Annotated in this window: 85 protein-coding genes, 4 tRNA genes and 2 pseudogenes (1 of these 91 running past the window's edge); 33 read left to right on the top strand and 58 right to left on the bottom strand. The window is 56.6% G+C overall.

The features are described 5' to 3' along the window. The 7 genes from KGB25_RS06910 to KGB25_RS06940 all read left to right on the top strand — a co-directional run. On the top strand, positions 1-209 hold the 3' end of the coding sequence (locus tag KGB25_RS06910) for a class III extradiol dioxygenase subunit beta (protein WP_223434672.1). It extends 631 nt beyond the left edge of the window; only the last 209 of its 840 coding nucleotides appear in the window; the start codon falls outside the window, past its left edge; it ends in the stop codon at positions 207-209. Further along, on the top strand, positions 202-1218 hold the full coding sequence (locus KGB25_RS06915; protein WP_223434673.1) for a Gfo/Idh/MocA family oxidoreductase: 1017 nt from the start codon (positions 202-204) through the stop codon (positions 1216-1218). Before KGB25_RS06910 ends, KGB25_RS06915 begins: the two co-directional genes overlap by 8 nt. Positions 1219-1248: 30 nt before the next feature. After that, positions 1249-2634, top strand: a complete 1386-nt coding sequence (locus tag KGB25_RS06920; protein ID WP_223434674.1) for an MFS transporter — start codon at positions 1249-1251, stop codon at positions 2632-2634. A gap of 42 nt (positions 2635-2676) precedes the next feature. Further along, positions 2677-3381 carry an alpha/beta fold hydrolase gene (locus KGB25_RS06925; protein WP_223434675.1) on the top strand — a complete coding sequence of 235 codons (705 nt, stop codon included), beginning with the start codon at positions 2677-2679 and terminating at the stop codon, positions 3379-3381. A gap of 181 nt (positions 3382-3562) precedes the next feature. Then, positions 3563-4066 (top strand): hypothetical protein, encoded by a 504-nt coding sequence (locus tag KGB25_RS06930; protein WP_223434676.1) that lies wholly within the window; start codon positions 3563-3565, stop codon positions 4064-4066. A 352-nt stretch (positions 4067-4418) separates the two neighbouring features. Further along, a complete protein-coding gene (locus KGB25_RS06935) occupies positions 4419-4808 on the top strand; it encodes a hypothetical protein (protein ID WP_223434677.1) in 390 nt (129 codons plus the stop codon). A gap of 524 nt (positions 4809-5332) precedes the next feature. Next, positions 5333-5665 (top strand): hypothetical protein, encoded by a 333-nt coding sequence (locus tag KGB25_RS06940; protein ID WP_093215812.1) that lies wholly within the window; start codon positions 5333-5335, stop codon positions 5663-5665. 888 nt (positions 5666-6553) lie between these two features. Here KGB25_RS06940 and KGB25_RS06945 read toward each other — a convergent pair. From KGB25_RS06945 to KGB25_RS06955, 3 genes are read right to left on the bottom strand one after another with little or no spacing between them, the layout of a single operon-like run. Continuing rightward, positions 6554-7801 (bottom strand): aromatic amino acid transaminase, encoded by a 1248-nt coding sequence (locus KGB25_RS06945; RefSeq protein WP_223434678.1) that lies wholly within the window; start codon positions 7799-7801, stop codon positions 6554-6556. Positions 7802-7841: 40 nt separating this feature from the next. Beyond that, complete coding sequence (locus KGB25_RS06950) at positions 7842-9113, bottom strand: dihydrolipoamide acetyltransferase family protein (protein ID WP_093215799.1); 1272 nt, start codon at positions 9111-9113, stop codon at positions 7842-7844. 1 nt (position 9114) lies between these two features. Continuing rightward, positions 9115-11202, bottom strand: coding sequence for a transketolase C-terminal domain-containing protein (locus KGB25_RS06955; protein ID WP_197678821.1), 2088 nt, complete (start codon positions 11200-11202; stop codon positions 9115-9117). A 267-nt stretch (positions 11203-11469) separates the two neighbouring features. Between KGB25_RS06955 and KGB25_RS06960 the strand changes: the two genes are divergently transcribed. Next, entirely contained in the window at positions 11470-11952 is a 483-nt protein-coding gene (locus KGB25_RS06960) for an Lrp/AsnC family transcriptional regulator (RefSeq protein ID WP_093215790.1), read from the top strand. A 67-nt stretch (positions 11953-12019) separates the two neighbouring features. Here the strand turns inward: KGB25_RS06960 and KGB25_RS06965 are convergent, their stop codons facing one another. Then, on the bottom strand, positions 12020-12928 hold the full coding sequence (locus KGB25_RS06965; protein ID WP_093215786.1) for a LysR family transcriptional regulator: 909 nt from the start codon (positions 12926-12928) through the stop codon (positions 12020-12022). Between the two features lie 595 nt (positions 12929-13523). On the opposite strand from KGB25_RS06965, the gene KGB25_RS06970 reads away from it, so the two are divergent. From KGB25_RS06970 to KGB25_RS07015, 10 genes are all read left to right on the top strand, one after another. Beyond that, a complete protein-coding gene (locus KGB25_RS06970) occupies positions 13524-14498 on the top strand; it encodes an ABC transporter permease (RefSeq protein ID WP_093215781.1) in 975 nt (324 codons plus the stop codon). Beyond that, positions 14495-15394: an ABC transporter permease gene (locus KGB25_RS06975; protein ID WP_093215776.1), complete on the top strand. Its 900-nt coding sequence runs from the start codon at positions 14495-14497 to the stop codon at positions 15392-15394. Before KGB25_RS06970 ends, KGB25_RS06975 begins: the two co-directional genes overlap by 4 nt. Further along, the gene (locus tag KGB25_RS06980; RefSeq protein WP_093215772.1) at positions 15391-16368 is read left to right on the top strand and encodes an ABC transporter ATP-binding protein; all 978 of its coding nucleotides are present in this window, start codon (positions 15391-15393) and stop codon (positions 16366-16368) included. The genes KGB25_RS06975 and KGB25_RS06980 overlap by 4 nt, the downstream gene beginning before the upstream one ends. 2 nt (positions 16369-16370) lie before the next feature. Continuing rightward, positions 16371-17390 carry an ABC transporter ATP-binding protein gene (locus KGB25_RS06985; protein ID WP_093230316.1) on the top strand — a complete coding sequence of 340 codons (1020 nt, stop codon included), beginning with the start codon at positions 16371-16373 and terminating at the stop codon, positions 17388-17390. A gap of 73 nt (positions 17391-17463) precedes the next feature. After that, positions 17464-19068, top strand: coding sequence for an ABC transporter substrate-binding protein (locus KGB25_RS06990; RefSeq protein WP_223434680.1), 1605 nt, complete (start codon positions 17464-17466; stop codon positions 19066-19068). A 97-nt stretch (positions 19069-19165) separates the two neighbouring features. Next, a complete protein-coding gene (locus tag KGB25_RS06995; protein WP_093215763.1) occupies positions 19166-20560 on the top strand; it encodes a dipeptidase in 1395 nt (464 codons plus the stop codon). Between the two features lie 249 nt (positions 20561-20809). Continuing rightward, complete coding sequence (locus KGB25_RS07000; protein ID WP_093230313.1) at positions 20810-22171, top strand: OprD family porin; 1362 nt, start codon at positions 20810-20812, stop codon at positions 22169-22171. Positions 22172-22276: 105 nt separating this feature from the next. Then, the gene (locus KGB25_RS07005; RefSeq protein WP_093215748.1) at positions 22277-23641 is read left to right on the top strand and encodes an acyclic terpene utilization AtuA family protein; all 1365 of its coding nucleotides are present in this window, start codon (positions 22277-22279) and stop codon (positions 23639-23641) included. Beyond that, positions 23638-23955 carry a hypothetical protein gene (locus KGB25_RS07010; protein WP_093215743.1) on the top strand — a complete coding sequence of 106 codons (318 nt, stop codon included), beginning with the start codon at positions 23638-23640 and terminating at the stop codon, positions 23953-23955. Before KGB25_RS07005 ends, KGB25_RS07010 begins: the two co-directional genes overlap by 4 nt. 475 nt (positions 23956-24430) lie before the next feature. Further along, on the top strand, positions 24431-24847 hold the full coding sequence (locus KGB25_RS07015) for a hypothetical protein (protein WP_093215737.1): 417 nt from the start codon (positions 24431-24433) through the stop codon (positions 24845-24847). A 634-nt stretch (positions 24848-25481) separates the two neighbouring features. On the opposite strand, the gene KGB25_RS07020 is transcribed toward KGB25_RS07015, so the two are convergent. The 5 genes from KGB25_RS07020 to KGB25_RS07040 form a co-directional block, all read right to left on the bottom strand. Next, positions 25482-25652 carry a type II toxin-antitoxin system PrlF family antitoxin gene (locus KGB25_RS07020; protein ID WP_197678818.1) on the bottom strand — a complete coding sequence of 57 codons (171 nt, stop codon included), beginning with the start codon at positions 25650-25652 and terminating at the stop codon, positions 25482-25484. Between the two features lie 53 nt (positions 25653-25705). Then, positions 25706-26116 carry an antitoxin Xre/MbcA/ParS toxin-binding domain-containing protein gene (locus KGB25_RS07025; RefSeq protein WP_093215723.1) on the bottom strand — a complete coding sequence of 137 codons (411 nt, stop codon included), beginning with the start codon at positions 26114-26116 and terminating at the stop codon, positions 25706-25708. A gap of 424 nt (positions 26117-26540) precedes the next feature. Continuing rightward, the gene (locus tag KGB25_RS07030) at positions 26541-26939 is read right to left on the bottom strand and encodes a DUF6957 family protein (RefSeq protein WP_165939615.1); all 399 of its coding nucleotides are present in this window, start codon (positions 26937-26939) and stop codon (positions 26541-26543) included. A 129-nt stretch (positions 26940-27068) separates the two neighbouring features. Continuing rightward, on the bottom strand, positions 27069-27413 hold the full coding sequence (locus KGB25_RS07035; protein WP_093215714.1) for a hypothetical protein: 345 nt from the start codon (positions 27411-27413) through the stop codon (positions 27069-27071). Between the two features lie 167 nt (positions 27414-27580). Next, positions 27581-28312, bottom strand: a complete 732-nt coding sequence (locus tag KGB25_RS07040) for a metallophosphoesterase (RefSeq protein WP_223434681.1) — start codon at positions 28310-28312, stop codon at positions 27581-27583. Positions 28313-28511: 199 nt separating this feature from the next. Here KGB25_RS07040 and KGB25_RS07045 point away from each other — a divergent pair, with 199 nt between their 5' ends. The 3 genes from KGB25_RS07045 (at position 28512) to KGB25_RS07055 (ending at position 31365) form a co-directional block, all read left to right on the top strand. After that, positions 28512-28991: a helix-turn-helix domain-containing protein gene (locus KGB25_RS07045; protein ID WP_223434682.1), complete on the top strand. Its 480-nt coding sequence runs from the start codon at positions 28512-28514 to the stop codon at positions 28989-28991. Positions 28992-29157: 166 nt separating this feature from the next. Then, the gene (locus tag KGB25_RS07050; RefSeq protein ID WP_223434683.1) at positions 29158-30711 is read left to right on the top strand and encodes an LA2681 family HEPN domain-containing protein; all 1554 of its coding nucleotides are present in this window, start codon (positions 29158-29160) and stop codon (positions 30709-30711) included. A 186-nt stretch (positions 30712-30897) separates the two neighbouring features. Then, positions 30898-31365, top strand: coding sequence for a hypothetical protein (locus KGB25_RS07055; RefSeq protein WP_223434684.1), 468 nt, complete (start codon positions 30898-30900; stop codon positions 31363-31365). A gap of 58 nt (positions 31366-31423) precedes the next feature. Here KGB25_RS07055 and KGB25_RS07060 read toward each other — a convergent pair whose 3' ends face one another. From KGB25_RS07060 to KGB25_RS07155, 20 genes and pseudogenes are all read right to left on the bottom strand, one after another. Continuing rightward, complete coding sequence (locus tag KGB25_RS07060) at positions 31424-33631, bottom strand: hypothetical protein (RefSeq protein WP_223434685.1); 2208 nt, start codon at positions 33629-33631, stop codon at positions 31424-31426. Between the two features lie 25 nt (positions 33632-33656). Then, positions 33657-33836, bottom strand: a complete 180-nt coding sequence (locus KGB25_RS07065) for a hypothetical protein (protein WP_121731952.1) — start codon at positions 33834-33836, stop codon at positions 33657-33659. Positions 33837-34363: 527 nt separating this feature from the next. Continuing rightward, positions 34364-35914, bottom strand: coding sequence for a TIGR04141 family sporadically distributed protein (locus tag KGB25_RS07070; protein WP_223434686.1), 1551 nt, complete (start codon positions 35912-35914; stop codon positions 34364-34366). Positions 35915-36170: 256 nt separating this feature from the next. Further along, the gene (locus tag KGB25_RS07075; RefSeq protein ID WP_223434687.1) at positions 36171-37295 is read right to left on the bottom strand and encodes an XRE family transcriptional regulator; all 1125 of its coding nucleotides are present in this window, start codon (positions 37293-37295) and stop codon (positions 36171-36173) included. Further along, on the bottom strand, positions 37288-37905 hold the full coding sequence (locus KGB25_RS07080; protein WP_223434688.1) for a hypothetical protein: 618 nt from the start codon (positions 37903-37905) through the stop codon (positions 37288-37290). The genes KGB25_RS07075 and KGB25_RS07080 overlap by 8 nt, the downstream gene beginning before the upstream one ends. 169 nt (positions 37906-38074) lie before the next feature. Continuing rightward, positions 38075-39448 (bottom strand): hypothetical protein, encoded by a 1374-nt coding sequence (locus KGB25_RS07085; RefSeq protein ID WP_223434689.1) that lies wholly within the window; start codon positions 39446-39448, stop codon positions 38075-38077. Positions 39449-39733: 285 nt separating this feature from the next. Beyond that, complete coding sequence (locus KGB25_RS07090) at positions 39734-41113, bottom strand: hypothetical protein (protein WP_223434690.1); 1380 nt, start codon at positions 41111-41113, stop codon at positions 39734-39736. Between the two features lie 238 nt (positions 41114-41351). Continuing rightward, entirely contained in the window at positions 41352-43367 is a 2016-nt protein-coding gene (locus KGB25_RS07095; protein ID WP_223434691.1) for a DUF3732 domain-containing protein, read from the bottom strand. Next, positions 43364-43819, bottom strand: a complete 456-nt coding sequence (locus KGB25_RS07100; protein WP_223434692.1) for a three component ABC system middle component — start codon at positions 43817-43819, stop codon at positions 43364-43366. The genes KGB25_RS07095 and KGB25_RS07100 overlap by 4 nt, the downstream gene beginning before the upstream one ends. 2 nt (positions 43820-43821) lie before the next feature. After that, a complete protein-coding gene (locus KGB25_RS07105; protein WP_223434693.1) occupies positions 43822-44982 on the bottom strand; it encodes a hypothetical protein in 1161 nt (386 codons plus the stop codon). A 725-nt stretch (positions 44983-45707) separates the two neighbouring features. Next, positions 45708-46001, bottom strand: a pseudogene (gene tmk, locus KGB25_RS07110) (dTMP kinase); the annotation flags it as partial. Positions 46002-46020: 19 nt separating this feature from the next. After that, complete coding sequence (mltG, locus tag KGB25_RS07115; protein ID WP_008040887.1) at positions 46021-47241, bottom strand: endolytic transglycosylase MltG; 1221 nt, start codon at positions 47239-47241, stop codon at positions 46021-46023. A 3-nt stretch (positions 47242-47244) separates the two neighbouring features. Further along, positions 47245-48060 (bottom strand): aminodeoxychorismate lyase, encoded by an 816-nt coding sequence (gene pabC / locus KGB25_RS07120; RefSeq protein ID WP_223434694.1) that lies wholly within the window; start codon positions 48058-48060, stop codon positions 47245-47247. Then, positions 48060-49304, bottom strand: coding sequence for a beta-ketoacyl-ACP synthase II (gene fabF / locus KGB25_RS07125; RefSeq protein WP_008031595.1), 1245 nt, complete (start codon positions 49302-49304; stop codon positions 48060-48062). The genes pabC and fabF overlap by 1 nt, the downstream gene beginning before the upstream one ends. Before the next feature lie 108 nt (positions 49305-49412). Continuing rightward, a complete protein-coding gene (gene acpP, locus KGB25_RS07130) occupies positions 49413-49649 on the bottom strand; it encodes an acyl carrier protein (RefSeq protein ID WP_003175607.1) in 237 nt (78 codons plus the stop codon). 191 nt (positions 49650-49840) lie between these two features. Then, entirely contained in the window at positions 49841-50584 is a 744-nt protein-coding gene (gene fabG, locus KGB25_RS07135) for a 3-oxoacyl-ACP reductase FabG (RefSeq protein WP_008040890.1), read from the bottom strand. Between the two features lie 16 nt (positions 50585-50600). Then, the gene (gene fabD / locus KGB25_RS07140) at positions 50601-51539 is read right to left on the bottom strand and encodes an ACP S-malonyltransferase (protein WP_192227907.1); all 939 of its coding nucleotides are present in this window, start codon (positions 51537-51539) and stop codon (positions 50601-50603) included. A 125-nt stretch (positions 51540-51664) separates the two neighbouring features. Beyond that, positions 51665-52675 carry a phosphate acyltransferase PlsX gene (gene plsX, locus KGB25_RS07145; protein WP_223434695.1) on the bottom strand — a complete coding sequence of 337 codons (1011 nt, stop codon included), beginning with the start codon at positions 52673-52675 and terminating at the stop codon, positions 51665-51667. A gap of 4 nt (positions 52676-52679) precedes the next feature. Next, complete coding sequence (gene rpmF / locus KGB25_RS07150; RefSeq protein ID WP_003179396.1) at positions 52680-52862, bottom strand: 50S ribosomal protein L32; 183 nt, start codon at positions 52860-52862, stop codon at positions 52680-52682. Between the two features lie 13 nt (positions 52863-52875). Next, complete coding sequence (locus KGB25_RS07155; RefSeq protein WP_008031588.1) at positions 52876-53403, bottom strand: YceD family protein; 528 nt, start codon at positions 53401-53403, stop codon at positions 52876-52878. A gap of 105 nt (positions 53404-53508) precedes the next feature. Here KGB25_RS07155 and KGB25_RS07160 point away from each other — a divergent pair, with 105 nt between their 5' ends. Continuing rightward, positions 53509-54087: a Maf family protein gene (locus KGB25_RS07160; RefSeq protein ID WP_223434696.1), complete on the top strand. Its 579-nt coding sequence runs from the start codon at positions 53509-53511 to the stop codon at positions 54085-54087. Between the two features lie 232 nt (positions 54088-54319). Here the strand turns inward: KGB25_RS07160 and sppA are convergent, their stop codons facing one another. From sppA to rluC, 3 genes are read right to left on the bottom strand one after another with little or no spacing between them, the layout of a single operon-like run. Further along, a complete protein-coding gene (sppA, locus tag KGB25_RS07165) occupies positions 54320-55309 on the bottom strand; it encodes a signal peptide peptidase SppA (protein ID WP_032832571.1) in 990 nt (329 codons plus the stop codon). Between the two features lie 24 nt (positions 55310-55333). Continuing rightward, a complete protein-coding gene (locus tag KGB25_RS07170; RefSeq protein WP_192227908.1) occupies positions 55334-55996 on the bottom strand; it encodes an HAD-IA family hydrolase in 663 nt (220 codons plus the stop codon). Continuing rightward, positions 55983-56945, bottom strand: a complete 963-nt coding sequence (rluC, locus tag KGB25_RS07175) for a 23S rRNA pseudouridine(955/2504/2580) synthase RluC (protein WP_008031576.1) — start codon at positions 56943-56945, stop codon at positions 55983-55985. Before rluC ends, KGB25_RS07170 begins: the two co-directional genes overlap by 14 nt. A 701-nt stretch (positions 56946-57646) precedes the next feature. Between rluC and rne the strand changes: the two genes are divergently transcribed. Next, on the top strand, positions 57647-60865 hold the full coding sequence (rne, locus tag KGB25_RS07180; RefSeq protein WP_223434697.1) for a ribonuclease E: 3219 nt from the start codon (positions 57647-57649) through the stop codon (positions 60863-60865). A 179-nt stretch (positions 60866-61044) separates the two neighbouring features. Here the strand turns inward: rne and KGB25_RS07185 are convergent, their stop codons facing one another. The 12 genes from KGB25_RS07185 to KGB25_RS07240 all read right to left on the bottom strand — a co-directional run bounded on the left by KGB25_RS07185 (position 61045) and on the right by KGB25_RS07240 (position 72505). Next, the gene (locus tag KGB25_RS07185; protein WP_008045094.1) at positions 61045-61635 is read right to left on the bottom strand and encodes an NTP transferase domain-containing protein; all 591 of its coding nucleotides are present in this window, start codon (positions 61633-61635) and stop codon (positions 61045-61047) included. After that, a complete protein-coding gene (locus KGB25_RS07190) occupies positions 61632-62615 on the bottom strand; it encodes an XdhC family protein (RefSeq protein ID WP_008031568.1) in 984 nt (327 codons plus the stop codon). Before KGB25_RS07190 ends, KGB25_RS07185 begins: the two co-directional genes overlap by 4 nt. Continuing rightward, positions 62615-64936 (bottom strand): xanthine dehydrogenase family protein molybdopterin-binding subunit, encoded by a 2322-nt coding sequence (locus KGB25_RS07195; RefSeq protein ID WP_223434698.1) that lies wholly within the window; start codon positions 64934-64936, stop codon positions 62615-62617. The genes KGB25_RS07190 and KGB25_RS07195 overlap by 1 nt, the downstream gene beginning before the upstream one ends. Next, positions 64933-65403, bottom strand: a complete 471-nt coding sequence (locus KGB25_RS07200) for a (2Fe-2S)-binding protein (RefSeq protein ID WP_008031566.1) — start codon at positions 65401-65403, stop codon at positions 64933-64935. The genes KGB25_RS07195 and KGB25_RS07200 overlap by 4 nt, the downstream gene beginning before the upstream one ends. A 247-nt stretch (positions 65404-65650) precedes the next feature. Continuing rightward, entirely contained in the window at positions 65651-66670 is a 1020-nt protein-coding gene (murB, locus tag KGB25_RS07205) for a UDP-N-acetylmuramate dehydrogenase (RefSeq protein ID WP_192227914.1), read from the bottom strand. Next, positions 66667-67137, bottom strand: a complete 471-nt coding sequence (locus tag KGB25_RS07210; RefSeq protein WP_008045099.1) for a low molecular weight protein-tyrosine-phosphatase — start codon at positions 67135-67137, stop codon at positions 66667-66669. Before KGB25_RS07210 ends, murB begins: the two co-directional genes overlap by 4 nt. After that, a complete protein-coding gene (gene kdsB, locus KGB25_RS07215) occupies positions 67137-67901 on the bottom strand; it encodes a 3-deoxy-manno-octulosonate cytidylyltransferase (RefSeq protein ID WP_008045101.1) in 765 nt (254 codons plus the stop codon). Before kdsB ends, KGB25_RS07210 begins: the two co-directional genes overlap by 1 nt. After that, positions 67898-68083: a Trm112 family protein gene (locus tag KGB25_RS07220; protein ID WP_007945752.1), complete on the bottom strand. Its 186-nt coding sequence runs from the start codon at positions 68081-68083 to the stop codon at positions 67898-67900. The genes kdsB and KGB25_RS07220 overlap by 4 nt, the downstream gene beginning before the upstream one ends. Before the next feature lie 24 nt (positions 68084-68107). Next, complete coding sequence (lpxK, locus tag KGB25_RS07225) at positions 68108-69118, bottom strand: tetraacyldisaccharide 4'-kinase (protein WP_008045104.1); 1011 nt, start codon at positions 69116-69118, stop codon at positions 68108-68110. Next, positions 69118-69549 carry an ExbD/TolR family protein gene (locus KGB25_RS07230; protein ID WP_223434699.1) on the bottom strand — a complete coding sequence of 144 codons (432 nt, stop codon included), beginning with the start codon at positions 69547-69549 and terminating at the stop codon, positions 69118-69120. Before KGB25_RS07230 ends, lpxK begins: the two co-directional genes overlap by 1 nt. Then, a complete protein-coding gene (locus KGB25_RS07235) occupies positions 69546-70184 on the bottom strand; it encodes a MotA/TolQ/ExbB proton channel family protein (RefSeq protein ID WP_008045105.1) in 639 nt (212 codons plus the stop codon). The genes KGB25_RS07230 and KGB25_RS07235 overlap by 4 nt, the downstream gene beginning before the upstream one ends. Before the next feature lie 98 nt (positions 70185-70282). Next, positions 70283-72505 (bottom strand): DNA internalization-related competence protein ComEC/Rec2, encoded by a 2223-nt coding sequence (locus KGB25_RS07240; protein ID WP_223434700.1) that lies wholly within the window; start codon positions 72503-72505, stop codon positions 70283-70285. Positions 72506-72640: 135 nt separating this feature from the next. Here KGB25_RS07240 and KGB25_RS07245 point away from each other — a divergent pair, with 135 nt between their 5' ends. After that, positions 72641-73159, top strand: a complete 519-nt coding sequence (locus tag KGB25_RS07245; RefSeq protein ID WP_008031552.1) for a DUF2062 domain-containing protein — start codon at positions 72641-72643, stop codon at positions 73157-73159. A 951-nt stretch (positions 73160-74110) separates the two neighbouring features. Here the strand turns inward: KGB25_RS07245 and KGB25_RS07250 are convergent. The 4 genes from KGB25_RS07250 to KGB25_RS07265 all read right to left on the bottom strand — a co-directional run bounded on the left by KGB25_RS07250 (position 74111) and on the right by KGB25_RS07265 (position 77279). After that, a complete protein-coding gene (locus KGB25_RS07250) occupies positions 74111-74890 on the bottom strand; it encodes an ABC transporter permease (RefSeq protein WP_008032943.1) in 780 nt (259 codons plus the stop codon). Beyond that, positions 74887-75819: an ABC transporter ATP-binding protein gene (locus KGB25_RS07255; RefSeq protein WP_008032944.1), complete on the bottom strand. Its 933-nt coding sequence runs from the start codon at positions 75817-75819 to the stop codon at positions 74887-74889. The genes KGB25_RS07250 and KGB25_RS07255 overlap by 4 nt, the downstream gene beginning before the upstream one ends. Before the next feature lie 133 nt (positions 75820-75952). Next, complete coding sequence (locus KGB25_RS07260; protein WP_192420268.1) at positions 75953-76576, bottom strand: glutathione S-transferase family protein; 624 nt, start codon at positions 76574-76576, stop codon at positions 75953-75955. Between the two features lie 43 nt (positions 76577-76619). After that, positions 76620-77279 (bottom strand): transglutaminase-like domain-containing protein, encoded by a 660-nt coding sequence (locus tag KGB25_RS07265; RefSeq protein WP_008045164.1) that lies wholly within the window; start codon positions 77277-77279, stop codon positions 76620-76622. Positions 77280-77528: 249 nt separating this feature from the next. Between KGB25_RS07265 and KGB25_RS07270 the strand changes: the two genes are divergently transcribed. Continuing rightward, on the top strand, positions 77529-79976 hold the full coding sequence (locus KGB25_RS07270) for an acyl-CoA dehydrogenase (protein ID WP_223434701.1): 2448 nt from the start codon (positions 77529-77531) through the stop codon (positions 79974-79976). 74 nt (positions 79977-80050) lie between these two features. Next, positions 80051-80458: a PA2817 family protein gene (locus KGB25_RS07275; protein WP_008032949.1), complete on the top strand. Its 408-nt coding sequence runs from the start codon at positions 80051-80053 to the stop codon at positions 80456-80458. Between the two features lie 166 nt (positions 80459-80624). On the opposite strand, the gene KGB25_RS07280 is transcribed toward KGB25_RS07275, so the two are convergent. Continuing rightward, positions 80625-81623 (bottom strand): LysR family transcriptional regulator, encoded by a 999-nt coding sequence (locus KGB25_RS07280; RefSeq protein ID WP_008036719.1) that lies wholly within the window; start codon positions 81621-81623, stop codon positions 80625-80627. A gap of 91 nt (positions 81624-81714) precedes the next feature. On the opposite strand from KGB25_RS07280, the gene KGB25_RS07285 reads away from it, so the two are divergent. The 3 genes from KGB25_RS07285 (at position 81715) to KGB25_RS07295 (ending at position 83846) form a co-directional block, all read left to right on the top strand. Next, complete coding sequence (locus KGB25_RS07285; RefSeq protein ID WP_207286710.1) at positions 81715-82341, top strand: alanyl-tRNA editing protein; 627 nt, start codon at positions 81715-81717, stop codon at positions 82339-82341. 91 nt (positions 82342-82432) lie between these two features. Further along, a complete protein-coding gene (locus KGB25_RS07290; RefSeq protein WP_008036716.1) occupies positions 82433-83203 on the top strand; it encodes a 2OG-Fe(II) oxygenase in 771 nt (256 codons plus the stop codon). A gap of 1 nt (position 83204) precedes the next feature. Beyond that, complete coding sequence (locus tag KGB25_RS07295; RefSeq protein WP_008032957.1) at positions 83205-83846, top strand: LysE family translocator; 642 nt, start codon at positions 83205-83207, stop codon at positions 83844-83846. A 115-nt stretch (positions 83847-83961) separates the two neighbouring features. Here KGB25_RS07295 and KGB25_RS07300 read toward each other — a convergent pair. The 4 genes from KGB25_RS07300 to KGB25_RS07315 all read right to left on the bottom strand — a co-directional run bounded on the left by KGB25_RS07300 (position 83962) and on the right by KGB25_RS07315 (position 84376). Then, a tRNA-Gly gene (locus KGB25_RS07300) sits at positions 83962-84037 on the bottom strand. Between the two features lie 3 nt (positions 84038-84040). Beyond that, positions 84041-84116: transfer RNA gene (locus KGB25_RS07305), tRNA-Glu, on the bottom strand. A gap of 104 nt (positions 84117-84220) precedes the next feature. Further along, a tRNA-Gly gene (locus KGB25_RS07310) sits at positions 84221-84296 on the bottom strand. A 4-nt stretch (positions 84297-84300) separates the two neighbouring features. Beyond that, positions 84301-84376 (bottom strand) — tRNA-Glu (locus tag KGB25_RS07315). A 393-nt stretch (positions 84377-84769) separates the two neighbouring features. Here KGB25_RS07315 and KGB25_RS07320 point away from each other — a divergent pair. Continuing rightward, positions 84770-85528 (top strand): hypothetical protein, encoded by a 759-nt coding sequence (locus tag KGB25_RS07320; RefSeq protein WP_032832315.1) that lies wholly within the window; start codon positions 84770-84772, stop codon positions 85526-85528. Between the two features lie 892 nt (positions 85529-86420). Here the strand turns inward: KGB25_RS07320 and KGB25_RS30530 are convergent. The 4 genes and pseudogenes from KGB25_RS30530 to KGB25_RS07335 all read right to left on the bottom strand — a co-directional run bounded on the left by KGB25_RS30530 (position 86421) and on the right by KGB25_RS07335 (position 90821). After that, complete coding sequence (locus KGB25_RS30530; RefSeq protein WP_411737737.1) at positions 86421-87302, bottom strand: methyl-accepting chemotaxis protein; 882 nt, start codon at positions 87300-87302, stop codon at positions 86421-86423. Between the two features lie 27 nt (positions 87303-87329). Next, positions 87330-88385 (bottom strand): annotated as a pseudogene (locus tag KGB25_RS30535) (methyl-accepting chemotaxis protein); the annotation flags it as partial. Between the two features lie 108 nt (positions 88386-88493). Next, positions 88494-89876: a PLP-dependent aminotransferase family protein gene (locus KGB25_RS07330; protein WP_223434702.1), complete on the bottom strand. Its 1383-nt coding sequence runs from the start codon at positions 89874-89876 to the stop codon at positions 88494-88496. 183 nt (positions 89877-90059) lie between these two features. Further along, the gene (locus KGB25_RS07335; protein ID WP_008041586.1) at positions 90060-90821 is read right to left on the bottom strand and encodes an SDR family oxidoreductase; all 762 of its coding nucleotides are present in this window, start codon (positions 90819-90821) and stop codon (positions 90060-90062) included. 236 nt (positions 90822-91057) lie between these two features. On the opposite strand from KGB25_RS07335, the gene KGB25_RS07340 reads away from it, so the two are divergent. Beyond that, positions 91058-92062, top strand: a complete 1005-nt coding sequence (locus tag KGB25_RS07340) for an NADP-dependent oxidoreductase (protein ID WP_192227925.1) — start codon at positions 91058-91060, stop codon at positions 92060-92062. Positions 92063-92176: 114 nt separating this feature from the next. On the opposite strand, the gene pyrF is transcribed toward KGB25_RS07340, so the two are convergent. Further along, entirely contained in the window at positions 92177-92875 is a 699-nt protein-coding gene (gene pyrF / locus KGB25_RS07345) for an orotidine-5'-phosphate decarboxylase (protein WP_167362965.1), read from the bottom strand. Positions 92876-93168: 293 nt separating this feature from the next. On the opposite strand from pyrF, the gene KGB25_RS07350 reads away from it, so the two are divergent. Both KGB25_RS07350 and KGB25_RS07355 read left to right on the top strand, forming a co-directional pair. Then, positions 93169-93927, top strand: a complete 759-nt coding sequence (locus KGB25_RS07350) for a response regulator (protein WP_008029291.1) — start codon at positions 93169-93171, stop codon at positions 93925-93927. Then, positions 93927-94976, top strand: a complete 1050-nt coding sequence (locus tag KGB25_RS07355) for a sensor histidine kinase (protein ID WP_223434703.1) — start codon at positions 93927-93929, stop codon at positions 94974-94976. The genes KGB25_RS07350 and KGB25_RS07355 overlap by 1 nt, the downstream gene beginning before the upstream one ends. The last annotated feature ends 88 nt before the right edge of the window (positions 94977-95064 follow it).

A 95064-nucleotide genomic window follows, 5' to 3' on the forward strand; every position in this document is an offset into this window, starting at 1 on the left:
GGCTGGATCAATTCGTCAGTGATCCGGCCACACTCCTGAATATCGGACACACCGAGTATCTGCGTGAAACAGGCTCGGAAGGTATCGAACTCGTGATGTGGTTGATCATGCGTGGCGCCATGAACGAGCGAGTCCGCGAGCTGCATCGCTTCCACCATATCCCCGTCTCCAATACAGCCTATGGTCTGCTGGTGCTGGAAAATGACTGATTCAGATACCGGGGCTCGGGTGCGGATTGCGCTGGTAGGCCTCGGCGCGTTTGGGCGAAAACATCTGGACGTGCTGGCGAACATTGAGACCGCTGTAGTTACGGCGTTGGTTGGTATCGACGCGACGCAAAACCGCTTGCTCGCCGCCCACTATGGTATTGGCAGAACCTACTGCGAACTCGATGATGCGCTGGCTGATTCCAACGTCGATGCACTGATTCTGTGTACGCCTACGCCTTTGCACGCTTCCCAGGCTATCCGGTGCCTGGAGGCCGGCAAGCATGTGCTGGTGGAAATTCCGATGGCAGAGAACCTGCCCGATGCAGAGCGCCTGCTGAAGTTAAGCGCCAAAAGTCCTCGCGTTGCGATGGTCGGGCACACGCGGCGCTTCAACCCCTCCCATCAGTGGCTGCATCAGCAGATACGTGAGGACCATTTACGCCTGCAGCACCTAGTGGTCTCCACGCACTTTATGCGCCGTGAAAATCTCAACGCCGAAGGCCAGCCTAGACAATGGACTGACAGTTTGTTGTGGCATCACGCTGCACATACCGTCGACCTTTTCCAGTATCAGACAGACAGTGAAGTCATCGCCTGGAACGTACTGCAAGGTCCACTGGACCCGCAGTTGGGGATCGCAATGGACCTCTCACTGCAACTTAAGAGTAGCAATGGCGCGTTGTGCAGCTTGAGCCTGAGCTTCAACAACGAAGGTCCATTTGGCAGTCACTTTCGTTTTATCGGCGATCGAGGTACCTACCTCGCCCGTTATGACGAGTTGAGCGACGGCTATGGGTTGCCCGTCGACCTGTCGAGCATCGGGCCATATGCCGATGGCATCGAGTTGCAGGATCGGGAATTCGTCGATGCGATACGCAACGATCGCGCGCCTCGCTCCAGTGTAAGCGGTGTCATGAACTGCTACCGCTTGCTGGGTGCGATACAGGATTCGATGCTCCCCCGCGAAAACTTCACCCCACCCACGGATCGCTTCTCGGTTCGTAATTGATCCATAACCAAATCACAAGGCAGAACAATAATGAATAATGCTGCTGATATCTTGGACGCTATTAAAAAAGGGAAAATGAGCCATTATCAGATTCTGATCGTTGCGCTCTGTACCCTTATTGCCGGCCTGGATGGCTTCGACGTTCTTGTGGTGGCCTATACCGGCCCCGCAATATCGATAAATTGGGGGCTTGCCCCCACCGACCTTGGGCTCTTATTCAGTGCTGGTCTGGCAGGAATGGGACTCGGCGCTGTTGCAGTTGCGCCGATCGGCGACATTGTCGGGCGAAAGCCGACGATCATGTTTTGCATGATGCTATTGCTGGTAGGGATGGGATTATCTGCGTTTACCAGCGGACTCGGCGAGCTCGCTTTCATGCGCTTGGTCACCGGGATCGGCATTGGCGGAATTCTGGCCAACGTGAACATCATGGTGACTGAGTATTCGTCGGCTCGCCGAAAAGCATTGTGCGTCTCGCTCATGGCGCTCGGGTATCCAGTAGGCGCTACGTTGGGCGGAATCTTCTCCGTGTTTCTCATTCAAGCGTACGGATGGCAGTCGGTGTATTTGTTTGGTGCTGGCGCCGCCGCGCTATTGCTTCCTCTCATCTGGATTGCCATGCCAGAGTCGGTCGACTACTTGATTGCTAAAAAACCGGCCAATGCTTTGGAGCGTTGTAACCGGATTTTATCGAAAATGGGAATGCCCCAACTGGACCTGCTTCCAACTCATCACTCCGTAACGGACACCAAGCCTGGTTTTTTTGCGTTGCTTAAGAGTGGCGACATGGTCAGTCGATTGTTTTTTACCAGCGTCGTTTATTTCACAGTCATGATGACTTGTTACTTCCTACTCAGCTGGACACCGCAAATCCTCACACGGAGTGGTATGACTCAAACCATGGGAATTTCAGGCTCTCTGTTAATGAACCTGGGTGGAATAGCAGGTTGCTTGGTCTATGGCTTTTTGGCGCAAAAACTTGGGCCTAGAGCGTTAGCTGCAGCGTTCATGCTGGGGCTGGTCATTACCGCCGTGTCATTCGCCGCCGCACCGGGAGCGAGCATGGCTCTACTGGTAGCGGCCATTGCAGTAGGCTTCTGCTTGTTCTCCGCGGTCAATTCGCTTTACGTACTGGTTCCAGGCGTCTTCCCTGTACACGTGCGGAGCACTGGCACCGGCATTGCCATGGGCGCGGGCCGGCTTGGTGCTGTAGCAGGGCCGCTTTTAGCTGGATATCTGATAGCGATGGGTCTCGATAAAACCGTGTATATCGCAATTCTCTCGGCACCTATGATCATTGCAGCGATCGTCTTGGTTAAGCTAAGACCTTTCCAGGACTCTGCCAAAAAAAGCGTAGATGTTTCGCTAAATCCAATAGCAACCAGCAGCAGGCCAGTCGGTGAAAATAGCCATTAGTCTGCATAGGCGTTTTCAACTGCAGCAGTAGTCGAGCCACATATGAAGCCAGATCTCTTACTCCTGTCGGGTCTCATGTGTGACGACACCATTTGGATGAAGGTGATGCCAGGTCTGGCACGCCATGCTCGAATCATGACGATTGATTTCAGCGGGTTCGATAAAATAGGAGCGATGGCCGAGCGGGTGCTAGACGTGGCACCCGATCGGTTCTCGCTCGCAGGTCATTCTATGGGGGCTCGAGTTGCACTCGAAGTCTACCGCCGTGCGCCACAGCGTATAACCCGTATAGCCCTTCTCAGCACAGGTGTGCACCCCGTCAAACCTGGCGAAAGTCATTCCCGCGAGGCGCTGGTAGACCTTGCGTATCAACACGGCATGGTCGCAGTCGTAGAGCGCTGGTTACCGCCTATGTTGCTCCCTAAGCATGCCCAAAGTGCTGCATTCATTGAGCCACTCCGTGAAATGGTTTTGCGAATGACGCCAGATATATTGGCACGTCAGATCAAGGCATTGCTGAATCGGAAGGACGCCTCCCTGCAATTAGCGGCCATCAATTGCCCAACTCTGGTTGGCGTTGGCCGGCAGGATGCATGGAGCCCTGTAACGCAGCACGAATTCATAACTAGCCGAGTTACCGGCTCCCATTTGAAGGTATTCGAGGACAGTGGACATATGGCTCCTTTTGAGGCTTCACTCCAAGTTCAAAACGCCTTGCTCGATTGGTTGAAACTCGAAACAGCATAAACTCCTTTGGATTCAGACGAGCACGGCAGCACTATCCACCTTCTCCGTCTTATACCGTCGTTCCAAAGAATTCCCGGACGTCGATACTCGATCGTTCGCCAATCTTCCGTTAGTACTCCATAAGTCACGCCTCGCAAAGAGTCGTCCGTTTTCGCGCGGTTCACAAAGGAAGGCCCAGTCCGTGTTGTACTTGCCGGATACGCTTAGCGCGCACATTGCTTTGTCGGACCGGATGGAGTGGATCAGTATTTCCTTCATCTCATCGCGACCGATTGCCTTGCTGGATAGCCCTGTGCGACCTATCCATGCTGAAGCCCAGCAGCATTCGCTGATCGGTTCCGGTGCAGGCCCCTTGTTCCTTGATCAGGCGTGCTGGCATCTGCTCAACACCTTGCCAGGCACTGACGTCTTGCTTGCTACCCGTGTTGTTCATGCGATGCGCAGGGCAAAATCTCAGCACACCAACTTCAAGCTGCCGACACTGCGTATCGCCGTGCTCACGGCGCATTCACAGACCATTCGCAGGCTTGAAGTGAGTCGGCGAGACTTAGCCACTCACAGTCAGGTGTTTAAGAAAAATCCCCCTCCACTCATTGAATTCATCCACTTGGCCGTGCCTCAAGCGCAGCAGTTTCTTTGTACGGACAGTGCGGGAGACGACCTCGACAAATGGGTTGAACAATAGGTGCTTCCCGAGTTGAAAGCGAGTGGGGCCCACGTCGCTATCATTGAAACTTTATCTGCTGAGGCAACAGTACATCCAGATTGAGATCCGAAATTCGCGTTGAGATGGTTATTTGCAAAGCATGGTGTCGTCACCCAGTTCATAAGTACAGCGCAAATCGTTGGAGAGGATTACCAAGCTTTGGCGGTACTCGCCGAAGCTGTGCGGTTGTCCGGCAAGCTGTCAGAACCGCTGCCTCGCGAAGCAAGAATTCCCGAAGGCACTTGGACGTTGTCGGTATACCTTGAAAGCATTCAGACGAAGGGGGACGCGAAATACCTCCCAGTCATTACCCTCGCTCAGCTGGATGACAATGCACCCACAAATCTTTTGGTTCGATTCGAAACATGGCAATGCACCGAGTTGGTTCGACTATCGAACTGGAACCACCCTTATCCATTCTACGATTACCCTTTTTTCCCATGAGGCAGTGCGAACGCTGATCGCTCAGGCGCTGCTGGCGCCTACACCTGTCGCTGGGGAGCCTTTGATCATCTACTTACAATCAAGGTTGCGCGAGCTCTATGACGGCTTGCAGGACATTCCTGGCCAAAAGCTTCCAGCGATCAACGATGAAAATGCCTGGATCGTACGCATCAGTAAAGATCCCCATATTGCCCGAGTCACTGGTGATCACAGTGCCTCCCTTCTTGCCGCATTTCATTGGAACTCGCAAACTTTTGTTGCGCTCGCAGCACAGTGAAAATGTCTACTTTCACATTTCACCGTCGAAGTGGTACGCCTCCAAAGGGCATTCACAGCGCTACAACACACGCTACGACGTGAATCCATATTAATTGGAGATGCCTGTCAGCAACTGGGTGTAACGGAAATGACCATCATTTGAGAAGGTTTATTTTCTAGCGCTGCGAGTGTAGCCACACAAACAGGGTTGCTGTGCCGCAATGCGCCCACCTAGGGCGGACACCTTCGACTGCCAAGTCCCATGCATTTAGGCGGTGCCGTGGCTAAAACCCACCCTATGATTCAACGACCACGGCGCGCATAGTCTTTCCGACGCGCCCTTATTTTGCCAGCGCGATGGCTTCGATTCTGTGGCCACATCAATATCTTCACGGCGTACTTCCTAACGTTGTTAAAGAGCAAGTCACAATTTTCCACTCTCCACCGCTGGCCATCACATATTGAAAAAAACCACAAACAAGATAGTTGCAACCCTGCTTGCTCCAATTTTACAATTACCTCATAACAAAAAAGGAGATGATCATGAATTACAAGTCAGAAGAATATATCAAGCAATACAATGAGGAGCTGGGCAAAGATTCCCACTGGGAAATTCAGCAATGCAATGACGAGGAGCATGAAGGTTTCTTCGCAATTTATCATATGAACACTCATCCATCGGATCCAGGTAAAGCCGTTTTAATTGGATATATCTCTATCGCGACACCCGTTGAAACGCTGATCGGTTTCGAATCGCTGTGCCATGATTACTACAATTGTGGACAAATGGTTGGCATCAAATCCCATGTCAATTTTCTATTGGGTCATCAAAACGCGCTATTTGCAGGCGAAGATGGGGACATGGACGTGGAATGACGAAAGCTTAAATTTTTAAGCAAAAGCTAGAGAGCCCACTGGGTTGGCATAGGCGGGCTTTAACCCCATTCAGCGCAACAGGTGCTACTGATAAAGGATAAAAGTCACGCGCCTGCCAATAGCGTGACCATGGTTATAAACCATATCGCAAGGCAGCGGCTTACAACTGAAAGTTAGCGATGTCGATATGCTCCTAATGCAGTGATTTCTCTACGTCAGATTTAATAAGTTCGTAGGAGCCAAGAGCATAAATATAGCCCGCACCAATCCCGCGCCTGCACTCGACTATGTAAAATTCTATAACAGCTCCTTGCTTTGAAGCTGACTAGCGTAAGCCATCCAATTCTTTGGCTGGCATACTTCTGGCTATGGTGGGTAATTGCACTGACTTGCCCACCCATTTGCATTCGACCTGACCAGTAATTTGCATCGGATTTGACCATCACGCTTCGTGACCATTACCGGCAGAGAACGACCCAAGGGGTCAGTAAGTTGAGCCAAGGTAAGCGATGGCTGCGCTCATACCAAGCAAGAGTTCTTGATTGCTATCTGAATCTTGAGTCTGCTCTCAGATGACTATCAACAGGATAGATGTTGCTTTGATGGTGATCCGCGTAGATCGCGGCATTAGTCATTTTTGCAGTATTCCCCTCAATCTGTATGAGTAATTTGTTGTTCGAGTACATCAGTGCCCAAAACGCATAAAAAGGAACGACGAACAAAAACATTAGGATCGGCCCGACGAACCCGAACAATAGATCAGACGATGCATTCCTCACAGAAGTGGAGAAATGCACCGCCATTCGTCGCGCCATCGTGCCAGTCATCCAAGCGAGCACCATGGCCTGGATGAGAATTACTCAGTAAAGCTTCAGGCAATCGCCCGTTTCAAACCCGCCCGCCGGAAAGACCTGACTTCAAAGCAACGGCGACTTCGTCCAAACGATCAAACGGTAAGCCCGAGATATTGATTCTTCCGTTCCCTACCATGTAGATCGCACTGCTTTCACGTAAATGCTGCACATACCCGGGCGTGCGATTTAGGAAAGAGAACATCCCCTTCTGCGATTCAATACTGCTGAATGCCTGATAGGCATCAATTTTTCGAAGTTCCGCACACAGGCCATTCCTGAGCATCTTGATCCTCTCCCCCATTTCCAGCACTTCTTGCCGCCACAGCTCTGTCAGTGCCGGGATAGTGAGTATGTGAGCGACTACCGCCCCACCATGGGCGGGAGGCATGGACCAGAGGCAGCGAGCCGTATCAATGATCTGTGACTTCACCGCTTCAAGCACAAGATGCTCAGCGCAACTGATTAGCAAGGCACCGGTGCGCTCGCGGTAGATCCCAACGTTTTTCGAGCACGAAATGCTCGCGATCACTTCGGGCAGCTCATCGCAAAACAGCCGCAGCGCCCATGTGTCCTCCTCCAGCCCAGCACCGAAGCCCTGATAAGCCATATCGAACAGTGGAAGCAGACCCTTGCGGCTCACCACCTCAAGGATCGAACGCCATTGATCTTTATCGGGGTCAATACCGGTCGGGTTATGGCAACACGCATGGAGCAGCACGGCATCGCCTGGGGACAGCGCCTCAAGTGCCGTCAGCAGAGCACCAGCATTAAAATCGCCGTCATCCGTCAGGTGCTGACACGTCTGAACATGCAGGCCGGCGCGCTTGAAGATCTCTTCGTGAATCGTCCAGGTGGGAACCTGGATCAGGATGTTCTGCACGGCGGTTCGCCTGAGAAACTCGGCCATCAGCCTCAATGCGCCAGTGCCGCCAGGTGTCTGGACGGCGGCATAGCGATCACTCAAGCGCGCATCCTCACCAAAAACCAGGGAGAGGATGGCTTGATTAAACTGCGGCAATCCCTCTGAACCGACATAGGCCTTGGTGATCTGGTTCTCCAGCAACCATTTTTCTGCCGCCAGCACAGATGCAAGTACCGGCGTTTTACCGGAGCTGTCTTTGTACACACCAATACCCAGGTCAATTTTTTTGCTTCGTATATCGCGGGCATAGGTATCTGCAAGCCCCAGGATCGGATCATTGGGCAAGACTTGTATGTTCTGGAAAATTGGCAAAATCAGACTCCCGTCCGTTTGTTTTAAGGTCAGATGTTTTTCTTTCAAAAAAAACGCGACTGGGGTCGCGTTTTTGGCTCAGGACCAGTCAGCCTTCCAAAGGCCATTGTTCAATCACTTCCACAAAGCGACTCAGCCAGGCATTCGTTACGCTGCCGTCGAGCACGCGGTGATCTATCGTCAGTGACACATAGGCCTTTGGCCGAACCTGGAAGCTGTCTGCCCCGTCTATTTCTCGAACCACCACACGCTTTTCCAGGGCGCCGATCCCCAGGATTGCCGACTGCGGCTGGTTGATAATGATCGGGGTAGCGAACAAGGAGCCTGAAGTGCCGTGGTTGGAAATCGTGAACGTACCGCCCTGCACATCACCCGACCTGAGCTTGCCGTTACGAGCCGCTTCGGTCAGGCCCTGTAACCGTGACGCGATACCGAGAATGGATAACTCCTGGGCCCGGTGGATCACCGGGACAATCAGCCCGGCCTCCCCCAACGCGGTACCAACGCCAACATTGATGTCCTTGAACACTTCCAGGTAATCGTCGTTCCAGCGACTGTTCACGTTCGGCACGGCCAGCATCGCCTGAACCGAGGCGGCCACGAAATAGGAGGTAAACGTCAGGTTCACCCCTTGGTCGGCGAATAGTTTTTTATATTTTTTGCGATGGGCGATGATCGCGCTGAAGTCGGCCTCAAATACCGACGTGACATGAGGGGCGGTGCTCACTGAATGCTGCATATGTTCAGCGATCTTGCGGCGCATGCTGCTATGGGGAACGTGGGCGCTGACCTGAGGACCGCGCTCTCCTGAGGTGGCGGCAAGGGGCGCGGAAGCAGCCGTGACCTGGGACGCCGGGATCACGGATTGCGCTGCGGTTGGGCTGACGGTTTTTGCCGGTTTGTCCTGCACGAACGTGATGACGTCCTCACGAGTGAGGCGTCCGCCTCTGCCGCTCGCTTCAACGGCTGCCGGATCCAAATTGTGCTCCCTCAAAAGCCTGCGCACAGCCGGTGACAGGCGCAGCTCAGGGTCAAACACCACCGGTAAATCCCCAGTCGCTTCGGCGGTCGGCGCCGGTACTGGGGCGACCACCTCTTCAGCTCCGCCCAGGTTGATCACCCCCAGCACTGCGCCGGGCGCTGCATCCGCATCGTTACCCAGGATGATCTCCAGAGTACCGTCACCAGGCGCGGCAATCTCCACCACCACCTTGTCGGTTTCCAACTCCACGACGGGCTCATGCTTATGTACCGTATCACCGGCCTTCTTCAACCAGGTGCGCACCACCGCTTTGGTGCCTTCCTGCTCAAGGGGCGCAATGATATTCAAGCTGCCGGATTTCAGGGTCATGTCATTCATCTCAGAACCCCACCAGGTAATCGATCTTGTTGCGGATAGCCTCTACCGACGGCAGCACGTGATTGAGCAGGGTCGGATGATGTGGGCTCGGAATGTCTGGCATGGTCAACCGGGCCACGGGGGCATCCAATTCCATGAACGCCTCGTCGGCAACCACCGCCGCGATTTCTGCGCCAAAGCCTGCGGTACCCAAGTCTTCATGCACGATCAGGCAACGGTGAGTTCGACGCACGGAGGCCAGGACCGCAGCGCGATCCCACGGCATCAAGGTGCGCAAGTCGAGCACATCAACAGATCGCCCTTGTGCCGCCTGCTCGCAACGCTCGACCATCGCGCCCCAGGTAACAATCGTCAAATCGTTACCTTCAACAACCGTACGCGCCTGGCCAAAGGGCACGATGAAATCATCCCCCGGGTACGGACGACGAGCGGAAGCAGAGTCCAGCATGGCCCGGTGTTCGAAGAAAATCACCGGGTCATTCCCACGCATGGCGCTGCGCAGCAGGCCGACGGCATCTTCAGCGTTGGAAGGCACCGCCACCTGCCAACCTGGGGAGTGCACAAACTGTACTTCGTTGGTCTGGCTGTGCCACGGGTCACCGCACTTGAAGAAACCACCCGCGATACGCACCACCATCGGCGCAGCAAAGCGGTTGTTGGTGCGCCAGCGCATGGTGCCGCAGTCGTTCAATTGTTCGACTGCCGGGTCCGCATACTTGCGAAATTGAATTTCCGGTACCGGTACCAGCCCAGCCACCGCCATCCCGACGGCGCGCCCGATGATGCCTTCTTCAGAAAGGCTGGTATCGAAGACTCTCGAATCACCGTATTTTTCCTGCAGCCCCAACGTCACCGCGTGCACCCCGCCTTTTGGACCGATGTCCTCACCAAACAGTACAACCCGAGGATTAACCTCCAGCTCGCGGTCTAGTGTGCGGCGGATCGCAGCCACCATATTGAGACGCTGTCCCTCCAGCAGTGGAGTCAAAGTCGCTTGCGGAGCCTGGTAGCCCTCAGACCATTGGCCGCCGCGCTCTTGCAGTTGGTCTTCGTGGAACACGTGTCGGGTAACCCGAGCCGGGTCACTGACAGGCCGCGCTTCGGCCTCGATACGTGACGCATTGACCTCTGTGCGAGCGGTGTCACCCAATTGGTCCCATTCGCTGACGGTCATGAGATCGGGCACTAGAAATTCGCGCAGTTTGTGCAATGGATCGCGCGCCCACTCCATCTTGATGAAGTCTGCGCTTTTATAGGTCTGGGTATCCTGGAAGCTGTGCCCTTGCAGGCGCGGGACTTTCAAGCGCAACAGGCAAGGCCCCTGATGGGCGCGGACATACTCGACAGCCTGGTGAACCAGATCGGCACTTTGCTGCGGGTTAGAGCCATCACCAGAGAGGATATGCAGGTTCTGGAACCCACTGAGGTTGGCCGCGATATCGCCGCCTGGGGTTTGAAAAGTCGACGGGACGGAAATGCCGTATCCGTTGTCTTCGATATAGAACAGCATCGGCAGTTTCTGCGTGGTCGCCAGGGTCAGCGCCGCCCAAAAACCATTGGTTGCAACAGAACCGTCTCCACCCAGTACAACGCTGATCGCGGCGTCGTAGTTTTCATCCTTCAACACCTTGCTGCGATATTCAATCGCCTGCGCCCAGCCAGCGGTGGGCGTGTATTGAGCGCCCACGCCGCCACACATGGGCAGCGCAGTCGGACCGCCTGGGTTGGGATAGTTGAAAACCACCCCGATATCCCGGCCATCCGAGTAGCCACCGGCACGGGCCATGGAGGATCCCAAGGCATCCGCCATGTCCACCCCCATCGCCAGCAGCAACGGGCGCGAACGATAGTATCCGCACGCCGCATCGTTGCGATTTGTCAGCCTCGACCCAAGCAAAATCTGCGCGAGGTCATGACCCCTGGCGGAAAATTGATAGAGCACCTTCTTTTCCGGTACCAGGGTTTTTTCTTCCAACTCATCCAATGCCCTGGAAACGTGCATAAGATAGGCGATACGTGGCCAGTTGAACGCGCAAATAGCCGCGCTCTGACTTTTTACCTCGGGATTTTTACGGCGTGGAGCGGACATTTTATTTTTTATCCTCGCGAGCGGAAGAGCAGGCACAAAGCCTTGCCCAGATGCTGACGAGCTTAAAATTCATCACGCAAAAAGTGTTTTCTCAATTGTTCAGAAATCACGATTTTGAAGTGATATTTTTCCTATAACGACACCCGCACAGAAAATCGTGCTTAATTCCTACTACCCAGTAAAAATACTTGCTTTGACTGGGCAAAGCATCTTATGTATCCCCAGCATCTGCAAAAACTCGCGATTATTTTCCGGAAATTATAAAAAATGGAAAAAAGTAATCTTCTTGACGCCTATAGCCTCAAGATTCTTGCCGAACTGCAATTGGATGGCCGCTTGACCGTGCAAGAGCTTGGCAAAAAAATCGGATTGTCGACTTCCCCGACCTGGAAGCGCTTGAAGGATCTGGAGCGCGAAGGCGTCATCCATCACTACACGGCGGTACTCGATCGAACCCGGGTCAATCTGGGCAACTGTGTACTGGCCGAGGTCAATCTGGCCCGGCATTTCGAGAACGTGGTGGAGGAGTTCGAAAAGGCGGTTCGTGATTGTCCAGCGATCATCGAGTGTCACAGCACCACCGGTCGCGGCGACTACCTACTCAAGGTGGTGACGCCGGACATCACCCGTTATGACGCGTTTCTCTACAACGTGATTTTCAAACTGCCCGGTGTCAGTGAAATTCGATCCAGTGTGGTGTTGCGGGAAATCAAATCACCTTCGCCGTTACCACTGGACCATTTTCATTAGGCCTGCACCTTCGCCCTAGGCATACAGGAGCGCTTGGCGGCGAACGCTCTCCGGCCTGTCCACTGAATCATATGGAAAATGAATCAGAAAGCTCTCGACAAAAATCTTGAGCGATATGCAAAATCGGCGATTTTGTGCGGTTTGCAAGGGTCACGAATACAAACTGCACGCCAATTTCAATTGGAAGATTAACCTTTAACTCGACGAAATCCCCCTTCCGTATTCCTTCTTGTGCAGAGGCAAGAACCCCCAAAAATATCGCATCTGTAGAACTTACGACTTCAAGCAGACGAGAGATGTCCTGACATTCAACCTGGAGCAATTCGTTCGGATGACGGGCGTGCCCTGTGCTGTCCAGAAGCCCCCTGGCGGTTTCGTCACTAAGCGCGGTCGATACAAGTGGAAATTTTATAATGTCGTCGAAAATTAGCTTGTTGGAATTTTGTAGTGGATGCCCTGCTCGACAAACGAATCCAGAGGGAAAGTTATTCCAAATATCGATCTCTATATCATCGTGGGGCTTGATTGAACGATAACTGACTATAATCGCATCGACTTCGCGAGCCCTTAGTTTCGCCAACAGAGCGTCACTGTCGCCCTGAAGCACTTCCATCTGCACTCGTGGGAAGTTATTTAACATGTATGTAATCAGCCTTGATGTAATCAAGGCTGAGGGTGCCGCTCCTAGGGCGACTGTCAACGTACCGGATTCGCCTTGTGACAGGAGTTCGGCACTGCGCTTCAATTCGGAAGCCTCCAAAACAATCCGCTTTGCACGTGCCGCGACTTCCTTTCCAAATGAGGTGAGCTCATTACGTTTTCCAATACGATCAAACAGGCGAACTTCAAGCTCCTGTTCAAGTATGTGAATACTTCTACTCAACGCCGACTGTGTTAAATGCAACTTTTCTGCTGACTTACTAAAAGAACCTGTTTCAACGATAGACAAAAGGTGATTCAGTTGCTGAAAATTCATAAAAAACTCACAGACCGATTTAGCATTGAGACCGCAATTTTCGTGCCGCCTGATTGAAAGTCGAACCCCACCAGACTATTTCATTAGTTCAGACCATCGATGGATTTGCATCGGCCAGAAAACTACGCTCCATTCGGAACACACAGGTCCGAGCACAGAAAATCTGTAGCGCATTATTTTTTCGTTTGCGAATTTTCCTGACCACAACAAAATTCGCTTTGGTATAGGCAGTTACCTCCACTTCCACCGAGTGTCAGAGGAGGGTCATTCGGAAACGATTTCCATAGCCAACCACCTCCTCCCACCTGAAATTTGTTACCTCTCGCCTCACGACTAATCAGCTACGAACCGTATTGGTGCAAAAATAATTGTCATGATTAAAAGTCATAGAAATGAGAAAAACAAGACGTTGGACATTTTTTTGAGCTCCTATTACCGTCGATTTGCTACTGCTTTCATCCTATTAGAGAAACGATGTGGACGATAGGTCAATAATTCTGCATGGCCTGAACAAAAAACGAACCTTTGCGAGAAGGAACGTAGAGTTCTTGTGATGTAATCGAAAACTGTGCTGCATGGGAATGGCGGAAGAATTATGTTCGTTTGGTTAATAAGAAGAATAGTGCAAGCTGCTGTAGTCGTATGGATAATGACAATTATTGTGTTCGTAGGCCTCCACCTGATTGGCAGTCCGGTGGATGTTTTGATTTCCCCGGAGGCGGGACCGGCGGAACGTGCGCAACTAATGCAACAGCTGGGCTTGGACAAGTCGTTATGGCAACAGTACTGGACATTCCTATTCCAGGCCTGGCACGGAAATCTCGGCATCAGTTTTGTTTACAACACACCAGCAATAGAACTTATAAAAGAGCGAATGCCTGCGACCTTGGAATTGGCTTTTATTGCTTTGCTTCTTTCAATCATCATAGGCCTACCGTGTGGCTTAATCGCCGGACTGCGTCCGAACGCTTGGTACTCACGCCTGATTATGACCGGTAGTGTACTGGGCTTCTCATTACCGACGTTCTGGGTCGGCCTTATGCTGATTATGGTATTCAGCGTCAATCTGGGTTGGCTGCCAAGCTCAGGTCGTGGCGAAACAAGGGAAATGCTCGGAGTTCACTGGTCATTCCTGACGGTTGACGGGGTTCAACACTTGATCCTGCCGGCGCTGAATCTGGCACTTTTCAAAATTGCCATGGTGCTGCGGCTTACACGGGCCGGAGTGCGCGAAGTTTCACAGATGGATTATATAAAATTTGCCCGCGCCAAAGGATTGAGCAGTCATCGAATCATAAGCGTGCATATATTGAAAAACATCATGATCCCCGTAGTTACAGTAGTAGGGCTGGAATTCGGCTCCACGATTGCGTTCGCAGTCGTCACAGAAAGCATCTTCGCCTACCCCGGCATGGGTAAGTTAATTATTGACAGTATCAACCAACTGGATCGCCCCGTTATCGTGGCTTATTTGATGGTAATCGTAATGATCTTTGTCACCATTAATCTGGTCGTGGATGTTTTGTATCACCTGCTGGATCCTCGCGTCCGATTGGAGGCGAATGTATGAATGTTGCAGTCGCTGCGATTAAGACTGTTTCTCCGTCCAGGCGCCTTTTATCTGACTTTTGCACGTCGCCTGCGGCTGTGATTGGGCTTGTTGTGTTGGTCATGCTGCTCATCGCAGCCTTGGGTGCCCCTATTTTTGCCCCCCAGGACTCTTATGACCTGCAAAGCCTGGATATTATGGACGGCCGGCTGCCACCGGGTGCCACGGGCATTGGCGGCTTCACCTACCTGCTGGGTACCGATGATCAGGGCCGCGACATGTTTTCGGCGATTCTGTACGGGATGCGCATCAGTCTGGGGGTAGGAATAAGCTCGGCAGCGTTGGCCTGCCTGCTGGGTACGCTTCTTGGGTTGACCGCCGCTTATTTCGGCGGACGTATCGAAACCCTGATAATGCGAGTGGTCGACTTGCAGTTGTCGTTTCCAACCATTCTTGTCGCCCTGATGATTCTGGCAATTCTCGGCAAGAGCATCACGAACGTCATCCTTGCACTAGTCATCGTCGAGTGGGCGTATTACGCCCGGACCGTGAGAAGCGCGGCAATGATTGAACGGCGCAAGGAATATATCGAAGCCGCCCACTGCCTTGCACTGTCGCGTACCCGGATCATGCTTCGTCACCTTCTGCCCAACTGTTTGCCCCCCATCATTGTGATCGGAACCATGCAAGTGGCGCGCGCCATCGCACTCGAAGCGACCCTTAGTTTCCTGGGGCTCGGGGTTCCTGTCACTGAACCGTCACTCGGACTGCTCATCGCGAATGGCTACCAATACATGCAGGCGGGGCTTTACTGGATAAGCGTTTTCCCTGGCGTCGCCCTACTCATCATCATTGTGGCCATCAACCTGGTGGGTGATCAGCTGCGCGAAGTGCTTAACCCGAGGTTGAACAAATGAAGTCAGATCACATCCTGGAGGTGCAGCATCTGTGCACCGAGTTCTCCACGCGAGACGGCGTGTTGCGTGCCGTCGATGACGTTTCCATGAAGCTTGAGCGTGGTCAGGTGTTGGGGCTGGTAGGTGAGTCTGGCTCGGGCAAGTCGGTAACCGGTTATTCGATCATGGGGTTGATTGACCCACCGGGTCGGGTCGCCAGCGGCAAGATCCTGTTCAAAGGACAGGATCTGGTCGGGCTTCCCGAACGGCAGTTCAGCGCTCTTCGGGGCAATCGCATCGCGATGATTTTTCAAGATCCAATGATGACCCTCAATCCTGTTTTGCGAATTGATACCCAGCTCATGGAAACCATTTACGCGCACTCCCGGGCGTCACAGAAAGACGCTCGCCGCCAGGCAATTGAAGCACTGGAGAAGGTCGGTATTCCTAGCCCCGAAGAGCGCATGTTGGCCTACCCGCATCAGCTCAGTGGCGGCATGCGTCAGCGCATTGCCATCGCCATTGCCCTGTTGCACAAGCCTGATTTGATCATCGCCGATGAACCGACGACCGCATTGGATGTGACCATTCAGGCGCAGATCCTGGCCGAAGTGCAACAGCTCGTCCGGGAGTCGGGTACTGCACTTATATGGATTACCCATGACCTGACTGTGGTGGCCGGCCTGGCGGACGAAGTCGCCGTAATGTACGCGGGCAAAATCGTTGAGCAAGGTCAGGTCAAAGCCGTCATCGAGCAGCCTCTGCACCCCTATAGCGCTGGCCTGTTGGGGAGTTTGCCCAGCCGCAATGCGGGGCTCACGCGGTTGATGCAAATCCCGGGCATGACCCCACGCTTGTCTGAGTTGCCACAGGGCTGCGCGTTCCGCACACGCTGTTTCAAGGCATCAGGCCTTTGCATAAATGAACCACAACTCTCGCATCCGGCAGTGTCACGCTCGCTACGCTGCTTCAATCCAGTCGGAGCACCCGAATGACCATGTTCACCTCACCGTCTTTCACCGGCACCGGTGCGCAGCTTGCTCTGGAGAACGTCAGTCGTCGTTTCCAGCCCAAAAAAGATGTGCTGACCAGCATGGCCCAGCGCTGGGGGCTGGCCAAGCCCACACCGGTCGTACATGCGGTCGACAACGTCAGCCTTGAGATCAAGACAGGCGAAGTGATTGGGCTTGTAGGCGAATCGGGTTGCGGGAAATCAACCTTGGGGCGTATCGCAGCGGGCATCATCAAACCCTCGGAAGGCATTGTGCGCGTGGGAGGAATTGATGAGTCCCTGGCTTCCCGCGGCGCTGCCAGTACGCTTGAGCATCTGAGTGTTCAGATGATCTTCCAGGATCCGTTTGCGAGCCTCAATCCGCGCATGCGGGTGATGGATATCATTGGCGAGGCGGCACGGGTTCACAAAATACCCGGGGCAGAACACTACGAAGATTACGTTGCCGCGCAGATGAAACGTGCCGGTCTGGACCCCTCTTACATGCGCCGCTATCCGCACCAGTTTTCCGGAGGTCAACGCCAGCGTATCGGCATCGCCCGCGCACTGGCCGTCAATCCTCGCTTCATTGTGTGCGACGAGTCCGTCGCGGCCCTGGATGTTTCGATTCAGGCACAGGTTTTGAACCTGTTCATGGATCTGCGGGATGAGCTCGGATTGACTTACCTGTTCATCAGCCACGACCTGAGTGTGGTCGAACATATTTCGGACCGTGTTGCGATTATGTATCTGGGACGAATCGTGGAACAGGGCTCCAAGGCCGAACTGTTCTCTCGCCCTAACCACCCCTATACGCAAGCACTGCTGGCCGAAGTGCCAACACTTAATGCGAACAAAAGAACCTTCACCGCCATCAAGGGTGAAATTCCCAGCCCGATCAATCCGCCATCAGGTTGTCACTTTCACCCGAGGTGCCCGCATGCAATGCCGCGATGCAGAGAGGAAAAGCCTGGCTTGAAAGAGGTCTCTCCCGAGCATCTCAGCGCCTGCCATTTGAATACGTAAACGTGCTGACGCCACAACAAGAGGCCAGGACAGTAAGTCATTCGGCCCACTCGTACATTGAAGGGGAAATACTGTGCGTAAACCCGAGAAACCGTTGATCAAATGTATTGCCCGGATGTTTGCCGCGTGTGCCATGACGGCATCGCTTTCTGTTACAGCGTTTGCGGCCGTACCGGACACGCTGAACATTGGGCTGGGGGGGGCAGTCAACTCGGTCGACCCGCATTTCACTAACTCAACGCCCAACCACGTGATTGCTCATTCGTTGTTCGACCGGCTGACCGAGCGCAGTCCTCAGGGTGAATTGGTGCCTGGGCTTGCTTTGGCCTGGAACCCGGTAAGCGACACCGTTTGGGAATTCAAGTTGCGCCCCGATGTGAAGTGGCATGACGGCAAGCCCTTCACTGGCGAGGATGTTGCCTTCAGCCTTGAGCGGGCGCGCAATGTCCCGAACAGCCCGGGTGGTTTTGGTGGGCAGTTGGCTTCTATCGTGAAGGTCGAACAGATCGCCCCGCTGACTGTTCGGTTGCATACGTCAGCCCCGTCACCCAACTTGCCCAGGCAGCTCGCCTTTATTGCGATCGTCTCCAAACACGCCGGTGAAGGTGCAACGACGGAGCAATACAACAGCGGGGTTAAAGCGATTGGTACCGGGCCCTACAAGTTTGTTCGCTACATCCCGGGTGATCGCATCGACATGGTGCGAAATGACGATTGGTGGGGGCCGAAGCAGCCCTGGAAAAACGTTTCAATCAGGTTCATCTCTAATGGTGCATCACGGGTAGGCGCGCTCTTGTCGGGCGGCGTGGATGTGATTGACTCGGTGCCAGCGACGGACATCGCGACTCTGCAAAAGGACCCAAAAGTCAGTCTGGTGTCCACCCCGGGCATGCGCACCATCTTCATCGTCTTCAACGTACGCAGCGCCCCGCAGCCGCTCATTACGGACAACAATGGAAAGCCTCTAGCGACCAACCCGTTATCTGACGTACGGGTTCGTCGGGCGCTTTCTGAAGCAGTCAATCGCCAGGGAATCGCTGACCGCCTGATGCAAAACACGGCGAAGGCCACCGGGCAATGGTTGAACCCTGGTATTTACTCGTATGCCGACAGCGTGGCGATTCCATCTTATGACCCGACGGCGGCTAAAAAGCTGCTGGCCGAAGCGGGCTATCCCGACGGTTTCAAAATCACCCTGGTGACCCCGAATGACCGCTATCCAAATGATTCGGCCGTCGCCCAGGCGGTTGCCCAGATGTGGTCCAAGATCGGTGTTCGAACCGCTGTGGATGCCAGGCCTTGGAACACCTTTATCGTTGGACGCGAATCCTATCCATCCTTCTTGTTGGGATGGGGCAGCCCAACTCTGGAGGCCGGGTACTTCCTCACTAATATAGTGATGACGCCTGATTCAAAAAACGGAGTGGGCAGTTACAACTCGGGCGGTTACTCCAACCCGCCCCTGGACGCATTGACTGACCGGGCGCTCACTACACTGGATGATAAAGAGCGCGAAAAAATGCTGGTGCAGGCAGTCGAAATGACCAGTTCAGACCTGCCGATAATGACCATTCTTCAACTGAACAATACATGGGCCGTTCGCAAGGGCTTCACTTACGATCCGCGTACTGATGAACGCACGCTGCCACAAAACACAGCCCTCGTTATTTCACAGTAAACGATCGGTATCACCCGCGCGCGAACGTTAGTTCACGCGCCGGGCACCGCTTTGCCCAAAAACCATTTCGATCACTCAGAGAGAGAAGAGAAACTATATGAACGATCAGGTAATAACTCATCTATTAGATAAACAAACGCCCATCCTCGACTGGATGAAAGACTTTCTGAGAATTCCAAGTGTCAGTGCTGATCCAGGTTTCGATGACAGCATGCACGAGGCCAGAAACTTCCTTGTGCAGCGATTCACCGAAATCGGTCTGGATAACGTTCAATTGCTGGATGGCGGGGGCCAGCCTGCGGTTTATGGTGAATCACTTCGCGCCCCCGGCAAGCCGACCATCATCATCTATGGCCACTACGACGTACAGCCAGCAGACCCTCTGGAAGAGTGGCTCTCGCCACCGTTCGAGCCGACGATTCGCGATGGCTGCCTCTTTGCGCGGGGTTCTTCTGATGTAAAAGGCTCCACGGCCATCGCCATCGAGACCGTGGCGGCCTTCCTGGCCGTTGAAGGAGATTGCCCAATCAATGTGAAATTCTTCATTGAGGGTGAAGAAGAAACCGGCAGCCCATCACTGCGTGCCATCGTGGACAAGTACAGAGAACTGCTGCAGGCCGATGGGGTTCTCTCCGCAGACGGGGGACGGGCGAGCCGGGAAATCCCCACCATCAATACCGGCGCCCGAGGCAACAATGCCTTGGAATTCTCTATCCGGGCTGCCAAGGGCGACATGCACTCCGGTCGTTATGGCGGCGCTGTGCGCAATGCGCTCCATGATATGGCGGCGATCGTGACATCGCTGCACTCCTCGGACGGCACAGTAACGGTCAAGGATTTTGATATTGACGCCACTGCGCCGACCCAACGACAAATTGAAGATACGGCAGCCTTCCCGTTCGACCAACGAGCCTTCCTTGATCACGTCGGTGCCGTCGCTCATGGTGATCCGGCTTACACCACCCGCGAGCAACTTACGCTGCGGCCATCCATTGAAGTGAACGGGATGTGGGGGGGATACACCGGCAATGGGGTGAAAACCATCGTTCCTGCCCAGGCCCATGCAAAAATCACGATCCGTACGGTATCCGGGCAGGACCCGATACGGGCCATTGAGTCTGTGCGAAAACACCTGATTGCCCATTGCCCGAAAGGCGTGCAAATCAGTTTCTCGTACGTTGGTACGGGCTCGCCTGCCTCGACTCTTTCCCCCCTGAGTCCTCTGGTACTCTCGGCCGAACGAGTACTCCAGGCAGAAATGGGCTTGCGGCCTATTCATGTTCGTCTGGGTGCAACAGTGCCGATTACATCAATTTTTCAAGAGATGTTGGACATCGGTACGTTGATGTTCGGATTCAATCTTCCTGATGAGCCCGTTCATGCCCCTAACGAATTTTTCCGACTGGAATCTGTGGAAAAAGGTTTGCGGGCCTGGACGAAAATCCTGAGGGAGCTTTCAACGCATAAAACAAGCGAGTTTGCCTTGAAGTAACCCATTACTCACAGCGAGCGTTCAAGGCATCACTACTTATAGTGCCCTGCAAGAAACAACCGGCAAGCTCACATCGCAGGGCCTATAAAACACAAGAATTTGTTAATAAGTTTCGTCACTGGCCACTCACAAATAACAAAAATAATCTTTGATAGGATGGCTGCTTCATCACGGACCGAAGATCAACGTCGTCTTCGTTATTCACCTGATCGACTGCAGCTATCTAAAGCGAGCACGGACATGTCAAATATAAAATCAGCGATCATAGCGCTCCCCGTTTTACTTTGTACGGCTTCAGCCTCCGCTCGCGCGGCAGGGTTTATTGAAGACAGCAAGGCAACTATAAGTTTGCGCAATATGTATTACAACAGTGACTATCGAAGCCCCAATTCCTATCCCAAACAAAACGAGTGGGGGCAAGGTTTCAGGCTCGACTTTCAATCGGGCTATACACCCGGCACTGTGGGGTTCGGAGTTGATGCCCTTGGCCTCCTCGGGATTAGATTGGACGGCGGTGGCAAGTCTGGCACCAATAACAGTAGCCGTAACCCAAGCCCGAATGCAGGAGCTGGCAACCTGTTTCCGGTCGACAGTGATAATAAAGCCGTCAGTGACTTTGGCAATGTGGGTCTGACAGGAAAGGTCAAGATCTCTAAAACAGAAGCTAAGGTGGGTACGTTGCTGCCGAAGTTGCCTGTGGTTGTCAGCAATGATGGTCGATTGCTTCCGCAAACCTATACCGGCGGCCAGATCACCTCCAAGGAATTGGATGGGCTGATCCTTATCGCGGGGCAGTTGAAAAGCGCCAAAGGGCGCGCCTCTACCGACGATGATCCGCTTTCCATGTCCGGGGCACGCTTTGGCGCAGACACCAACAAGTTTTACTATGGCGGTGCGGACTACCAACTGTCGAAAAACCTGCTGGGGCAATATTACTATGGCCAACTTCAAGACTTTTACGCTCAACACTTTCTTGGCGTTATCCACGACATGAGTCTCCCCGTCGGCACCCTGAAAACCGAACTTCGCTATTGGTACAGCATTTCCGATGGTAAAAACAGCAGTGCGTCGGGCCGAGCCGATGGCTATCTTGCCAGCGGATATTACGGTACCTCCGCCGGGGTTCCGATCAATCGCGGAGAAGTGGATAACCGGACCTGGAGTGCAAGCCTTACTTACGGCATTGGGGGCAGCGCCATTACAGCGGCGTACCAGAAAGTTAATGGTGACAGTAATTTCCCGTTTATTAACCAAGGTGATGTCTATCGAGGTTCATCCGGCGCCGGAACCTATTTGATCACCGAACGCCAGCTTACGAACTTCAGCCGATCCGGCGAGAGTACCGTTTACGGTCAGTACAACTATGACTTTGCCGCGTTAGGCGTACCCGGGCTGAGCGCGGGCGTCACCTACCTCAATGGTAATAATATTCGCTCGGCAAATGGATCACTCTCCGAGTGGGAGAGAGACATTGCCCTGAGTTATGTCATTCAATCAGGACCGATAAAGGGGCTTAGTATAAACCTGCGCAATGCGATGTTGCGAAGTGACGTAGCCGGTAATGTTGATCAGAACCGCCTGATATTCAACTACGCCATCGCCCTCTTTTAACCACGGGCTTGTAGAACCAACGGCCCCTCAGCGTTTCCTTATCCATTTCACAGGCGCGCCTGGTGCGTATGCACCCTGCCCGCGTTGCACTTTGGAGTTATTCTAATGAGAACTATACGTATCGGCAGTGGTGCCGGTTATTCCGGCGACCGTATCGAACCGGCCATAGAACTGGCAGAAGATGGCGAACTGGATTACCTGGTGTTCGAGTGCCTGGCAGAACGCACTATTGCTTTGGCACAACAGGCGCGGCTTGTAGATCCAGAGGCAGGATTCGATCCGCTACTGAGCGAACGTATGCGCCGGGTTCTGCCGTTTGTTGGTCGAGGTATCGATGGGGGCCGCCGTCGCTTGCGGGTGATCACTAATATGGGGGCGGCGAACCCGTTGGCCGCGGCGCAGGAGGTACGCCGGATCGCCGCACAACTGGGATTGTCTGGGCTCAAAGTGGCTGCGTTAACCGGCGACGATGTGCTGCAAATACTGCTGCGCGACCCCTCGCACAAGTTGGATAACGGAAAAACGCTAGCGTCGTTGGGCGAGCAACTGATTTCGGCCAATGCATACCTCGGCGCTGAAGGGATCGTTGAAGCCTTGCAGGCCGATGCTGACATCATCATCACCGGGCGGGTGGCGGACCCTTCACTTTTTTTGGCGCCGCAGATGTTTGAGTTCGGCTGGGCAGCGGATGACTGGGTGCGGCTGGGGCGCGGTACGTTAGTAGGGCATTTGCTTGAGTGTGCGGGACAAATCAGCGGCGGCTATTTCGCGGATCCCGGCGTCAAGGATGTACCAGATCTGGAGCGCCTGGGGTTCCCATTGGCAGAAGTTGACGCCACGGGCAATGCAGTGATCAGCAAGGTGGCGGGCTCGGGAGGACGTATCGATACTGCTACGTGCACTGAACAAATGATCTATGAAATCCATGATCCGGCCGCCTACCTGACACCGGATGTCAGTGCTGACTTTTCAGGGGTGTCATTTGCGACTCAGGGAATCAATGAGGTGTGTGCTCAGGGCGCCACTGGCCGCGTTCGTCCCAAGTCGCTGAAGGTTTCCGTAGGGTTTCTTGATGGCTGGATTGGCGAAGGACAAATGTCATATGGCGGACCGGGCGCACTGGCCCGTGGACAATTGGCTCGCGAAATTGTGCTCAAACGCTTGAATTTGATTGGCGTGGCGTGTGAGGAGATTCGCGCCGAATTGATCGGTGTTGATGCCTTACATGGCAACGATTTAAGCTTTCGTGCTGACAGCGAGCCTTGGGAGGTGCGCCTCCGGGTAGCAGGCCGTTGCGCTGATCGCAGCGACGCGGTTCGTATCGGGAATGAAGTAGAAAGCCTGTATACCAATGGGCCATATGGCGGTGGAGGAGCAGCCAAGTCGATACGTCAGGTGGTGGCGGTCGCTTCGTTATTTTTGCAACGCGAAAACGTCAGCCAACAGGTGCATGTGGAGAACATTGTATGAATCGCATCAAGCTGCGTGAATTGGCTCATTCTCGAACGGGTGACAAGGGTGATACCTCCAACATCTCAGTGGTTGCCTTTCGTGCCGAGGACTATCAGCTCCTGTGCCAGCGGCTGACGATTGCAAGGGTCACCGAGCATTTTTCCGAACTGCTGGGTCAGCAAAATCTCCCCATACGTAGATACGAATTGCCCAACGTTTATGCACTTAACTTCGTCCTGCCCGGCGTTCTCCGTGGTGGCGTGACCCGCTCCCTAGCCCTGGATGCTCATGGTAAAACGCTAGGGGCGGCCTTACTCGATTTGACACTGTAACTGGCGTACCCGCAACTTGAATCCCTCGGGCTTCTTAGATACCTCGTTACCTTAGATGAGGCCAATTAGGAGGCGATGAGCAATCCGCGCGCCCCGAAGGATTCAAAATTCAATCGGTGAAACCAGTGACCGAAAAGCAGCGGTATGTGGCTGATGTTGCGGTACGTCTTGGCGTGTCGACGCACAAACGGTGGCAATGCCATGATCCGGCCCACACTACGGATGAGCAAATCCAGCACAGGCAATGGCTTGCAAGCAATCAGACTGGGCCGAGGACATCTCGGCAGCTGGGTCAATTCAGCGACAGCTCCAACACCTGGCAGCTATGGGTCCGCTCCCTGCCGGTAGTCAATACGGCTTGCGCTGGTCAAGTCGAATGCAAACGATAGGTCAGATCGGATGCAATAGGCTGGTCAGCGGCAATGCAAATGGGTGGTCAAGCCCATGCAATTTCCCATATGGCTAGGAAACACTGATGAATACCGATCTAAATACGTTATGGCAGCGCGAACGCAAACGGCGGGAACCGCTGTGGACGCTTGAGGGCTTGCGCCCTGGCGCTAAAGAAGCGAAACCACTGCTGACCTTGCTTGATGAGATTGCTCAACTGGATCTCAAGAGCCCGATTGGTGATGCATGCTCCATGTCCGTCGATGCCCTGGGCGAACTAGTCCCGGAAACACAATTTGTCGGGTGCGATGGCTATCCTTTCGTCATCATACTTAGCCAACACATCCCCCAACCTTGGCGTGAGCGATTCGAAGCGGCGAGCCCACTTTCTACGAGGCTGCCAGAGGGGAGTTATGCGAGTGTCCGGCGTCGTTTTCTTCGGGGTTGGGTTCGAGAGATGCAGCACCTTGCTGCGCACAGAGAGGCACGCATGAATGATTGAATTTGATTTGAACACCAACGACTGTGAGACTTTGTTGCGGCACTGCGAAGGCTTTGTCCCTGAGGGTGATGACCCAAGGGAGAAGCGGCGATTGCTGACGGCCTTGGACGTTCTTCGAGAAGCACTGATCAAGCATCTGAGTAACGACAAATCTCTGGAATAGGGACGGCGGGAAGGTGAGGCGGCACGTCAGCTATGTGAGCCAGTTACAGCCCTAAATCTCTGCCCAATTGATCCTCCTTCATGTGCTCAGTGGCCAGGTCATTGACCACGAGATGCCATTGCATTTGATGAGACAGATGATTTGTCAGACGGGATCCGATCTCGATGTAATCCTCTGAGATGCTGGCATATAAACCTCGACTGCTCACTACGTTTTGCAATACCTGAACGCACGGTAACCCGAGTTCGGATACGGTAACTCGAGTCGGCCAATCGTATATAGGTACACGCTTGTAGCTGGTGAGCGCATCTTCAACCAACCGCACAAACTCAGTGACACCACATGCCTCATGCACTGAACACCAAATGGCTAAATCACGCTCCCTATACATCACTTTCCCTTATTACGAGGTTTTGCGTAGCATGAACTTGTGAACCCCGAATTTGACGAAGATCAGAGATCTTGCCCACATCATTCATCATCGACCACAAGCGGTACATTCAGATCAACGTCTAGATCGCCTACGAGAGAGGTAATGCGGGCGATCAACTCACAGTTCAAAGGCTGCAATTGTTCGGGTCGGTGAAGAATGTCATCCGCCAAGAAATCGAGGATCTGGATTACCGCACAATCTTCTTTCAAGGGTTCAACCTCCTCCAAATGCCGTGTTCGTTGCCCCATAAAATAGAAACCATTCAGGTGAGGACACCGTGTTCGAGCTGTCCGATCAGATCGATCACGGCGCTCGCGCCCTCCTCGGTAATGAGCATTTCTAAAGGTGCATTTGAGTTAAAACAACGCAGCGGCGAGCGTAGGAAAACCCCGGCTGCCTGGACATCGCCTTCGAACAGTTCGCAGGACGCCTGTAGAGCAACGATCAATCCATACAGGCGTCGGCTCTCGCTCAGAGGAAAAAATCCTACAGTCGTTGCGTTCGATAAGAGTGCGGAAGACATCCCCATGCGCTTACCAAGCAGATCTTCATCGATACACAACATCTCGGCTAGAAATCGAAATGAGGGAAAAGGCATACGGTGCCTAACGACATCGTGAAATTCAATGCCTGGCGAAGGCAAATTCACAGTGCCCCAAATGTCTGTTTTCATGGATTCAACGACGAGCTTTCCGTGAGCTCATGCGCAGCCGCTTGAGGGTGACCAGTTGACGTGATCAAGGCACCGTACGCTGAGCCAGTGCTCCCCTCCCAAAGTCCCGACTTGGCCACAGACCTCGCAAGTCGATAATGACCTTTCTTCTGCCCTCGCGACTGCTTCACGGCAAGCCATATCACCTCCGGAATAGTAGAAGCGTAACCCCCCGAATTTTTCCTTGACCTGACGCACCTGAATCGGCGGCAGCTCAGGGTGAGAATCCATGTAAGTTTTCAGCGTGCGACAAAGCTCATCGATTAAATCCAGCCAACCTGGCAGGCATCCGATTTCGCGAAGAGGCGCACTGCAGAAAAACGTTGGGTAACGATCACGCAGGACAGGCAGCAGATCTTCAATCATTGGATTTTGTGCTCGCTTACTAATACGCAGATAGTGCCTGGACAGCGGGAAAGCTCGCATGCTTGCGCGCTCCTCGGCCGGCCAAGATGAAGATCGTGTCGTTACTTTCAAAAAAGCAGCCGTCAAAATCACGTTGATATCCGCTTACGATCCTATCGCCAGGCTGGTACTTGTTCTGGCTGTCGAACACCGCTGCGAGGGCATACAAAAGTGTTGCCTCAAGCCCCTGCGCTTTGATTTCTCGCTCCTGAAATTCTGGGAGCATCACATCCAAAATCATCCAGTGTCTGACGATGCAAAAAGGCTTTTCTCTGAAGGCATCGGCGGCCAGTTGGATCAACTCATCGTCGCCAAGTTTTGAGCCTCCTAGAGGGCGTGCTGAGCCGAACAGTAAATCGCTCAGCAGGTCTGCATCCATAACTCTTGTATTCATAATCTCGCTTCAACTCTTGCCCCGCATACCAGGTCAAGAATCTTTTCCCGATCCCCTTTACCACCTGGATAACCCGAAGCTTTTTTGCGACGCGTATCCGCAATTGCAGATCGCTCAGTGATAAATCCGATTCATATAAAGGTTGTTGCCGCCCGGCGCCCAACTGACTACCAAATACTGACTTCCTGCAACGGTGTGAAATATTGAATAGCCATTGACGAAGTTGACGCCTGTAATCCTGGACGTGCGGATGCTGGCACCTTCACGAAAACGCCCCGTTGTATCGCCATAGACTGTCCCCATCAGGATTGGAGGGCTGTCTACGGCTGCGAATAAATACGCTGTGATGGGCATACCGAAATCCATCTCCATTGCCATGGCGACTGCTGACGGAATCGATGGGCCACGCTCTACCTCGCTCATAACGCTGCGACTGAGAAGTGCATCTGAGTCACCCATGGTCGTGTTTGGTCTTTTCTACGCATCATTCAAAGTCCGCATATCATGAAAAACCGGACACCGACCGGCGCGCTTACAGCATTGGAATGTAGACATGGTCGATATGCGCCAGAACCGTTTCACAGGTTTCATGGCGTGCTTGGTGGACGCATGACGTCTCATTGCACTCATGAAAGGCTAACCACCAGACTAGGATCAAAACCAGTGTCTTCGCGTGGGTAGCCGCGAGGGTTAGAGACCACACGACACCGGCCTAACTTGACGTCGATGGCGCGATGCGTATGACCGAAAATCCAGAGATCCGCTTTTTCCAGAAGCGCATGCCAGCTGTTGGTGTAAGCAGCGATCAGATGCCCCTCATACTTATCCCCGACCACTTCGCGCACAGGTGCGTGATGCGTCACGACAACGGTTTTGCCGTCGAAAGGTTTATCCAGTTCATGGGCAAGCCAGTCGTGCGTTGCGTGATTTCGGTTGACCAGGTCACAAGGGCGCAGCTTGCGGAAGCTGTCATCAATACGGATTACACTGAAATCATTCATCCGTCCCAATGCGTTTTGGGCAGCTGCTACGACATTTCCAGTGGCGGAGAAATCAGTCCAGGCGGTGGCGCAGAGGAACCTTGTTTGATTCCAAATAAAGGTTTCGTTTTCCAGGACGTGGACGTGCGGTAAGGCGGCTTCCTTCATCTTGCGCAGCGTGTGATCAATGTGGCCACCATAGTATTCGTGATTACCGCAGATGTAGATGACAGGGCACTGAAAGGCTTCATTTGCCCATGTCACGCCCCTCCCTTTGACATCAATGTCTCCGCCCAAAATCACTAGGTCAAAGGCATTGGCCGTGGGCTGATAGGGCGAAAATTCGTTGTGCAGATCTGACAGCACGTGAAGCTTCATCAATGGCCTGGTCTCGATTTACAGCTAAATTGATAAGGCTAGTAAAGGCTCGTGGGCAGGCGTTCCAGCGAGGCAGACGCCGATGCTTTGGCACGGTTCTACAGCCATGTAGATCTACCCGGAAATCCGGCAAGGGGACTATATACCGTCGTTCCGGACTGCGCAACATGGCTACATCCTCGTTTTTCGAGGGACGCTGATGTCATTGAGCAATGGGTTCGCAGCCGTACTAAAGGCTGTCCGAGCGGTCAGAGGTTTATCTCAGCAAGACCTGGGAGATGTCAGTGATCGCAAACACTTTTGGCAAATTGAAAATGCGAAGTCCTCTCCCACCCTGAACAAGTTGGAAAAGCTGTCTAAGGCGCTTCAATTTGACCCAGTCACTCTGCTGACTCTGTCTCTCGCAGTCCGCGACGAAGTCTCCCCCTCCGAGGTTCTTCAGCGGGTTCAGAAGGAGCTTGCTGATTTTGAGAGGATGGGAGGGCTGAAGGAATTGGTCGACAGCATGCAATCTGGCGTACCCAAATCACGCGCAAGTGAGCAACTACGCAAGCTGGCCGCCGTCCAACTGTGCAAGCGAGAAGGCCTCACACAAAAAGCGACGACGGAGAAGTTGGGGCTTCCAAAGTCCACGGTTCACGACCTTTGGAAAATGACCGATCCGGACGAAGAATCCTGAATCTGATCTAGCATTGTCTGCGCTCGACGCCTCTTACCCTTTCTCACCTATCCTCTACCTGCGCCCTAGCTGTAATCACGCCATCAGAAAATGGAATGATTAGTAGGCTCTTGGTACTCGGCCTATGAGTTGCAGAGAATCGCACCCACGACACGAGAGCCGTCCAATGCCATCAATACTTAGCCGTTACAACGAGCTGTTCACGCATCTCGAGCACTTATTGAATACCAACCCAGCTCTGGCCGTGACACAAGCTCGTGAGATCGACCTTGATACACCTGAGCGACCCCATTGGTTGAATCTACGGGCGAGCATTCTGGTAGATGGAGGTGCGATGACCCAACAGCAGGATGCAATTGAAGAAGGCCTCACTTTGTTTCAAGAGCTTCACAGTTTGCATCCAACCACCCGCGTAACCTACAACTTGGCAAACGCGCTCGTCGCGGCGGCTGGGCATCCGCAGGGGAACTCCAGTTGGCTGGATCATCAGGAGCGTAATCGAGAGTACCGTGCGCAGGCGCGCCGGTGTTTCTGGAAGGTTGGCCAAGACGTTGATGCTGAGCCATCACTGAGAACACAGGCCTGGACGAATCTCGCGAACCAGTTCAGCAATAGTTTACGGCTGGGCGAAGCCCATGATGCAAGGCTTACTGCACTTGAAATCGACCCCGAAAACGGGGTTGCCGCATATCGCGCGGCCCGTGATTTGCTGTGGCTTTTTGACCAAGGAGGATGCTCAGATCTGACGCGCATTGAAGCCAGCATGCTAGCTAAAATCGCGCATAGAAACGAGGATCGAATTGTCGAATATGCAGGTGCGCAGGCAGCAAAGGAAATCGCAGCGTTCGCTAAAAAGCTCGGAGATCCACCACCGCGATCACCCCACACTGATCCGTTCATCACATGGGTGGAAACTGAACGACTAACGCTCGCTCCAGCTGTCGAACTCGTCGACCCAACATTGGGCAAGCTGGATTGGCTCATGCTCCCCGCGGTATTGGAACGCGAGCCCGGCGAAGTGGCAACGCCTCCACCTCTGTTCGCCATGTTCAACATGCTCAAGAGCGACTTTATTCTTGCCCGTGATCTGGCATGGCGAGCTGTCGACGAAAGCGTTTGGCCGAAGACAGGTCGATTCTCAGACACGCTCGACTTTGCCACCTACGGCCCGGATACCTCTGCACTCATAGTTGCTCACCGGACAGCGCTTGACCTCCTCGACAAGGTCGCGGTAACGGCGAATCACTACTTTGAACTAGGCCAGTCTCCCACCAGCGTTTCCTTCGGTACGTTATGGCGGGGAGCCAAAGATAAATTGACGGGCGTACGCCCGCTCTCCACTAAAGTCGAGACGGTCATTCGCAAAGGCGCCAAAGCCCTCTACGGCCTTGTGGAGCTCGCCGAAGACTATGCCGGCGAAGAGGGCATCCTTCGACCACAAAAGGAGCTGCGTAACTCCGGCACGCACCGCTTCGTGGTACTTCATGATCTTGGTGATCCAGCTTCCAGCAGACAAGCACCTGAAGTCGAGCACCATCATCGCGAGCAGTTTACCCAGGACGTGTTGCGCGCCCTGCGTGTGACCAGATCAGCCATTCAGATGCTCGCCCTCGCAATTACTCAACACGAAAATGGATTGGCACAGCGAGAAGGTGGCTTGGTCGGAGAGCTGATTATTCCTGACCACGACTGGATTCGGGGGCATGAAGAGGACGAATAGATCCGGCCGTAAATTCCATATCACACGAACCCCTGAGGAAGAAGCCGATCAACTAGGGTTCGCCGCTTCATGTGCACCCGATTATAAATTCGGTATAACCAAACTTACCAAACTGTCAACCCAAAAGTGTTTGTGGGCAAAGTAGCTGGATGTTAGAATTAACCATAACAACAAAAGGAGCAACTTATGTCGTATGTCATTCACATTGAACATCGTGAAATTCAAGAATTCGCTTGGGTTGAAATAACGGGCTTTAGTGAGGAATTCCGCTCTGCGAGAAAGTGCCGATTCCAAACTATTGGCTGGATTCTAGACATTGTAGATACCGTTCACAACAAAGTTGGGGCAGTGAATGTATTGGATGACGATTATGCAATAAATGCGCTTATCAAATACGCAAAAATGGATTCTGAATCTGCGGCTCGACTTCTAGCGGCTCCAAACTGGAGAAAACGTTTTGAAACTGCCTGGGAGGTTCTAGATGATCTAGAGCGCGAAGAGGCCGTGACCCTTGATTATGATTATTGGCATAATTTCTGGCCAGGATTCGACACCTACAACTGCACGCTGCGCCGATTCCTCACCAATTACCAACCTCAAATCCTGGACACCAGCACCCTCGATATGAGCTCATCTTGCGACGTGGCGCCTTGATTGCTATGAAGACAGAGCCGGTTTTTTGTCCCGGCTACTCCGACTTTGATGCGACCGGTCAACGCCCCTCTATTACCTGTATGTCGAAAGACTGCTCAGGAAAATAGCGCTCGAAACGAACTTTTGCATTCCCTAGCAATTCAATTCGGTTGTTGTAATCCCGGCTATAACGCCCTGACTCAACATTGATCAGCAGCACATCGCCCGTCGGAGAACGTCTGATCTCGCCCGCTATTCGAGCGGGTTTGAAGCCAGTGATGCTGGGATGTCCACGACCGTCATACTCAGCGGCAATTAATAGATCACCTTCAAGTGAAACTGCCCAGATCAAATTCCCGACACTGCCATCAGCGAACGACGGGAACATGTCCAGCAGCTTTTTTCCGTTCGGCTCGTACAATGTCTCCAGCGTCCTGTTTAGAACGATATTCCCCCCTTCGAACTCACTCTCCCGGAGATTTTTTGGTGCCCGGGGAGAGCCATAGGTATCGTCAAGGTGCTTAGCCCGACTGGATTTGTCTTTCATCAGGCGACGAAGGAACGACTGGTAAAAGTGACCAGAGTTGACGACCACTTCGTTTGGGTCAGCGCTTTCTCGAATCAGATCCAGCAGCACATTCCCCAAACAAATATCGTAGGCAAGAATGGCGGAGACCGCATTTCCCTGAGGAATTTCGCTAGCGTCAATGAGTACCTTGAACAGCGGCGCTCCTAACCAGTTAAACGACACAACCCACTGGAGTCGAGCGTAACTGGTGGTCAGGAATTCGACTTTTTCTACTTGCCAAGCCTCGCGCTCTTCCGGTGTCACCGTGCGAAATCCATTCCCCTCCAGCGTCGTGGCTGTCGGCTCATGCTCCAAAACTTCGCGTCGGATATCAGAGATCTCACGCAGCTCGATTTTCTGGCTCAGGGAACTCAATTGTTCGCCACCTGCCATGGCCATGTTCTTCAGTTCCTTGACAATGACCTGGCACGTTTCATAAACGTACAGGAAAGGCAGGCGAGCTTTTCTGTCACAAGGCACTACAGAGAAATCAGGTGTAATGAGTTCGTGTGGCTCCTCCCACTCATCCTTGTTTTTCATTCGCTGCAAGCCAAGCGCCCACTTGATTTCGCGGGGAGCCGCGCCTTCGATCAAGGTGTAGTCATCGATACTGATCAGCTTCGCCCGTGCATAAGGACCCAGTCGGTCATCATGCACATACAAAACCTCTTCATCCTGATCAACCTTATAACCCACTACACAAATGGCGTGCCCTCCACGGGCCCTGAAAACAGGCTTTGCCGTTTGACCACCGCCACTGTCAGTCAAATCCTGTGTTTCTGATGCCCCAAGAGGTATTACCGGGGCTGTAGCAGTGTCTACGTCTGCATTAACGGCAGGCAGTGTAGCGATGGTTGTCACGTGGGAGAACACTTCACCCGTAAGAATCATAGGAAGCGAACTGTCGATGTGCGCGATTATTGACTGGAGGAAATACGCCTGATCAGGTGCTTCCATGCTTTTGGCGTGGTACCGCAACCCTTCAACATCCAACGAGCGCAGGATTTGCTTGTTGCTCAGTTGCTGACTCGGAAAACTGTTGGAGGAATCTTCAACATGGTTGATGGCATTGATCGTGATTTCGCTGCAGGAATGGATGCTGCGGGTGTTACGCAGTTTTAGCGCATGCAAGGAAGCCCAGATAGCCGTTGTCGCACAAGCAGCAACAACCTTGTCTTGTTCCTGAAAGGCAATTGACTCCACCTTGAGCGAGATCCCGAACAGATCGACCGTGTACTCACGGGCAAGCCGCCGCTTGCACTTGTTCTCGCTGAGCTCATCCGGCATGACCTTCAAGCAGGTTTTCCCAATGAAAGTACGCGGTAACGGTTTGATCACCATGAAGCCAAGATAGCTTTTGTTCAGGTCATCGATTTCGCTCCCTGCGTCTTTGCCACGCTGCAGGATCGACGTGATCGTCCGATGGTCGACGCTGGACGAAAAAAAGTGAAGGCGAGCGCACTTGTGACCGTCGTTGCCAAATCGCTTCACGTAATAGCGCGAAAAGTCCTCCAGGTAGTCCTTGTCGACATAGTTGAATTCAAGAAGCACTGTCTTGGCGTCCAGACAGGTCAGATAGGTAAACAGGTAGTCGACCTGATCCTTGCTGAAAATGTCAGGGAAGTCGTCCCCAAAGCATTCCCTGACAAGATTGGTGAGCGTCGGCTTCGCGAATTCAGAAACAAGGTACGGAGTCATAGGCATAAAAAAAGCAGCCATTGGCTGCTTTTTCCTTCGAAAATAGTTAGAGGCTGCAGGTCTTAGCTAGCAGTGCCTGGCTTACGGCTTGGGAGGCGATACGCTGCTCAATCTCTTGGTCGTACTGACGCAGGCGCACGCGGCTCTCCTCCATCCGCATAGCGCGGGCATTGGAATCCTCATACTTTCGACGATTAGTCAGTTCAATCAGTGCGGTCAGACTCATGGCTTCTCTCAAGAAACGGCATGGATGATTCAAATTAGCATGTGAGCTTCGCTAAGCACAAATGGGTGTTAGCGCTTGTTTCTCACCGAAGCCTCAGCCGTTAAGCGGGCGTTCGAGCATCCAATTGGTCAATCAGTATACAGATTGTGAGCTTCAAGGAACACTGCCGTGTTCCCAGCGGCATTGTGAAAGCAATCCTTCCACCGTAAAGACCACCGTTGAATGCCAGCGTTCAGAATTCACGTTCTTTCACCTTAGCTTCGATACCCAAAGGTGTCTACGTCACTTCTAGCTATCGGCACATGCGTAGAAAACTGAAACGATAACGACTGTAACGCTCCTGCCTTACGCAGAAGCTTGACCCGGTGGGCACTACCAACAAGTCAGAACGTTGTCCGAGACCCATGCAGCACGAACGCTCTGATCACTACGCCAGCGACTCGAAGAATTGAAATGGCCTGAACCAGGTAGGCAGTCTCTTCCAGGCTACGGGATGCGAAGCTTCCTAGCGCAGGTCCCATTATTCCTCAGTTACCGATCCTGCACACCTCCACCTGGTACCCCATTGCGGTCAATCGCTGGGCAAACTGCCTGAAGTTGACCTTCGAGAAGAACGGCATATGGAGGACATCGTTGGTCTGCATGATGGCGAACACTATCTTGTTTCTGGGCTGTGTGGCCGAGTCGAATACGAACTGGAACTCCCCCTCCTGAGCTAGATATCCATTGACCTGGGCAGTCACGTCGGGATCATTGATGAGCGCTTCTGCGGATACGTACCCTTGGGAGAACAGGTGGCTCAGTACGCTGGACGATGAGTATTTTTTTACGTGGATAAGGTGGTTTTCTGGCGTCAGAAGGTCACAGAATTCGAATGGGCCCGCAGCACCGCTCAACCGAACCAGCTTCTGATCAAGTAGAAAGAAATTTACGTTGTCGGCGACCCGTCTTAAGTACGGGCCTTCCTGGTCGGTACCGTACCGAGGGAACTCCAGGGTGGATCGGGTGGCCGCGTCAAAGTATCGATTGACCTGATCGGTGTAGTCTCGATCAATCTGGAACCAATCACCTTCGCTAAGCAGGTAGATTTTTTCTTCGAACTCGATCTCCGCCTCAAGACAACTGTACATGGGCCAGGCGGCGTGTAGCTGCTCATCAGCGCCATACAGGTAAATACGCTCCGAGTTAAGCGATTGCAGTGTGACCGCCCCAAGGATCTGCTTGGCCAAGAGGGCTTGTCGAAGATCCAGATCGAAGACAACCGCAGGGCCGTTACGCGATCGTGCGCGGTGCCTCAGATAACCAAAGCCGGAGATGTCATCAGATAGTAGCTGGGGAGCTGCCGCGCGGACTCGATCAAACTCTTGAGCGTTAACCGCTACGACCAGCAACTCATCAAGCTGAGCCACAAGCGCGGCATCTCGTACCGGCACAATGAAGTCCATCCATGGGTATTTTTCTTTGCAGCGCTCGTCCTCATAGGCCAACAGCAACCGAGCAGCGATCTCTGGAAGTTGTTCGAGCCTGACATCCGAATGCAGAGCCAGGGAGTCCGAGCCACTCACATACTCGCCTTCATCTTGGTCGCTCTCGACGACGCCAGTCAGCGACTTGAGAATCTCCGAGTCGAATTTAAAATCGAACTCCGAGATCGACAAGTGCCGTGAAGATTGCGCTTTCGAGCGCAACGGGGTTCGATCAATGCTCGCCTTCTCCACTGATTTGATCAATAGCGGATCAGTCAAGCTTAACGCTGTTCTCAGTCCAAAATAGCGCTCGATTCCGAGTCCATCAATCAGATGCCTTGCGTGACCGAACGTGAAGCAAAACACCCTATCCTGCACCGCCATGACCAGGAGCGCCTTGAGCGACCTGCCTGTCAGATCCAGCTGAGCGACTTCTTCAATATTACTGAACAGCTGTGTCCATTTTGGGTGAGACGGATTTGTCTGGTGGTAGAAGAGGCAATCGACATCCTGCAGTAGAAATGAAATCGGCTGTATCCTGACTTCATCAGAAAGCGCGTCGTGAATAGTCCTTCCTGCCTTAAGCAAGAACACATTAATAGTGATCTTCACACGCCCTCCATGACTAAGCAGCTTGATGCCAAATTGACACCCACAATTGCGCACGTCAAGACGGCTTTAAACACCTGCAGTCTTCAGGATTGCGCTCTTTTTATACGCCCCCTGCCCTGCAGCATATCGACTCCAACTTGCTCGCAAAACTAATCTATGTGAGCGCAGATACCGCAATTGGCTTGGCTCATGGGACTAGAGCATCCGGGGCGATTCAGTGCATATCTTTTTGCCAATTGCCGATCGCTTTCAGGTCTTAGTAACCCGTTGAATCAAGCGTTCTCTTAACGAGAGACAACGGAGCGACAGGTACCTGGAGCATGAAGCGATTGATAACAAGCGCATCCGAAAGGCCAGAATCCTTCAAGATACCGCGCCACGTTGCGTGATCCAGAAGCTCGATGGCTTTCTGAACAAGGCTTGGTGATTCCATTTCAATCTGCTCATCCAATTCCTCTCGCCGAGTAAACCCGTTGCGATTGAGATAGGTAAAGCCCGATCGCGCCTGATCCTGGGTGATCAGATTCAGCGTCTGTGCACGGTAAATGAGCGCTTTGAAACTCACCTTCCAACGTAGCTTGAGTTCCCTGAGTGCAGACCAATTGAGGTACTGCCCTCGCATTGGAGGAAACTCTCCTGCAAAGCTCGCACGAGGCATCAACAAGGCGCTCGCAAACTGGTTGGCTTGATCTTCAGTCGTGCGACATCCCGTTTCGATACCTTGGTGCATGACCAAGTGGCCCAACTCATGAGCAATGTCGAAGCGTTGACGACAGGGGTTTTCCTTCGCAATGTTGCGAACGATGAGAGGTCGCTTGTTGTACAACGAGAATGCATCGACTCGGTCATCCGCATCCGCGAGGTTCACAACCAAAACGCCAACGCTTTCCACCAAGCGGGTCATATTAGCGATGGGGCCAATACCAATCGACTGCTCACGCCGAAACCGCTCTGCGGCGACCTCCATCGAATCGTGATTTAAAAGCGTGTCGTCGAAGGTAGAGAACTTCACGGCAGGAAAGTCGATTTCCTTTTCGAGTCCATCGAGAAACAGCTCAAACAACTCAACCTGAGAAGCAATGCTCTTCTTCACAGTTTGTGTCGATGAGCGAAGGCTTCGAAAGTGACATTGCTCAAGCTCCACAGAGCCACGCCGAGGGCTCGATAGAAATCCCTCGGTAACGCCCAATGCCTTACTGAGCACTTCGATCTGCGCCCTATTAGGCACGGTGTTGATTTCGAGCTTGTGCGCGAACTGCCGGCTAACGCCAAGCAGCTCGCCCAACTCCGCGAGCGAAAGGCCCGCGGCGCACCTGGCCAACCGGAGCTTCTCGGGAGAAAACTCCTCGCCAAATGCTAGCTGTTGTGTTCTTTCATCCATCTATCGGGCCAACATCATCTGTAGTGTCTGCATCTGCGTCTTTCTTTTTACGACGCGGTTGAGCTTCAGATACATCGACCTGCGGATGCTGTTCCATGGCGCGAACAGAAACACCTGAACGCTGCTCATGCTTCCAAAGGCAGACGACGTTCTGATTGGCGTCAAAACCGACAATCGCCGTTTCTATTTTCGGGAATTCAGGATCCTGGTTGCTCGATAGGTACACCCGCCAAGTGCAAACCTCTGGAGACACCTCAAACAAACTCAGTTGGTGTTGCTCCAACGGATTGGCCTTGATGCGGTGAGTTTTCCTGATGTCTTGAGGATTGTCCGTAACGACCTGAAAAAGGACGCCGTTCACGCTGACCGTGAAGTCCAACGTCGCATTTCTCAACTCCAACCAAGGCAACGATTTGTCTTTACCTAAGACCTGAGAAAGCCCCTGCAGTCGACCAAACAACAGCGTGCCGCGCGTGTAAGCGGTGTCGTATCGCGTAGTGGAATCTTCAAGCGCACCGTAGGCGACAGAGGATACTTCCTGACAAAACCTGTCCAAGTACTCTGGCTGCAGTCGGGGTTCGAAATAGCTGGGGTGTTGAGTCTCAAGCATTAGGCGGATCCTCAAAAACTATGCATATCGAAAAATCTGTCAACTGAATTTTTATGCAGTTTCTTGGATTTGTCAACCAGGTTTGCGCGCAGACTTATTGTTCTAATGAGCTTCCCAGGTCACTGAGCAATTTGACTGCTGACAAGGCATCGATACCCGAGGCTGAAGGCTAGGGCTTGCAAGGTGTGCTGACATAACAGTCTTGAGCATCAAGCCAGCCGTCTGGCACCTCCATGTAGAATTCACCACCGTTTGGATTGGCTGCCGCAGGAAGGCTCTCAAGCTTGATTATCTCCATCTGTGATGCCAGTCCATCCGCAAACCACCTAAGCGATTCAAACTGAGTGGCTGTTCGCAGGAAATGGAATTCACTGGCCCTGAAAATTCCCTGATCACTAAAAGGATGAAGTACTTTCCTTTGAGTCACGCCCCCAACACCTACCGCATCGCCCACCTCCTCACGTCTCATCCCATTGTCCGCTTCTGGCTCAGACAACACGTCATTCTTGACCTCAAACCCCCAAGAGACTTGGAGCGCATGCACGCCATCCATCAGAACTACCGGATTTAAATTTTTCTGGACAAGCAGGTCTTTCAAAATCGCCAGATCGATGAGCACGACGCCAGTGATTACTTCCTGCATAAATAAAACAGCGTTGGCCGGCGACAGGGAGACCGTGAATGAATAGTGAGGCAGCCATGTCGGATCTGGAGTAAGCGCAACGCACAGCGTTGAGCCGTTCGAGTGAGTTTCAACAGCCTCGAACATTGCCTTACTCCATCGACCTTCCGTTCTCGCACAGATATAAGTCAATCCCGATTCGGGAGATACAATTTCCATGCCATTCGTGAGTGCTGTGGCCATACACTCATTGAACTCGCGCTTATAACTCACCACTGGCGGCCCAAGAGCAACGCGCTTGGCAGGCAGCCCTCGGAATGAAGTGGCACCATCATTCGTGTAGAAATCGTGAAGCACTTGCAGTTGCTCAATTTGGCGTCGCACCCGATCGTTAATGTTCGAAGAGGACTTGACCTCGATCGGCACAGGATCAGCTTGAGCCAGAAAGCAAACATCTCCGTGCCGAATGATGTTCGTCAGATCCGAAAGTATCGCCGGTACTTTCATTTGGAGAGCTTTACGCAGCAAGCGGTATTCCCGTATCAACCCCTCCTTCCCCAACACAAACCCCGGATCACTTTTGATCTGATAATCCGCATCAAAGTAGAGATGCTTAAGGCTGTACGTACTCTGATAAATGCACGCGATGCCATCACCAAAGCACCGCCACAAAAACAAAAGATGGTGGATGTCCTTGACCCGCAAATCGATCCCCTGGAGAACCTTTTTCAGCTTTGAGGCTGTGGCTTTTTCAGGCCTTTTACTGGAAAGGAAGGAACGAATCCGTTGCCTGGCATTTTTGAGTCGCTTTATCCGGCGCTCACAATTAACGATTTGACGAAGGAGCATACGGTGCAACTCCCTCAGCGCCTTGAAATTATCAGGCGTCTCTTTGATCGCATGGAGCAACAACGCAGCCATCCCGAGGCGCAGGGTTTCCCTTGGATATCTCATTGTGAAATCTCCATTCCATTCGTTCTAGTGCGGGTCAGGCGGGCACCCACTGATGCAGCAGCAGTTGGTCATTCTTACTCGACGATGCAGGCGTACCTGCCGAATCTGATTCGACTTGATTGTTACTGCCCAGGCGGCTCCATTTTCGAGTTAGCACGCCTTTACCACAACGGTATGCATCAAGGCCTGACAATTGAGGCATGGACTCTCACTGGGCGGCGCCTCCCCAGCACCACCCTGCTAAGTCCGGATTCACTGGGTAGATTTGGCAGCCTTATCCTGCTCCCAATGAGTTATGCCCTCAACTTCGTGGGTGTTGTCTGCGGACAGCATCAAGGCGTGAGGGTAGAGATCCATCAGGTACGGCACGCGAGCGAAGCTCTGTACCGTCTCCGCCCATTCGTAGCGATTCTCAAAGGGGTAATAGTTCACACCGTGAATCAGAACCCCCACCACCGTTGTCCCGGAGGCATCGAACAATGAAAGGCTGTCGATGTTCTTATCCAGTCGTATTTCCTCAATGTCGATCCCCTCAACCGTCTCGTACCAGACATGCACGACTCCAGGTTTATCAGGAGGTATTTGGGCAATCCCATTTTTGGCGAGCCCCTTGAAGTGACGTGAGCGCCGTTCAAGCGAGATCGCGTGGTCACATCGCCATTGAGCTGCCACGCAGTTGGCAACGTCCTCCACGAAAATATTGAGAAAGACGTCCGGTGTGCCCGGCCGAACGATACTTCCAGCTATCGTCGCGATGCTACGTTTCTCATTACTATCCATGTCACCGAATACCAACATCTCTTGCTGAGGACTATTGGGCCTGACAGCGTTGGAGCGGTGATGACGTTCAAGGTGTGCCCTATCTATACCGCGAATTTCAGCACTTACCGAACCCTCCAGAACCCTGCCAGCCCCATTCTCAATAGCAAGATCCACCGCCCTAATCACATCATCCGCTGTCACACCAGAAATCTCGTCATGGAAGGTCAGGTCGACGATGCACCACGGTGCGACCTCAAGCATGTGCAGGCTTACCTGACTCCATATGCTGCTCCAGGAATCCTCTTCAATCTGCGAGTATTGAGTCTGCTTGTCCGCTCGTTTGCACTCAACGTACATCTCCATGTCATCGTCCTTGACGAGCAGATCCGGTGACTTTTTCGTTTCCCCGTCCGGCCAGGCGATGCTGTTCTCCGGGATGAAGGAAACCTCATACTCGTTTTTCAGATAGAACGAAGCCGTCAGCAGCTCGAAAATCTGCGTCTCAGGTTTCCTGTTTTTACCCAGCATCTTGTTCAGAACCCCGTTCACATTTGGGACTTTCCGAAGCTCCTGTGAAAAGGCACCGATGGTCTTGGCATAGGGATAGATTCGATCGCTGCTATAGGCACAGTCGCTGTATGGGGAGTCGTAAGCCAACTCAGCCACCAAGATATACCAGTCAATATCGTCCTCTGGCGGAACGAAAAGTTGAGGCTCGATCGGTATCCTCAGATCAATATTCGACTCTTTCGCTCGGATACGCTCCACAAAAGCGGCCCTTCTCTTGGCCCACACTTTAGCCCCAAGCCTATCCACCAGCAGACTGTAGAAAGCTTTGATTTTTGCATACTCAACCTGACGATCATCCACTGTGATTTATCCTTGTATTGATCTAGCTGGCGAAACGGTGATTGATCGACCTAAATCGACGGGGCCAGGGGACTGCTCAGCAAGCGGTGCTGCCAGCAGCATTCGAAATTTCTAAGGATATCCAGGGCTCGCAGCTGCCTCCGCCATCACCCAGATGCTAGCTAAGTCAGGGAGACAAATGATGCATTTGAAGAATGAAGGGAGAGAAGCGAGCCCCCCTCCCAATGACACTTTGCCGCTAGGCCGGCTCAACCTCTGCAATGAAACCACGCGTACGCCAAGTAGCTCTCACGTAATCACTGAACTCCAACCCCTCTTCCAAATCCAGGTTGTCGGCATGGTCACAGATGATCATCTGAGGCATCACCCCTGTCTGTTGGTGCGTATCAGTGCAGAAGTTGGCGATCTGGTTGAACATGTTGGTCACCGCATCGATATCATCTTCTAGCTTGTCCTGCCTGTTGGCCTGAATAGCCAATACCTCAGGGGCGAATTTCTTGCCAGCATCCAATGCGGCGGGGAAGTACACCTGCGTTGGCTGATCAAGGAACAGAATGGGCGGTATCTTGCAGCCTGAGTCGGCTCGGGCCGCGAATTGGTAATGCAATGACATGAACAACGTTAAATGCGAATACAGCCAATTGGCACCACTGCCCATTGAGCGCAGATACACCTTGGTGTCCTTGTCTTTTTGGTGCCAAAGGTCAAAGGTTTCAAGGTCGAACCGAAGATCGACGGGCTTGTAAGCCTCCTCGAAATCGAAGTTCTGCCCAAGCTGACGCATCTTGTCATTAATGTCGTTCTGAAGCTTTTCGAGCTCAGACGCGACCTGGTATTCCGCCATCTCGTCGGCCAAAGCCTTAACACGTGCCTTCCAATACGCTTCGGAGTCGACAAGGTCTGAAGGCGGCTTCTCGATACGCTGCTTGATGGCCTCTTCAAGTCTAAACTTGGCTCGCTGAGCAGACTCATCGACATTCTTCGAAAGCTTCAGGCGAGTGATTTCTTCATCAAGAGGCTTCAGTGAGTTTTGAACCTCTTTGAGCTGCGCCTCAATGGCCTTTATTTCTTTCTCAATGGAACGACGTTCCTCACCAAAGCTTTCACGTGCGTAGGAGGAGAGCTTGAGTTCTTTGTTTAGCCAGTGGATGGCATCCGAGAGTTTATTTGCTTCATCTTCTGGAGTATCTGAGTGCGCGTCGCAGAATGGGCAAATAGCAGCCTCTTCCAAGACACTGGAGCTCGGGATCGGCAGGCTTGTCATAGTCAGCCCAAATCCGCTTGCGGAATCGATAGATGACTTGGCGAGGCGCAGGTCACCCTGAGCGGAACGAAGCTTTATCATCAACTCCGCTTTGGTGTCGAGCAACCCGTTTCGTTTTTTCTCGAACTCATCTGACAGCCCATCAATTCGAACAGACCGCTCCATGACCTTTCTCAGAGCTGGCTTTGGATTTTTCCACATCTCCTCTGGGGTCAGCTCAATCAACGGAGTGCCGGCAAGTGCGAGATACTCAGACAGGCAATCTGAAAACAATGCGATCGCTGAAGCCTTGACCATGTCTTGCTTCGGAATCTGCAACTGAATTCGGCGCAGTTCCTGCTTGGCTACGTTATGCTCCTTCGCCAAATCGAAGTACTCTTCGCCCACGATCCCCATCAAAATTTTGAAATGTTCGATCGCCTGGTCGCGCTTGTGCTTCTGATCAAACCTGTAAAATATCGCATGCTTATTAGCAACAAGATTCTGATGCTGAAGCATAAAGGAAGGAAAACTGCGAATAGATGGCGTTTCACTTTTCTTACCAGTGAGTTCCTTGTGGAGCGGATCCTCATCGATATTCTCCAGCGTCACCCCAAAGTAGCGTCCAAGGCTTTTTATAAAATCAGCAAGCGGGACATAGTAACGAGGATCAAAAAAAGCCCCTACGCTCTCAATAAGCGCGATAAGGCTATCCGCTTGCGCACTAGGTACCTCACGAAGAAAACATTTATTGGTTCCGGCATTCCTTCCTAAAACCAGAACAAATGACGCAAACTGTAATGCCACAAAAAATATCTTTGACCGATCGGTAATAACTCCAACCGGAATAGTATCCTCACTGCTACCCATGCAGTAGTCAAAAATCTCTAAAATCGCACTTTTCCCGGTAGAAGATTTCCCGGTAATGACATTTAACCCAGGATAAAAAGGCACATAGTGAATTTTGTCCCGGGTATCAACTATACCAATATATTTCAGGAAGCATTTCATAGCGACTTAAGCCCCAATGTCCTGTAAATAGAAACAACTTCGATATCAGCAAAAATGGCAGCCAATTTTTTACTCATCTTCAAAAGATCGGCGTGCGCATTACCCGAACAAATCTTGCCAATAGAGGTCAGCGACATATCCTCCCCTACTTCAACCCCTTTCTCTGCCAACAATATCAATAACGCAGCATTAGTGAGAGACTTGAAGTCCTGAACGCGAGCATCCAGCCCAATAAGGCGACGATGATCATTGCACAATGTTCTTAAGGTGCTTCTTTTGTTTGCGCCCTTTAAGAACTTCTGCATTGGTGGGTATAGCAAGAGAGGCAGAATCAAATAACTGAGTAAAATCCCCTTTTCCTTTTCCTCTGCTTCATCATAAAAGGCATGAAGCAGTGGAGCCAAGGCAAATGGGGTGCGGTGGAGAGTAAAGATATGATCAGTAGCGCCCATTGTCACTTCCACAGTTTCCAGTGAAACTCATCATCGATGTCTTCAGGCTGTTCTTCTGCCAACAGATGATAGATACCATTTCGAAATTCAAGAGTGGTATTTTCAAAACTGCACAACTGCTCAGCTTGCAGGGCATGCCTCTGATGGTAAAACTGCATTGACTCTGCTTTCAGATCATCCATATCGGTGATTTTCCGAACTTCAATCATCCGGCCAGCTCGATGACTCAGGTGACTTCCAAGCTGATTAGCCTGATAGCGTGCCAAATCAGGTTTATGAAGCCGGCACTCCGAGAAAAGCTCCGCAATTGTTTGCTCGGCTATGAGTTTGTGTAGTGCTGCCTTCTTGATATGGTCATCCCCACCGACCTCTTGAATTTTCTTTACAAATGTAAGATCCATGAGGTCGGAAACATTGATTGTCCGTTTTAAATAATCAATGTCCACTTCCGGAAACTTATTCGAAAAACGCATATGCCGCGCGTTGAGCTCGCTGAATTTGTCGTCAAACATCGCTCGGGTGATTTTCCAACCGTTCGCCACAAGCTCGGTACTGCTCATGAACCCCAGCAACTCATCAATAAACTGCTGCTGCTTGTCAGTGCGAATGGCCGTCAATTGACTCTTTTTGATTCGATGTAGCCGCTCTGTTAGCGTTTCTGCATTGGTCGTGATCACAACCTTTTTCAGAATCTCAATCAGATCTCCCCTGCGCGCAGAATCCATCACTAGACGCTGGAGTTTCAGGGAAGCAGGAACGCTGGTCTTTTTTGAAGCGACGAATCGCTCCTCTGTGCCTTGGAGAATCGCTTCCATCGCGGATATTTTGTCCGCCACTGTCCGAGTGTTCCAGCCGGCTAGGGTGGCTTGGCTTCCAAACTCTTGGGTGGTCAGCAGGACAAGAGTCTTGTATGCCACATGGTCGAACTTTTCGTTCATCCAGTTCTTTAGGGTGTTCCAGAAATTGGAATGCCCGTCAGTGAGATCACCAGTATAAAACTTGACCTCAACCTGGGCCTTGCCGGGGACGGTCACATCCCCATACACCTCCAGCCAAACGCACTCATCCTTCTCAAGCTCAAAACAATGATCAACTGCGACGAGCAACTGATATTGGAGCGCCTCGAAAAGCTTGGTCGCATCGACGTTCAGCTTGCTATCCATACAATTTCCACAGCCGTCTTCGACCCCCGATGATTTGATCCGTTATCGGTTCATCACAGCTCGAAGAGATTTCCATTGTGAAGTGAATGCTATCGCTAGATCGCACTTTGAACTAGCCAAGCAGACCACTGTATATAATTACAGGTTATATAAATTGGATCACTTCCATGGTAACAGCACTATAAACATGATCGCAAAGCGCTATCACTCTTGAGGGGGCGCTCGCATTGCTTTGATCGTTTTGGTCGTCTGCGCTGGATCGAGAAAGCACAAAACATCCGGGTTGGCCACGTGAGTGCGTGGCGCTCCCCAGCAGGATGCTAAACGTGCGAGCTCAATCATCACGTCAATATCCAATGCCCTTGTTCGCTGCAAAAAATTAGCTTTGGAGACAGAAACTGGATTCAACATGGCGGTAAAAAATTGGAAAACGTAAACCCTGAAACCCAGCAATTACGGGGGTTTTGGCGTGGCACCATCTTAAGGAAGGGGGGATGATCGGAATTGCGAGGGCAATTGGGTTTACAAAATTCTGAAAAATAGTTGAAAAAGGGGCTTGTTTACGTTTTGGATCTAGTGGAAGCTATAAATAAGACAGCAGAACTCAAGTCATCGGCTGGAGACCCAATATTCACGGGTGCTCAAGCTTCAAAGCGGTTTTTCAGATGTTTGGAAAGGTGAAACGAAAAAAGTTTACCTACCAACAAAAGAGAAACTAGCGTTCCAGTAAAGCGATCGCACAACACCACCGCGCCACGGGCCAGCGCCGGGCGGATCACGCCGGCCAGATGCTGGGCGCGCGCGGCAAACACCAGCAACAGCTCGGTGTCGGGGTCCATGGCCTCCTCGACCGGCGCCAACAGCACCTCGCGGATCTTCTCGGCCAAAGGCGTGCCGCCCGGCTCGCGGGTCAGCACCACTTCGATACCGGCGGCGCGCAGGCGCTCGGCGAGGTATTCGCGATTGGTACTCTTGCCGGCGCCTTCGGGGCCTTCCAGGGTAATAAACAAGCCAGTCACAGGCAGTCCTTAGTCAGAATCATTGCGGGCTTTGCGGCGCGGTTGCATCCGATTCGGGCGCGGGTGCAGCAGCGGGCTCTTTAGCAGGTTCTTGAGTCGTTTCTTGAGCTGGCTCTGGCGGCGTCACTGGCGCCAACGCCTCCGGGGCCGGGTCAGGCGAAGCCGCCGGGATCGGAGCCTGCTCATTCGTCGCCTCTGGCGCGGTGACCGGCGCCGGACTGGAGCGGTAATCGGCGCGACGCTTGAGCTGAAATTCACGCACCGCGCTGTTGTGAGCATCCAGATCATCGGAGAACACGTGGCTGCCATCGCCGCGCGCAACAAAATACAGGCTGTTGCCGGCCACCGGGTTGAGTGCCGCATGGATCGCTTCGCGACCGACCATCGCGATCGGCGTCGGCGGCAGGCCGCTAATCACGTAGGTGTTGTAAGGGGTCGCTTCCTTGAGATGGGCGCGGGTCAACTTGCCGTTGTAGCGATCACCGAGGCCGTAAATCACGGTCGGATCGGTCTGCAACAGCATGCCCATTTCCATGCGCCGCACGAACACGCCAGCGATCTGGCCACGCTCTTGCGGTACGCCGGTTTCCTTTTCCACCAGCGAAGCCATGATCAGCGCCTGGTAGGGTTCGGTGTACGGCACGTCAGCCGCGCGCTGCCCCCACTCCTTGGCCAGGACTTCGTCGAGGCGGTCGTAGGCTTTTTTCAGCAGCTCGACGTCCGTCATGCCACGCACGAAACGGTAGGTGTCCGGGAAGAATCGCCCTTCCGGGAAGATCCCGGCGTGACCGAGCTTGTCCATCACTTCGCTATCACTCAAGCCGTTCAGCGTCTGCTCAAGTTTTTCATCCTTGGCCAGCGCAGCACGCACTTGATGGAAATTCCAGCCTTCGACCAGCGTCAGGCTGTACTGCACCATTTCGCCGCGTTTCCACAGGTCGATCAGGTTTTCCACCGTCATGCCGGGCTGCATGCGGTACTCACCTTTGTGCAACGGTTGCCCGGCCAGGTTGAAGCGCCAGTACACACGCAACCAGAAAGCGTCCTTGATGACGCCATCGGCTTCGAGTCGATAGAAAGTGCGGGTGGGTGTCGTGCCTTTGGGCACTTCCAGGAGTTGTTCCTGGGTAATGTTCAGCGGCTGTTCCAGCGCCGAATGAATCTTCCAGGCCGAAGCGCCCAGACACAGCCCTGCCAGAACCAGTCCGGTTTCCAGCAGCAGCAAGAATTTACGTCTCACGTATCAAGCATCCAGTAGCGCGCGGGCAATGGTTTGGAGTTTACGGGTGAGCGGCCCAACCGGCCAGCTCAGAGCTGCATAGGCGCGCACCGGCCAAACGCCATACACGCTGTTGCAGATAAAGACCTCATCAGCCCATTGCAGCTGTTCGAGGGTAATGTCGGTGATTTGCGTGGGAATCCCCAGCGACTCGGCTTGAAACAATAATTCGGCGCGCATTACGCCGGCCACACCGCAGCGCTTGAGATCGGCAGTGATCAACACACCATCGCGGACCAGGAACAGATTGCTGAACACACCTTCGATCACCCGCCCGGCCTGATCGAGCATCAAGCCTTCGGCATGCTCGGTGTCTTGCCATTCGGAACGGGCGATGACTTGCTCAAGACGGTTCAGGTGTTTGAGCCCGGCGAGCAAGGGTTGTCTGGACAGTCGTGTGGCGCAAGGAAACAGGCGAACGCCCTGCTCCGCATGTATGACAGGGTAAGCGGCAGGTGGGTTGCCCTGAAGAATGCGTCGGGCCTGGGCCGCAGGGTCGGGCGCGTAACCGCGCAGGCTGTCGCCGCGGGTGAGGATGAGTTTGAGCACGCCCTCGCCCAGTGCTGCGGCGTAGGCCAGCAGCTCGCTGCGGATCAGCGCGTGATCGGCCGTGATCGCCAGGCGTGAACAGCCTTGCGCCAGGCGCGACAGATGCCGGTCCAGCAACAGCGGCTGCCCGCTCCGCACGGCAATGGTCTCGAACAGACCATCACCGTAAGCCAGGCCGCGATCCTTCAGCGACAGAGCGTCAGCCGGCTGACCGTCGACCCAGCTGTCCATCAGTCAGCGAACCGGCGGAACACCAGCGAGCCGTTGGTACCGCCAAACCCGAAGGAGTTGGACAGGACCACATCGATGTCCATGTTGCGCGCGGTGTGCGGCACGAAGTCCAGGTCGCAGCCTTCGTCCGGCTCGTCGAGGTTGATGGTCGGCGGTGCCACCTGGCTATTGATCGCCAGCACACTGAAGATCGCCTCGACTGCGCCCGCCGCACCCAACAGGTGACCGGTCATGGACTTGGTCGAACTGACCGCCAGCTTGTAGGCGTGATCGCCGAACACCGACTTGATCGCACAGGCTTCGGCAAGGTCGCCGGCCGAAGTCGACGTACCGTGGGCGTTGATGTACTGGACTTGATCGCTATTGATCTTCGCATCGCGCAGGGCGTTGGAAATGCAACGAGCAGCACCCGCACCGTCAGCCGGCGGCGACGTCATGTGGTAGGCATCGCCACTGGTGCCAAAGCCGATCAGCTCGGCGTAGATGGTCGCGCCGCGAGCCTTGGCGTGTTCCAGCTCTTCAAGCACCAGCGCACCGGCACCGTCGGACAGGACGAAGCCGTCACGGCCCTTGTCCCATGGACGGCTGGCGCGGGTCGGCTCGTCGTTGCGGGTCGACAGCGCGCGGGAGGCACCGAAGCCGCCCATGCCCAGACCGCAAGCCGCCATCTCGGCGCCGCCGGCAATCATCACGTCGGCTTCGTCGTACATGATGTTGCGGGCTGCCATGCCGATGCAGTGCGTACCAGTGGTGCACGCGGTGGCAATGGCGTAGTTAGGTCCCTGTGCACCCAGGTGGATCGACAGGAAACCGGAAATCATATTGATGATCGAGCCAGGCACGAAAAACGGAGAGATCCGTCGTGGGCCGGAATCATGCAGCGTGCGGCTGGTTTCTTCGATATTGGTCAGACCGCCAATACCCGAACCCATGGCCACGCCGATGCGCTCACGGTTGGCGTCGGTGACTTCAAGACCGGCGTTACGCACCGCCTGAAAACCTGCGGCCAGACCGTACTGAATGAACAGGTCGAGCTTGCGAGCTTCCTTGACCGACAGATATTCCTCGACATTGAAGCCCTTTACCGAGCCGCCAAAACGGGTGGAATAGGCAGAAAGGTCGGTGTGTTCGATCAGACCAATGCCACTACGGCCAGCCAGAATGCCCTGCCAACTGCTCGGCACATCCGTGCCCAGTGGCGACAACATACCCATACCGGTGACTACGACGCGTCTACGCGACACAGCACTCTCCTTTTTCAAATGACGACTTTGCATCAGGCCTAAAGAAAAAACCGCACGCCATGATGGCAGTGCGGTTTTTCCATGACAGCAAGCAACGATTACAAACTATTACGCCTGGTGGCTAGTAACGTAGTCGATTGCAGCTTGTACAGTAGTGATCTTCTCAGCTTCTTCGTCAGGGATTTCGGTCTCGAATTCCTCTTCCAGAGCCATCACCAGCTCAACGGTGTCAAGGGAGTCGGCACCCAGGTCTTCAACGAAGGAAGCAGTGTTGACCACTTCTTCTTCTTTAACGCCCAGTTGCTCAGCAACGATTTTCTTGACGCGCTCTTCGATGGTGCTCATACCTTGTTTTCACTCCTAATGGACAAATTCAGGCAGCTGGCCAGTGGGTAAGTGTATAGAAAGACTTTTCAGTTTTTCAACTGAAAGCTTCACTCCTCAAACCCCGTGACCCTCTGCCTATAAATAGATTGCAGCTTTATAACGGATTTTAGACAGCTCGTATGACATTTTTTTGAAGCAACCCGTCACATTTAACTCATGTACATCCCGCCGTTCACCGGGATTGTAGCCCCAGTAACGTAAGCCGCACCGTCGGATGCAAGAAAAGCGACCACAGACGCGATCTCTTGAGCTTGCCCCAGACGACCCAGCGGAATTTGCGCCTGCAAGACTTCACGCTGTGCCTCGGGCAGTTCGCGGGTCATATCGGTGTCGATGAACCCAGGGGCCACCGAGTTTACCGTAATCGAACGCGAACCGACTTCACGCGCCAGAGCACGGCTGAAACCTTCCAGACCTGCCTTGGCGGCAGCGTAGTTTACTTGGCCTGCGTTGCCCATGGCACCCACAACCGAGCCAATACTGATAATTCGTCCCCAACGGGCTTTGGTCATACCGCGCAGAACGCCCTTGGACAGGCGGAACAGACTGTTCAGATTGGTATCGACGACGTCATGCCACTCGTCGTCTTTCATGCGCATCACCAGGTTATCGCGGGTGATGCCGGCATTGTTGACCAGGATCGCCGGCGCACCGAACTGCTCCTGGATGCTCGCCAGCACAGCGGCAACGGATTCGTCGCTGGTGACATTCAGTTCCAGGCCAGTGCCTTGAATACCGTTTTCTTTCAGGGTAGCGGCGATGCGCTCGGCACCCGAGGCGGATGTCGCGGTGCCCACAACAATGGCGCCCTGACGACCCAGTTCCAGGGCGATGGCCTGGCCGATACCGCGGCTCGCACCGGTGACCAGTGCAACTTTACCTTGCAGACTCATGCAAGCTTCTCCTGATTCAGGCCAACGCTGCACGGGCGGCAGCGAAGGCGTCTGGGGTATTGAGGTTGGATGTCGACACGCCTTCGGCGCAGCGTTTGTTCAAGCCTGCCAGCACTTTGCCGGGGCCGCATTCGACCAACTGGGTCGCGCCCTTGGCGGCCAGCGCCTGGACCGATTCAACCCAGCGCACAGGCTTGTAGAGCTGCTCAAGCAGATCGCGCTTGAGGGTTTCGAGATCGGCCGGCACGTTCGCGCTGACGTTTTGTACCACAGGAATCTGTGGCGCCTGCCAGTTGATCGCAGCGATCGACTCGGCGAAACGCTCGGCGGCTGGACGCATCAGCTCGCAATGGGACGGTACGCTGACCGGCAACGGCATGGCGCGTTTGGCACCACGAGCCTTGCAGCCTTCGATGGCGCGCTCGACCGCAGCCTTGGCACCGGCGATCACGACTTGACCCGGAGAGTTGAAATTGACTGCGCTGACCACTTCGCCTTGCGCCGCTTCGGCACAGGCTGCCAGTACGTCAGCATCGTCCAGACCGAGAATGGCAGCCATACCGCCCTGCCCGGCCGGAACGGCTTCTTGCATCAACTGACCGCGACGCTCCACCAGTTTCACCGCGTCGCCCAGACTCAGGCTGCCCGCAGCGACCAGGGCGCTGTACTCGCCCAGGCTGTGACCGGCAACGTAAGCCGGACGCGCACCGCCTTCCGCCAGCCACAGACGCCACAAGGCGATCGAGGCGGTCAGAATGGCCGGCTGGGTTTTATCGGTTTGATTGAGTTGCTCTTCCGGCCCTTGCTGGGTCAGTGCCCACAGGTCGTAACCGAGCGCGTCGGATGCTTCTTTGAATGTTTCGAGGACCACCGGATGTTGCGCGCCCAACTCGGCCAGCATGCCGAGGGACTGCGAACCCTGTCCTGGAAAGACGAATGCGAGGGAAGCAGACATGTAACAAGCCCCTAATGATCTTGTCGTCGGAGAATTGACGTCCCGCTTGGGGGACGCAAGAAACTGACAGTTGGATGGCAAATTGAACTGAGCGGTCACATTTAAGCATTGTCCGACGAAAACGCCTAAAGCAACAAATCCTCCAGACGACCGTGAATGCGTTCCGGCAGGTTTTCCTGGATCTCGATCAAGGCCCGCTGAATCGCACTCTGGAAGCCCTGAACCCCTGCCGAACCGTGGCTTTTCACCACAATCCCCTGCAACCCGAGGAAGCTTGCGCCGTTATGCCGAGCAGGCGCCAGATCAGCCTGAAGACGCTTCATCAGCGGCAGCGCCAGGGCGCCCACCATTTTCGATGCGAGGTTTTTTTTGAAAAGCGCTTCAATTCGCCCGGCAATCATGGTCGCCAGACCTTCACTGGACTTGAGCAAAATATTGCCGACAAAACCGTCGCACACCACCACATCCGCCTCGCCACGGTACAAACCGTCACCCTCGACAAAACCGATGTAGTTGATGCCGCGAGCACTCTGCAACAAGGTTGCCGCCAGCTTGACCTGCTGATTGCCCTTGATGTCTTCGGTGCCGATGTTCAGCAATGCAACCCGTGGACGAACGAGGCCCAGGGTTTGCGCCGCGACCGAGCCCATCACCGCAAACTGCAGCAAATGCTCGGCGCTGCAATCGACGTTGGCGCCCAGGTCGAGCAACTGACAGTAACCCTTCTGCGTCGGAATCGCCGCGACCATGGCCGGCCGATCAATGCCCGGCAAGGTCTTGAGCACGAACCGTGACAAGGCCATCAGCGCGCCGGTATTGCCGGCGCTGACGCAGGCCTGAACCTTGCCATCACGCAACAACTCAAGCGCCACGCGCATCGACGAATCCGGCTTGCCACGCAAGGCCTGGGCAGGTTTTTCGTCCATGGTGATCACTTCGGATGCCGGGGTAATCGACAGGCGCGAGCGATCCACAGCCGATTGGCCAGCGATCAATTCTTCAAGAAGGGAGGGTTGACCGACAAGGGTCAGGTGCAGCGAGGGTGTAGCAATCAGACAAGCAAGGCTGGCCTGAACAATGCTGCGGGGACCGAAGTCCCCGCCCATTGCGTCAATCGCGATGACTTGAGCGGACAAGTGATTACTCGTCAGCGCCCTTGTCGATCACTTTACGGCCACGGTATACGCCTTCTGGCGATACGTGGTGACGCAGGTGAACTTCACCGGTGGTTTTTTCTACAGACAGGGTGCTAGCCTCGAGAGCGTCGTGCGAACGACGCATGTCACGGGCGGAGCGGGATTTTTTGTTCTGCTGAACAGCCATAATTGATTAACTCCTAAACGTTTGGGTCACGCTTTAACTGCGCCAATACACTGAACGGGTTGGACCGCGTTACCTCGTCCTCGCTCGGTTCGGGCTCATCGAGACCCGCCGGCTGCTGGCATTCTTCCGGATGATGAGCAGGCACAATGGGCAAGGCGAGCAGAAGCTCCTCCTCGATCAGTGACTGCAGATCCAAAGGATCTTCGCCCAGTTCCAGCACGTCATAACCTTTCGGCAACGACTGGGTATTCGCACCCTCCTTCACCACAGCATAACTGCATTCGCTGTGGATCGGCAGGGTGACCAGCTCAAGACAACGCTGGCAAACCATTTTGACTTCGGTGTCGATAAAGCTGTGGATTACCACAGACTTACGTTCATCTCGTTCAAAAACGAATTTAGCCTGCACCGTACCGACATTGTCGGAAAGCGGGTCGCAGAGTCTCTCCAAATCGGCCAGCAGCAGTTCACCTTGAAGGGTGGTGCCACGGTCAGCCAATTTGCGCGGGTCAACGTGAGGTGGAATCGGGTCATTCAACATAGGCGCAGCATTATAGGGATGCACCCAGCCATGTCAAAGGAAATTCAGCCCTGTCCGTCACCTGGAAGCCTCGCTAGAATTCGCGCCTGTCTTCTGGAGATGCGCATGCTGCCTTTATTACTCGCTTCAAGCTCAGTGTATCGCCGGGAATTGCTGGCCCGCTTGCAGCTGCCGTTCACCTGCAGCTCGCCGGACATCGACGAAAGTCATCGGCCGAATGAGGCCGCCGTCGAACTGGTAAAGCGCCTCGCCGAAGAAAAAGCCCGGGCTCTTGCCGGCAGCCACCCCGCCCATCTGATTATCGGCTCCGATCAGGTCGCGGTGCTCGGCGAGCGCATTATCGGCAAACCCCACACCTTCGAAAAGGCTCGCGAGCAGTTGCTGGCCTCAAGCGGCGCCAGCGTAACCTTTCTGACCGGCCTGGCCCTGCTCAATAGCCAGACGGGACACTGCCAGGTCGACTGCGTGCCGTTCACCGTGCACATGCGCGCACTCGACACCGCACGCATCGAACGCTACCTGCGCGCCGAACAGCCCTACGATTGCGCTGGCAGCTTCAAGGCCGAAGGTTTGGGGGTGAGCCTGTTTCAGCGCACCGAAGGCCCTGACGCCACCAGCCTGATCGGCCTGCCGCTGATTCGCCTGATCGACATGCTATTGGCTGAAGGGGTGCAAATCCCCTGACGGCTGTCGAGTCCTTCACCGATCTTGAGGACGCCATCGCCGGCAAGCCGGCTCCTACAAGGGAACGTCCCAATCCGCACCACAACAAAATCCTGTAGGAGCCAGCTTGCTGGCGATGCGAACGGCGCGGTGTATCAGGAACGCTGCCATCGCCGGCAAGCCGGCTCCTACAGGATGCGAGCGCCAACAAAAAACCGGCCACTTGGGCCGGTTTTTTTATGTAGCCGGAAGATCAGCGCAGCGATGGACCCTGGAAGCCCATCCACATCGCCAACTGCTCAGCCACGCTGGCACCCAGTTTCTTCGAGAAGCGATCGAACGGCGATTCCTGAACGGTGAAGTCCACCAGCTCTTTCTCGCCAATCACATCTCGCGCTACCGAACTGGCATTACCCAGACCATCGATCAACCCCAGCGGCAGCGCCTGCTCACCGGACCAGACCAACCCGGAGAACAACTCCGGATGCTCTTTGTCCTTGAGTCGGTCGCCACGACCCGTCTTGACGCTGTTGATGAACTGCTGGTGCGTCGTATCGAGTACGCCCTGCCAGAACCGGGTTTCCTCAGGCTTCTGCGGCTGGAACGGATCGAGGAACGACTTGTGCTCGCCCGACGTATAGGTCCGACGCTCGACACCCAGCTTCTCCATGGTGCCGACAAACCCGTAACCGGCCGCCGTCACGCCAATGGAACCCACCAGGCTCGCCTTGTCGGCATAGATCTGATCCGCCGCACTGGCGATGTAATAAGCACCGGAAGCCCCCAGATCGGAGATTACCGCGTAAACCTTGGTGTCCGGGTTCAGGCCGCGCAACCGGCGAATCTCGTCATACACGTAGCCGGACTGCACCGGACTGCCGCCCGGACTGTTGATGCGCAGGATGACACCCTTGACCTTCTTATCTTCGAAGGCGGCACGCAGGCTGCCGACGATGTTGTCAGCGCTGGCGGGCTCCTTGTCGGCGATCATGCCCGTCACTTCGATCAGCGCAGTGTAATTGGCGCTGCGAGTGGCGGCTTTCTCCATGTCCATCAGCGGCGTGAACAGAATCAACGCGCCAAACAGGTACACAAAGGTCAGCAACTTGAAGAAAATCCCCCAGCGACGCGACCGACGCTGCTCCTGCACGCTGGCGAGCAGGGTCTTTTCCAGCAGCTTCCAGCTTTTCTCGTCACCGCTCTCTGCGCTCGGCTTGGCGGGCGCCTTCCATTCGTCGGTCATGACCATCTACCCCGGCAAAACGTATTAAGCCCGCTGACTCAGCCAGGCATGCAATTCTGAAAAACGATCAATAGCCAGCGCCGGTTCGAACAATTTCAGCGCTTCAATCGATTGCGCGCCGTAGCTGACCGCCACCGAATCCATGCCGGCGTTGCGCGCCATCTGCAGGTCGAATGACGAATCGCCGACCATCAACGCTTGCTCCGGACGAACTTCGCAATGGGCGAGGATCTGCTCAAGCATCAGAGGATGGGGTTTGCTGGCGGTTTCGTCGGCGGCACGGGTGATGTCGAAATAATCTTCCCAGCCGTGCGACTTCAGCACCCGATCCAGTCCGCGACGCGCCTTGCCGGTGGCAACCGCTAAATGATAACCCTCGGCGCGGAACGCCTCCATCGACTCGACGACCCCTTCGAACAACGGCGAAGGCACGGCTTCAGAGGCGATGTAGTGGTCCGCATAATGCTCGCGAAACGCCACCAGTTCGGTATCGCTGATCTCGGGGTACAGCGTGCGAATCGCTTCCGGCAGGCCCAGGCCGATGATGCCTTTGACAGCAAAGTCATCGCGCAACTGAAAACCGGAACGCTCGGACGCAACGTGCATTGCTTCGACAATCCGACCAATGGAATCAGCCAGCGTGCCGTCCCAATCGAAAATCAGCAGTTTGTAATCAGAGGGGTGCACTCAGGCGCTCCACAGTCTTGGCCCACATCTCGTCGACAGGCGCCTGCAACTTCAGTTCGCCGCCATCCGGCAGCGGCACGGTCAGCATGTACGCATGCAGGAACAGGCGCTTGCCGCCCAGATCGCGGATTTCCTTGCTGAAATCGTCATCGCCGTACTTGGTGTCGCCGGCAATGCAATGCCCGGCGTGCAAAGTGTGAACGCGAATCTGGTGAGTCCGGCCAGTGATCGGCTTGGCCTCGATCAGGGTGGCAAAGTCGCCGAATCGACGCAGGACCTTGAACACGGTCACCGATTCCTTGCCCTCCTCCTCGTCGACCTCGACCATCCGCTCGCCGGAACGCAGATTGCTCTTGCCCAGCGATGCACGGACTTGCTTGATCGATGCCGCCCAGTTGCCGCGAACCAGCGCCATGTAGCGCTTGTCCACGCCATCACCGCGCAAGGCCGTGTGCAAGTGACGCAGCATGCTGCGTTTCTTGGCGATCATCAGCAGGCCGGAGGTGTCACGGTCAAGGCGGTGAACCAGCTCGAGCTCCTTGCAATCCGGACGCAACTGACGAAAGGCTTCGATCACGCCGTAAGTCAGGCCGCTGCCGCCGTGAACCGCAATGCCGCAAGGCTTGTTGATCACGATCAGCGCTTTGTCTTCATAGACAATCGAGGCTTCGAGCCGCTGCAGCAGGCCCTGGGCCAGCGGCACAGGTTCGTCGCGTTCAGGCACGCGAACCGGCGGCACGCGCACGATATCGCCCGCCTGCAGCTTGTATTCGGGCTTGATCCGGCCTTTGTTCACTCGCACTTCGCCTTTACGCAAAATGCGGTAAATCAAGGTCTTGGGCACGCCTTTGAGCCGAGCGAGAAGGAAGTTATCAATACGTTGGCCGGCATATTCCGGCGAGACCTCAAGCAGTTGTACGCCTGGGGTCGAGGGGGCAGTAGTCGTCATGGCGCGGATGATATCAATTTTTTATGGAATTGAAGCACTTAATCATTACTGCTATAGTCGCGAACGCCGCCAAAAGCGGCCTGGACAGCGGACAAACGGTCAAAAACCGGCCCTGACCAATGCAATTCACCAGGACGCGAGGCCGTCCTACGGCGCTTTCGCTACGTAACGGTGGAGTTTGCAGGTGTAACGAGCGCAGGTGACATGAGGCCTGAATCACGCCGCAAAGCAGAGTTTTCACTCGCTACGCGAGCCCATATTCACGGCCAGTTCACAAAGTGCAGTCAGCTGCGAATGACCCCGAGCGAACGCTTCGGAAACAACGCCTAAATTAGCCATGATGCGTGACCTCCCCTTTCGGAGCTCACGGTAAATGCCAACCCGCTGCGGATTCTGCGCGCGGCAGCACCCGAATTATCAGGGATACGTGTAGGGTGGAGATGCACAACCGCTGGACTGTGTAGCAATAGGCTTTATCAAGACGCTTCATCTCGTCCACAGCCGCCGGTTGATTCCTCCTCCTGACTGAGTGCTTAAGTAGCCACAGCAAGCAGGACGCGTACGTCGCGACGAAGGCCCACATTGGCCGGACTTCGCTAGACACGGGAATGGCCAACCACTCCCGACGCACCTGACACCGACCATGAGAAGTCGTGTGTGCCGAACGCCGTTTCCGGCAGCCCGGAAACCGACGGTACTACATGAAAAGAATGCTGATTAACGCAACTCAACCCGAAGAGTTGCGTGTTGCACTGGTAGATGGCCAACGCCTCTACGACCTGGACATCGAATCCGGTGCACGCGAGCAGAAGAAGGCCAACATCTATAAAGGCCGGATTACTCGCATCGAACCAAGCCTTGAGGCTGCCTTTGTCGATTTCGGCTCCGAGCGCCACGGCTTCCTGCCCCTCAAAGAAATCTCCCGCGAATACTTCAAGAAAGCCCCTGAAGGCCGCGTCAACATCAAAGACGTCCTGAGCGAAGGCCAGGAAGTCATCGTTCAGGTTGAAAAAGAAGAACGTGGCAACAAGGGCGCAGCCCTGACCACCTTCATCAGCCTGGCCGGTCGTTACCTGGTTCTGATGCCGAACAACCCGCGTGCCGGCGGTATCTCCCGTCGCATCGAAGGTGAAGAGCGCAACGAACTGCGAGAAGCCCTGAACGGCCTGGTTGCACCGGCCGACATGGGTCTGATCGTGCGCACTGCCGGCCTGGGCCGCAGCAGCGAAGAAATGCAGTGGGACCTCGATTACCTGCTGCAACTCTGGACCGCCATCAAAGAAGCCTCGCTGGATCGCTCCGCGCCGTTCCTGATCTACCAGGAAAGCAACGTGATCATCCGCGCCATCCGCGATTACTTGCGCCAGGACATCGGCGAAGTGCTGATCGACAGCGTTGAAGCCCAGGACGAAGCCCTGACCTTCATCCGCCAGGTGATGCCGCAGTACGCCAGCAAGATCAAGCTGTACGAAGACAGCGTTCCGCTGTTCAACCGCTTCCAGATCGAAAGCCAGATCGAGACCGCTTTCCAGCGCGTCGTCGAACTGCCTTCCGGTGGTTCCATCGTTATCGATCCGACCGAAGCCCTGGTGTCCATCGACATCAACTCGGCGCGCGCCACCAAAGGCAGCGACATCGAAGAAACCGCCCTGCAGACCAACCTTGAAGCCGCCGAAGAAATCGCCCGTCAGTTGCGCCTACGCGACATCGGCGGCCTGATCGTCATCGACTTCATCGACATGACCCCTGCCAAGAACCAGCGCGCCGTGGAAGAGAAAGTCCGCGAATGCCTGGAAGCCGACCGCGCTCGTGTACAAGTCGGCCGCATCTCGCGCTTCGGCCTGCTGGAAATGTCCCGTCAGCGCCTGCGTCCATCGCTCGGCGAAAGCAGTGGCATCGTTTGCCCGCGTTGCAACGGCACCGGCATCATCCGTGATGTTGAATCGCTGTCGCTGGCGATCCTGCGCCTGATCGAAGAAGAAGCCCTGAAAGACCGCACCGCCGAAGTTCGCGCACAAGTGCCAATTCCGGTCGCAGCCTTCCTGCTTAACGAAAAACGCAACTCGATCACCAAGATCGAACTGCGCACCCGTGCCCGCATCGTCATTCTGCCGAACGATCACCTCGAAACGCCGCACTTCGAAGTTCAGCGCCTGCGTGATGACAGCCCGGAAGCCAGCATCAACCAGTCCAGCTACGAAATCGCTGCTGCCGCTGCCGAAGTCGAAGAAGTCCAGCCAGCCGCTGCGACCCGCACCCTGGTTCGCCAGGAAGCCGCGGTCAAGACTGCGCCGGCCCGCGCCAACGCTCCGGTTCCGACCGAAGTCGTCGCCGCACCGGTTGCTGCACCGGCCGCCGCGCCAGAGCCAAGCCTGTTCAAAGGCCTGGTGAAGTCGCTGGTCAGCCTGTTCGCTACCAAAGAAGAGCCTGCTGCTCCGGTTGTGGTTGAAAAACCAGCGACCACCGAGCGTCCTGCTCGCAACGAAGAGCGTCGCAACGGTCGTCAGCAGAGCCGCAACCGTAACGGTCGCCGCGATGAAGAGCGTAAGCCTCGCGAGGAACGTGCACCGCGTGAAGAACGCGCACCACGTGAGCCACGCGAAGCCCGTGAAGAAACCCCGGCAGTCGCTCGCGAAGAACGCGCTCCACGTGAAGAGCGCGCACCACGCGCCCCTCGCGAAGAACGTGCACCGCGCGCGCCTCGTGAAGATCGCAAGCCACGTGGCGAGCGTGAAGAACGCGTTCGTGAACTGCGTGAACCGCTGGACGCCGCCGCTCCAGCTGCTGCTGCCGCTACCGCAACTGCTGAAGAGCGTCCAGCTCGTCAGCCACGCGAAGAGCGTGCGCCACGTCCACCGCGTGAAGAGCGTCAACCACGCGCCGAGCAAGCCGCTGCCGCCGTTGCTGAAGAAGAGCAGACCGGCAACGAAGAGCAACTGCAGGAAGACGGTCAGGAAGGCGCCGAAGGCGATCGTCCACGCCGCCGCTCCCGTGGCCAGCGTCGTCGCAGCAACCGTCGCGAGCGTCAACGCGATGCCAACGGCAACGTGATCGAAGGTTCGGAAGAATCCGAATCCGCCGAAGGTAACGAAGGCGCCGAAGCACCAAGCGCTGCCGATCTGGCCGCAGGCCTGGCTGTTACCGCAGCCGTTGCCAGCACCGTGATCAGCGCTCCGGCCGAAGCACAGGCCAACGAGCAAGCCGAACGCGCCACTGCCGCCACACTGGAAACTGCTCCAGTCGAAGCGCCAGTCGTTGAAGCGACCACGCCTGTAGAAGTAACTGCCGCTCCAGAAGTCGAAGTGGCTCCGGTTCGTGAAGCACAGCCTGAAGTCGAAGCTGCCGCCGAGCCTGCCGTCGTTGCTGAAACGCCTGCCGTGGTTGCAGAGCCGGTTGTTGAAACCGTCGCTGAAACCGTGACCGAAACCGTTCGTGAAGTTCGCGAAGAGCAAACCGCTTTCAACTGGGTTGCCGAGCCGGTAGCGGTCGAAACGCCAGCACCAGTCGCTGAAGTTGCGGTTGTCGAGCCTGTTGTTGTGGCTGCCGAACCAGAAGTGGCTCCGGTTGTTGAAGCCCCTGTTGTCGCCGAAGTGGCTGCACCAGTGGTTGAAGCTGCCCCGGCCAGCGCCCTGACACCAAGTGGCCGCGCACCTAACGACCCGCGTGAAGTGCGTCGTCGCAAGCGTGAAGAAGAGCGCCTGCAGAAGGAAGCCGAACTGGCTGCCGCTGCTGCTCCGGTCGCTGTCGAAGTGGCACCGGTTGTTGCTGAAGTCGTCGAGGCTGCTCCTGCCCCGGCTGCTGAAGTGGCTGCCGAACCAGCTGACTCCGTGATCGACGAAGCTCCACGCTCCGTTCAGGAAGCGGTAGAGCAACACGAGCAAGCCCAGGAAAAAGAGCACGAGCCTAAACCCCTCGTCTGATTCCATCGGCCACTAAAAAGCCCCGCCTGGTAACCCAGGCGGGGCTTTTTTATGTCGGCTATTTATCAGGTAGATCGCGTTATCGTTCTTCGCGGGCAAGCCTCGCTCCTACAGTGATCGGCGCAAAACCTGTAGGAGCGTGCGGTGCGGCGATCCGACTTGCCCGCGAAGGCTGTGGATCAGGCGAAAACCAACGCCTCAGGCACATCCACATCCCACAACACCCCGGCATCCTCGACCGCCACCTCAACCACCCGCGCCGACGCAAACAACGGCTTGGCCCCGCGATCCCCCGACAACGCCATCAACCCCGGTCCAAACGTTCGCCCGAAACCAACCGGATGGCCATATTCGCCATTCATCACCGGAACACTGATCCCGTCATCAGCAATCCCCGCCAACACCTGCTCAACCGTCGACGGCAGAATGAACGGCATATCCCCCAACACAATCAACCAGCCACCGAGCTGCGGGCACGCCGCCACCCCAGCCGCAATGCTGTCGCCCATGCCGGAGGATTCCACCAGCACAATCTCGAAACCATACGCCTGAGCCATACGAGCCACTTGCGGGCGATCTTCGGTCGTCACCAGCACGCGTTTCGCCAGCGTGGCCGGCAAACTCACCAGCACCTGCTCGATCACCGAACGAACGCCGCCATCGCGCCCCGTACAGTCCGCCAGCAACTTGTCCCTGTCGGCACCCGCCACCTGTCGAAACCGAGTGCCCTGCCCCGCCGCCAACACGATGACGCCGATTGGCCCGCTCATGCCTCCTCCTGCAACGGCTTCTTCTGTTTCAGCTCGACGCCGTTCTTGATCGCGACAATTTCCGCCAGCAGCGACAAGGCGATTTCCGCCGGGGAATGGCTGCCGATGTGCAGACCGATCGGGCCGTGCAAGCGCTCGATGGCCTCTTGGGACAAGCCTAGCTGAGCGAGGTTTTCCCGACGCTTCAGGCTGTTGACCCGCGACCCCAGCGCACCGACGTAAAACGCCCTGGAATCGAGCGCCGTCAGCAACGCCATGTCATCCAGACGCGGATCGTGAGTCAGCGCGACGATGGCCGTGCGTTCGTCGGTCTGGATGTTCAGCACCGCTTCGTCCGGCATACCGGATACGAAGCGCCCGTGCTGTTCTTCCCAGCCGTAGACAAACTCGGTACGTGGATCGCAGATCAGCACTTCGAAATCCAGCAGCCGCGCCATCTCGGCGACATAACGGGACAATTGCCCCGCGCCGATCAGCAACAACCGCCAACGCGGACCGTAAATGGCGCGTAGCGTGGTGCCGTCAAAACTCAGCGCGTCGTTCTTGGTCGCCGGCTGCAACGTCACTTCGCCGCTCGCGATATCCAGCGAGCGCGCCGTGATTTCGTGGGCCTCGCAACTCGCCAGCAACCCGGCAACCCAAGCCGGGTCACCGACTCGCTCCTCGGTCAGGCGCAACGTGCCGCCGCACGGCAAGCCAAACCGTGCGGCTTCCTCGCGAGTGACGCCATAAGTGATCAACTGCACCGGCGGCCCGTCAGCCGGAATCCGGCCATCGTGCAGCCGGGCGATCAAGTCATCCTCGACACAACCACCGGACACCGAACCGATCACCACCCCGTCTTCGCGCAAGGCCAACATCGCGCCAGGTGCCCGGGGCGCGGTGCCCCAGGTCTGGACCACGCTGTACAACACCACTCGCTGACCGGCGCGGCGCCATTCCAGCACGCTGCGCAGGACATTCAGATCGACGCTGTCCATCAAGCCTCGGCCTTCTGCCAACCTTGCAATTGATAACGAACCGGCAAGTTGCGGATGCGTTTGCCGGTGGCGGCGAAAATCGCATTGCACAGCGCCGGCGCAATCGGCGGCACGCCAGGTTCACCGACACCACCCAACGGCACCACGCCCGGCGGCGTGACCAGATGCACGGCGACTTCCTTCGGCGCCAGGGACATGCGCGCCACTTCGTACATATGGAAGTTGTCTTGCTGGACCTTGCCGTCCTTGAAACTGATCTCGCCCAGCACCGCGTTGCCCAGCCCCATCACACAAGCGCCTTCGAACTGCGAGCGAATTCGCTCGGGGTTGATCTGCGGGCCGCAATCCACCGCTATATCGGCCTTGTGCACGATCAACGTGCCGTCATCTTTGACTTCAACCTCGATCACCGCCGCCACGTAAGTGACGAAGCTGTAATGCACTGCCAGTCCCAGGCCTCGGCCCTTCGGCAACTCTCGCCCCCAACCCGCGGCTTTCGCGGCGGTTTCAAGGACGGTGCGCATGCGCCCGGTGTCGATCGGATAGCGTTCGGGCGACTCGCCGTAGTTCCACTCTTCACTCAACGTACGCGGATCGATCTGACGGTCCGGACCGAGCAATTTGATCTGGTACTTGAGCGGATCCTGTTTGGCCTTGTGCGCCAACTCATCGACAAAGCACTGGATCGCGAAGCCGTGAGGAATGTTCGACACCGAGCGATACCAGCCGACCCGCGTATGAATCGCCGCTTCCGGGTTCTCCAGGCGCACGTTGGGGATCGCGTAAGCCATGTTGGTGAAGCCCATGCCCAGCTCGAAAGCGGCCTCATGGTTCATGCCCGGCGCGAACAGCGCGGTGATACTCGGCGCTACCGTGCGGTGCAACCAACCCGACGGCAGGCCGTCCTTGTTCAGGCTGGCCTTCAAGTATTCAGCCGAGACGGTGTGGAAATACGAACAGTGGATGTCGTCTTCACGAGTCCATTGCACCCGCACCGCCTTACCGGGGAATTCCTTGGCGAGGATCGCCGCTTCGATGATGAAGTCCGGCTTGGACTTGCGGCCGAAACCGCCGCCGAGCAGGGTGACGTGGAAGGTGACGTTATCGAACGGAATGCCCAGGCGTTCACCGATTCGTTCACGGGTGACCTGCGGCGCCTGGCTTGGCGCCCAGGCTTCGCACACGCCATCCTTGAAACGGGCGATGGCGACCATCGGCTCCATCGGCGCTTGCGTCAGGTGCGGCAGATAGTAAGAGGCTTCGAGGGTGCTGTCGGCGCCGCTCATGGCCTGGTCGATGTTGCCGGTATTGCGCACCACTTTGCCGGGTTTGAGCGACGCCGCTTCAATTTCCTTGCGGTAGGCGATCGAGTCGTAACTGGCGTTGGGGCCGTCGTCCCATTCGATTTTCAGCGCGTCGCGGCCCTTGATCGCCGCCCACGTATTGCTGGCCACCACCGCCACGCCGCCCAACGGCTGAAATTCCGAGGGCAGCGGACGGCCTTCGATCTGGATGACCTTGACCACCCCGGGGACTTTCAGCGCCGCGCTGTCATCCACGGATTTGACCTTGCCGCCGTACACCGCCGGACGTGCAATTGCGGCGTACAGCATGCCGTCGATATGCACGTCGGCACCGTAGATCGCGCGGCCGTTGACGATGTCAGCACCGTCGATGGCCTTGGTGCCTTCCTTGCCGATGTAGCGGAATTCTGACGGATCCTTGAGCCGCAGGCTGTCACGCGCCGGCACCGCCAGCGCACCGGCAGCGACGGCGAGCGCGCCGTAACCCAGTTCACGACCGCTCGGTTTATGGATGACTTTGTGCAATTGCGCGTGGCACTCGCCGACCGGGACTTTCCACTGTTCGGCGGCCGCCTGTTCGAGCATGGTCCGCGCGGCAGCACCGCAGCGGCGCATCGGCTCGTACCAGTGGCGCATGCTGCGCGAACCGTCGGTGTCCTGGTTGCCGAAGCGCACTTCATCGCCGGGCGCCTGTTGCACTTTCACCAGCGCCCAGTCGGCTTCAAGTTCATCGGCCACGACCATGGTCAGGCTGGTGCGTACGCCCTGGCCCATTTCCGAACGGTTGCAAACCACGGTCACGGTGCCATCCGCAGTGATGCTGACGTACACCTTCGGATCATCGATCCAGCCGTTGGGCATGCCGTCGGCGCCGAATTTCTTTTCCTTCTCGGCTGCGAACGCGTCCTGCCAGCCCCAACTCGCGGCGACCACCAGCGCACTGGTGGCACCGACGCCTTTGAGGAAGCCGCGGCGGCTGAGGTTACTCAGGGCGAAATCATTCGGGAACTGGCTCATGCCTTGGCTTCCTTCAGGTGAGTGGATGCCTGGCGGATGGCGGTCTTGATGCGGTTGTAGGTGCCGCAACGGCAAATATTGCCGACCATCGCCTCTTCGATCTGTTCGTCGCTCGGGTTCGGGTTGGTCTTGAGCAGTGCGGTGGCGGACATGATCTGCCCGCCCTGGCAGTAACCGCACTGGGCGACGGCGGTGTCGAGCCAGGCTTGCTGCACGATTTGCCCGACCGGGTCGGCGTGCAGGTTGTCGATGGTGCTGACGTTCTGGCCGACTACCGAGCCGATCGGCGTGATGCAACTGCGCGCCGGGGCGCCTTCGATGTGAATGGTGCAGGCGCCGCACAGGCCCATGCCGCAGCCGAACTTGGTGCCGTTGTAACCGGCCACGTCGCGGATGGCCCAGAGCAGCGGCATGTCCTCGGTGACATCGAGTTGATGGTCTTGACCATTGAGTTTCAGGGTAATCATGGGCACGCCCGCATAGTGGTATGGGTTATGGGGTCGAGCAATCTGCCGCTGGGGGATTAGCGGTTGGCATCACGCAGATCGACTCAGGCTAATGAGGCTCTCTTATGCGGACGGAGATGTCTGCATCGGGCCCTTGATGGAGCAAATGCTTGCATCGTTAGGGGGCTAAGTTAACCCAGCATTAACAAAAAAGCCCTGCACAATCGAAGATGTGCAGGGCTTTGAGATCAGCCTTGAAAGCGTAGCCTCAATACTGATTGGGCTCCATTTCCAGATCGACATGGAAACGATCTGAAATGTCCTTTTGGATGCGCTGTGCCAGGTTCAGCAACTGCAGGCCAGTCGCGGCCCCGTAGTTGACCAGCACCAGCGCCTGCAACTTATGCACGCCTGCGTCGGCCTCGCGAAAACCTTTCCACCCTGCCCGCTCGATCAGCCAGCCCGCAGCCAGTTTCATCTGCCCGTCGGGTTGCGCGTAAGCCACCAGGTCCGGGTATTCGCCTTTGAGCCGAGTGACCAGTGCAGCCGACACCAAGGGATTTTTGAAGAAGCTGCCGGCGTTACCAAGCACCGCCGGGTCCGGAAGCTTTTCGTTGCGGATGCTGCAAATCGCCTGGCTGACGTCGGTGGCGGTCGGGTGATCGATGCCTTGCTCGGTCAGACGCTGACGCACCGGGCCGTACTCCAGATGCAAGTGCTCGGCACGGTCCAGGGCGAAACGAACCCGCAGGATCAACCAGCGCCCCGGTTCCTGTTTGAACAGGCTGTCGCGGTAAGCGAAGTTGCATTCGGCCAGCGTGAAGTCGCGCAGCTCGCCAGTCTGGCGGTCCAGCGCGGTCAGGCCGGCGAACACGTCCTTGATCTCCACGCCATAGGCGCCAATGTTCTGCATCGGTGCCGCGCCGACGGTGCCGGGGATCAGGCTGAGGTTTTCCAGACCCGACAAACCCTGCGCCAGGGTGTGTTGCACGAACGGATGCCAAGGCTCGCCGGCCTCGGCTTCGATCACGACCTTGTTGCCGTCGTCGCTCAAAATGCGAATCCCGCGGGTGGCCATGCGCAGCACCAGCGACTGGATGTCGGCGGTCAGCAGCAGGTTGCTGCCACCACCGATCACCAGCAACGGCACGTCATGCTCCACCGCATAGGCCAGCGCCTCGCGTACGTCGGCATCGCTGTGAGCCTCGGCAAACAAGCGCGCCTGAACGTCCACGCCAAAGCTGTTGTAAGGCTTGAGCGAAACCTGTGGCTGAACCTGCAAACTCATAACCGGCCCTTCAATTCGATCACCAGTCGATCACAGGCGCTTTCGATCAAGTCGAGCACCTGCTCAAAGCCCTGGTTGCCATCGTAGTAAGGGTCCGGCACTTCATCGACTGGCGACTGGTAGCGGCGCAGAAACAGGTCCAATTCGGCCTTGGGCTTGCCCTTGGCAGGTTGCAGCGCCATGAGGTCGCTCAGGTTGCTGTTGTCCATCGCCAGGATCAGGTCGTACGTGGAAAAATCGGCGCGGGTCACTTGCTGGGCGCGCTGCATCGACAGGTCGTAACCGCGCAGCTTGGCCGCGGCCTGGCTACGTTTGTCCGGAGCCTTGCCGACATGCCAGCCACCGGTGCCAGCGGAGGCGACTTCGACTTGATCGGCCAGCCCCGCTTCACGCAATTTGTGCCGCAGCACACCTTCGGCCGTGGGTGAACGGCAGATGTTGCCCAGGCAAACGAACAAAACCCGCATCAGGCCTCCAGCAGGCGACGAACGCGCTCGAGGTCTTCAGCCGTATCGACGCCGGTGGGCGGTGCGATCAGCGCGTCGGCGACGTGAATCCGCACGCCGTGCCACAGCGCACGCAGCTGTTCCAGGGATTCGGTGTTTTCCAGCCAGCACGGGCCCCAGCTGACGAAGTCATGCAGGAAACCGGCGCGGTAGGCGTAGATGCCAATGTGGCGGCGATACGGCACGCCTTCCGGCAACACGTCTCGACTTTTCGCGAACGCGTCCCGAGCCCAAGGCAACGTCGCACGACTGAACGTCAGTGCCAGGCCATTGAGGTCGCTGACCACCTTGACCACGTTGGGGTTGAACAGGGTTTCGACATCTTCGATCGGCTCGGCCAGCGTGGCCATGCGCGCTTCGGTGTGGGCTGCGAGGTTGGCCGCGACCTGATCGATCACGCTTGGCGGGATCAGCGGTTCGTCACCCTGCACGTTGACCACGATCGCGTCGGACGCCAGACCGAGTTTTGCGGCGACCTCAGCCAAACGGTCCGTGCCGGAATTGTGGTCTTCTCGGGTCAGCACCACGTCGGCACCAAACGCGATGCACGCCTCGACAATGCGCGCATCGTCAGTGGCAACCACCACACGCTCGGCGCTGCTTTTGCACGCTTGTTCCCAGACGTGCTGGATCATCGGCTTGCCGGCGATCAGCAGCAGCGGTTTGCCCGGCAGGCGGGTCGAGGCGTAACGCGATGGAATGACAACGGTAAAGGCTGTGGTCATTTATCCAGACGCTCGTCGGTGGTCAGGGTGCGAGCTTCGGTTTCGAGCATCACCGGGATGCCGTCGCGAATCGGGTACGCCAGGCCGGCGCCCTTGCTGATCAGCTCGGTTTTGTCGGCGCTGAGCTTGAGCGGGCCTTTGCAGACCGGGCAAGCGAGGATGTCGAGCAATTTGGTGTCCATGAGCATTCCCTGGATATAAACGGTTTAAGGCAAAAGTCGAGCCGGCAACAGGCGCATCAACTGCGTATCGAACCAGGCCACGAAGGCCGGCGATGGCGCAGCATCGACCGCCAGGTACCACCAATCGGCGGCGGCGAAGGCACGGCACTTCACCGCGTCCTTTTCGGTCATCACCAACGGCAATGACGGTGTGAAATTCAAGGCCTGCACGCTGTACTCGGCGTGGTCGGCAAATGCATGCGGGACTGGCTGCCAGTGTAGCGTTTCGAGGGTCGTGAAGAAACGCTGCGGATTGCCGATCCCGGCCACGGCATGCAGCGCCTGGCCTGCTGGGAAGTGGTCAAGGGGACGGCGTTCGCCGCTGTGCAGGTTGACCAGTTCCGTGGGTTGCAGCTGGAAGGCAAAACCGTTGTCGCGATCATCGGTGGCGCCGTTGAACAGCACCGCGTCAACGCTTTGCAGGCGTTCGACCGGTTCGCGCAACGGTCCCGCAGGCAGGCAGCGCTGGTTGCCCAGGCCTCGGGCGGCGTCAATCAACACCAGCTCAAGGTCGCGGGCCAAACGGTAATGTTGCATGCCGTCGTCGGAGAGAATCAGGTCCAGAGGTTCGCTCGCCAGCAGCGCTTTGACCGCACTGCTGCGGTCCGGGTCGATCATCAACGGAACGCCGGTACGCTGGACGATCAGCAGCGGTTCGTCGCCGGCGATGTCGGCGCTTTGATCAGCCTCGACACGCCATGGCAGTTGCGGCGGTTTGGCGCCATAACCACGGCTGACCACGCCGACCCGCAAACCGCTGCGCTGACAATGCTGGATCATCCACAGAATCAGCGGCGTCTTGCCGGTGCCGCCCACCGTGATGTTGCCGACGACGATCAGCGGCACCGGTGGCTGATAAATCTCGCCCTCACCCGCCAGAAAGCGTTTGCGCTTGTTCATCACCACGCGCCGGTACAGCCACTCCAGCGGCTGCAACAGCTTCAGGGCCGGATGACCCTGGTACCACGCGGCGAGCAAGCGATCGGACATGGCCATCAGGGCGCGGGCTGCGCCGCCTCGACAGTGGTCATGCGCAGGTGACTGAAGCCGAGTTTGCCGGCGGCGTCCATGGCGGTGATGACCGATTGATGCTGGGTCTTGCCGTCCGCACTGATCGACAGCGGCAGGTTGGTGTCACCGTTGGATTCTTTTTGCAACGCGTCCATGAGCGCGGTCAGATCGTTCTTCTGCAAGACCTGATTGTTCACCGAGAACACGCCTTCGGCGCTGATGACCACGTCCAGGTGTTTAACCTGCTGGTCTTCGGCAGGCGAACCGCTGACCGCTTCGGGCAGATCGACGCGCAACTGGGTTTCACGGGTGAAGGTAGTGGTCACGACGAAAAACAGCAGCAGGATAAACACCACGTCGATCAGCGACGCGAGGTTGATGTCGACCGTTTCCCGCGGTTTGCGGCGGAATTTCACGCTTTTTTGCCCTCGGTCAGGTCCACGTCACGATCACCCTGTACCACCTCGACCAGCTTGATCGCTTCCTGCTCCATGCCCACCACCAGCTCATCGATGCGGCGTTGCAGGAAACGGTGGAAAAATACCGCAGGGATACCGACCATCAGACCAGCAGCTGTGGTGATCAAGGCCTTCGAAATACCACCGGCCAACACGGCGGCATTGGTGCCCATGCCCGTCCCCATGAACGCGCTGAAAATATCGATCATGCCCAGCACGGTGCCGAGCAAACCCAGCAACGGCGCCATGGCGGCGATGGTGCCCAGCGCATTGATGTAGCGCTCGAGCTCATGAATCACCCGCGCGGCGGCTTCTTCGATGCACTCTTTCATGATCTCGCGACCATGTCTGGAGTTGGCCAGGCCTGCCGCCAGAATCTCGCCCAATGGCGAATTGGCGCGCAATTCCTTGAGTTTTTCTTTATTGAGTTGCTTGTCCTTGATCCACACCCAGACCTGCCCGAGCAAGTGCTCCGGGGTCACACGACTGGCGCGCAGGGTCCAGAGACGCTCGGCGACGATCGCCATGGCCGCGATGGAACTCAGAATGATCGGCAGCATCATCCAGCCGCCGGATTTGACCAATTCCCACACAGTGACAGTCCCCTCGAAAAAGTGCGCCACTCTAACATAGGGGGTCGATGCACCGAAGACCGTGATGTCGCATCCGGTCGGGCTTTCATAACTCGCGGTTATTGCGTGGAACGCCAGAAACGCCGTTCTTGACGCATCGCCCACGGCGGATGGAAGCGTCCTAGGTGCAGACGGATGGCGCCCTGCTCGGCGCTGTCATGGATTTCCATACCGCGTTTTTTATAACGGGCCATGACCGTGGGGTGCGGGTGACCGAACGAATTGCCGTTGCCGCGAGAGATCAGCACGGCTTTGGGTTGCAACGCAGTGAGCAACGCCATCGACGACGAGCTGCGGCTACCGTGGTGCGGCGCCTGCAACCAATCGGTGGGCACTGCGAGCGGGCTGTCGAGCAGGGCGCGCTCGGCGGCGCTGTCGATGTCTCCGGTCAGCAATAATCGCTCGCCATTGGCTTCGATTTGCAGCACGCAGGACTTTTGATTGCGGTCCGTGGCCGAAGGCCATTGCCAGAGCTGAAACCTCACGCCGTCCCAGGTCCATTGCTGGCCACTCTCGCAGGCATCGGCGTGCAATTCGGCGGGCAGCGCCAAGGGATCACCGCTGAGCACCTGCTTAATCGGCAAACCATTGGCAACCGCTCGCGCACCACCAGCGTGATCGGCGTCGGCATGGCTGATCAACATCAGGTCGAGCTCGTTCACGCCGAGTTTGCGCATCGCTGGCAGAACCACTCGCTCGCCTAGATCGAAGTCGCCGAAGCGTGGTCCGGTGTCATACAGCAGCGTGTGATGGCGAGTCCGCACCAGAATCGCCAACCCCTGGCCGACATCCAGCTGCCAGACTTCAGCGATGCCCTCTGGCAAAAGTGGCCGTGGTGGAAAAACCAGCAACAGCAACAACGGCCAACCCAACGGGCGCAGCGGTACACCGCGAGGCATTAACAGAAGAAACGCGCCGAGCATGCCCAGTGCCCATATCCACAATGGAATCGCCACGGGCACCCACGCTGGCAATTGACCGGCCATCAACCCAAGGCCCTTGAACAGCCAGTCGATCAGACCACCCGCCAGCCACAACAAGCCCTCGCCCACATACGGCAGCGGCAACAATAGGGTTCCCAGCAAGGCCGGCGGCAATACCAGCAAACTGATCCAGGGCACCGCCAGCAGATTGGCGACCGGCCCGCTGAGACTGATCGGCAATCCCAACACCAGTAGCAACGGGCCCAGGCCGATCGCGATCAGCCATTGAGCACGGGTCCAGGTTTGCCACCATCGCCACGGCCCCAAGCGACCGCCGAAGGTGAAGATCAACACCGCCACTGCGGCGAAGGACAGCCAGAAACCCGGTTGCAGGCTCGCCAGCGGGTCCAGCAACAAAACAGCGTTGAGTGCCAGCAACAGCGGCCACCAGGCGCCGAGGTGACGAAATCGCAGGCGCCACAACAGCACCAGGCCGATCATCACGCAAGCCCGCCGCACCGGTACTTCGAACCCCGCCAGCAGTCCGTAACCAAGGGCGGCGGCGAATGCCAGTGCGCAGGCCCATGGCAGCCACGGCAAGCGGCTCGGCCACAGCCCATAACGAGCGAGTCCGGCAATCAGCAGGTAAACCACCCCCGCCAGCAAACCGATGTGCTGTCCGGAAATCACCAGCAAATGCACGGTGCCGGTGTCTTGCAGCACCTGCCAATCCTCACGACTCAGCCCGGCGCCATCCCCCAGCACCAGCGCAATCAACGCCCCGGTTCGCCCCTGGGTATCCACGGTTTGCAAACGCTGGCGGATGCTGTCGCGCCAGGCCCATCGGGCTTCCCTGAGCCGCTCGCCGTCCTTGATCGTTCCGGTAGCGCCGATGCGTTGTGCCAGCAGCCAGGCGTCGTAATCGAAGGCATGAGGATTGAGCAGCCCGGCAGGACGCTTCAACTTCACCGCGAGCCGCCAGCGTTCACCACTGTGGACCGGCGGTCCGTCATACCAGGCCAGGCGCATCCGTTGCGGCACCCTGGCCTGTCGCGACCGGACGTCTGTCAGTTCGAAACGCACACCCCCGTCATTGCTCTGTGGCAAACCGGTCACCCGCCCTTCGACCCAACGGGTTTCGCCATCGAGATTCGCTGGCAAACGATCATCCAGCGCCCACTGTGCATTTGCGCCGGCCCAACTGATGCCGAACAGAAAAAACGCCAATGGGTACGTGCGAAACGGCAGCACCATCAAACCCGTTACGGGCAACACCAGCCATAACCAGACCGGCGGTAATACCGGCAAAAAACGCAGAGCCAGCAGACCCAACGCCAGCGCCATCATCCCTGTGCGCATACGCCCGTCCTTGAGAGTCCCCTCCTAGGCATAGCCGGCTCGCGGCACGTGCATCGTTATTAATTGTCACAAAGTCTGAATGGGCGGCTCATAGAATCCAGACATACTTGCCGCCTTAACCGACCGAGAAGCCCTATGCCCCGGCGCTTATTCAAACGTTACATGCCAGACCCGATCAGCATCAGGGAACACAAATCCTTACGCTTTCTCGGCACGCTGTTGCATGACCCGAACCTCTGGCACCTCAACCGTCACTCGGTCGCACGGGCGATGGCGGTGGGTTTGTTTGCGGCGTTCCTGCCGATTCCGCTGCAGATGCTGGTGGCGGCGGTTCTGGCCATTGTCGTACGCGGCAATATGCCGATTGCGGTCAGTCTGGTCTGGCTGACTAATCCGATCACCATGCCTGCGGTGTTTTTTTGTACGTATCAGACCGGGGCGTGGTTGATGGATGTCCCGGCTCGTCATCTGCCGGATGAGTTGACCTGGGAGTGGATCAGCGGGGAGCTGTCTACGCTGTGGCAGCCGTTTTTGCTGGGGTCGGTTGTGGTGGGGCTGGTGTTGGGGGCGCTCGCGTATTGTTTGGTGATGATGTATTGGCGGTGGTGGGTGAGTCGGCAGTGGGCTCGGCGCAAGAAGAAGCGGATGTTGTGAATGCGGTAGCTGGGCGGGATTGGATCGGGGGGTACATATCCATTTCTGCGGTGACGGCGGCTATTGGTTTCGCCCTTACGGCGAGTCACTTGGAAGAGCCCCAAGTAACCAAGGGCTCTTGCCCCTTTCGTTCGGTGCCTCGCTAAGGCTCGCCATGCCCTCGCTCCGGTCCTGCTCCGTGGGCCCGCCGCCATCGGCCATCCATGGCCGGGGGCGGCTAACCCGGCATCCATGCCGGGTTGCCCACTACGCAGAACCTCCACTCGGCCTCTCGAGGGGGCGCTCAGATCAAAAGCGGAAGGCGAGCTAACGCTCGGCCTGATGAGTGGTGAAAAGCGAAAGCGCACGCAGATCCCTGTAGGAGCCGGCTTGCCGGCGAAAAACGCCCGGACACCGCGTTCATTCAGACGGCCCGCGTTATCGTTGACGTCCATCGCCAGCAAGCTGGCTCCTACAATTTTGAATCGTGTGAACCCAATCCCGCGTAGGAGCCGGCTTGCTGCGGGCGGCGTTCCGACGATAGCGGTGGGTCAGTCGACACACCTATCGCCTGAAACGACGCTATCGCCAGCAAGCCGGCTCCTACAGGGGTTTGTGTACATGTCGGGAATGAGTGAACGCATCAGAGAAGGACAACGCGGACAACTGAAGAGCCAGGTCGGCTTTCAGGCCGCCTCGGCGGCTGTGGCGGTGGTCGCCCCCTCGAGAGGCTGAGCGCAGGTTCTGCGCAGTGGGCAACCCGGCATGGATGCCGGGTTAGCCGCGCACGGCCAAGGATGGCCGATCGCGGCGGGCCCACGGAGCAGGACCGGAGCGAGGGCATGCCGAGCCTAGGCGAGGCACCGAACGAAAGGGGCAAGAGCCCTTTGGTTACTTTGGGGCTTTTCCAAAGTGACTCGCCGTAAGGGCGAAACCAATATCAGCCACTACCGAAGCAACGGATATGTACCCTTAAGTCCGCATCCCGCGACCACTAACCAACAACCGCGCACACCCGATATACAACACCACCGTCGCCACCAGCATGAACGTAATCGCCACACTGATCCTGATGTCCGAAACACCGAGGATGCCATAGCGAAACGCATTGACCATATGCAAAACAGGGTTCGCCAACGACACCGTCTGCCAAAACGGCGGCAACAACGAGATCGAGTAAAACACCCCGCCCAGATAAGTCAGCGGCGTCAGCACAAACGTCGGAATGATCGAGATGTCATCAAAGTTGCGCGCAAACACCGCGTTGATGAACCCCAGCAACGAGAAGATCGTCGCCGTCAGCACCACCACCAGAATGGTCACGCCCAGGTGATGCACCTGCAACTTGGTAAAGAACAGCGACAGCAACGTCACAATGAGCCCGACCATCAACCCGCGCAGCACGCCGCCCAGGGTGTAGCCGATCAGAATCGTGTGCGGCGACACCGGCGACACCATCAATTCCTCGATGGAACGCTGGAACTTGCTGCCGAAGAAGCTCGACACAACGTTGCCGTAGGAGTTGGTGATCACCGACATCATGATCAGCCCCGGCACGATGTATTCCATGTAGGTGAAACCACCCATGTCACCGATCTGCCGGCCGATCAGATTGCCGAAGATCACGAAGTACAAAACCATGGTGATCGCCGGCGGCAGCAGCGTCTGCGGCCAGATCCGGGTGAAGCGTTTGACCTCGCGATAAACGATGGTATTGAGCGCGACGAGATTGGGCTGCAGCTCGGAACTCATACCGCCACCTTCGACAGATTTTTCTCCACCAGGGACACGAACAACTCCTCGAGGCGATTGGTTTTGTTACGCAGGCTCAGCACTTCGATGTTCTGCTGCGCCAGTTGAGTGAACAGCGCGGTGATGCCCATGGACTTGTCGACCTGGACTTCAAGGGTATGGCCGTCGAGCAAACGGGTCGGGTAACCCAGCAACTGCGGCGCAACGCTCAGCATGTTTTTCGTGTCGAGCAGGAAGGTTTCCACATGCAGCTGGCCAAGCAGCTGTTTCATGCTGGTGTTCTCGACGATCGTACCGTGGTCGATGATGCCGATGTTGCGGCACAACTGCTCAGCCTCTTCCAGATAGTGCGTGGTGAGGATGATGGTGATGCCTTTCTGGTTCAGCTCGGTGAGGAACGTCCACATCGAACGACGCAGCTCGATATCGACCCCCGCCGTCGGTTCGTCGAGGATCAGCAGGCGCGGTTCGTGAACCAGCGCACGAGCGATCATCAAGCGACGCTTCATGCCGCCGGACAGTGAACGCGACGGCACATCGCGTTTGTCCCACAAACCGAGTTGGGTCAGGTATTGCTCGGCGCGTTCCTTGGCGATTTTCGGCGGGATGCCGTAATAACCGGCCTGGGTCACGACGATGTCGAAGGTTTTTTCGAACTGGTTGAAGTTGAATTCCTGGGGCACCACGCCGATGGAGCGCTTGAGCTGCGCAGGATTCTTGTCCAGGTCGTTGCCGAAGATATTCACTGTGCCGCTGGTTTTGTTCACCAGGGTCGAGAGAATGCCGATGGTCGTGGATTTGCCGGCGCCGTTGGGGCCGAGCAAGGCGAAAAAGTCACCTTCGGCGACGTCCAGATCGATACCACTCAGGGCCTGGAAACCGTTGCCGTAGGTTTTGGTTAGCTGCCGGATGGACAGAGCGGAACTCATATCGGATTTACGCACCAAGAAGGGAAGAAAGGGATCAATAAGGGCGGGCGGCGAGCATTGCAACCGCGGCGCATGAGCGCAATGGTGCTTGTCGCCGCCACACAAGTACAGTCAAGTGTGTCGATAGTGAGTATTAAGTCAACGCGGTCATAACAGCTTTCTTGTACGCCGCACGCTGCTTCAGCCGTGCATACCAGGCTTCCAGATGTGGCTGCGGCGCACGCTCGATCGGCATCTCGAACCAGGCATAAATGAAGCTGCCGAGGGGAATGTCGCCCATGCCGATTTCATCGCCGGACAAGTACGGTTTGGCCGCCAATGCCTGATCGGCCATTGCCAGCAAGCCATTGCACTCTTTGATTGCGGCGTTGATGGCGGGCCAGTCCTGTTGATCTGCCGGTGTGCGCAAGACACCCCAGAACACGGTGCGGAACGGCCCGGCAAAACTTGAAGTGGTCCAGTCCATCCATTTGTCGGCAGTGGCGCGGGCCTTCAGATCCGAGGGATACCAGGCGGTGTCGTTGGCGTGGCGGGCCATCAGGTAACGCACGATGGCGTTGGACTCCCACAGCACGAAGCCGTCGTCTTCAATCACCGGAACGCGACCGTTGGGATTCATCGCACGATACTCGGGCGTATCGACCACACCAAAGGCGCCGCCTGCATCGATGGCTTCATAGGCCAGGCCCAGTTCTTCGGCGGCCCACAAAGGTTTTCTGACATTCGACGAATTTTTCCGACCCCAGATCTTCAGCATGACCGCCTCTTGATAGATGAATGCGCAGGCAGCATACGCCGGATCAGCCGCGACTCAAATCGCTCTGCATGTCCCCCAACAGCGACGGCAACTGTTCGCTGAACAAGTGCGGATAGCACTTTTCCAGGTGTTCGAAAAAGAACGCCTCCGGCACATCGGTGAACTGACCGTGATCGATCAGGTACTCCATCAGTTGCTCGCCGTCACGATTGAACGGGTGGAAAACACTGTCATTGATCCCGTCGAATTCCAGCGGCGCAACGTTGAACATTTCGCAGAGTTTCTGGTTGAACGCCGGCGTGGCTTTGACCCAGCGATCGTTCAGGTACAGCTCTGTATAACCATGCATGGCGAACACGTCACTCTTGAGCAATTCCAGCAAACGCGGGGTCGACAAGTGATTGCGCACATCCGCCAGACCGATCCGCGCGGGAATCCCGCAATGCCGCGCCGCACCGGCGAGCAGCGTGGCCTTGGGCACGCAATAACTCTCACCGGTCGCCAGCGCATAACTGCCGCGCAAGGTCTCTGGATCGCGGCTGAACGTGTAAGGGTTGTAACGCACGGCCTCGCGCACTGCGTAATAGAGATTGATCGCCTGCTCGAGCGGATCGCGGTTACTGCCGCGATGTTTTTCGGCGAACTCCACCACCGACGGGTGGTCACTATCGATGAAGCGGCCGGGACGCAGATACTCGTGCATGAGGACAATCTCCTGGGGAAGCCACGAGTCTAGCGACAGGTTCAGCACAGAGATAACGACGTTTCGGCCAAACATGGACGCTTTGCCGCCCGCCCGGCGAACGATTTGCCCGGCCCGATGCCAATCGGTCCTACAAAACTCATCGAAGGTTTCCCACGATTTCAATCACCTCGCTCTGACCACCCTGTTTTGCGGATGCCGTCTAAGCTCTGAAGGTTGGTTTTGCCCTGGTTTCACGGAGGATTAAATATGCTGCTGTTGTGGATACTGGTTCTGGTTGTCGGGATTGCGTATTTAGCCCACCGCCGTATCGCCCCCCTACCCGCCCTGTGCATCGTTGCCGTTTATGTGGTCGCGATGGGCGCCTTCAGCCGTGCGCCTGGCTGGCTGCTGCTGGTGCTGTGGGTGTTGATCGCGGCCGTCGCAGCGCCCTTGTTGCTGCCCGACCTGCGCCGCAAATACTTCAGCGCGCCGCTGTTCAACTGGTTCCAGAAAACCCTGCCGCCGATGTCGGAAACCGAGCGCGATGCCATCGACGCCGGCACGGTGTGGTGGGACGGCGAACTGTTCAGCGGCCGCCCGGACTGGGACAAACTGCTGTCCTATCCCAAAGCTCAACTGACCGAAGAGGAACAAGCCTTCATCGATGGCCCGACCGATGAGCTGTGCGCGATGGTCACTGACTGGCAGATCGGCCAGGACATGGACCTGCCTGCCGAAGCCTGGACCCACATCAAGGAAAACGGCTTCTTCGCCCTGATCATTCCCAAGGAATACGGCGGCAAGGGTTTTTCTGCCTACGCCCACTCCCAGGTGGCCATGAAACTGGCGACCCGCAGCGGCGACCTCGCCTCCACTGTGATGGTCCCCAACTCCCTCGGCCCGGCTGAATTGCTGCTGCATTACGGCACCGACGAACAACGCAACCATTACCTGCCACGACTGGCGCGTGGCGATGACATCCCGTGCTTCGCCTTGACCGGACCACTGGCCGGCTCCGACGCCGGCTCGATGCCCGACACCGGGGTCATCTGCAAAGGTGAATGGGAAGGCAAGGAAACCCTCGGCCTGCGCCTGAACTGGGAAAAGCGCTACATCACCCTCGGCCCGGTCGCCACCCTCCTCGGCCTGGCCTTCAAGGCGTATGACCCGGATCACTTGCTGGGCGATGAAGTGGATCTGGGCATCAGCCTCGCGCTGGTCCCGACCGACACCACCGGTGTCGAGATCGGCCGTCGTCATCTGCCATTGGGCGCTGCTTTCATGAACGGCCCGAACTCCGGCAAGGACGTGTTCATTCCGCTGGACTTCCTCATCGGCGGCCAGGACATGCTGGGCAAAGGCTGGATGATGCTGATGAACTGCCTGTCGGTCGGGCGCTCGATTTCGTTGCCTGCGGTCGGCACTGGCGCGGCGAAGTTCACCAGCCTGGTGACAGGTCAATACGCGCAGATTCGTGAACAGTTCAACGTACCGTTGTCGGCGTTTGAAGGTATTCAGGAAGCCATGGCGCGCATCGGCGGCAACGCCTGGATGATGGACGCGGCGCGGATGCTCACCGCCAACGCGGTGGACCTGGGCGAGAAACCGTCGGTGCTGTCGGCGATTCTCAAGTACCACCTTACCGAACGTGGTCGCGAGTGCATCAGCCACGCCATGGATGTGCATGGCGGCAAGGCGATCATCATGGGGCCGAACAATTACCTCGGACGCAACTGGAATGGCGCGCCGATCTTCATCACCGTCGAAGGCGCGAACATTCTCTCGCGCAACTTGATGATCTTCGGCCAGGGGGCTATTCGCTGCCATCCATTCGTCCTGAAAGAAATGGCCCTCGCCGGGCGTGAAGACAAGGATCAGGCCCTCACCGAGTTCGATGGTTTGCTGCTCAAACACATCGGTTTTGCCGTGAGCAACGCCGCCAGCACACTGGTGCTGAACCTTGGTTTCGGTCAATTCGAACATGCACCGGGAGACAAGCTCAGCCAGGGGTATTTCCGTGCGCTCAACCGTCAGGCGGCTGCGTTCGCCCTGCTCGCGGACTTGAGCATGATGTTGCTGGGCGGTGAACTGAAACGTCGCGAACGTCTGTCGGCACGCTTGGGGGATGTGCTCAGCAACCTGTACCTGGCCTCCGCCGCGCTCAAGCGTTACCACGATCTCGACTCACCGGAACACATGGCGCCGCTGTTTACCTGGGCCATGGAAGAAAGCCTTGGTCAGTCGGAACGCGCGCTGGATGAATTGCTGACCAACTTCCCGAACAAGGTTTTGGGCTGCCTGTTGCGGGTGATTGTGTTCCCGCTCGGTCGCCGTCACAAAGGGCCGTCGGACAAACTCGGTGCAGAAGTGGCCGCGGTGATTGGCCGGGCCAAGGGCGATCCAACGCTCGAAGAATTGCTCGGTGGCTGCTTCCGCCCCCAGTCGGCCGATGACGCCGTCGGTGCCCTGCAACACACGTGTGACCTGTTGAACGCGGTGCAGCCGGTGCAGAAAAAACTCCACATGGCGCTCAAAAGCGGTCAGGTCAAACCGGTTGCCGGGGAAAACGTTATCGACGCCGCGCTGGAGGCGGGCGTGTTGCAGCCGGTGGAAGCGCACAACCTGCGCAATGCCGAAGTGGCGCGACGCAAGGTGATCGATGTCGACGATTTCGACAAAGAAGAGCTGAAGCTGGCTAAAGGAAAGGTCCGCTGATCCCGCTTGCGATGTAAAAAAGGGCGCAGGAGCTTTATACTCCCGCGCCCGTTTTGCTCTTGAGGACTTATCTCGTGTCCAACATCGTTGCCGATCATCTCGTTTTGCTCGACCACCTGCGCAGTATCCTGGTCGCCGTGGGTGAGGCCGATCAGGTTCCCGAAGAAAGCCATGCCTTGTTCCTGGAGCGCTTCGACGAACTGCGTGCGTTGCTGCCGGTCGACCCGATCGAAAGCCAATACCTGGGCCAGGACATCCTGTGCCAGGTGATCACCCGTTACCCGCAAATTGCTCACCTGGTCCCGCGTGACCTGTTGTGGTATTTCGCCGGTGACTGCCTGCACTACATGCCCGATGATGAAATCGACTTGTATCAGGCGCTGGAAGAACGTCGCTTCGAAGCTGAACAGAACGACGAACCGTTCGACTGGAATCAGGAAAAGCAGTTGCTGGCGATGTCGAACGACGACAGCAAGCACTGATCCCCGGTCAGAAATGCAAAAGGCCCGCATGGTTGAACATGCGGGCCTTTTTTTGTGGCATTGCGCAGAGATGTGGTGTCTGGGCGGACGCCTTCGCGGGCAAGCCTCGCTCCTACAGGTCCTGCACAAAAACCGTAGGAGCGAGGCTTGCCCGCGAAGGGGCCCGTCAGAGCAACCCATCACTCTCGGGCAACTCATACTCAGCCGCGACCTTGCCTGCCACACCGGGTTTACCCGGCTTGCTCAACGTCGGCTCCTTCCCAAGACATTCCACCAGATAGTCGATCAACACCCGCAGCTTCGGCGGCATGTAACGCGTCGGCGAATGCAGCAACCACGCCCCGCCGTGGTACGACGCCAGAAATGTCCAGTCCGGCAACACCTGCACAATCAAGCCCTGCTCCAGCGCATAACGCGCGGTGAAGTACGGCAGGCTGCCAATCCCGATGTGTTGCAACACCGCGCCCAGCCGCACACCGGTGTGATTGGCGGCATATCGCCCACGCACACCGACGGTGACGGCCTTGGTGCCTTTCTTGAATTTCCAGCGCGCATCACTCGGGGTCTCACCCAGGTAGATGCAACTGTGGTTGAGCAAGTCATGGGGATGGGTCGGCGTGCCGTGCTCGGCCAGGTACTGCGGGGTGGCGCAGAGCAAATGGTCGATGGTCAGCAACTGCCGCCCGACCAGCCCGGCAGGCGGCCGATCAGTGATACGAATCGCCAGATCGACGTTGTCGTCGATCAAATCCACCTGACGGTCTTCGAGTAACAGTTCCACATCCACTTTGGGATAACGCCGCAGAAATTCCGGCATATGTGGGTGAATCACGAATCGTCCTACGGCTTTGGGCACGCTGACTCGCACCAGCCCTTCCGCTTCATGGGTGAACTGACCGCTGATTTCCATCACCGACTTGGCTGCGCTGACCATCTCCTGACAACGCTTGAATACTTCCTCGCCTCCGTCGCTCAGCCGCAGTTTGCGCGTGGTGCGTTGCAACAGGCGCGTGGCGAGTGCCTTCTCCAGACGCGAGATGCTGCGACTGACCGCCGACGGTGAAGAACCCAGCTGACGCGCCGCTTCGGAGAAACTGCCGGTCTCGACAACCTTGACGAATATCGCCATTTCACCGAGCAACGGCAGAGGAAGATTTATGCTCACAGCGCAACAGTCCTTTGATGTTTGAACGGATTATCACGCAATTCCACGCTTCATATAATAAAAAACAAAATTTTTAATGAGGACATGGAATATGACGCTTCGCCTCTTTTTCCATAGTGATGACCTCAAGGCTAACGTGGAAGTCCTCGATTGCACGCCGCACGAGAACGAATTCGCCGTGGTGCTACGCGCCACACTCTTCCACCCTCAGGGCGGTGGACAACCCTTTGACACCGGCTGGATCGGCGAAAGCCAGGTACTGCGCGTGGTCCAGGACCCGGACCGGATCATCCATTTCGTCGACCGCCCCGTCCCTCTCGGCATGACCCAGATTCGCATCGATGAGCAACGTCGCCAGTTCAACGCACGGATGCATTCCGCCGGCCATCTGATCGGTCATTTCGTCCAGGCCATGGGCTGGATGCCGATCAAGGCGCATCACTGGCCGGGCGAGGGACGCGTGCAGTTCAAACCGGTGGATTGCGCGCAGGAGGTTGACGCCCGGACCATCGAGTCCGGCATAGAACAATGGATCGCCCATGACCTGCCGCGCCTGACATCGTTGCGCGAAGGCGCCCGGGAAATCGGTTTCGGTGAACTGCCCGCCTACGGCTGCGGCGGCACCCATGTACGTAGCCTGAAGGAATTGGGCACGGTCACGATCGCTTCCGTTTCGCAGAAGAAAGGAACGCTGTCAGTCCACTACAGCGTGGACTGAGCATTTGGACGATGCCGATTCCGGCATCGCCTGGCGCCGGGGGGCCTGCATTCGCGGGCTCCGTTGACTATCCGATAGATGGACCTGAACCATGATGCTTGACGTCGAGCGTCTCGATGAGACGTGCATAAAAAAACTGGCCAACGAAGAAGTCCTCGCCATCCGGGTCAAAAGCTTCCTGGCCCCGCCGCTGGCGATTCAGATCGGCGACAAGATTCTCGAGCCCGGTTTCGAAGGCTATATCAACGCACCGAGCATCGGTCGTATCGGCATGGCGTTTTATGAGGCTGAAAACCAGCCACTGCTGATCGAAGACTATTTCGAACGCGCCACGCGCAACATCGCGGAACTGCGCAACCGTTGCGCGCCCTACTCGTCCCCGGTCGACACCCTGCGCTGCATGCTCGATGAGTCCTGGCCGGCGGGCGCGCATCTGGAAAACCTCTACGGCCGCAAGATGTATGTCGGCTTGTCCCGAGTGGTGAAACCCGGCGTGTGCTTTCTGGCCCACCACGACATCTTCGCCAAGGACGCTCCCGACAGTTACCAGGCCAGAAGCCTCGATGCGCAGTTCGCCTGCAATGTTTACCTGAACATGCCCACCGAAGGCGGCGCGCTGCAGATGTGGGACCACGACATTTCTCCCGACCAGTTCGATGAAATGCGTGGCGACAGTTACGGCATCGATCCGGCGCTGCTCGGCGCTCCGATCCTGGAGGTCCTTCCGCAACCCGGTGACTTCATCATGTTCAATTCGCGCTGCATGCACTCGGTGACACCGGGCGTGGCCGATCCGCGCCTGAGCCTTTCTTTCTTTGTCGGCTATCGCGGCAATGCTTCACCCCTTACTTTCTGGAGTTGAGATGCAGTTTTCGAATTACCTGGGCGAGTTCCTGGCGCTGGCGACAATTCACTTTCTGGCCGTGGTCGCCCCCGGACCGGACTTTGCGGTCACCATCCGCCAGAGCGTGCGTTTCGGTCGGTGGGTAGGCATCTGTACGGCGCTGGGCATCGGCGCGGGCATTTCCGTGCACGTGCTTTACACCCTTCTTGGCGTCGGCGCGCTGATGCACACCACGCCCTGGCTGCTGACTGTGGCCAAGGTCATCGGCGGTGCCTACATTTTGTACCTGGGTGTGAGCCTGTTGCGCAGCAAGCCCAAATCCGCGCTGGAAGGTGATAAAGAAGCCGACGAGCCGGTCGTCGAACAAACGCTGCTGAAGGCGTTCACCACCGGGTTTCTGACCAACGCGACCAATCCCAAGGCCACGCTGTTTTTCCTGGCGATCTTCACCACCCTCATCAGTGCCACGACCCCGCTGAACATCCAGGCGCTTTACGGCCTCTGGATGTGTTTCGTGAACGCACTGTGGTTTGTCATCGTTGCCCTGTTCTTCTCCAGCAGCCGGGTGCGCGTGCTGTTCATGCGCATGGGGCATTGGTTCGAACGCACCATGGGGGTGATTCTGATCCTGTTCGCCGGGCGCCTGATTCTGTCGATGTAAAAACCCGCCCACGCAAAAGGCCCGCTCAGTCTGACTGGCGGGCCTTTTTTTTTGGCTTGGATATAAATTTTGCACAAACAAAAACGCCGCTCAATGAGCGGCGTTTTTGTGAATTTGGAGCGGGAAACGAGACTCGAACTCGCGACCCCGACCTTGGCAAGGTCGTGCTCTACCAACTGAGCTATTCCCGCAAATGGCGTCCCCTAGGGGACTCGAACCCCTGTTACCGCCGTGAAAGGGCGGTGTCCTAGGCCACTAGACGAAGGGGACACGCTGCCCGGAACACATGGTGTGTGTTTCGGTGCCCAGACCCGCATCCGAAGACTTGGTTCTGGTTTCACTCAGCCCTGCCCGAAAGCAACGCTGTTTAAAATTGGAGCGGGAAACGAGACTCGAACTCGCGACCCCGACCTTGGCAAGGTCGTGCTCTACCAACTGAGCTATTCCCGCATATTGGCGTCCCCTAGGGGACTCGAACCCCTGTTACCGCCGTGAAAGGGCGGTGTCCTAGGCCACTAGACGAAGGGGACACACGTACAACATTCACTCCCTACCGCGTTTCGCTGTGTGCTTTACGCTGTAAGTGGCGCGCATTCTATGGATGGATTGAGGGGTCGTCAACCCCCAGATATAAATTTATTTAAATCAATGACTTCGCCCTGCTTTAAGCAACGAATACGGCTTTTTGCTCGCCCTGTGTTTGACGCCTATATTCTGACACCCGCCAAGACGTTATAGTCCACCCACGCAACAGATGATGGCAATGTGCACCAAGCACACTATTACTTATATAAGCAGGTTTGCGGTCGATACAGGCATAAGCCTGTTCGTTTCAACCCGTCGAGCGGCCCTATGCGCTCCCCTGCCAAGCCACTACACTCGCACGCGAATCCCATAAAGAGGTCTTACCGGTGACACCACTCATGATCACCCTGCTAGTCGTAGCCGGGATCGCACTATTGATCGCCATTGGGTACATGAACCATGTGGTGGAAAACAACAAACTGGAAAAGGCCCGCACCAAGGTTGAGCTTAACGACCGCCTGCGTCGCTGTGGCGAAATTACCGAAACGTTCCCTGGCCAGCTGATGACTCCGGCTCTCAAGCTGTTGTTGACCCGCCTGGAACTGAACGTCTGCCAGCGCCTGTTGAATCTGGAAAAATCCAGCGCCAACCTCAAGGTGCGGATCAGCGAACTGAACACCCTTGTCGCGCAGGGCGAATCGATCCCGGTCAACAACCCGCCGGCACCGATCCAGACCGAAGCCAAGGCCAAGGATGTACGCTTCCTGCTCGAGGCCCTACACGGTCAGATCACCCGCGCGGCACAGGACGGTTTCCTGCCAACCAACGAAGCCAAACGCTGGATCCGCGAAGTTCGCCACATCCTGGTTCTGTTGCACATCGAATTCTTCAACAACCTCGGCCAGCACGCCCTGCAACAAAACCAGCCTGGCCAGGCTCGCCTGGCGTTCGAACGTGGTGTGCAATACCTGCGCAAACAACAGGAACCACAGGTCTACGCCGAACAACTCGAATACCTGGAAAAGCTCCTGGCCCGTGCGAATGCACAAGTCATGGACAAAACTGCGCCGGCTGAAGGCGAAGTGAACCAATTGACCGAAGGCCTCAAAGACGTCGAGGCGGATGCGGACTGGAAGAAGAGAGTGATTTACGACTGATCACGCAAAGATGAAGAGCCACCGACAAGGTGGCTTTTTTTTGCGTTGGGTTTTAGCGGCGGGTACATCCGGAGAAGATTGGGCGGCTGTCAGGCCGTCATCGCCGGCAAGCCGGCTCCTACAAAGGGCGTGGTACATCCGCGAGAATCAGGTCGGTTGTCAGGCCGTCATCGCTGGCAAGCCAGCTCCTACAAAGGGCGTGGTACATCCGCGAGAATCAGGTCGGTTGTCAGGCCGTCATCGCTGGCAAGCCAGCTCCTACAAAGGGCGTGGCACATCCGCGAGAATCAGGTCGGTAGTCAGGCCGCCATCGCCAGCAAGCCGGCTCCTACAAAGGGCGTGGTACATCCGAGAGAATCAGGTCGGTAGTCAGGCCGCCATCGTCGGAACGCCGCCCGCAGCAAGCCGGCTCCTACAAAGGGCGTGGTACATCCGCGAGAATCAGGTCGGTTGTCAGGCCGCCATCGCCGGCAAGCCGGCTCCTACAGGGGATCGCGTTTGCTTTCGCTTCTCACCACTCATCAGGCCGAGCGTTAGCTCGCCTTACGCTTTTGATTTTGATCTGCCCGCCCCTTCGGGAGGCTGAGTGGAGGTTCTGCGCAGTGGGCAACCCGGCATGGATGCCGGGTTAGCCGCCCCCGGCCATGGATGGCCGATGGCGGCGGGCCCACGGAGCAGGACCGGAGCGAGGGAACGCCGAGCCTTAGCGAGGGGCCGGACGCCGGGGCGAGACCTTTTGGTTCCTTTTGGGGCGTTTGCCAAAAGGGACTCGCCGTAAGGGCGAAACCGTAAGTGGCCGTTACACCAAGAATGGATATGTACACCAACAAGAGATAGGTCGGCTGTCAGGCCGCCATCGCCGGCAAGCCGGCTCCTACAAGGGCCATACCGATCAAAGCCGGAAATGCCCGACCATCCCCTTCAACTCAACCCCCAACTGCGCCAACTCGATACTCGACGCCGCATTCCCCTGCATCGCCAACGAAGACTGATCCGCACTCGCACGAATACTGGTCACACTGCGATTGATCTCCTCAGCCACAGAACTCTGCTCCTCGGCAGCCGCTGCAATCTGCTGGTTCATCTGTTGAATCAACGACACCGCCGCAGCAATACTGCCCAAGGCACTTTCGGTCTGAAGCGCATCACTGACCGCCAGTTTCACCAACTCGCCACTGCTCTGAATCTGATGCACCGACGACTGCGCCGCCGAACGCAAGGCGCTGACCAGACGTTCAATCTCCTCGGTCGATTGCTGAGTCCGCTTCGCCAGCGCCCGCACTTCATCGGCAACCACCGCAAACCCCCTGCCCTGCTCGCCGGCCCGTGCAGCCTCGATGGCCGCGTTCAGCGCCAACAGGTTCGTCTGCTCAGCCACACTCTTGATCACGCTGAGCACCGTGCCAATATTCTGAATCTCCGCACTCAGGCTCTCGATGCTGGAACTGGCCGAGGACGCCGAGTCGGCCAGCTGCTCGATCCGCGCCATGCTCTGGCGCACGACCACCTGGCCACTTTCGACCTTGTCGTCCGCCGTCTGCGCAGCCTGGGCAGCTTCTTCCGCGTTACGTGCAACATCGTGCACGGTGGCGGTCATCTGGTTCATTGCAGTTGCGACCTGCTCGGTTTCTTCTTTCTGACTGCTGACTTCAAGATTGGTCTGTTCGGTCACCGCCGACAGCGATTGCGCGGAACTGGCCAATTGCTCGATGCCCGCCTGCAAACCGCTGACAATGCTGCTGAGCCCCGCGCCCATTTGCTGCATGGCCTGCATCAGTTGGCCGATCTCGTCCCGGCGGGTCACTTCAACCGTCGCACTCAAATCGCCCGCGGCAATCTGCTGAGCCACACGGATCACACTGCGCAATGGCCCCACGATCAATCGGGTAATCACCCACGCCGCGATCAGCCCGACCAGCAAGGCCAGGGCCGATGAACCGATAATCAGCAGCGAATTCTTTTTCAGCTCGGCCTGCATCGACTGGTCTTCGGCAACATAGGCCTGATCCACCCGCTCCACCACCTGCGCGGCGCGCTGATGCAGCTGTTCATAGACGGTTTTTTCCTGGGCCAGCAGGCCGGTGTACTCGGCAAGTTTTTCGCTGAAACCGCCAATGTGCCCGACCACCTCATTGAGGACCGTCTGATAGCCCTCGTCCTTGACCGTGGTTTTCAACTGCTCGGCCTGAGCCAGCGCCTGGTCGGCCTGCTCGATCTTGCCTTGGCTGGCACTGTCATCGCCCTTGCGGCTCTGGTCCAGACGCACGCGCGCCTCGTTCATGGCTTGCAACATCAGCCGCGATACCTGGCTGACTTGATTGGCCTGTTCGATGAACTGGCTGCCGTCCTTGCCCTCGGAGTCCTTCAAGGTATAAGCGCCATCGTCGGCGAGACCGGCCTGCAACACATCAAGGTTGTTGGCCACGCTGGACACCGACCAACTAGCCATTTCCAGCGCCAGGTCCTTGGCCTGACTCAGCGAGACAAATTCGTCAAACGCCTTGCGATAAGCTCCCAGCGATTGCTCGACGTCGTTCATCACCGGAACGTTGGCCGGTGATTGCGCCTTGAGCTGATTCGCCAGGACGACCAGGCCTTCAACGCCCTCGTGCAACGCAGTGACGATTTTCGGGTTGCCGTGCAAGGCGTATTCCTGCTCAAGCAACCGCACCTTGAGCAAGCCACTGTTGAGCGACGACATCTGTTTGAGCCCGTCGAAGCGCTGGCTGATGGTTTGCAGGGACCATACGCCGATGGCCGCCACCAGGGCTGTCAACAGCAGCACCAGCAGAAACCCGACACCCAGTTTTTTTGCCATACCGAGGTTGGCAAAACGTCCTTGCACGGCCGAAATCATTGCACTTAGTCCCCTGACATAGTCTGTTAACGCAGATTCGCAACGGGCCTGTGTCAACACAAGTCTCTGGCGTCGGAATAATGGCAAAAAGCTACGCCAACGTCGTTTTCAGAACGCTTGAGGTCGATTCAAAGCGGTGGCCTGAAAAAACGCCCGGGCTCGCGGATCACAGGCATAGGCCACATTGATACGCTGCCAGTCACCGGCCTCGCCGGCAGGACTGAAGGCTGTCGCGCAAGACAGCAGGACACCGTGGCGTCGAGCCTGAATCCGCAGGTGAGCGTAGTCGGACTTGCGCGATCGCGCCCAGATGAACAGGCCCCCGACGGGTTTGCCAAAGACCTCCCACTCGGCGTCTTCCAGCATCTGCAATGCGGCCTCTCGGTCACCGCTCAGACGTTGCCGCAGGCGCAGCACCAACTTGCGATAGGCACCGCTAGCCAACAGGCAGGCCAGCACCGACTCGCAAAACCCGGAAGTACCCAGGCTGCTGATCCTCTTGACCTCGGCCAGCCTTGAAATGACTTCCGCGCCAGCCACTACAAAGCCGACCCGCAACGAACTGCTGAGAATCTTGGAATAGCTGCCGAGGTAAATCACGTTGTCATCGGTCTCCATGGCAGCGAGTCGCACGCCCGGGCCACTGTGCAAATCCGCGTAGACATCGTCTTCGATCACCAGCGCGCCATGGGTTTTCGCCAGTTGCAGGACCCGCTCCGCCACCGCCGGCGTCAGGCTGCTGCCCGTCGGGTTGTGATAGAAGCTGTTGATGAACAATGCCCGGGGCTTGTTCTCCCGCAGCAGTACCGTGAGCGCTTCGATGTCCGGCCCGCGCGGCGTGCGCGGTACCTCAAGCATGTTGACACCCCGCAGCCTGAGCAACTCGAACAGCAAGGAATAACCGGGGCTTTCCACCACCACGCAATCACCCGGCTTGAGCAAGGTGCGCACGATCAGGTCAAGCCCCTGACTGGCGCCCGCGGTTGTCATGATTCGACTTTCTTCTGCGGCGATATCCAGCAGCCTCAGGCGCTTGAGGATTTGCTGACGCAACGCCCGCAAACCCAACGGCGTGCTGTAGTTGAACAGCGCAGCCATGTCCGTGCGACTGACCTCACGGATCGCGTAGCTCAGGTCGTCGGTTTCACGCCAGCTTTCGGGAAGCCCGCCACTCCCCAGCGGCAGCTCACCCTCCCTGCTGCGTGAATTGACCTCTGTACCTTCTAACCACGGCGAGTCCGCAGCGACCAACGCCGGGGTTGCGACGACGAACCCCGCGCCATGACGTGGCGCCAGCATGCCTTGGGCCACCAGCCGCTCACAGGCCTCAACGACGCTGGTCTGACTGAGCAAGTTGACCCGTGCAATTTGCCGCGCAGAAGGCAAACGCGTCCCCGCCTCTATTTCGCTCTGACGCAGCCAGCAAGCCAGCGCGTCGACGATTTGCTGTACGACCGGCACCATTGCCTGTCGATCGATTCTCAATTCCATGAGCAAGCAAACTCCTGTTTGTTTCGCGGAAAACAGTTAATCACAGCAACGCTGGATGGGCTGTGCGACAACGCCGCCAAAACTCACGGATCTAACCATTTGAAACACATTGCCCGAGCCATTCCCCAGGCAAAAAAAAAACCCGCACACGTGGCGGGTTTTCTTGCGGTGCATGGCCCGGCTTCAGAACGCCGTGACGCCACCGTCCACCGCCAGCGAATGACCGGTGGTGAACGCGGCACCGTCGCTGCACAAGTACAGCACGGCACTGGCGATTTCTTCGACCTTGCCGATGCGACCCACCGGGTGCATGGCGCTGGCGAATTCGCCCTTCTTCGGATCCGCTTCATAGGCGCGGCGGAACATGTCGGTGTCGATCACCGCCGGGCATACCGCGTTCACGCGAATCTTTTTCTTGGCGTATTCGATTGCCGCCGATTTGGTCAGGCCGATCACCGCGTGCTTCGACGCCGCATAGATGCTCATCTTCGGCGCGGCACCGAGGCCAGCTACCGAAGCCGTGTTGACGATCGCGCCACCGCCCTGAGCCAGCAACAACGGCAGCTGATACTTCATGCACAGCCAGACGCCTTTGACGTTGACGCCCATGATCGCGTCGAATTCGTCGACCGTGCCTTCGGCCAGTTTGCCTTTCTCGATTTCAATGCCCGCGTTATTGAAGGCGTAGTCGAGACGGCCGTAGGTATTCACCACTTCGTCCATCAGATTTTTTACATCGCTTTCCAGGGTGACGTTGCAACGCACGAAGGTCGCTTCGCCGCCCGCCGTACGAATCAGCGCCACGGTGCCTTCACCGCCTGCGGTGTCCATGTCGGCCACCACCACTTTCAACCCTTCGGCGGCGAACGCTTGGGCGGTCGCGCGGCCGATACCATTGGCGGCGCCCGTGACTACAGCGACCTGGCCGGAAAACGTCATGCTCATTGTGATGCCCTCGAAGTGAAGAATGTGCAGGTTAGCGTGCGACCAGTCTAGCCACAGGCACGACCCGCGCGGCAGCACTATCAGAAGCCCGGTTAAGTGACCATGAGTTGCAGTGATAAAACCACCAGACCGACTATCACTGCACTGGATCGATGTGCATTCGCCGCATCAGCCGAACTTGCGGGGTCGTCCATGAAGGTCTATCAACAAGGCTTCATTCATCTTGAGTGCCTGTCATGACTACCCAGACCAATCGCCAGTTCCTGCTCGCCAAACGTCCGGTGGGCGCGGCGACCCGCGAGACATTTACCTATCAGCAAGTCCCGGTCGGCGAACCGGCCACGGGTCAGATCCTGGTCAAAAACGAATACCTGTCCCTGGACCCGGCCATGCGTGGCTGGATGAACGAGGGCAAGTCCTACATCCCGCCGGTCGGTATCGGCGAAGTCATGCGCGCACTGGGCGTAGGCAAAGTCGTGGCATCCAGCCATCCGGGGTTTGCGGTCGGGGACTACGTCAACGGCGCCCTGGGTGTGCAGGATTACTTCCTCGGCGAGCCGCGCGGCTTCTATAAAGTCGATCCGAAACTGGCACCGCTGCCACGTTACTTGTCCGCGCTGGGCATGACCGGGATGACGGCCTACTTCGCCCTGCTCGATGTCGGCGCACCGAAGGAAGGTGACACCGTGGTACTTTCCGGCGCGGCCGGTGCGGTAGGCAGCATCGCCGGGCAGATCGCCAAGATCAAAGGCTGCCGCGTGATCGGCATCGCGGGCGGCGCGGACAAGTGCAAGTTCCTGATCGACGAGCTGGGTTTTGACGGTGCCATCGATTACAAGAGCGAAGACGTCGTCGCCGGCCTCAAGCGCGAATGCCCGAAAGGTGTGGACGTGTATTTCGATAACGTCGGCGGCGATATTCTCGACGCCGTGCTGAGCCGTCTCAACCTGAAGGCACGAGTGGTGATTTGCGGCGCCATCAGCCAGTACAACAACAAGGAAGCGGTCAAAGGGCCGGCCAACTATTTGTCGCTGCTGGTCAACCGCGCACGCATGGAAGGCTTTGTGGTGATGGACTATGCCGCACAGTTCGCCGCGGCCGGGCAGGAAATGGCCGGGTGGATGGCCAAGGGGCAGCTCAAGAGCAAGGAAGATATTGTCGAAGGGCTGGAGACGTTCCCGGAGACGCTGATGAAGTTATTCAGCGGCGAGAATTTCGGCAAGTTGGTGTTGAAGGTATAAAAAGCTTCGCGGGCAAGCCTCGCTCCTACAGGTCAGTGTCGTTCGCGGAGTACGTGCACGACGTGATACCTGTAGGAGCGAGGCTTGCCCGCGAATGGTTTTAGCAGGCGCCGCTTAAGCGATTTCGGCTACGACGTCAGCCAACGCCTTGGCCGGATCCGCCGCCTGGCTGATCGGACGGCCGATCACCAGGTAATCGGAACCGGCATCCAGTGCCTGACGCGGCGTCAGAATGCGGCGCTGATCGTCCTGGGCGCTGCCCGCAGGACGAATCCCCGGGGTCACCAGTTGCAACGACGGGTGAGCCGATTTCAAGGCCTGGGCTTCCAGCGCCGAGCACACCAGACCGTCCATCCCGGCTTTTTCCGCCAGCGCAGCCAGGCGCAACACTTGCTCCTGCGGTTCGATATCCAGACCGATGCCGGCCAGATCTTCACGCTCCATGCTGGTCAGCACGGTCACGCCAATCAGCAGCGGTTTCGGGCCGGTGCGCTGATCGAGCACTTCACGGCAAGCCGCCATCATGCGCAGACCACCGGAGCAGTGCACGTTGACCATCCACACGCCCATTTCCGCCGCGGCTTTTACTGCCATGGCGGTGGTGTTCGGGATGTCGTGGAACTTGAGGTCCAGGAACACTTCGAACCCCTTGTCGCGCAAGGTGCCGACGATTTCCGACGCGCAGCTGGTGAACAGTTCCTTGCCGACTTTGACCCGGCACAGTTTCGGGTCCAACTGGTCGGCCAGCTTCAGTGCGGCGTCACGGGTGGGGAAATCCAGGGCGACGATGATAGGAGTCTGGCAGACGGACATGTGCGGGCTCTCAGGCAGGACGAAATCGGCGCGCATTGTAGCGGAACCAGCGCGGCTGCGGGACCCGATGATCGGTAAATCGTCGTCGGCGCTCAGCCAAGCCTAGCCCTTTCGCCGATTGTGTCGAGACCGATACACTCACGACACGCCCACAACACCCTTCCCCGCTACCCTCGGCAGCCGCAACACGTCCTTACAGCACTTCCCGCCTCCGGGCCGGACGCCTATGCTGAAGCCACAACCTCGCAGCCCATCTTTGTGGTTGGCAGCCTACCTGGCAGATGAACGCACGCATGCACAACACCCACGCACCTGTGAACGACGATCAAAAAGCGCCCGGCGATGACAAACGCTGGAGCATTCGCGCCCTGATCGTCGACGATGACGTCCCGATCCGCGAACTGATGATCGACTACCTGGCCCGTTTCAACATCCACGCCAGCGGCGTCACCGATGGCGCGGCCATGCGCCTGGCGCTGCAAGCGGAGCATTTCGACGTGGTGGTGCTCGACCTGATGCTGCCCGGCGAAGACGGTCTGTCGCTGTGCCGCTGGTTGCGCGCCGAATCGGACATTCCGATCCTGATGCTCACCGCGCGTTGCGAACCCACCGACCGGATCATCGGCCTGGAACTGGGTGCCGACGATTACATGGCCAAACCGTTCGAACCACGGGAGCTGGTCGCACGGATTCAGACCATTCTGCGTCGGGTGCGCGACGACCGCACCGAACAGCGTGCGAATATTCGCTTCGACAACTGGCGCCTGAACAGCGTGCTGCGCCAGTTGATCGCGGCGGATGGCCTGGTGGTGCCGCTGTCCAACGCCGAGTTCCGCTTGCTCTGGGTGTTCATCGAACGTCCGCGCCGGGTGCTCAGCCGTGAACAATTGCTGGATGCGGCGCGCGGTCGTTCGATAGAAGCCTTTGATCGCAGCATCGACCTGCTGGTTTCGCGTCTGCGCCAGAAACTCGGGGACGACCCGAAAGCCCCACAGTTGATCAAAACCGTTCGCGGCGAGGGTTACCTGTTCGATGCACGAGACATCGGCTGATGCGTGCGCGCTTCGATACGCTGTTCGGTCGCCTGTTTGGCGTGCTGCTGGTGGCGATCATCCTGGCGCATCTGCTGGCGTTTGCCTGGTTTCATCATTACGGCCCACCTCCGCCGCCGCCCCCGCCCGAGTTCGCCCAAGGCTTCGACGGACCACGCCCGCCGCCGGACCCGCGTTTCGAAAACCGGCCACCACGGCCATGGTTCGGCGGGCCGCTGGTGCCACTTACCTTCCAGCTGATTTCGCTGATCATCGCCGCCTGGTACGGCGCCAAACTGTTGAGTCGGCCGATCCAGCGCCTGAGCGACGCCGCCGAGCGCCTGAGCGAGAACCTCGACAGCCCGCCGCTGGATGAGTCCGGCCCACGGGAGGCCCGGCAAGCGGCCTACACCTTCAACCTGATGCAAAAACGCATCATCGAACAGATGCAGCAGCGTTCGCGGATGCTCGGCGCGGTGTCCCACGACCTGCGCACGCCGCTGTCACGCCTCAAGCTGCGGCTGGAACAGATCGACGACGACAAGCTGCAAGGCCAGATGCGCCAGGATCTGGACGACATGATCAGCATGCTCGACGCCACCCTCACCTACCTGCACGAGCAGCGTACCAGTGAGGCACCGCAGTGGATGGACGTGCAGGCGCTGGTCGAATCCTTGAGCGAAAACGCCCAGGACCAGGGCTCCGATGTCCAGGCCAGCGGCCATTGCGCACCGTTGCAAGTGCAGCCGATGGCGTTGCGCTCGTGCATCAACAATCTGCTGGATAACGCACTGCGTTATGCCGGCCAGGCGCAGGTCGTGCTTGAGGACAATCGCGAGCACCTGGTGATCCGGGTCATCGACCATGGGCCGGGGATTGCGGCAGATAAACGTGAAGCGGTGTTTGAACCATTCTTCCGCCTGGAAGGTTCGCGCAATCGCAACTCCGGCGGTGTCGGTCTGGGCATGACCATTGCGCGTGAAGCGGCTGAACGATTGGGTGGGCAATTGAATCTGGAAGAAACGCCTGGCGGCGGTTTGACCGCCGTAATCCGACTGCCCCGCACCTGAATCCCCACATAAATCCACTGTGGGAGCGGGCTTGCTCGCGAAAGCGGTGGGTCAGTCAACATCAATGCTGAATGATCCACCGCTTTCG

Origin of the sequence: Pseudomonas sp. BF-RE-21 (genome assembly GCF_019947305.1) — a bacterium.
GTDB lineage: Bacteria > Pseudomonadota > Gammaproteobacteria > Pseudomonadales > Pseudomonadaceae > Aquipseudomonas > Aquipseudomonas migulae.

Bases quoted from the DNA above. Each gene is read 5' to 3' on its own strand.
- KGB25_RS06915 (WP_223434673.1), top strand. From the start codon at position 202: ATGACTGATTCAGATACCGGGGCTCGGGTGCGGATTGCGCTGGTAGGC.
- KGB25_RS06920 (WP_223434674.1), top strand. From the start codon at position 1,249: ATGAATAATGCTGCTGATATCTTGGACGCTATTAAAAAAGGGAAAATG.
- KGB25_RS06925 (WP_223434675.1), top strand. From the start codon at position 2,677: ATGAAGCCAGATCTCTTACTCCTGTCGGGTCTCATGTGTGACGACACC.
- KGB25_RS06935 (WP_223434677.1), top strand. From the start codon at position 4,419: ATGCACCCACAAATCTTTTGGTTCGATTCGAAACATGGCAATGCACCG.
- KGB25_RS06940 (WP_093215812.1), top strand. From the start codon at position 5,333: ATGAATTACAAGTCAGAAGAATATATCAAGCAATACAATGAGGAGCTG.
- KGB25_RS06950 (WP_093215799.1), bottom strand. From the start codon at position 9,113: ATGAATGACATGACCCTGAAATCCGGCAGCTTGAATATCATTGCGCCC.
- KGB25_RS06955 (WP_197678821.1), bottom strand. From the start codon at position 11,202: ATGTCCGCTCCACGCCGTAAAAATCCCGAGGTAAAAAGTCAGAGCGCG.
- KGB25_RS06960 (WP_093215790.1), top strand. From the start codon at position 11,470: ATGGAAAAAAGTAATCTTCTTGACGCCTATAGCCTCAAGATTCTTGCC.
- KGB25_RS06965 (WP_093215786.1), bottom strand. From the start codon at position 12,928: ATGAATTTTCAGCAACTGAATCACCTTTTGTCTATCGTTGAAACAGGT.
- KGB25_RS06970 (WP_093215781.1), top strand. From the start codon at position 13,524: ATGTTCGTTTGGTTAATAAGAAGAATAGTGCAAGCTGCTGTAGTCGTA.
- KGB25_RS06975 (WP_093215776.1), top strand. From the start codon at position 14,495: ATGAATGTTGCAGTCGCTGCGATTAAGACTGTTTCTCCGTCCAGGCGC.
- KGB25_RS06980 (WP_093215772.1), top strand. From the start codon at position 15,391: ATGAAGTCAGATCACATCCTGGAGGTGCAGCATCTGTGCACCGAGTTC.
- KGB25_RS06985 (WP_093230316.1), top strand. From the start codon at position 16,371: ATGTTCACCTCACCGTCTTTCACCGGCACCGGTGCGCAGCTTGCTCTG.
- KGB25_RS06995 (WP_093215763.1), top strand. From the start codon at position 19,166: ATGAACGATCAGGTAATAACTCATCTATTAGATAAACAAACGCCCATC.
- KGB25_RS07005 (WP_093215748.1), top strand. From the start codon at position 22,277: ATGAGAACTATACGTATCGGCAGTGGTGCCGGTTATTCCGGCGACCGT.
- KGB25_RS07010 (WP_093215743.1), top strand. From the start codon at position 23,638: ATGAATCGCATCAAGCTGCGTGAATTGGCTCATTCTCGAACGGGTGAC.
- KGB25_RS07015 (WP_093215737.1), top strand. From the start codon at position 24,431: ATGAATACCGATCTAAATACGTTATGGCAGCGCGAACGCAAACGGCGG.
- KGB25_RS07025 (WP_093215723.1), bottom strand. From the start codon at position 26,116: ATGAAAACAGACATTTGGGGCACTGTGAATTTGCCTTCGCCAGGCATT.
- KGB25_RS07030 (WP_165939615.1), bottom strand. From the start codon at position 26,939: ATGGATGCAGACCTGCTGAGCGATTTACTGTTCGGCTCAGCACGCCCT.
- KGB25_RS07035 (WP_093215714.1), bottom strand. From the start codon at position 27,413: ATGGGTGACTCAGATGCACTTCTCAGTCGCAGCGTTATGAGCGAGGTA.
- KGB25_RS07040 (WP_223434681.1), bottom strand. From the start codon at position 28,312: ATGAAGCTTCACGTGCTGTCAGATCTGCACAACGAATTTTCGCCCTAT.
- KGB25_RS07045 (WP_223434682.1), top strand. From the start codon at position 28,512: ATGTCATTGAGCAATGGGTTCGCAGCCGTACTAAAGGCTGTCCGAGCG.
- KGB25_RS07050 (WP_223434683.1), top strand. From the start codon at position 29,158: ATGCCATCAATACTTAGCCGTTACAACGAGCTGTTCACGCATCTCGAG.
- KGB25_RS07055 (WP_223434684.1), top strand. From the start codon at position 30,898: ATGTCGTATGTCATTCACATTGAACATCGTGAAATTCAAGAATTCGCT.
- KGB25_RS07060 (WP_223434685.1), bottom strand. From the start codon at position 33,631: ATGGCTGCTTTTTTTATGCCTATGACTCCGTACCTTGTTTCTGAATTC.
- KGB25_RS07065 (WP_121731952.1), bottom strand. From the start codon at position 33,836: ATGAGTCTGACCGCACTGATTGAACTGACTAATCGTCGAAAGTATGAG.
- KGB25_RS07075 (WP_223434687.1), bottom strand. From the start codon at position 37,295: ATGGATGAAAGAACACAACAGCTAGCATTTGGCGAGGAGTTTTCTCCC.
- KGB25_RS07080 (WP_223434688.1), bottom strand. From the start codon at position 37,905: ATGCTTGAGACTCAACACCCCAGCTATTTCGAACCCCGACTGCAGCCA.
- KGB25_RS07085 (WP_223434689.1), bottom strand. From the start codon at position 39,448: ATGGCTGCGTTGTTGCTCCATGCGATCAAAGAGACGCCTGATAATTTC.
- KGB25_RS07095 (WP_223434691.1), bottom strand. From the start codon at position 43,367: ATGAAATGCTTCCTGAAATATATTGGTATAGTTGATACCCGGGACAAA.
- KGB25_RS07100 (WP_223434692.1), bottom strand. From the start codon at position 43,819: ATGGGCGCTACTGATCATATCTTTACTCTCCACCGCACCCCATTTGCC.
- KGB25_RS07105 (WP_223434693.1), bottom strand. From the start codon at position 44,982: ATGGATAGCAAGCTGAACGTCGATGCGACCAAGCTTTTCGAGGCGCTC.
- pabC (WP_223434694.1), bottom strand. From the start codon at position 48,060: ATGGACAGCTGGGTCGACGGTCAGCCGGCTGACGCTCTGTCGCTGAAG.
- acpP (WP_003175607.1), bottom strand. From the start codon at position 49,649: ATGAGCACCATCGAAGAGCGCGTCAAGAAAATCGTTGCTGAGCAACTG.
- fabG (WP_008040890.1), bottom strand. From the start codon at position 50,584: ATGAGTCTGCAAGGTAAAGTTGCACTGGTCACCGGTGCGAGCCGCGGT.
- fabD (WP_192227907.1), bottom strand. From the start codon at position 51,539: ATGTCTGCTTCCCTCGCATTCGTCTTTCCAGGACAGGGTTCGCAGTCC.
- rpmF (WP_003179396.1), bottom strand. From the start codon at position 52,862: ATGGCTGTTCAGCAGAACAAAAAATCCCGCTCCGCCCGTGACATGCGT.
- KGB25_RS07155 (WP_008031588.1), bottom strand. From the start codon at position 53,403: ATGTTGAATGACCCGATTCCACCTCACGTTGACCCGCGCAAATTGGCT.
- KGB25_RS07160 (WP_223434696.1), top strand. From the start codon at position 53,509: ATGCTGCCTTTATTACTCGCTTCAAGCTCAGTGTATCGCCGGGAATTG.
- sppA (WP_032832571.1), bottom strand. From the start codon at position 55,309: ATGACCGACGAATGGAAGGCGCCCGCCAAGCCGAGCGCAGAGAGCGGT.
- rluC (WP_008031576.1), bottom strand. From the start codon at position 56,945: ATGACGACTACTGCCCCCTCGACCCCAGGCGTACAACTGCTTGAGGTC.
- rne (WP_223434697.1), top strand. From the start codon at position 57,647: ATGAAAAGAATGCTGATTAACGCAACTCAACCCGAAGAGTTGCGTGTT.
- KGB25_RS07185 (WP_008045094.1), bottom strand. From the start codon at position 61,635: ATGAGCGGGCCAATCGGCGTCATCGTGTTGGCGGCGGGGCAGGGCACT.
- KGB25_RS07190 (WP_008031568.1), bottom strand. From the start codon at position 62,615: ATGGACAGCGTCGATCTGAATGTCCTGCGCAGCGTGCTGGAATGGCGC.
- KGB25_RS07195 (WP_223434698.1), bottom strand. From the start codon at position 64,936: ATGAGCCAGTTCCCGAATGATTTCGCCCTGAGTAACCTCAGCCGCCGC.
- KGB25_RS07200 (WP_008031566.1), bottom strand. From the start codon at position 65,403: ATGATTACCCTGAAACTCAATGGTCAAGACCATCAACTCGATGTCACC.
- murB (WP_192227914.1), bottom strand. From the start codon at position 66,670: ATGAGTTTGCAGGTTCAGCCACAGGTTTCGCTCAAGCCTTACAACAGC.
- KGB25_RS07210 (WP_008045099.1), bottom strand. From the start codon at position 67,137: ATGCGGGTTTTGTTCGTTTGCCTGGGCAACATCTGCCGTTCACCCACG.
- kdsB (WP_008045101.1), bottom strand. From the start codon at position 67,901: ATGACCACAGCCTTTACCGTTGTCATTCCATCGCGTTACGCCTCGACC.
- KGB25_RS07220 (WP_007945752.1), bottom strand. From the start codon at position 68,083: ATGGACACCAAATTGCTCGACATCCTCGCTTGCCCGGTCTGCAAAGGC.
- lpxK (WP_008045104.1), bottom strand. From the start codon at position 69,118: ATGGCCATGTCCGATCGCTTGCTCGCCGCGTGGTACCAGGGTCATCCG.
- KGB25_RS07240 (WP_223434700.1), bottom strand. From the start codon at position 72,505: ATGCGCACAGGGATGATGGCGCTGGCGTTGGGTCTGCTGGCTCTGCGT.
- KGB25_RS07245 (WP_008031552.1), top strand. From the start codon at position 72,641: ATGCCCCGGCGCTTATTCAAACGTTACATGCCAGACCCGATCAGCATC.
- KGB25_RS07250 (WP_008032943.1), bottom strand. From the start codon at position 74,890: ATGAGTTCCGAGCTGCAGCCCAATCTCGTCGCGCTCAATACCATCGTT.
- KGB25_RS07255 (WP_008032944.1), bottom strand. From the start codon at position 75,819: ATGAGTTCCGCTCTGTCCATCCGGCAGCTAACCAAAACCTACGGCAAC.
- KGB25_RS07260 (WP_192420268.1), bottom strand. From the start codon at position 76,576: ATGCTGAAGATCTGGGGTCGGAAAAATTCGTCGAATGTCAGAAAACCT.
- KGB25_RS07265 (WP_008045164.1), bottom strand. From the start codon at position 77,279: ATGCACGAGTATCTGCGTCCCGGCCGCTTCATCGATAGTGACCACCCG.
- KGB25_RS07270 (WP_223434701.1), top strand. From the start codon at position 77,529: ATGCTGCTGTTGTGGATACTGGTTCTGGTTGTCGGGATTGCGTATTTA.
- KGB25_RS07285 (WP_207286710.1), top strand. From the start codon at position 81,715: ATGACGCTTCGCCTCTTTTTCCATAGTGATGACCTCAAGGCTAACGTG.
- KGB25_RS07290 (WP_008036716.1), top strand. From the start codon at position 82,433: ATGATGCTTGACGTCGAGCGTCTCGATGAGACGTGCATAAAAAAACTG.
- KGB25_RS07295 (WP_008032957.1), top strand. From the start codon at position 83,205: ATGCAGTTTTCGAATTACCTGGGCGAGTTCCTGGCGCTGGCGACAATT.
- KGB25_RS07320 (WP_032832315.1), top strand. From the start codon at position 84,770: ATGATCACCCTGCTAGTCGTAGCCGGGATCGCACTATTGATCGCCATT.
- KGB25_RS30530 (WP_411737737.1), bottom strand. From the start codon at position 87,302: ATGCAGGCCATGCAGCAAATGGGCGCGGGGCTCAGCAGCATTGTCAGC.
- KGB25_RS07330 (WP_223434702.1), bottom strand. From the start codon at position 89,876: ATGGAATTGAGAATCGATCGACAGGCAATGGTGCCGGTCGTACAGCAA.
- KGB25_RS07335 (WP_008041586.1), bottom strand. From the start codon at position 90,821: ATGAGCATGACGTTTTCCGGCCAGGTCGCTGTAGTCACGGGCGCCGCC.
- KGB25_RS07340 (WP_192227925.1), top strand. From the start codon at position 91,058: ATGACTACCCAGACCAATCGCCAGTTCCTGCTCGCCAAACGTCCGGTG.
- pyrF (WP_167362965.1), bottom strand. From the start codon at position 92,875: ATGTCCGTCTGCCAGACTCCTATCATCGTCGCCCTGGATTTCCCCACC.
- KGB25_RS07350 (WP_008029291.1), top strand. From the start codon at position 93,169: ATGCACAACACCCACGCACCTGTGAACGACGATCAAAAAGCGCCCGGC.
- KGB25_RS07355 (WP_223434703.1), top strand. From the start codon at position 93,927: ATGCGTGCGCGCTTCGATACGCTGTTCGGTCGCCTGTTTGGCGTGCTG.